The organism is Vibrio sp. K4, from assembly GCF_051122595.1.
Taxonomy (GTDB): Bacteria; Pseudomonadota; Gammaproteobacteria; order Enterobacterales; family Vibrionaceae; genus Vibrio; species Vibrio owensii.
The window spans coordinates 1267850-1383192 of sequence record NZ_CP178577.1 but is presented as its reverse complement, the minus strand read 5'-3'; the positions used below and the strand labels follow the sequence as shown (position 1 = coordinate 1383192).

The 115343-nt window shown below is 43.8% G+C and carries 97 protein-coding genes, 1 pseudogene and 1 riboswitch (2 of these 99 running past the window's edge); of the genes and pseudogenes, 35 read left to right on the top strand and 63 right to left on the bottom strand.

Annotated features, from left to right (window positions below; genetic code table 11):
• From ACLIIY_RS06420 to ACLIIY_RS06400, 5 genes are all read left to right on the top strand, one after another.
• On the top strand, positions 1-175 hold the 3' end of the coding sequence (locus ACLIIY_RS06420) for a tripartite tricarboxylate transporter substrate binding protein (RefSeq protein WP_009704382.1). The gene continues 803 nt to the left of window position 1, outside the view; the window shows 175 of its 978 coding nt (coding positions 804-978); its start codon lies beyond the left edge, outside the window; it ends in the stop codon at positions 173-175.
• Between the two features lie 228 nt (positions 176-403).
• The gene (locus ACLIIY_RS06415) at positions 404-898 is read left to right on the top strand and encodes a tripartite tricarboxylate transporter TctB family protein (RefSeq protein WP_434528343.1); all 495 of its coding nucleotides are present in this window, start codon (positions 404-406) and stop codon (positions 896-898) included.
• 20 nt (positions 899-918) lie between these two features.
• Positions 919-2445, top strand: coding sequence for a tripartite tricarboxylate transporter permease (locus ACLIIY_RS06410; RefSeq protein ID WP_005451899.1), 1527 nt, complete (start codon positions 919-921; stop codon positions 2443-2445).
• A 152-nt stretch (positions 2446-2597) separates the two neighbouring features.
• Positions 2598-3368, top strand: coding sequence for a sulfite exporter TauE/SafE family protein (locus ACLIIY_RS06405; protein WP_434528342.1), 771 nt, complete (start codon positions 2598-2600; stop codon positions 3366-3368).
• A 165-nt stretch (positions 3369-3533) separates the two neighbouring features.
• Positions 3534-5270 (top strand): methyl-accepting chemotaxis protein, encoded by a 1737-nt coding sequence (locus ACLIIY_RS06400; protein ID WP_041060039.1) that lies wholly within the window; start codon positions 3534-3536, stop codon positions 5268-5270.
• Positions 5271-5360: 90 nt separating this feature from the next.
• Here ACLIIY_RS06400 and ACLIIY_RS06395 read toward each other — a convergent pair whose 3' ends face one another.
• The 3 genes from ACLIIY_RS06395 to ACLIIY_RS06385 all read right to left on the bottom strand — a co-directional run bounded on the left by ACLIIY_RS06395 (position 5361) and on the right by ACLIIY_RS06385 (position 10360).
• The gene (locus tag ACLIIY_RS06395) at positions 5361-6332 is read right to left on the bottom strand and encodes a TAXI family TRAP transporter solute-binding subunit (protein WP_009704380.1); all 972 of its coding nucleotides are present in this window, start codon (positions 6330-6332) and stop codon (positions 5361-5363) included.
• Positions 6333-6545: 213 nt separating this feature from the next.
• Positions 6546-9593, bottom strand: a complete 3048-nt coding sequence (locus tag ACLIIY_RS06390; protein WP_434528341.1) for an efflux RND transporter permease subunit — start codon at positions 9591-9593, stop codon at positions 6546-6548.
• Positions 9590-10360: an efflux RND transporter periplasmic adaptor subunit gene (locus tag ACLIIY_RS06385; RefSeq protein ID WP_434528340.1), complete on the bottom strand. Its 771-nt coding sequence runs from the start codon at positions 10358-10360 to the stop codon at positions 9590-9592. Before ACLIIY_RS06385 ends, ACLIIY_RS06390 begins: the two co-directional genes overlap by 4 nt.
• 312 nt (positions 10361-10672) lie before the next feature.
• Here ACLIIY_RS06385 and ACLIIY_RS06380 point away from each other — a divergent pair, with 312 nt between their 5' ends.
• Positions 10673-11773, top strand: coding sequence for an alkene reductase (locus tag ACLIIY_RS06380; RefSeq protein WP_434528339.1), 1101 nt, complete (start codon positions 10673-10675; stop codon positions 11771-11773).
• Between the two features lie 73 nt (positions 11774-11846).
• On the opposite strand, the gene exaC is transcribed toward ACLIIY_RS06380, so the two are convergent.
• Entirely contained in the window at positions 11847-13367 is a 1521-nt protein-coding gene (gene exaC, locus ACLIIY_RS06375; RefSeq protein ID WP_434528338.1) for an acetaldehyde dehydrogenase ExaC, read from the bottom strand.
• Positions 13368-13615: 248 nt separating this feature from the next.
• Between exaC and ACLIIY_RS06370 the strand changes: the two genes are divergently transcribed.
• Positions 13616-15379 (top strand): sigma-54-dependent Fis family transcriptional regulator, encoded by a 1764-nt coding sequence (locus ACLIIY_RS06370; RefSeq protein ID WP_434528337.1) that lies wholly within the window; start codon positions 13616-13618, stop codon positions 15377-15379.
• 63 nt (positions 15380-15442) lie between these two features.
• On the opposite strand, the gene ACLIIY_RS06365 is transcribed toward ACLIIY_RS06370, so the two are convergent.
• Positions 15443-15580, bottom strand: coding sequence for a hypothetical protein (locus ACLIIY_RS06365; RefSeq protein ID WP_009704374.1), 138 nt, complete (start codon positions 15578-15580; stop codon positions 15443-15445).
• A 342-nt stretch (positions 15581-15922) separates the two neighbouring features.
• Between ACLIIY_RS06365 and ACLIIY_RS06360 the strand changes: the two genes are divergently transcribed.
• The gene (locus ACLIIY_RS06360; protein ID WP_199453854.1) at positions 15923-16825 is read left to right on the top strand and encodes a LysR family transcriptional regulator; all 903 of its coding nucleotides are present in this window, start codon (positions 15923-15925) and stop codon (positions 16823-16825) included.
• Positions 16826-16924: 99 nt separating this feature from the next.
• Here the strand turns inward: ACLIIY_RS06360 and ACLIIY_RS06355 are convergent, their stop codons facing one another.
• Positions 16925-18445, bottom strand: coding sequence for a DUF1254 domain-containing protein (locus ACLIIY_RS06355; RefSeq protein WP_434528336.1), 1521 nt, complete (start codon positions 18443-18445; stop codon positions 16925-16927).
• A 271-nt stretch (positions 18446-18716) separates the two neighbouring features.
• Here ACLIIY_RS06355 and ACLIIY_RS06350 point away from each other — a divergent pair, with 271 nt between their 5' ends.
• A complete protein-coding gene (locus ACLIIY_RS06350; protein ID WP_020197504.1) occupies positions 18717-18923 on the top strand; it encodes a hypothetical protein in 207 nt (68 codons plus the stop codon).
• A 22-nt stretch (positions 18924-18945) separates the two neighbouring features.
• Here ACLIIY_RS06350 and ACLIIY_RS06345 read toward each other — a convergent pair whose 3' ends face one another.
• From ACLIIY_RS06345 to ACLIIY_RS06310, 8 genes are all read right to left on the bottom strand, one after another.
• On the bottom strand, positions 18946-19479 hold the full coding sequence (locus tag ACLIIY_RS06345) for a hypothetical protein (RefSeq protein WP_434528335.1): 534 nt from the start codon (positions 19477-19479) through the stop codon (positions 18946-18948).
• A complete protein-coding gene (locus tag ACLIIY_RS06340; protein WP_434528334.1) occupies positions 19476-20330 on the bottom strand; it encodes a hypothetical protein in 855 nt (284 codons plus the stop codon). The genes ACLIIY_RS06345 and ACLIIY_RS06340 overlap by 4 nt, the downstream gene beginning before the upstream one ends.
• A 199-nt stretch (positions 20331-20529) precedes the next feature.
• Positions 20530-21978 carry a decarboxylating NADP(+)-dependent phosphogluconate dehydrogenase gene (gene gnd / locus ACLIIY_RS06335; RefSeq protein ID WP_005442184.1) on the bottom strand — a complete coding sequence of 483 codons (1449 nt, stop codon included), beginning with the start codon at positions 21976-21978 and terminating at the stop codon, positions 20530-20532.
• A gap of 40 nt (positions 21979-22018) precedes the next feature.
• Positions 22019-22735 (bottom strand): 6-phosphogluconolactonase, encoded by a 717-nt coding sequence (pgl, locus tag ACLIIY_RS06330; protein WP_434528333.1) that lies wholly within the window; start codon positions 22733-22735, stop codon positions 22019-22021.
• Complete coding sequence (zwf, locus tag ACLIIY_RS06325; RefSeq protein ID WP_038894102.1) at positions 22732-24234, bottom strand: glucose-6-phosphate dehydrogenase; 1503 nt, start codon at positions 24232-24234, stop codon at positions 22732-22734. Before zwf ends, pgl begins: the two co-directional genes overlap by 4 nt.
• Positions 24235-24851: 617 nt before the next feature.
• On the bottom strand, positions 24852-25538 hold the full coding sequence (locus ACLIIY_RS06320; protein WP_258491678.1) for a response regulator: 687 nt from the start codon (positions 25536-25538) through the stop codon (positions 24852-24854).
• Positions 25535-27154 (bottom strand): ATP-binding protein, encoded by a 1620-nt coding sequence (locus tag ACLIIY_RS06315; RefSeq protein ID WP_434528332.1) that lies wholly within the window; start codon positions 27152-27154, stop codon positions 25535-25537. Before ACLIIY_RS06315 ends, ACLIIY_RS06320 begins: the two co-directional genes overlap by 4 nt.
• Before the next feature lie 257 nt (positions 27155-27411).
• Positions 27412-28599 (bottom strand): MalY/PatB family protein, encoded by a 1188-nt coding sequence (locus ACLIIY_RS06310; RefSeq protein WP_434528331.1) that lies wholly within the window; start codon positions 28597-28599, stop codon positions 27412-27414.
• A gap of 565 nt (positions 28600-29164) precedes the next feature.
• Between ACLIIY_RS06310 and ACLIIY_RS06305 the strand changes: the two genes are divergently transcribed.
• From ACLIIY_RS06305 to ACLIIY_RS06280, 6 genes are all read left to right on the top strand, one after another.
• Positions 29165-29392, top strand: coding sequence for a hypothetical protein (locus tag ACLIIY_RS06305; RefSeq protein WP_010648656.1), 228 nt, complete (start codon positions 29165-29167; stop codon positions 29390-29392).
• A 150-nt stretch (positions 29393-29542) separates the two neighbouring features.
• Entirely contained in the window at positions 29543-30958 is a 1416-nt protein-coding gene (locus ACLIIY_RS06300) for a TolC family protein (protein ID WP_434528330.1), read from the top strand.
• A gap of 3 nt (positions 30959-30961) precedes the next feature.
• On the top strand, positions 30962-31942 hold the full coding sequence (locus ACLIIY_RS06295) for an HlyD family secretion protein (protein ID WP_434146440.1): 981 nt from the start codon (positions 30962-30964) through the stop codon (positions 31940-31942).
• 18 nt (positions 31943-31960) lie between these two features.
• On the top strand, positions 31961-33148 hold the full coding sequence (locus tag ACLIIY_RS06290; RefSeq protein ID WP_434528329.1) for an ABC transporter permease: 1188 nt from the start codon (positions 31961-31963) through the stop codon (positions 33146-33148).
• Positions 33145-34296 (top strand): ABC transporter permease, encoded by a 1152-nt coding sequence (locus tag ACLIIY_RS06285; RefSeq protein ID WP_434528328.1) that lies wholly within the window; start codon positions 33145-33147, stop codon positions 34294-34296. The genes ACLIIY_RS06290 and ACLIIY_RS06285 overlap by 4 nt, the downstream gene beginning before the upstream one ends.
• Before the next feature lie 429 nt (positions 34297-34725).
• Positions 34726-36144 carry a hypothetical protein gene (locus tag ACLIIY_RS06280; RefSeq protein WP_434528327.1) on the top strand — a complete coding sequence of 473 codons (1419 nt, stop codon included), beginning with the start codon at positions 34726-34728 and terminating at the stop codon, positions 36142-36144.
• A 513-nt stretch (positions 36145-36657) separates the two neighbouring features.
• Here the strand turns inward: ACLIIY_RS06280 and ACLIIY_RS06275 are convergent.
• Together ACLIIY_RS06275 and ACLIIY_RS06270 are read right to left on the bottom strand one after the other, a co-directional pair.
• Positions 36658-37137 (bottom strand): DUF1456 family protein, encoded by a 480-nt coding sequence (locus tag ACLIIY_RS06275; protein WP_434528326.1) that lies wholly within the window; start codon positions 37135-37137, stop codon positions 36658-36660.
• 464 nt (positions 37138-37601) lie between these two features.
• Complete coding sequence (locus tag ACLIIY_RS06270; RefSeq protein ID WP_434528325.1) at positions 37602-38432, bottom strand: NAD-dependent epimerase/dehydratase family protein; 831 nt, start codon at positions 38430-38432, stop codon at positions 37602-37604.
• Between the two features lie 151 nt (positions 38433-38583).
• On the opposite strand from ACLIIY_RS06270, the gene ACLIIY_RS06265 reads away from it, so the two are divergent.
• Entirely contained in the window at positions 38584-39465 is an 882-nt protein-coding gene (locus ACLIIY_RS06265) for a LysR family transcriptional regulator (RefSeq protein ID WP_434528324.1), read from the top strand.
• 189 nt (positions 39466-39654) lie between these two features.
• Here ACLIIY_RS06265 and ACLIIY_RS06260 read toward each other — a convergent pair whose 3' ends face one another.
• The 5 genes from ACLIIY_RS06260 to ACLIIY_RS06240 form a co-directional block, all read right to left on the bottom strand.
• Positions 39655-41163 carry a DUF3360 domain-containing protein gene (locus ACLIIY_RS06260; RefSeq protein WP_434528323.1) on the bottom strand — a complete coding sequence of 503 codons (1509 nt, stop codon included), beginning with the start codon at positions 41161-41163 and terminating at the stop codon, positions 39655-39657.
• Positions 41164-41579: 416 nt separating this feature from the next.
• On the bottom strand, positions 41580-42197 hold the full coding sequence (gene msrQ / locus ACLIIY_RS06255; RefSeq protein WP_434528322.1) for a protein-methionine-sulfoxide reductase heme-binding subunit MsrQ: 618 nt from the start codon (positions 42195-42197) through the stop codon (positions 41580-41582).
• Positions 42194-43198 carry a protein-methionine-sulfoxide reductase catalytic subunit MsrP gene (gene msrP / locus ACLIIY_RS06250; RefSeq protein WP_005446028.1) on the bottom strand — a complete coding sequence of 335 codons (1005 nt, stop codon included), beginning with the start codon at positions 43196-43198 and terminating at the stop codon, positions 42194-42196. Before msrP ends, msrQ begins: the two co-directional genes overlap by 4 nt.
• A 189-nt stretch (positions 43199-43387) precedes the next feature.
• Entirely contained in the window at positions 43388-44323 is a 936-nt protein-coding gene (locus ACLIIY_RS06245; protein WP_434528321.1) for a DMT family transporter, read from the bottom strand.
• 98 nt (positions 44324-44421) lie between these two features.
• Positions 44422-45135, bottom strand: a complete 714-nt coding sequence (locus tag ACLIIY_RS06240) for a helix-turn-helix domain-containing protein (protein WP_434528320.1) — start codon at positions 45133-45135, stop codon at positions 44422-44424.
• Positions 45136-45333: 198 nt separating this feature from the next.
• Between ACLIIY_RS06240 and ACLIIY_RS06235 the strand changes: the two genes are divergently transcribed.
• Entirely contained in the window at positions 45334-46701 is a 1368-nt protein-coding gene (locus ACLIIY_RS06235) for an MATE family efflux transporter (RefSeq protein ID WP_434528319.1), read from the top strand.
• A 110-nt stretch (positions 46702-46811) separates the two neighbouring features.
• Here ACLIIY_RS06235 and ACLIIY_RS06230 read toward each other — a convergent pair whose 3' ends face one another.
• Positions 46812-47978 carry a hypothetical protein gene (locus tag ACLIIY_RS06230; RefSeq protein ID WP_434528318.1) on the bottom strand — a complete coding sequence of 389 codons (1167 nt, stop codon included), beginning with the start codon at positions 47976-47978 and terminating at the stop codon, positions 46812-46814.
• A gap of 358 nt (positions 47979-48336) precedes the next feature.
• Positions 48337-49233, bottom strand: coding sequence for an SDR family oxidoreductase (locus ACLIIY_RS06225; RefSeq protein ID WP_434528317.1), 897 nt, complete (start codon positions 49231-49233; stop codon positions 48337-48339).
• Between the two features lie 188 nt (positions 49234-49421).
• On the opposite strand from ACLIIY_RS06225, the gene ACLIIY_RS06220 reads away from it, so the two are divergent.
• Entirely contained in the window at positions 49422-50306 is an 885-nt protein-coding gene (locus tag ACLIIY_RS06220; protein ID WP_285379194.1) for a LysR family transcriptional regulator, read from the top strand.
• A gap of 106 nt (positions 50307-50412) precedes the next feature.
• Here the strand turns inward: ACLIIY_RS06220 and ACLIIY_RS06215 are convergent, their stop codons facing one another.
• A complete protein-coding gene (locus ACLIIY_RS06215) occupies positions 50413-52017 on the bottom strand; it encodes a S8 family peptidase (protein WP_434528316.1) in 1605 nt (534 codons plus the stop codon).
• A gap of 633 nt (positions 52018-52650) precedes the next feature.
• Between ACLIIY_RS06215 and ACLIIY_RS06210 the strand changes: the two genes are divergently transcribed.
• Positions 52651-53637 carry a cytochrome-c peroxidase gene (locus tag ACLIIY_RS06210; RefSeq protein ID WP_434528315.1) on the top strand — a complete coding sequence of 329 codons (987 nt, stop codon included), beginning with the start codon at positions 52651-52653 and terminating at the stop codon, positions 53635-53637.
• A gap of 74 nt (positions 53638-53711) precedes the next feature.
• On the opposite strand, the gene ACLIIY_RS06205 is transcribed toward ACLIIY_RS06210, so the two are convergent.
• Positions 53712-54611: a LysR substrate-binding domain-containing protein gene (locus ACLIIY_RS06205; protein WP_434528314.1), complete on the bottom strand. Its 900-nt coding sequence runs from the start codon at positions 54609-54611 to the stop codon at positions 53712-53714.
• A gap of 124 nt (positions 54612-54735) precedes the next feature.
• Between ACLIIY_RS06205 and dkgB the strand changes: the two genes are divergently transcribed.
• Positions 54736-55536 carry a 2,5-didehydrogluconate reductase DkgB gene (gene dkgB, locus ACLIIY_RS06200; RefSeq protein ID WP_434528313.1) on the top strand — a complete coding sequence of 267 codons (801 nt, stop codon included), beginning with the start codon at positions 54736-54738 and terminating at the stop codon, positions 55534-55536.
• Positions 55537-55624: 88 nt separating this feature from the next.
• Here dkgB and ACLIIY_RS06195 read toward each other — a convergent pair whose 3' ends face one another.
• From ACLIIY_RS06195 to ACLIIY_RS06160, 8 genes are all read right to left on the bottom strand, one after another.
• Positions 55625-56473 (bottom strand): alpha/beta fold hydrolase, encoded by an 849-nt coding sequence (locus ACLIIY_RS06195; protein ID WP_434528312.1) that lies wholly within the window; start codon positions 56471-56473, stop codon positions 55625-55627.
• Between the two features lie 268 nt (positions 56474-56741).
• Complete coding sequence (locus ACLIIY_RS06190; protein WP_045481874.1) at positions 56742-58166, bottom strand: aspartate kinase; 1425 nt, start codon at positions 58164-58166, stop codon at positions 56742-56744.
• An 82-nt stretch (positions 58167-58248) separates the two neighbouring features.
• Positions 58249-58635 (bottom strand): ectoine synthase, encoded by a 387-nt coding sequence (locus ACLIIY_RS06185; RefSeq protein ID WP_005393369.1) that lies wholly within the window; start codon positions 58633-58635, stop codon positions 58249-58251.
• Positions 58636-58648: 13 nt separating this feature from the next.
• Positions 58649-59914, bottom strand: coding sequence for a diaminobutyrate--2-oxoglutarate transaminase (gene ectB / locus ACLIIY_RS06180; RefSeq protein WP_434528311.1), 1266 nt, complete (start codon positions 59912-59914; stop codon positions 58649-58651).
• Positions 59915-59949: 35 nt separating this feature from the next.
• Positions 59950-60483: a diaminobutyrate acetyltransferase gene (gene ectA / locus ACLIIY_RS06175; RefSeq protein ID WP_009704321.1), complete on the bottom strand. Its 534-nt coding sequence runs from the start codon at positions 60481-60483 to the stop codon at positions 59950-59952.
• Between the two features lie 343 nt (positions 60484-60826).
• Positions 60827-62491, bottom strand: a complete 1665-nt coding sequence (locus ACLIIY_RS06170) for a BCCT family transporter (protein ID WP_009704320.1) — start codon at positions 62489-62491, stop codon at positions 60827-60829.
• Between the two features lie 225 nt (positions 62492-62716).
• Positions 62717-63466 (bottom strand): 3'-5' exonuclease, encoded by a 750-nt coding sequence (locus tag ACLIIY_RS06165; RefSeq protein ID WP_434528310.1) that lies wholly within the window; start codon positions 63464-63466, stop codon positions 62717-62719.
• A complete protein-coding gene (locus ACLIIY_RS06160; protein ID WP_434528309.1) occupies positions 63463-65343 on the bottom strand; it encodes a DUF294 nucleotidyltransferase-like domain-containing protein in 1881 nt (626 codons plus the stop codon). Before ACLIIY_RS06160 ends, ACLIIY_RS06165 begins: the two co-directional genes overlap by 4 nt.
• A 372-nt stretch (positions 65344-65715) precedes the next feature.
• On the opposite strand from ACLIIY_RS06160, the gene ACLIIY_RS06155 reads away from it, so the two are divergent.
• Entirely contained in the window at positions 65716-67125 is a 1410-nt protein-coding gene (locus tag ACLIIY_RS06155; protein ID WP_434528308.1) for an MATE family efflux transporter, read from the top strand.
• Positions 67126-67194: 69 nt separating this feature from the next.
• Here the strand turns inward: ACLIIY_RS06155 and cysS are convergent, their stop codons facing one another.
• On the bottom strand, positions 67195-68568 hold the full coding sequence (cysS, locus tag ACLIIY_RS06150; protein WP_434528307.1) for a cysteine--tRNA ligase: 1374 nt from the start codon (positions 68566-68568) through the stop codon (positions 67195-67197).
• A 395-nt stretch (positions 68569-68963) separates the two neighbouring features.
• Here cysS and ACLIIY_RS06145 point away from each other — a divergent pair, with 395 nt between their 5' ends.
• On the top strand, positions 68964-70901 hold the full coding sequence (locus ACLIIY_RS06145; RefSeq protein ID WP_354393348.1) for an LTA synthase family protein: 1938 nt from the start codon (positions 68964-68966) through the stop codon (positions 70899-70901).
• A 53-nt stretch (positions 70902-70954) separates the two neighbouring features.
• On the opposite strand, the gene ACLIIY_RS06140 is transcribed toward ACLIIY_RS06145, so the two are convergent.
• From ACLIIY_RS06140 to ACLIIY_RS06110, 7 genes are all read right to left on the bottom strand, one after another.
• Complete coding sequence (locus ACLIIY_RS06140) at positions 70955-71884, bottom strand: LysR family transcriptional regulator (protein WP_434528306.1); 930 nt, start codon at positions 71882-71884, stop codon at positions 70955-70957.
• A 147-nt stretch (positions 71885-72031) separates the two neighbouring features.
• On the bottom strand, positions 72032-72361 hold the full coding sequence (locus tag ACLIIY_RS06135; protein ID WP_434528305.1) for a hypothetical protein: 330 nt from the start codon (positions 72359-72361) through the stop codon (positions 72032-72034).
• A 1-nt stretch (position 72362) separates the two neighbouring features.
• Positions 72363-72815 (bottom strand): DMT family transporter, encoded by a 453-nt coding sequence (locus ACLIIY_RS06130; RefSeq protein WP_409379867.1) that lies wholly within the window; start codon positions 72813-72815, stop codon positions 72363-72365.
• Positions 72812-73252 carry a DMT family transporter gene (locus ACLIIY_RS06125; RefSeq protein ID WP_434528304.1) on the bottom strand — a complete coding sequence of 147 codons (441 nt, stop codon included), beginning with the start codon at positions 73250-73252 and terminating at the stop codon, positions 72812-72814. Before ACLIIY_RS06125 ends, ACLIIY_RS06130 begins: the two co-directional genes overlap by 4 nt.
• Positions 73249-73764 carry a VOC family protein gene (locus ACLIIY_RS06120; protein ID WP_132698954.1) on the bottom strand — a complete coding sequence of 172 codons (516 nt, stop codon included), beginning with the start codon at positions 73762-73764 and terminating at the stop codon, positions 73249-73251. Before ACLIIY_RS06120 ends, ACLIIY_RS06125 begins: the two co-directional genes overlap by 4 nt.
• The gene (locus ACLIIY_RS06115; RefSeq protein WP_434528303.1) at positions 73764-74123 is read right to left on the bottom strand and encodes a carboxymuconolactone decarboxylase family protein; all 360 of its coding nucleotides are present in this window, start codon (positions 74121-74123) and stop codon (positions 73764-73766) included. Before ACLIIY_RS06115 ends, ACLIIY_RS06120 begins: the two co-directional genes overlap by 1 nt.
• A gap of 131 nt (positions 74124-74254) precedes the next feature.
• Positions 74255-75436, bottom strand: coding sequence for an MFS transporter (locus ACLIIY_RS06110; protein WP_434528302.1), 1182 nt, complete (start codon positions 75434-75436; stop codon positions 74255-74257).
• A 101-nt stretch (positions 75437-75537) separates the two neighbouring features.
• On the opposite strand from ACLIIY_RS06110, the gene ACLIIY_RS06105 reads away from it, so the two are divergent.
• A complete protein-coding gene (locus ACLIIY_RS06105) occupies positions 75538-76314 on the top strand; it encodes an AraC family transcriptional regulator (RefSeq protein ID WP_434528301.1) in 777 nt (258 codons plus the stop codon).
• 255 nt (positions 76315-76569) lie between these two features.
• Entirely contained in the window at positions 76570-76953 is a 384-nt protein-coding gene (locus tag ACLIIY_RS06100) for a hypothetical protein (RefSeq protein WP_009704311.1), read from the top strand.
• Between the two features lie 145 nt (positions 76954-77098).
• Here ACLIIY_RS06100 and ACLIIY_RS06095 read toward each other — a convergent pair whose 3' ends face one another.
• Positions 77099-77833 (bottom strand): chromosome segregation ATPase, encoded by a 735-nt coding sequence (locus tag ACLIIY_RS06095; protein ID WP_005443528.1) that lies wholly within the window; start codon positions 77831-77833, stop codon positions 77099-77101.
• Positions 77834-77864: 31 nt separating this feature from the next.
• Positions 77865-78023, bottom strand: a complete 159-nt coding sequence (locus tag ACLIIY_RS06090) for a hypothetical protein (protein WP_005434065.1) — start codon at positions 78021-78023, stop codon at positions 77865-77867.
• Between the two features lie 530 nt (positions 78024-78553).
• A riboswitch (glycine riboswitch) is annotated at positions 78554-78655 on the top strand.
• A gap of 116 nt (positions 78656-78771) precedes the next feature.
• Here ACLIIY_RS06090 and ACLIIY_RS06085 point away from each other — a divergent pair.
• Together ACLIIY_RS06085 and ACLIIY_RS06080 are read left to right on the top strand one after the other, a co-directional pair.
• Entirely contained in the window at positions 78772-80148 is a 1377-nt protein-coding gene (locus ACLIIY_RS06085; RefSeq protein WP_005446084.1) for an alanine/glycine:cation symporter family protein, read from the top strand.
• A 107-nt stretch (positions 80149-80255) separates the two neighbouring features.
• Positions 80256-81176, top strand: coding sequence for an IS5-like element ISVa2 family transposase (locus ACLIIY_RS06080; RefSeq protein WP_010446562.1), 921 nt, complete (start codon positions 80256-80258; stop codon positions 81174-81176).
• A 13-nt stretch (positions 81177-81189) separates the two neighbouring features.
• On the opposite strand, the gene ACLIIY_RS06075 is transcribed toward ACLIIY_RS06080, so the two are convergent.
• Together ACLIIY_RS06075 and ACLIIY_RS06070 are read right to left on the bottom strand one after the other, a co-directional pair.
• Positions 81190-81387: a hypothetical protein gene (locus ACLIIY_RS06075; RefSeq protein ID WP_434528300.1), complete on the bottom strand. Its 198-nt coding sequence runs from the start codon at positions 81385-81387 to the stop codon at positions 81190-81192.
• Between the two features lie 20 nt (positions 81388-81407).
• A complete protein-coding gene (locus ACLIIY_RS06070; protein WP_025789568.1) occupies positions 81408-81791 on the bottom strand; it encodes a hypothetical protein in 384 nt (127 codons plus the stop codon).
• Between the two features lie 189 nt (positions 81792-81980).
• Between ACLIIY_RS06070 and ACLIIY_RS06065 the strand changes: the two genes are divergently transcribed.
• The 4 genes from ACLIIY_RS06065 to ACLIIY_RS06050 all read left to right on the top strand — a co-directional run bounded on the left by ACLIIY_RS06065 (position 81981) and on the right by ACLIIY_RS06050 (position 86677).
• Positions 81981-82424, top strand: a complete 444-nt coding sequence (locus ACLIIY_RS06065) for a hypothetical protein (RefSeq protein ID WP_025789569.1) — start codon at positions 81981-81983, stop codon at positions 82422-82424.
• A gap of 701 nt (positions 82425-83125) precedes the next feature.
• Complete coding sequence (locus tag ACLIIY_RS06060; RefSeq protein ID WP_025789570.1) at positions 83126-85549, top strand: DEAD/DEAH box helicase family protein; 2424 nt, start codon at positions 83126-83128, stop codon at positions 85547-85549.
• Positions 85550-85606: 57 nt separating this feature from the next.
• Positions 85607-86092: a hypothetical protein gene (locus tag ACLIIY_RS06055; protein WP_033007198.1), complete on the top strand. Its 486-nt coding sequence runs from the start codon at positions 85607-85609 to the stop codon at positions 86090-86092.
• Positions 86093-86248: 156 nt separating this feature from the next.
• Positions 86249-86677, top strand: a complete 429-nt coding sequence (locus ACLIIY_RS06050) for a hypothetical protein (protein ID WP_025789572.1) — start codon at positions 86249-86251, stop codon at positions 86675-86677.
• A gap of 88 nt (positions 86678-86765) precedes the next feature.
• On the opposite strand, the gene galK is transcribed toward ACLIIY_RS06050, so the two are convergent.
• From galK to ACLIIY_RS05995, 11 genes are all read right to left on the bottom strand, one after another.
• Complete coding sequence (gene galK, locus ACLIIY_RS06045) at positions 86766-87929, bottom strand: galactokinase (RefSeq protein WP_025789573.1); 1164 nt, start codon at positions 87927-87929, stop codon at positions 86766-86768.
• A 117-nt stretch (positions 87930-88046) separates the two neighbouring features.
• A complete protein-coding gene (locus ACLIIY_RS06040; RefSeq protein WP_025789574.1) occupies positions 88047-89099 on the bottom strand; it encodes a UDP-glucose--hexose-1-phosphate uridylyltransferase in 1053 nt (350 codons plus the stop codon).
• Between the two features lie 76 nt (positions 89100-89175).
• Positions 89176-90195, bottom strand: coding sequence for a UDP-glucose 4-epimerase GalE (gene galE, locus ACLIIY_RS06035; RefSeq protein WP_025789575.1), 1020 nt, complete (start codon positions 90193-90195; stop codon positions 89176-89178).
• A 43-nt stretch (positions 90196-90238) separates the two neighbouring features.
• Positions 90239-91972, bottom strand: coding sequence for a methyl-accepting chemotaxis protein (locus tag ACLIIY_RS06030; RefSeq protein WP_434528299.1), 1734 nt, complete (start codon positions 91970-91972; stop codon positions 90239-90241).
• 62 nt (positions 91973-92034) lie between these two features.
• Complete coding sequence (locus tag ACLIIY_RS06025) at positions 92035-92955, bottom strand: IS5-like element ISVa2 family transposase (RefSeq protein ID WP_010446562.1); 921 nt, start codon at positions 92953-92955, stop codon at positions 92035-92037.
• 249 nt (positions 92956-93204) lie between these two features.
• Entirely contained in the window at positions 93205-94467 is a 1263-nt protein-coding gene (locus ACLIIY_RS06020; RefSeq protein WP_031501606.1) for a maltoporin, read from the bottom strand.
• 148 nt (positions 94468-94615) lie between these two features.
• Complete coding sequence (locus ACLIIY_RS06015) at positions 94616-96682, bottom strand: beta-galactosidase (protein ID WP_025789578.1); 2067 nt, start codon at positions 96680-96682, stop codon at positions 94616-94618.
• Positions 96682-97929: a glycoside hydrolase family 53 protein gene (locus tag ACLIIY_RS06010; protein ID WP_025789579.1), complete on the bottom strand. Its 1248-nt coding sequence runs from the start codon at positions 97927-97929 to the stop codon at positions 96682-96684. The genes ACLIIY_RS06015 and ACLIIY_RS06010 overlap by 1 nt, the downstream gene beginning before the upstream one ends.
• 16 nt (positions 97930-97945) lie before the next feature.
• Entirely contained in the window at positions 97946-98788 is an 843-nt protein-coding gene (locus tag ACLIIY_RS06005) for a sugar ABC transporter permease (protein WP_025789580.1), read from the bottom strand.
• A 4-nt stretch (positions 98789-98792) separates the two neighbouring features.
• Positions 98793-100097: a sugar ABC transporter permease gene (locus ACLIIY_RS06000; protein WP_025789581.1), complete on the bottom strand. Its 1305-nt coding sequence runs from the start codon at positions 100095-100097 to the stop codon at positions 98793-98795.
• A gap of 102 nt (positions 100098-100199) precedes the next feature.
• Positions 100200-101435, bottom strand: a complete 1236-nt coding sequence (locus ACLIIY_RS05995; RefSeq protein WP_025789582.1) for an extracellular solute-binding protein — start codon at positions 101433-101435, stop codon at positions 100200-100202.
• A 213-nt stretch (positions 101436-101648) separates the two neighbouring features.
• Between ACLIIY_RS05995 and ACLIIY_RS05990 the strand changes: the two genes are divergently transcribed.
• The 3 genes from ACLIIY_RS05990 to ACLIIY_RS05980 all read left to right on the top strand — a co-directional run bounded on the left by ACLIIY_RS05990 (position 101649) and on the right by ACLIIY_RS05980 (position 105086).
• Positions 101649-102752: an ABC transporter ATP-binding protein gene (locus tag ACLIIY_RS05990; RefSeq protein WP_025789583.1), complete on the top strand. Its 1104-nt coding sequence runs from the start codon at positions 101649-101651 to the stop codon at positions 102750-102752.
• A gap of 78 nt (positions 102753-102830) precedes the next feature.
• Positions 102831-103838 (top strand): LacI family DNA-binding transcriptional regulator, encoded by a 1008-nt coding sequence (locus ACLIIY_RS05985; protein WP_025789584.1) that lies wholly within the window; start codon positions 102831-102833, stop codon positions 103836-103838.
• Between the two features lie 249 nt (positions 103839-104087).
• Complete coding sequence (locus ACLIIY_RS05980; RefSeq protein ID WP_025789585.1) at positions 104088-105086, top strand: glycoside hydrolase family 53 protein; 999 nt, start codon at positions 104088-104090, stop codon at positions 105084-105086.
• Between the two features lie 196 nt (positions 105087-105282).
• On the opposite strand, the pseudogene ACLIIY_RS05975 reads toward ACLIIY_RS05980, so the two are convergent.
• The 4 genes and pseudogenes from ACLIIY_RS05975 to ACLIIY_RS05960 all read right to left on the bottom strand — a co-directional run bounded on the left by ACLIIY_RS05975 (position 105283) and on the right by ACLIIY_RS05960 (position 109309).
• A pseudogene (locus ACLIIY_RS05975) lies at positions 105283-106218 on the bottom strand (IS5 family transposase).
• Between the two features lie 265 nt (positions 106219-106483).
• Complete coding sequence (locus tag ACLIIY_RS05970; RefSeq protein ID WP_025789587.1) at positions 106484-106987, bottom strand: hypothetical protein; 504 nt, start codon at positions 106985-106987, stop codon at positions 106484-106486.
• A 26-nt stretch (positions 106988-107013) separates the two neighbouring features.
• Positions 107014-107649 (bottom strand): hypothetical protein, encoded by a 636-nt coding sequence (locus tag ACLIIY_RS05965; RefSeq protein WP_025789588.1) that lies wholly within the window; start codon positions 107647-107649, stop codon positions 107014-107016.
• Between the two features lie 832 nt (positions 107650-108481).
• Positions 108482-109309, bottom strand: coding sequence for a hypothetical protein (locus tag ACLIIY_RS05960; RefSeq protein ID WP_025789589.1), 828 nt, complete (start codon positions 109307-109309; stop codon positions 108482-108484).
• A gap of 811 nt (positions 109310-110120) precedes the next feature.
• Here ACLIIY_RS05960 and ACLIIY_RS05955 point away from each other — a divergent pair.
• On the top strand, positions 110121-112748 hold the full coding sequence (locus ACLIIY_RS05955) for an AAA family ATPase (protein ID WP_237302072.1): 2628 nt from the start codon (positions 110121-110123) through the stop codon (positions 112746-112748).
• A 273-nt stretch (positions 112749-113021) separates the two neighbouring features.
• On the top strand, positions 113022-113996 hold the full coding sequence (locus ACLIIY_RS05950) for a hypothetical protein (RefSeq protein WP_224723971.1): 975 nt from the start codon (positions 113022-113024) through the stop codon (positions 113994-113996).
• Positions 113997-114226: 230 nt separating this feature from the next.
• Here ACLIIY_RS05950 and ACLIIY_RS05945 read toward each other — a convergent pair whose 3' ends face one another.
• The 3 genes from ACLIIY_RS05945 to ACLIIY_RS05935 form a co-directional block, all read right to left on the bottom strand.
• Complete coding sequence (locus tag ACLIIY_RS05945; RefSeq protein WP_025789592.1) at positions 114227-114598, bottom strand: transcriptional regulator; 372 nt, start codon at positions 114596-114598, stop codon at positions 114227-114229.
• 130 nt (positions 114599-114728) lie between these two features.
• Entirely contained in the window at positions 114729-114926 is a 198-nt protein-coding gene (locus ACLIIY_RS05940) for a hypothetical protein (protein ID WP_005376117.1), read from the bottom strand.
• Positions 114927-115082: 156 nt separating this feature from the next.
• On the bottom strand, positions 115083-115343 hold the final stretch of the coding sequence (locus tag ACLIIY_RS05935) for a hypothetical protein (RefSeq protein WP_025794814.1). 507 nt of this gene lie beyond the right edge of the window; 261 of the gene's 768 nt are visible here — the last part of the coding sequence; the start codon falls outside the window, past its right edge; it ends in the stop codon at positions 115083-115085.

The following is a 115343-nucleotide window of genomic DNA, read 5'->3' as shown; positions in this document are numbered from 1 at the left end:
ATGGAACGCGGCTCTGACCAAAATGTACAAAACGGACGAATGGCAAGTTGTTCGTGACCGCAATGGTTGGATTGACAACTACAAAGCGGATAAAGAGTTCTTCGCGTTCCTAGAAGAGCAAGAGCAGCAAATGGGCGATCTAATGCGCGAATTAGGTTTCCTGAAGAAGCAATAACTCCCATCCGAGTTTATGGGGTTAGCTATCCCTAGCCCCAGTTGTATTTGCACTCTAATTTCACCGTATATGGGCATTGTCGATAATCGACAAGTAAAAACTCCTTTGTTTATTGATTGGTAAACACTAAGTAACTCGACTAGCAGCGATGCGCTTAATTGTTAATGACTTAGTCCTTCTTCATTAACGCCCATATACGGTCTTTTCCTGTTGTTCTAGGAGTTGGATATGTCTCATTCAACCAATATTTTTACCAAAGAGAATTTGCTGTGCCGCGATCGTGTCGGTGCGATGATCTTTTTGTTGTTTTGCCTATGCTATGGCTACCAAACCACGCAAATCCCTCTCTTTCCCGGGGATGAATACGAACCCTTCACGGCTCGCACCTTACCGACCATTCTGACCTACGTTGGGGTTGGTTTAGCATTAATGCTATTGGTCACTGGTCAGCCCGATAAACAAAGCGGCGCTGTGATGTCATTCAACTGGAAATTGCTCATCGCGTTTTTAGTTTTGATGGCGCTTTATGGTCTGGGTTTGACTTACATTGGCTTTGTATTAGCGACAGGATTCTTCCTGCTTGCGGGCTTTTACCTTCTTGGCGAACGACGTAAATCGGTGTTGTTTGGAGCCTCATTCCCGTTCGTTATCGCGTTTTACTTGTTGCTCACTCAAGGTCTGGATATCTACCTTGAGCCTGGTCTGATTTTCACCATCTGGTAGTCAAAAGAAAGGACTGAATTATGTTAGATGGAATTCTACAAGGTTTATCCACCGCCGTGATGCCAATGAACATCATGATGGTGATTGTTGGCTGTTTTGTCGGTACGTTTATCGGCATGCTACCGGGACTTGGTCCTATATCTGCCATCGCTCTGATGATCCCTATCACCTATGGATTGGATCCGTCTTCGGGTCTGATTCTGATGGCAGGCGTTTACTATGGTGCGGTATTTGGTGGTTCAACTTCCTCTATTCTTATCAACGCACCGGGTTGTTCTTCAACCGTAGTTACCGCGTTTGATGGCTACCCAATGGCACAGAAAGGACAAGCAGGTAAAGCACTTGCACTGGCGGCTTACTCTTCTTTCACTGGTGGCACGCTTTCAGCCATCATGCTGCTTGTGGCGGCACCAGCATTGGCTAACGTCTCGTTAAGCTTCCAATCTTCTGACTACTTTGCGCTAATGCTTCTTGGCTTATCCGCAGTGGCTGCGTTCGCTGGCAAAGGACAAGTAATAAAAGCATGGATGATGACCATTCTGGGCTTGATGCTGTCTACAGTCGGCATTGATAAAGGCGTCGGTGTCGAACGCTTCACCTTTGGTCTAACGGATTTGATGGATGGCTTTAGCTTCCTATTGTTGGCGATGGCGACCTTTGCGCTTGGTGAAACTTTGATGGGTATTTTGAAGCCTTCTGAAGATACGCGTGATGAGGAACAAGATAAGCTGAGCAACATTGGCTCGATGAAAGTCACCAAGGAAGAAATCAAAGAAGTAGCGCCTGTTTCTATTCGCTCTTCAATCCTTGGCTTCTTTACTGGTGTGCTTCCGGGCGCAGGTGCAACCATCGCCGCCTTCTTAAGCTACGGCATGGAACGTAACCTTGCTCCAAAGGATAAAAAAGAGCAGTTTGGTAAAGGCAGCATCCGAGGTTTGGTGGCTCCGGAGTCAGCGAACAACGCAGCATCAAGTGGTTCTTTCGTTCCTCTTTTGACCCTTGGTATTCCGGGCTCTGGTACAACCGCAATCATGCTAGGAGCGTTAATCGCTTACGGTATTCAACCAGGTCCTCGTCTGTTCGTTGAGCACCCAGATGTGTTCTGGTCGGTGATCATCTCTATGTACTTCGGCAACATTGTGTTGGTTATTCTTAACCTACCGCTGATCCCATACATCTCAAAGCTGTTGGCCGTACCAAGAACCGTGTTGTTGCCGATGATTCTGTTCTTCTCTATCACAGGTGTGTATCTGGTTTCTTTCAACACCATGGACGTGTTTGTGATGTTACTTGTGGCAATGGCTGCCATCGCACTAAGGCTGGCAAACTTCCCTCTCGCACCGCTATTGCTTGGCTTTATCCTTGGTGGATTAATGGAAGAGAACCTGCGCCGTGCATTGATGATTTCCGACGGAGAACTGAGCTTCTTATGGGAACGTCCAATCACGCTGACATTCACCGTACTTGCAGTATTGGTACTTGGTAGTCCACTGTTTGTAAAACTCTTTCAAAAGCTTAAAGCACAACCAGTAAAAGTTGAGCAATAATCATTCTGTCTCTCCCTCAGATAGACCTTTGAAACCAAGCCACCCTATGCGGTGGCTTTTTTCTTGGACTAATCGCTACTTTATTTCTTTGGGTGAGTTGCGTAGTGTTAACCGTTCAGAAACAAAAATTATAAAAACAAAAAGGACCTTTTATGCTGCTGGAATTTGCTCTCTTGTTTGCTGCGGGCGTCGTGGGTGGGATCATGAACTCCGTCGCCGGTGGTGGTAGCTTTATTACCTTCCCTGCATTAATGGCGGTTGGTGTGCCTCCTATCATGGCGAACGCGACGAATACTTATGCTTCTTGCGCAGGTTACATCAGTGGTGCAATCGGTTTTCGCGAAGAAATCATGAAGAACAAGCAAGAACTGGCTTTCACTATCTCTTTCAGTTTGATTGGTGGCGCTGTCGGTGCTTATCTTCTGCTGAATACGCCAGAATCTGTTTTTCTTGAAGCGATTCCATGGCTACTCTTATTCGCAACCGTACTGTTTTTAACGGGCTCTCGCATGACTGCGTTGATTAAGTCTCTGACCAAAGAGACCAAACACGCCGGCATTTTAGGCGTAATTGCTTTGAGCCTGCTTTTAGTTGGAGTTTCTGCTTATGGTGGCTTCTTCAATGCCGGATTGGGCGTGATCGTGTTGAGTTATTTAGTGGTTGCAGGACACCAAGACATCAACTTAATGAACGGGCTTAAGCTGCTGGTTTCAACCTGTGTTTCCCTGATTGCCATCGTGATTTTTGTTGCTAACGGTTCAATCGATTGGACCAAAGGCAGCGTTGTTATGGTTGGCACATTAGTTGGCGGTTATTTGGCAGCGCGTGTATCTCGCCAGTTGAATCCCAACCACGTAAAAGGCTTTGTCGCCCTCTCTTCAATCGCGATTACCATTTACTTCTTTATTGATGTTTACGCTTAAGCTGAGCTTTTAAATGATAGAATTCATCACGTAAGTATATGAACTGTTTTACATTTGCATTGCAACTGTCTTATTATTGAGCCATTCAACAAAAAACGTTATTTCGCTTGCCGCCGGATTGCGGCATCTTTTTGATACGTCACTATACAAGGATGCATAGGTACAATGGCTCACCTTTCGTTTAAGAATAAACTGGTGTTGCTGATCGTCGCGATCATCACCACAACCACTCTTATTTCTTACTTCAGCGTTAACCACTTCATTAGTTCTTATATTCACCAATCAGACACAAAGAACATCACTCACCTCATTGATATTACTCGTAACAAACTCGAAGCAGAACTCAACAGCAAAGCCGCTCAAGCCACCAATCTCAACTTCAGCATGATGGACATTGCAGAGACTAAAGAGGCATCTGGTTTTACTAAGATCGTAAAAATCGTTAATGGCTATGCGTTTGATGATACAGGCAACATGAGTGAGGAAGACGCGCAATACTTTATTGATGCAGCAGAAACTCAAAATGAGAAGCTATCAATCAGCCCAATCGCACTAGAAGATAGCGTCCCTTACATCACCTTTTCGATTAAGCGTTTTGATGAGTCTGTTGACTTTTTCACTTACGATTTAAGCGCATTGGGTGGGCTGATTAACGCACTGGCAGCAGAAGGCAGCTATGCTGAACTAAAAGCAGATGGCCAAACCATTTACAGCAATAAACAAGGCTCGAATCTCACCCCTGTAGAGCGGAACATTGCGTTTGGTGGAAACCAATGGCAGCTGATTGGTTACATCGACCAAGAAAGCATTCAAGCAAACACTGATGCGTTGAACTGGATGATTACTCTTGCGTTATCTATTGCAGGCATCGCGATTGTCTTGGGTAGCGTGGTACTGCTGCACTACACCTTTAAACCACTTGAGCGTTTAAAGAATCTTGTCGGTGATCTATCAGATGGTAACGGCGATTTAACTCAACGTTTGAATATCGATACCAAAGATGAAATCGGTGCAATTTCTAATTCAATCGACCAGTTCATTGCTCAATTGCAAAAGATGTTTGTTGAAGTATCTCATTCTTCAGGCCACATCGACCATGCAGTAGGTGAACTCGCAAACCAGTCAAATAACAACAGCCACACGTTAAATCAGCACACCATTGAAACCGAACAAGCGATCACAGCAATTGAAGAAATGAGCGCAACAGCAGAATCTATTGCAAACAGTGCCGATGATGCAGCCAAGCTGACCGAGCGCACCAACCGTTATGCGGAAGAATCAAAGCGCACCGTGAGTAACGCTGTTCAGAGTGTTAGTGACATGGTCACGCAGGTTGCTTCCATGTCCGATACGATCAGCACAATGAACGAAGACACCAAACAAATTAGCTCAGTGCTACAAGTCATTGGAGAGATTGCAGAGCAAACCAACCTATTGGCATTGAATGCGGCGATTGAAGCAGCGCGTGCTGGTGAGCAAGGGCGAGGTTTTGCAGTCGTAGCGGATGAAGTTCGTGCCCTCGCCGCTCGAACTCAACAAAGCACCTCACAAATTAACGAGATGCTGGCGAAACTGAAATCGACAACCGATAACGTGGTCAACGAAATGGACTCGACACGCTCAAGCTGTCAGCAAACCGCAGATCGCACTAACCAAGTAATGGATTCTTTGAATGTCGTAACCGATTCTGTGGTGGAGATTAACGATCTGAACACCTTGATGGCAACCTCTGCTCAAGAGCAACGCCAAGTGACTCAAGAAGTCAGCCGCAACATGAGTGCGATACAAGAGATCATTCGTAAACTCAACGATAACGCTTCGCAAACCACCTCAGTCAGTGATGAGCTAAAAGCAACCTCGACAGGTTTGAGTGACGTCGTTTCTCGCTTTAAAGTTCAATAGCAATCAGCTCGCTGACAACAGGTTCAGATGACACACAAACAAAAACGCCATCGCAAATTACGATGGCGTTTTTATTAGTTCTGAGTGAAATTACTTAATCAGACCCACTTCTTTGTAGTACTTCTCAGCACCTGGATGAAGTGGCGCAGACAGACCATCTTTCACCATTTCTTCTTTCTTCAAGTTTGCAAATGCTGGGTGTAGACGGCGGAAATCGTCAAAGTTTTCGAATACCGCTTTCACTACGTTGTAAACAACTTCGTCTGGCACTGCCGTTGAAGAAACAAACGTCGCACCTACACCAAAGGTTTGTACATCACTTTCTGAACCGCGGTACATACCACCCGGTACGTTTGCGATACGGTAGAAGCTGTTATCAGAAACCAACTTCTCAACTTGTGGGCCGGCTACCGTTACGATGTTGCTGTCACAAGAGGTAGTCGCCTCTTTAATCGCACCACTTGGGTGACCTACTGTGTAGATCATCGCATCGATCTTGTTATCACACAGCGCTTTAGACTGCTCTGATGCTTTTAACTCAGATACGAGTTTGAAATCGTCATTCGTCCAGCCGTACTCTTTCATCAGCACTTCCATTGTACCGCGCTGACCAGAGCCTGGGTTACCAATGTTCACTCGTTTACCTTTTAGGTCATCAAACGTTGTGATGTTCGCGTCTTTACGAGCCACAACGGTGAACGGTTCTGGGTGAACAGAGAACACAGCACGAAGCTCTTTGAATGGTCCTTTATCTTCAAACTTGCTCGTACCGTTATAAGCATGGTACTGCCAGTCTGACTGAGCGATACCTAAATCCAACTCACCTGCACGAATGGTATTGATGTTGTAGATAGAACCACCGGTACTTTCTACTGAACAACGGATGCCATGGTCAGCACGTGATTTGTTCACCAAACGACAAATAGCACCACCCGTTGGGTAGTACACGCCAGTTACACCGCCCGTACCAATGGTTACGAACGTATCTTTAGCAGAAACTGAAAAACTTGCACTTAGTGCAGCCAGAGAAGCCGCGACAGCAATTTGCTTGAGCTTTAACATTGAACGTCCTTATTTTTTCCTTTGTTTATGGCCAGATAAGTATAGCAACCGTTAACAAGTTGATAACGTTCGAGATCACATCCTGAGAATAATCACCACGCCGCAAAAGGCTTTGATCGGTAAGCAATTATGAACCGTGTACGACTTTAGTTTTATTCCAAATAAAAAAGCCCGCAGAGTTTGCCTGCGGGCTGTTCGGTGTTTCAAACGCACTTAGTCGAGCGCTAAAGTTTTCTCTTCGACGTTGTCATTGGTTTCGGAGGTGCTTTGATTCCCTTTCCGGTGTGTCCATAGATAAATGGATGGAATCACGGTAAGTGTGACAATCATTGAGATAACACAACCCCAACCAACCACCAGCGCCATCGGTGACATGTAGTTATCGTAGCCACCCAAGCCATACGCAAGCGGAATAAGCCCTGCAACCGTTGTGATTGTGGTTAAGGTGATTGGTCTTACTCGGCTTTGCGTTCCACGAATGACAAACTCCAGCAAGTTGGTATCGTTACATTCCGCTTCGTGTTCTTTGAAGTGCCAAATCAGCACCAAGCTGTTGTTCACCATAATACCAATCAAGGCAATCATCCCGATGATGGAGAAAAAGCTCAGCACCTGATTGTGTAAGAACAGAATGAACAGCGCGCCTGCGATGCCAAATGGAATCACCGTTAACACAATCAAGGTTTCACACATTCGGTCAAACAAAAGAATCAGAAGCAACGCAATACCAATAAACGCCACGCTAATCGCGATCATAAAGCCTTGTTGCGCTTCTTGTGTTTCTAAGATCTGCCCTGTCGCAATGATAGAAGCACCGCCGTATTCTTTATTGGCAAAGGTTTCTTGAACCGCAGCAAAAACGGCAACTGGATCGGTCACGGTCGAATCGACACCTGACGACACACGAATCACTCGCTCTCCATTGAAGTGTTTGATTTGCGCTTCTGCATCGGCATTTTTCCAGCGCACCAGCTCACTTAATGGCACCAGTTTGTTATTGCTGGCACGAACTAAAATGTTATCCAGTTCTTTTAAGGATTTGTCGTCTTCTTCTAGCGCGACTCGGAAATACACTTCTTCTTCACCATTAAAGATCCGCGTCACGCGTTGACCGTCAATCGCAAACTTAATGATATCGCCGACCTTGTTGGCACTGATGCCGTAGTACTTGAGCCAATGATGTTGCAGCTCAGCTTGAATTTGTGGTGCTGGTGCATTTAAATCACGTCGTACTCGGCTCGTCCCTTCCAATGACTCAATGTACGCCGTCAAATCATTAGCAAGCTTTTCTCGCCCTTCATCCGTCCCGCCAACGACACGCAAATCCACCGGACGTCCTACCGGAGGACCGCCGCCATCAATATCGAACTCAATTTGAGCCAAACCAGTAATTTGCGTCGCTTTCTCTTCCCACTCTTCGACGATTTGTTCTGCAGTTCTTGCTCGGCTGTTTGGTGGCGTTAATGAAATTACCCAATAGCTAGTTGGTGAGCTCACTTCGCCATACCAATAATTCACCTCTTCAGTGCTTTTGATCAGCGCTTCGAGCTGTTGTGTTTCTTTCCAGACGTCATCCAAATCCAACTCTGGATTCGATTCAGCACTGATTTCTATCAAATACGCCCCGTCTGTTGGGAAGAACAAGAAGCTCAAACTCTTATATGAAATCGCTCCTAAAGTCAGAATCACTACGGTAATACATGGCAGCGCTACTTTGCTGTTTCGAATGACAAATTCAATTAAACGATTCAGTGCGCTTAAATCTAAAAATGGCGTTTTCTTTACCTGACTCTTCTTACTCAAAATGCCTTTTAAGTGCGCAGGAATAAAGAACAGGGCGTCGATAAAAGAAAAGCACAACGCAATAATGACCGTAAGCGGAATCACATACACCAATTTGCCGCTGTTTCCCGGCAAGAAAAGCAAAGGTATGAAGGCAATCATAGTCGATAAAATGCTTGCCAACACCGCTGGGAATACACTCTTCACCCCTTGTGTGACGGCCTTATCAACCGGATAACCCTCTTCAACTAATGCCACAATTTTATCGCTCACCACCACGGCATCATCGACAATAATTCCGACAATCAAAATTAAGGCGGACATAGTGAACACATCGAGAATCTGCCCGAAAGGAGGCAACAAAGCCAGAGTGCCAAAGATACACACGGGAATAGAAACCGCGACCCAAAATGCAATGCGTCTATCAAGGAAAAACGCCAACGTAATCAGTACCAAACCAAGTCCAACCAAGCCGTTGTCTTGCACGATGCGCGCTTTCTCTTGGATGTCCTCAGACAAATCAGAACCGATGGCGATAGTGTATTTGTCACCGAGCAGTTTTTGCTGATTTGCAATCAGAGCTTTCACCGCGTTGGAGGTGCTAATAACGTCCGCACTCTCATTGGTTCTTAAATCAAAAAGAATGCTCTTGTTGCCATTGATTGAACCATAAACCTCGCCTTTTTCAAACCCATCCTCAATGAGACCTGCGACATCTTTAAGCTGAATATTCGGGCTGAATGAGATGAACATTTCACGCAGCTCTTCAATACTATCCAGCTCGGCAGAGGTCATCAGTTCAGGGTTGTTCTTTAAGGTCTCTAGACGACCACCGCTGATCAGCGTATTACGCTCTGCAATCAATGCCGCCACTTGATCCAATGTTAAGCCGTAGCGCCTCAAAGAAATTGGTTCGAGTTGGATTAAGAATTCTGGCGCACGTAAATCAACAGTGTAAACTTCACCAATCCCTTCGACACGTCGCAAGGCCAACTCTAGATCTTTGGCTTTATCTCGCAGTGCCTTATAACCAACATCACCAGAGATACCGACCACCATGAAATCCAAACTGTACGACTTTTTAATCGACAACGTTGGCGCTTCGGTCACACCAGCGGGTAAATCCGTTACCCTCGCCAACGCATCTCGAATGTCTTGGTAAACCGCATTCGGATCAGAGACATTGCTGTCCAACACCACACTGATGTTTGAGACGCCCGTTTCCGACGTAGAGGTGAACTCTTTCAAGCCTGAAATAGACAACAGTTCTTTCTCAATTTTACTGGTGATATTGCTTTCAATGTCTTTCGCACTGGCACCAGGGTAAACCGTGACGATATCGCCTTTTCCTAAGTCAAATCGAGGCTTCTCAGCAAGGGGAAGATTGTAGGCAGTAAGGGCACCAATGCTGATGATCAAAATGGTTAGGATTTTAGACGCAAACTTTCGATGAGATAGCAAATCTAAGATGAAATTCACATTGCCTCCTGATCATTGAAATACACGTATGATTCCATGCCCGGATTAAGCTCGCCGTTGGCGTTATCGACCGTCACTTCGACAAGGAAGCCCGGCTCACTGTTTTGGAACGCAGGAGAAAGCAAAGTGATGGTGCCATCTAGCGTTTGCTCAACAGAAGGCACTTTGACCTTAACCTTTTCGCCTTTGCTGAACTTGTTGAAATCAATTTCTAATAGATGAAATCGCACTTTTAATCGCTCCATATCAGCGATGGTAAAGAGCGCATCACCCACCGAAATAAACTGGCCTAACTCAACGGAGCGATTGATGATCACTCCATCAAAAGGCGCATCCGGAGAGGCTTTATCCAATGTTCGTGCAGCGATTTTGTAGTGTGTATTGCTTACGTTGAATTGAGCTCGACCAATGTTGGTCACGCGAATTTGGTTGTCCACGTCACTTGCCGAGACGCCGTTGCTGGTCAGCAGGGATTGATAACGTTTTAGTTGCTTCTCTTGAATATCCAACTCAGCACGACTCACCTCTAACTCGTTACGGGCTAAATCCAAACTCAATGCATAATCTTCTGAAGATAATGATAAAAGCTCCTGACCTTGAGTCACAACATCACCGTTATCGTAGCGATAAGAGTCCACCACGCCGACAACTTCACTTTTTACCACGACGCTTTTTTCAGGAATCAATTGACCAACGACATAATCGCTCGCCGCATGAGCTGCACTTGATAGGAGAAACAAGGGTATTAATACGGATCTTTTTTTCATTTAGTTATCTCATTTCCGATGAACCAAATGACTTGTGTAATTGTTCTGTCCGAAAGGAACCACTGAGTTGAACATACAAGCCATTGATGTTTAATAAGGCATTAACCAAAAGCAAAGCCAACAGTTAACGCATTTATTCATTGATGCTTGATATATAAATTATCAGTGACGGTGTGGAAAAAAAGTGAGTCTGTATTGCTGCAATTACGCTTTCAATTTTTGTTGTTTTAACAAAAGCCTTTTGCCATTACTGCCGTTAATTGCAAATCATCAAAAGAGTAGACTGAGGGTAATTCGAAATAGGAGCTTCTTATGAGCAACGCACTTTTCAACGCATTCCAATTCGGCGATTTTGCTGTAAACAACCGCATCGCGATGGCCCCAATGACTCGCTCACGCACTTCACAACCGGGCGACGTGCCAAACGATATGATGGCGACTTATTACCAACAACGCGCCACAGCAGGTTTGATCATTACTGAAGGCGCACCAATTTCAGCAGTAGGTCGCGGCTACTCAATGACACCGGGTATTTACACTCAAGAACACATTGAAGGCTGGAAAAAGACCACCGACGCGGTACATAAGGCTGGCGGCAAAGTGTTTATTCAACTTTGGCATGTTGGTCGTCGCAGCCACGACACGATCGCGGGTGAACAACCTGTATCGGCTTCTGCAATCAAAGAACCGGACATGGTATTTGGCCCTCTTTCAGAAGGCGGGTTTGGTATGATCGAAACCTCAATGCCGCGCGCAATGAGTGAAGATGACATCAAACAAACCACTGCAGATTTTGTGCAAGCGGCGAAAAACGCGATGGAAGCTGGCTTTGATGGTGTTGAGATCCACGGTGCTCACGGTTACCTGCTTGATCAGTTTATGCGCAAAGCATCTAACCAACGTAATGACCAATACGGTGGCTCTCAAGAAAATCGTATGCGCTTTATGTTGGAAGTGACCGAAGCGATCGCAAAGGAAATTGGCGGCGATAAAACTGCAATCCGCCTGTCTCCTTTCGTTACCGAAGGCTCAAACATCGTTGATGACGAAATTGTTGAGCTAACAGTAAAGGCACTAGAGAAGCTTGCACCGATGAACCTTGCTTACATTCACTTCAGTGAGAATATCTCTAACTACACTGAAGCGACGGATGCCTTCCGCAAACAAGTTCGTGAGGTGTACCCAAACCCAATCATGGTTGCAGGTAAACTCACCGTAGAAAAAGGCCAAGCGTTGCTAGACTCTGGCTTAGTGGATTTAGTGGCGTTCGGCCAACCGTTCATCACTAACCCAGACTTCGTCTACCGCGTGGAAAACGGCATCGAGCTAACACCAGTTGGTTACGATGCGCATTCCACCTTCTACGGCGGTGATGAAAAAGGTTACACCGATTACCCTTGCGCGACCGCATAAGTGCACATAAAAAGCCCCGAAAACTCGGGGCTTTGTTTTACTGCTTTTTCTGTTGCCTTAAAAGGCGATTTATTTAGAAGAAGCCTAGCGGATTGACGTCGTAGCTAATGAGTAGGTTTTTCGTGTTCTGGTAGTGATCAAGCATCATCTTGTGGGTTTCACGGCCGATACCTGATTTCTTGTAACCGCCGAACGCAGCGTGTGCAGGATATGCGTGATAGCAGTTAATCCAAATACGCCCTGCTTCGATGTTTCGCCCCATGCGATAAGCAAGGTTTTGGTCTCGCGTCCACACACCTGCACCCAAGCCATATTCCGTGTCATTGGCAATCGCTAGTGCTTCCGCTTCATCTTTAAAGGTGGTCACTGCGATGACCGGGCCAAAGATCTCTTCTTGGAATACGCGCATCTTGTTGTGACCTTGTAACAAAGTCGGTTGAATGTAGTAACCCTGCTCCAAGTCGTTTTCTTGTTTCGCTACATCGCCACCAAATACCACTTTCGCGCCTTCTTGACGGCCGATTTCTAGGTAACTCAGGATCTTATCGAATTGCTCTTGCGAGGCTTGAGCGCCAACCTGAGTATCGGTATCAAGTGGATTACCCTGCTTGATTGTCTGCGCGCGCTCTGCGACTTTAGCGATAAACTTGTCGTACACAGACTCATGCACTAACACACGTGATGGACAGGTACACACCTCGCCTTGGTTGAAGAACGCAAGCAAAGTGCCTTCAATACACTTATCTAGGTATTCGTCTTCATGATCAAACACATCTGGGAAGTAGATATTTGGAGATTTACCACCAAGCTCAACCGTTGATGGGATAAGGTTCTCTGCGGCACATTTCAGAATATGGTTACCGACTTCTGTTGACCCCGTAAATGCCAACTTAGCGATTCGGTTACTCGTCGCCAGTGCTTGCCCTGCTTCTGAGCCAAAGCCATTGACCACATTCACCACGCCGGCTGGCAGAAGATCACCAATTTTTTCCATCAGAACGAGAATCGAAGTTGGCGTTTGTTCGGCAGGTTTTAGCACGACACAACAGCCCGCAGCCAATGCTGGAGCCAACTTCCAAGCCGCCATCAACATTGGGAAGTTCCAAGGGATGATCTGCCCAACTACTCCAATCGGCTCAGGGAAGTGATAACTTGCGGTATGCTCATCTAACTCAGCTGCACTGCCTTCTTGAGCGCGGATACAACCTGCAAAGTAGCGGAAATGGTCGACGACCAAAGGCAAGTCTGCTGCTAGCGTTTCACGGACGGGTTTGCCGTTTTCCCATGTTTCTGCCACAGCCAACTCTTTAAGGTGTTGCTCAATGCGATCTGCAATCTTAAGTAGGATGTTCGAACGTTCAGTCACACTGGTTTTCGCCCATTGCGCTCTTACGCCATGTGCAGCATCCAGTGCCAGATTGATGTCTGCTTCTCCAGAACGAGCCACCTTACAATACGCTTGGCCATTGATTGGCGATGTATTGTCAAAGTATTCACCACCCGTTGGTTTTACCCATTCGCCACCGATGTAGTTGTCGTAATGCGATTTGAAATTAACGATGGCATTTTCACTACCTGGCTGTGCATAAATCATAACTCTTCCTTTTGTTCTCGTTCAGTTTTTTGTTTTAAACAACCGAGTGTTCAACTCTGTTGTTTTGTTCACTTCATTACTCAAGTCACATGCCAACAACGCGCGTCTTGTTGTTAATTAAATGTAAAACTATGATTACCAAGCGATAACAAACCAAGTGAGTGACGTTTGAGCGGATGTATGGTGTGAACACCAGTGTTCAAGTGTTCCAAAATGGCACACCCTCACTGTGACAAAATGGTACAGTCATGGAACTTCAACACATTACCAACAGCAATTGGCTTTCCACTTCATGGGATAGAAGTGAGCAAGCCGGTTTAAAACAGCGACGTCGGCCAGACGATATTCGCGTAACTTCCGCGTTTCTTGAAGACAGACGCCACCAGCTCAATTTCTTGATCGATGCGGTCAAACAATTCGCTCTTCCCTTGTTTAACCAGTTGTTTGCGCACAGCGACAGTCGCCTAATATTGACCGATGCAGATGGCGTGATCATCGGTAGCTGGGGACAACCTAAATTCCGCGAAAAGTTGACCGAGATTGCACTCAGTTCTGGTGCATGCTGGCAAGAAAAACTCAAAGGTACGAATGCCATTGGCACAGCATTAGTAGAAGCAAAACCGGTCTCTGTGATTGGTGACCAGCACTTCATACAACACCATCGTTTCATCAGTTGCTCGGCAAGCCCTATCTTCGATCATTTAGGTAACTTGATTGGGGTTCTGGACATCACTAGCGAACAAAAGAAGCATGACTTTTCAACGCAGGTCTTAGTGCAAAACATGGTTCAGCAAGTGGAGAACCAACTGCTCAACCAAATTCCTCAAGGGCACATTCGAGTTGATTTAGCTTGTGAGCAAGGTCTACTGAATAGCGGTTGGCAAGGCATCATCATTGCCAATGAGGAGGGTCAGATTCTGGCTCATAACCAAGTTGCCTCACAGCTGCTGGATCAAACCAATGTTGTTGGACAACAACTCGCCTCCATACTTGACGATTCTGCCAGTAACCAATCTTTAGTCTTCAAAACTCAGCCACTATCGGAGCGAAAAGCATCATCCCGTGCCATTTCTGCCTCGAATGACCTGCATTACGGCGATACCACCGTCGAGCACTGTTGGCAGCAAGCCAATCGCGTTATCGACAAAGACATTAGCTTGTTGATCCTTGGCGAGACAGGCGTAGGTAAAAATGAGTTCGTTAAAGCTCTGCATAAAAACAGCCAGAGAAAAAACGGCCCCTTGGTTTCCGTGAACTGCGGTGCGCTACCGAAAGACTTGGTCGAATCCGAACTGTTTGGTTATGTCGCAGGTGCCTTCACCGGAGCAAACAACAAAGGCTACCAAGGTAAGATCCGTCAAGCACACAAAGGCATCTTGTTCTTAGATGAAATCGCAGACTTACCATTAGAAGCACAAAGCCGACTGCTGCATGTGCTCCAAGACAAAACCGTGTTGCCTGTCGGCTCTAACCAAACCATTCAAGTGGATACACAAATCATCGCCGCAACACACAAAGACTTAGAGCTCTTGGTTGAACAAGGTGAGTTTCGTCAGGATCTTTATTATCGTTTGAATGGATTAATCGTTGAGCTGCCTCGTTTCCAAGAGCGTAGCGACAAACAAGCACTGATTGAGAACATTCATCGTCGTCATGCTGAGTCTGAACAAAGTATTTGCCCTCACCTGCTGTCATTAATGTTGGGCTATGGTTGGCCGGGGAATCTGCGTGAGCTCGACAGCTTAATAAAAGTGTCAGCCTTGATGGCGCAAGGAGAAGCGCAACTCGAGCTCAGTCACGTACCTAATCACCTTGCCAAAAAGCTAAGCCAGACAAACATTATCGAACAAGTGGATACGTCAAAAACCAGAGACATGCGTACGACTGTGGAAGATAAACTCGTGAAAACCTACCAAGCAAACCAAGGCAACATCAGCAAAACTTCACGCATGCTAGGTCTGAGCCGCAATACCATTTATCGCAAACTCAAGAGCCTTGGAATGCTGAAATAATGAAATGTGAGAGATAAAAAAAGAGCACCTCTTGAGGTGCTCTTCTTATTTTGAAACCTAGCCTTACAGTCCGCCTTCTTGCTGCGCCTGTTTTACTAATGCCTGACGTTGAGTTTCCGTTTCAGAGTTCACTTTCTGTTCCTTGTGCGTTTCCTGATCCATATCTGCCGGAATGAAAACAAAGTACTTGTTAAGAGTCATCGTAAGAACCTCAATTAATAGTGTTAAATCACCTTCTTGGTAAATGTAAACAACACCAGCAAAAACGACTTATGCCGGTTCCTTGTTGTAGGTTTCAAAAAATAGAGGATGTTTGTCTACTAAACATCCTCCATATGCAAGCTAATTATAGGAGGAGATCAAGGGCTTACCTAACACTCTTTTTCATCTTTTACGTAATCTTAGTTTCGATATCAGTATTGATACACCATACCCTTACGATCTAACTCTATGTCACAAAAGAAAAAAATGATGCAGATTTCATTGGAACAGAGGATGAGAGGCGTTGATACTTAAAGCTCAATGTTTTGAGGCGCTTACTTCGTGAAAAATACCATTGATTTAAATTTGTATCGCTTTCTCTACCTGCTCAGCCAGCAAAAAACTCAGGCGAAAGTGTGTCACACCCTCGACATCAGCAAAGCGACTTTTACTCGACAGCTCGCCGAATGTCGCCAGCGATTTGATAACGAACTGTTCAATGCGGAGAAAGGGTTCTATACCCCCACTCTTCTTTGCCAACAGCTATGTGAAGCCATAAGCGAACCGCTAGAGCAACTTGAGCAAATACCACAACTAGCACAAAGCTACAATGCGAATCAGCATGCGAACGAATACCTATTCAGCATTATCAATCCTCTTTCTGCCATGTTGACGATTCCTTTGGTCACCGCCCTCACAACAGAAGAGCAAAAGCCTAAGATCGCCTTTATTGATTGGTCGATTGAAAGCATAGAAAATCCCAAACGTGGTGCTGTCGCGATTGGTATTGGTGGTTTTCCAAATGAACTCAATGAAAGGATGGTAGAACGCAAAGTCAGCTCAGTGCCGATTTTCGCTTACGTCAATGATCAACACCCACTCAGTCAACAACAAGAAATTGAGCTGAGCGATATGGAGAACCTAGATACTGTGCGCGTCTCAATGGGTTCGCTCGATGTGAGCGCCTATTACGAGCGAATGCGTAAGTTGACTGGCGTGAATCTAGAACAAAAACTGACTGTCTCCTCCATGAGTGCTGCGCTAGATTGTGTCAAAGTCAGCCCGTATGTATTTGTTGGCATGTATATCGATGACCAAGAGTTGCCCCCAGGCATTCGTCGATTACCTTTGAAGTTAGAAGGTAAGCCCATGATGTTTGACGTAGGTATTCAGTACCATCGTGCCTTCTACCAACATCCAATCATTGCGCAAGTAGAAGCCTTTATTAAACGAGCGCTTAGCTAATCCACTTAATTCAATTGCCACATCGTCAACGAATACAAAAAAGCCGACCAATAAACAGGTCGGCTTACTTCTTCAGCTTCTAGGACTTAAGCTTTTATCTTATTTAACCTCAGTGATATCACTTGGCTTCCAAGTACCGTCGTACCAAGGTTCTAGTGGACCATATACACGCAAGATGGTGAACCAACCTTTATTAGGTACAGTTTGAATCCAGTTTGCTTCTTTGCCTTTTGGAGCTTTCGGGCCAAAGTACAAATCAATCGAGCCATCTGAGTTCTCAATCATCTCATCACGTTTGTCGTTCTTACTTGGGAACGGTTGGCTCGTTTGTAGCTCCGAACGTGTTTGCGTATCGTAAGCCACCACAGACCAGAAGTTCTTCGCAGGCACATTGGCAGGAATCGTCAGTTTGTAATTCTTGCCGCCATCAAAGTACTCGCCTTGCGCAGACTTATCGACAATCGCGTATTTCGATCCTTTACCAACCATCTTCAATGCCATTGCAGGCGTGTTAACCGTTGCCATGTAAAAGAAATAGGTACGTGCATCTAGGTTTCGTCCACCGTTACCTTCTTCAATTAACCACTGGTAATCGTTGCCAATGAAGGCAGTCTTCCAGTTACGGTCGTTCCAAATATATGCATTCTCGGTGCGTGGGTTAAACATCAGTGCACGTGCCGTTGCATTACCAATCGCAGCACCGTCTTCAAGGATCTTTTGCATGCGAGCATCCGGTGCAAATGGTTTGCCCTTCTGAATACCGATAGTCGCAATCAAACCACGCATTTCCGGGTCGATGAACTCAATCGGCTCTTTGTCGATCACCGTTTTGATTTCATCATAGAAATGGTCGTCGTTCGCATGGATAGTATTGAAAGGCTTGCCACTACCTGAGATGAATTCCATCTTCGGTTGTTCGCCTTTCTTCGCCAGTGGGTAAATCTTCAAACCTGTGTGGTATGAGTTCACAGCAGCATCGGTTTTACCATCTTTTAGGAAGCCACGCGCAATAAACCAGTTGGTATAACTTGTCGACTGCGAAACATGGTAACCCTCAGGTATTGGGCCCTCGTAGTTTGGTGGCAAGATGAGGTATTTACCGCCCTGACCTTTATCTGGGCCTACAACGCCCATATCGGTCACAAAACGGAAGAAGGCATCATTGACTGTGGTTGGCCCCATGCCCGGCGGGATTTCCACGACCGTTGGACCATCACGTTCTAAATCAAGAAACGCCGATGCGTAAACCGTATCCGTGTTTCCCGTTAAAAATAGAGGGTTTGAATCCATCAGATCATCAAACAGCATCACCTGATTTGAATTGGTTAGCCCCATCTTCTCATGCCCGACTCTCAACGCTTCCATAGAGGCCATAGGAATCGCGTTCATAAACACTTCTGTCGCACGCATGGTATCGAGATTATTGTACAGCGTATCCATGGTTTGTTGGCTTGGCACGCCATCCTTGAAATTCAGAGTACCAATGCTGGTTTCAACCTTATCAGGTGTCATGATGCTTGATGGAATGTCAGTGTTGTAAGCGCCTGTGCTTGCCATGACTGATGATGAAACCAATAGGCTAGTAATCAATGCGACACGTTTAAGTTGAGTCTTTAACATAAGAGTTTCCTGCGTTTTCAGTTGGGATGCATTTACTTTAGTCAAAGATAAAAATCATTTTTGACGCTCAATAGAATCAAAAATGCTGTCCAAAACGCTATGCAATGAAACTCACAACAATTGGCTATTAAAAACTGTCTACCAGGTCAATATTTAATCTTTTTTGAGAAATATTTAGCCTACTTTTTGGGTATCTTCTGAGCAAAAAAGTGACAATACAAATGCGGAGTGAAAACACTCTGGCTCTACCCACTAAGCTCTGGGAGGCGTTATGAAAAGTAAAAAATTAGGTCATGTAATGTCATTCAGCAGAATGTTTTCCTTCATTGCCTTTCTGACAGCCACATTCGCTTGGGTATTAAGTATGTATGCCCTCTTTACGGTTTCCGTTGTGGCACTTTTCGTCAGTGGACTGCTCTACTTGAATGATAGATTCGGCCATCACCCAAAAGGCAATGTAAAAGAAAAGAGCGCTTAGGCGCTCTTTGAGTTACTTCATATCATCCATCCGAATTGGTGCTCATATTCTCTTTGATGAACTTATCGATTCTCTCCAACTCATGATAGTAACCATACATTCCGAGGCGATTGATTTCTGGTTCTATGCAATATCTTTGTTCTTTCACCATGGCCTCTACAAACATCCCGCTTGAAGCAAGCGTAAAGGGTGGACATGCCGAATAGCCGTTACTCTCTGCGATGTTTTGTAATCGCCCAAACTCAATTAACCTTCCAGGAATAGCAACGAGTAAAGCAATTGCGGTTGCGCAACCTATCCATTTAACGGACATAGCCGAAGATTTAAAAATAACACGAGAGGCCATGAATAACGTTAAAGTAGGCATTAGGATCAAACCACTGACATTAACCATATGAGATGTGCTTAAATATATGACTGAAAAGTTGCTGCCTATTTGATGTTGAAGAGATTCCAACGTTACATACTCATATAAACGATAAAATGAGAACACGCCCAATAAAATAAACATCCCCAAAACCAAAGCCATATGCACTGGGTGCTTCTGTTCTATCATAAGAAAATCGCCTTGGTGGTAGAGCGTTGGAACTGGCTTATCGATTTCCGACTTACAATATCTTCATTTATACCATCAACGGCTAGTTTGGCATTCTTTTCGAAGTACGCGTCAAGAGCTAAGATTGCTTTCTCTTTCAACTCAAATTTTCCTTCCAAAGAGTTAAGTAGCTCTCCAGCAACGAAAGCTACAGCAATACCAATTCCTATCGGTATTAGCACAACTCCTGTAAGACTCATAATAGCAGTTCCAGCTATGTATCCCGCTGTAGCAGAAATTGAAGCTTTTAAAACATCAGAACTAACGCTAACAATCCAATTACTGAACAAAAAATCTTTTTTAAAGGCTAGTTCTAAGGTTCGATAGGGAACTGAGTATATAACCGTCAGAAATACTCCGCCTTTAGCACTCGCTCTCAAACCAGCTTGCCCAATACCTAAAGCCAAAATGTTGGCATTATTTGAAAGATAACGCGTGCCTTTAACTATGCTTCTAAGCCTGTGATTTCCAAAAAAAGTGATGTAACTTTTCGCCCCCTTCTTTGTAATTTCATACTTACCGTTAATAGCACCACCTTTATGTAGATCTTCTGCAAGTACATAGAATGCAGCAATGTCGTGCATCAAACTACCTCGTGAGCTGATAAACTCGGCTATTCCCATCGCTGTTGCTAGATCTCTTATCTGTTGCTCTGTTAGACCCTTAAATTTCTTTTCGAAAACCCATAAATCAACAAATGCTCTACTTTCTAGAACATAAATATCTATTTCATTTTCTCTTATCTTTTTCAGACAGCTATCTCGCTGTACCTTATTTCTCTTGCTCAAACACTGAAATCTATCGCTTGCCATACTCTTATTCTCAAACCGGATGTTGAGAAGTATTTTAAGGAGAGTGCTGAAAGGTTCTTCTCCATTTGTGAGAACTGCGTTTGACTTCAAATCATTGTGAAACTGTTAGTTTTAGTAGTATCTCTCTCACGAATTGCAGGTAATAAAAAAGGATGCCACTTGGGCATCCTTTTGCTTTGATCAGTTTACTGACTTTGAATTAAACGTCGTACGTTGTAGACGCTGTGTCGCCGCCTGTACCAGTCCAGTTAGTGTGGAAGAATTCACCACGTGGACGGTCAATACGCTCGTAAGTGTGAGCTCCGAAGTAGTCACGTTGAGCTTGAAGCAGGTTCGCTGGTAGACGAGCTGTTGTGTAACCGTCTAGGAAAGATAGCGCAGAAATCGTACATGGCATTGGAATACCAGACTCTAGAGATTTCGCTGCTACTTTACGCCATGCTGCTAGGCTGCCTTGTAGGATGTTTTTGAAGTACTCATCAGAACCTAGGAATGCGATATCTGGGTTCGCTTCGTACGCATCACGGATGTTGCCTAGGAACGCAGAACGAATGATACAACCACCACGCCACATTAGAGCTACGTTACCGTAGTTTAGGTCCCAACCGTTCTCGTTAGACGCTTCGCGCATTAGCATGAAGCCTTGAGCGTAAGAGATGATCTTAGAAGCTAGTAGCGCTTGACGTAGTGCATCAACCCACTCTTGCTTGTCGCCTTCAACTGGAGTGATTGTCTTACCGAATAGAGACTCAGCTTCAACACGTTGGTCTTTCAGTGCGGATAGACAACGAGAGAATACAGACTCAGAGATAAGCGTTAGTGGAATGCCTAGGTCTAGTGCGTTGATACCAGTCCATTTACCAGTACCTTTTTGGCCAGCTGTGTCTAGGATCTTCTCAACTAGAGGCTCACCGTCTTCATCTTTGTAGCCAAGGATGTCAGCAGTGATTTCAACAAGGTAGCTGTCTAGTTCAGTCTTGTTCCAGTCAGCGAATACTGCTTGCATCTCGTCTGCAGACATACCAAGACCGTCTTTCATGAACTGGTAAGCTTCAGTGATAAGCTGCATGTCACCGTATTCGATGCCGTTGTGTACCATCTTAACGAAGTGACCAGCACCGTCGTTACCAACCCAGTCACAACATGGCTCGCCAGCGTCAGTTTTTGCAGAGATACCTTGGAAGATTGGCTTAACCGCTTCCCAAGCTTCAGCCGCACCGCCAGGCATGATTGAAGGACCAAAACGTGCACCTTCTTCACCACCAGATACACCAGTACCGATGAAGTGAATGCCTTTCTCACGGCAATGTGCTACGCGACGGTTTGTATCTGGGTAGTTAGTGTTACCACCGTCGATGATGATGTCGCCTTCGTCTAGAAGCGGAATTAGGTTGTCAATGAACGTGTCAACAACGTCACCTGCACGAACCATAAGCATCACTTTACGTGGTGTTTCTAGCTTCTCTACTAGTTCTTCTAGAGAGTATGCACCGATGATGTTTGTGCCTTTCGCTGGACCTTCCAGGAACTCGTCTACTTTAGCAGCAGTACGGTTGTGAGCCACAACTTTAAAGCCGTGGTCGTTCATGTTTAGGATAAGGTTTTGACCCATTACAGCAAGGCCGATTACACCGATATCACCTTTCATTGTTTCTCTCCAATTGTCTTTTATTCGACCAGCGGCCGCATTAAGCGATTTTTGCCGCTGCGTCTAAATCTAAATACCATTCCGTCAGACCCGCTTTCGCTTGGATCTTCGCTGCCGGATATGGAAGTACGCGTGCTGGTGAGCTGTTAATCTCTTCGATAATGTCTGCTTTACCAGCGCCAAGTACCAAGTAACTGATGCGCTTCGCTGCTTCTAGTACGCGTGCCGTTTTTGATACGCGAATCTGACCAGACTCAGGATGAGACGCCAATACTGATAGGTTCTCATCATCGTAGTTTGTCTGACCTGGGAACAGCGATGCGGTATGACCGTCTGCGCCAACACCAAGTAAGATCCAATCAAACACAGGAGTGCCATTTTCAGTTGGAATCACTTCTGTCATCTCTTTCGCAAAGCGCTGTGCTTCAGCTTCTGGCTCGTCTTCACCACGAATGCGGTGGATGTTCTCAGCAGGAATGCTTACTTGGCTAAATAGTAGCGTATTTGCTTCACCGTAGTTGCTTTCTGCATCATCAGGAGCAACACAGCGCTCATCACCCCACCAGAAGTGCAGGTTTTGCCACTGAATTGACGTCGCGTAAGCTTCTGTTGCCAATAGCTTAAACAGCATTTTAGGTGTGCTGCCGCCAGAAAGAGAGATGTGAACAGGTCGGCCCATTTCGCTAAACGCTTTCATGTCGTTAGCAAGGCTTTCTACTACCTGCTCTGCTGTTTGGTAGATCTTATGGTTGATCATAGTTCGCAGTAGTCCGTATCTGTTAGGTTTTTACAAGGGAAGCGCCATGCGCGGTTAGCTCGCTGTAGCAAGTCGTCCGCTTCTTTTGGTCCCCATGTACCACATGCGTATCCGAATAGCGCTTGTGGGTCTTGCTTGAAATCTAGAATTGGTTGCACGTATTTCCAACACGCTTCAACCGCATCGCTACGAGCAAATAGCGTTGCATCACCGTTTAGGGCATCAAGTAGTAGACGCTCATAGGCAGTTAGCATTTGGGTTTCTTGCAGATCAGCATAGTGGAAGTTCATTTTCACTTCCTTCGCTTTAAAGCCTGCGCCCGGCTCTTTCAGACCAAAGCTCATTTGAATGCCTTCGTCTGGCTGAATACGAATAATCAGCTTGTTCTCTGGTGCGTTTTGACCAAACACTGGGTGTGGTGTCTGTTTAAAGTGGATAACCACCTCAGTAACGCGAGTCGGTAAACGCTTACCTGTACGTACGTAGAAAGGCACGCCATTCCAACGCCAGTTGTTGATGTAAGCTTTCAGGCCGATGTAAGTCTCAGTACGAGAATCGTCTGCTACGCCGTTCTCTTCACGGTAACCAGGAAGTTGCTGACCACGAACTTCAGACGCCGTGTACTGACCCAATACAAGGTCGTTGCGAAGTGCGTCTTCATCCAGTGGTTTAAGACACTGAAGTACTTTCACAACTTCATCACGCATCGCGTCAGCATTGATTTGTGCTGGTGGTTCCATACCAACCATTGCCAGTACTTGTAGCAAGTGGTTTTGGAACATGTCGCGCACCGCACCTGAACCATCGTAGTAACCGCCACGCTCTTCTACGCCTAAGAATTCTGCGCCTGTGATTTCCACGTAATCAATAAAGTTACGGTTCCACAATGGCTCAAACATAGCGTTAGAGAAACGAAGTACAAGAAGGTTTTGAACCGTTTCTTTACCTAGGTAGTGGTCGATACGGTAGATTTGATGCTCTTGGAAGTGCTCGTGGATTTCTTTGTCCAACGTACGCGCTGATTCAAGATCGTAACCAAAAGGTTTCTCAATGATCAGACGTTTCCAACCATCTTCCTCGTTGTTCAGGCCGTGTGCTGCAAGGCTTGCAGGGATCACGCTGTAAAGGCTTGGTGGCGTCGCAAGATAGAAAAGCGTATTACGTTGTTCGAATTGGTATTCGTCTGCCAGTTGGTCTAAACGAGTCGCCAACTTGCTGTAATCTTGTGTGTCAGAAGTATTGATTGCTTGGTAATGCAGGTGGTTGATAAATGCATTAAGCGTTTCTGGCTCAGTTTTCTCCATTTCCTGAAGCGATTTTTTCAGCTTTTCGCGGTAAGAATCGTCGCTATATTCAGTACGACTTACGCCAAGAATGGCAAAATTCTCTGGAAGCTGTTTGTTCGCATAGAGGTGGTATAGAGCAGGAATTAACTTACGGTATGTAAGATCGCCTGAAGCACCAAAAATAACGATGCTGCTGTTTTCTGGTATTACCATCATCTTTCCCTTAAAAACGAGGTACTTATTGTGTGCCCGGATACGGCTAAAAGGATTGAGCCAACCCTATCAATGGCACCCCAAAATAGAAAATTGGTCTTACCTATTACGTTGATAGGTAAAGCCTATAGTCCCAAATCACTGCAACTGCTGAGCTCCTTAAACATAGTCTGGATTTCAACATTTGTAGGTCGTTTAGAACGCTTATGTCTCTCGAGTACAACCTTGCACTCTGCGGAGGAGATTTCCGACACGGGGGCGTATTGTCTACGACTATTTGATTTACATCAACACTTGGCGGTGCAAACGTTTAAATAATTTACACGGTACGCAACAAAGCATTGAATAATAAGAAGTAATCAATAACCTTTCGAGAGTTATAAAATTTAAGCAAAAACTCTAAATTGAAGAATAAATGTTCAAATTTGCAATCCATTACATAAGTAATGCGATTCAGTTGGAGTTTACTCCTCAATTCGCAACTCGTTGAGAATGATACCTAATGAATTATAACCGAGCGTTCTATCGGGAAGTAGGCAGGGAGATAGTGGTTAATACTTAGAAATGAAAGGATGGCTAGACAAAAGCCACCACTTTATGAGTTAAAACGACAATGATTACCTTATCACTTTTTTATAGCTGCGCTCTGGTCGCCCTACTGTGCCATAGTTTAAGTCGGCTTCCAGTTCACCCGAACTGATCAGGTATTCAAGATAACGTCTGGCAGTTGTTCGGCTAGCACCAATCTGCTCGCCTGCTTCGTCTGCTGTAAACATACCTTCTCCAACAAACAAAGCACGAATCTTGTCTAAAGTTACGCCATCAATCCCTTTTGGTAAGCGTTGTGGCGTGTTGTCTGATCCTGTATTTGATTGCAGCATCTTATCAACCAAGTTCTGGTCTAAGCTTTGTGCCACGTTCAGCTGTTGACGTTGAGAGATGTACTTTTGCAATGCCGCCTCTAATCGAGGGAACATAACGGGCTTGAGTAGATAATCAACGACCCCGCCTCGCATCGCTTGTTGAAGCGTATCTACATCTCTCGCCGCGGTAATTAAAATCACGTCGCAAGTTTGATTGTTTGAGCGCAGCGTATTGAGAATCTCCAAGCCCGTTCCGTCTGGTAGATAAACATCCATTAGTAACAGGTCTGGTTTAAGGATCTCTAGCTGCATTTCTGCTTCCATCCGTGTCGTTGCAATGCCCACCACTTCCAAACCGGAGAGTTGGCTCAGATACTTGTGGTGAAGCTCTGCAATGGCAATATCATCCTCGATGATCATGACTCGCGTTGCCGTATTCATACTTGTTCTTCCTTAGGCAAATACACGGTAATTCTCGTTCCATGTTCTGTATTTGGTAGCATCTCAACATAACCGTGATAACGCGTCGCCAGTTGATTCACAAGGTGTAGCCCTACCCCTCGATTCTGACGCGACTTGGTTGAAATGCCCTTTTTCAAGAGCTCTTGTGGCTCAATGTTTTCAGGTAGCCCACAACCTTGGTCGACCACCTCTAAAATAACTTCGTTTCCGTAATCACTGATCGAAACATCAATGCCGCGACGCTCTAGAGCAAATGCAGATTCAACACGAATAGCAGACAAAGTCGCGTCAAATGCGTTATCGACAAGGTTGCCGAGAATGGTCACCAAATCTTCGGCGTTGAGCCATTCTGGTAGCGGCTCTAAGCGACTGCCTTCTTCGACCACCAGCTGCAAACCAAGCTCCCGTGCACGTTCTGTTTTGCCTAAAAGCATGCCAGCGATAAGCGGATCTTTAATGGTGTCTCGCAAGAACTCAATCATCGCTTGGTAATGCGCTGTCTCTTGTCCAATAAGCTGCTGCACCGCTTCTAGCTCACCCATTTGAACCAAGCCGCTAATGGTGTTGAGTTTGTTTCGGTGTTCATGCGTTTGTGAGCGAAGCAAATCCGCGTACTCTTTGGTTTGCGAGAGTTGCTCGGTGAGTTCGTTGATTTCATCACGCAATCGGAAACTCGATACGGCACCGACGATTTTGCCATCCACAAAGATCGGTGAACGGTTTGCGATCAAGCGTTTGTGATTGAGGAAGATCTCGATGTCGTGATCTTCTTGTCCTGTTTCTAACACCGTATACAAATCGCTATCTCGGAGCGTATCGGTCAACGGTTTGTTGAGCGCGGCTTCTCGTTCAATACCCAGAATTTGGCATGCGCTACGGTTGATTGAGCGTAATACACCTTGCGCATCAACACTGAGCACCCCTTCTTTTATGGTGCTCATAGTCACATCCAATTCACCGTATAAGCGACCAATCTCTTCCGGCTCAAAGCCCATGATCGCTCGTTGGAACTTACGTGACGCATAGTTAGAGACCACGGCATTGGCTGCAACCACAACCAGTGCCATTACAATCAAAAAGGCAAGAAACGGCTCGATTCGATCTTGTAGGCGCTCCAAAAGATAACCGACAGAAACCACCCCTATAATGTTGCCTTGCTGGTCAAAAATCGCCGCTTTACCACGAACGGAATAGCCCAAAGAACCTTGAGCCGTTGAGATATAGGACTTCCCTTCCACCAGCGCTCTCTGGTTATCACCGCCTTTCATCGGCTTGCCAATACGTTCGTCGACCGGGTGAATCAAACGCACGCCATTTTTATCGCCGATAACAATAAACGCAGCACCTAACGCATCGGTCATTTCACGAAATCGCTGTTGGTATGGCTCAGGGTTTTGAGATTCGATCATCTCGATGACGATATGAGATGTCGATAAGAAACGCGCCACACCTAGTGCTTTCTCACCCATCTCTTGTTCTTGGTCGAATTTAAGGTAAGTAAAGCCCGCAGCCACAAGGATAAGAAGTTCAATCAAACCCGATAACGTCATAATAATGAGCATACGCTTACGAAAGCTGATCGAAGTCCAACTCATTGATACATCCCTTACCGTTGCGAACATTCCACGTCACTGTGAAGACTCATTCTAAATTAACACTGAGTTAACAATGAGGCTTTTACTAAATGACAAATCTGTGAACGAACGAAATGATCTCGTGTGTTTCCGATTAATAACTAAGCGAGCAGAAGCACAAGCACTTCAAAAGTGGGAGAAAAACTTGATGGAATAAAACGTAGAAACAGAAAGATAAGCGGTCAGGCGATCATGCATCTCACCTGACCTTGTTGGTTTTATCGAGAAGCAAAAACGCGCTCTAAACGATCCAGTGCTTCCTGAATCACCGCAGTCGGACAAGCCACATTCATACGAATAAAGCCGCGTCCCATTTCGCCGAACATGCTGCCACCTTCGAGAACCAAGTGCGCTTCATCAGCCAGTAGATTAAGCAAGTCCGCTTCTTCTAACCCAAACTCTGAGAAATCTAACCACGCTAGATAAGTCGCTTCAGGGACATAGAATTGGATTTTTGGAATGCGTTGCTCAATGAAAGACGCCATCAAAGCCAAATTCGTGTCGATTACGTTCTTGACCTCTTCCACCCACTGCTCTTCTTCGTTGAATGCAGCAATCGTCGCGTCCAACGCAAACGGAGACATGCCTACCTTTCCTGTGTAATTGTTCAATGTCTCCCTATGCGATGCGTTCTTGATGACCAAGTTCGTAATATGCAGCCCAGCGACGTTAAACGTTTTGTTTACCGCCGTTGCAATGATGGTATTTTCGCTGTGCTCCAAGTTAAGGGCAGAAGTAAACGAGTTGTCTTTGCGAATCAAATCCGCGTGGATTTCGTCCGAGAAAAACAGCACATCGTTGTCTGCACAAATCTTGAGAAGAGACTGTGTGACCTCCTCAGGCCAAATATTGCCCGTCGGGTTATGCGGGTTGCAGTAAATAAAGATCTTGTTGTTCGGGTCTTTGCACTTTTCTTCAAAATCCACCAAATCGATGCTGTATTGGTTGTTCTGATCTTTGATCAGATGGTTTCGCACGACTTCACGGTTGGTCTCTTGAATCTGTATTTGGAACGGGTAATACACCGGAGGCTGAATAATGACGCCTTCCCCTTCTTTACTGAAGGCTCGAATCACATTACGAACTGCAGAAACGGTTCCCGCACTGTACACAATCCAGTCCTGCTCAATCGACATATTATGACGTCGACCATACCAATTGATGACGCTGTCATAATAAGGTTCAGTCTGCTGTGTGTAACCCAAAGTGCCTTGCATCGCTCGATTAGTAAGTGCGCGAGTTATTGCTGGCGCGCACTCAAAATCCATATCCGCCACCCAAAGGGAAATGGTGTCATCGTAATAATTCACCCCTAAAAAATCTTTGACTATCTGATGGTTTGTCTTTGCAGCAAAGCTGTTTTTTCGGTCTAACGTTGTGGTGAAATTATAAGAATTCGTGGTCATGAAGCTGGTACCTTTAGCGCTTAAAAATGAGAGAAGCGAATAAATGCAATGGGATTACTTGAGTCTAATCTAGCGACCATTGTTGATTAAAACTCTGACACCCCGCAAAAAAACAGCAACGTTTTCAACTTGCGTGAAACGGCACAGCTCGGAGTCTTCGTCACTTTGAATCACGGCGCGTTTAACCGTAGTCTCAACGCTCAATTTATAGCCGCCATGAAATATCAAAAACAAATCATATCGCCAGCCAAATAATGTTGTTATTTATTCAACATCATACATAAATTGCCATCCAAATCTTGAACATGATCACACCAATTTGAGCGGTTTTTGAGGCGTTTTTAGACTTTCCGTCGTATAATTTTTAGTCAAGAAGCCTCATAGAGCTTCGAACAAAGAAAGCAGCCAACTGGAAGTCTATTTAACGCTCAACACTTGCGTCAGAAAATTTGAAGACACATTGATAAAAATACAAATACTGACCGTAGGACAAACACTTAGACACCATCTGCACTGCAATAACTATAAACAGAGGTGCTTTTATAGTTAGAAGGAACACCAAAACATGGAACGCGATACATTTGGAATTTGCCTGAATAAGGCCATGCTGTCAGAGAATATGTATTCAACGTTTACACACGTCAGAGCTTATGAAAAGAGTGATGCTAGCTCCGCTGATCTTAAGGTGCTGCTGTCATTCCCACAGATGAGTGGTAAAGACTTGCTGAATACAATGCGAGGTTCTCGTCAGCTTGAGTGGAGAGCAGAATTTCACTGCCCTTCCATGAAGTGAAACAGTAGAAAACACGTAATAACGCTGCGCCCAACTAAGCCCCACTTAATTGGGCGCAACATTTCTCCAACAATTCTTTTATCCAATCACTTAACACCTTCTAATGAATACTTTATATTAGAGCTAATACTCTAAAGCAAAGTAGCCACTATGAAACAAACCGGAAAGTTCTGGATTTTGGGCCTTCTCAGCAGCTCGATTTCCCTTGCCTGTCACTCAGCTCCCATCACATTCGATGATGCATGGAAATTGTTGTTAGAAAACAACTATTCCCTTAAAGCGCAACGTGCCAACGTAGAAAGTTATGAATACCAACAAAGCGCGACAGATAACCTCAACTTACCGCAAGTAAGCATCGGCGCGAACTACACGCGTTTAGATACGGACGTCACCTTGTCCGGACAGCAGATTCTCGATAGCACTGGGCAACACATTAGCGTGCCACCTGTTTTCCAACCTATTTTTAGTGCGCTTGCGAATACCACATCGACGATCACTGAGCGTGACATCTTCTCCTCTTCTATTCGTGCTATCTGGCCAATCTTCACTGGTGGTCGAATCAATGCCGCTCAATCGGCAGCAGAAGGTAAAACGGACGAGGCAAAAAGCCAGCTCGCGATGGAGCAACAAGCTCGCTTCGAAGATCTCTCTAAATACTACTTCTCCGTTGTTCTAGCAAAAGAAGTATTAGCAACACGCCAAGCAGTAGAGAAAGGCTTAACTAAACACCGCGACTTTGCGATTAAGATGGAAGAACAAGGCCAAATCGCCCGTGTTGAACGCCTTCAAGCCGAAGCCTCATTAGACAAAGCCAAAGTCGAAACACGCAAAGCCGCCAGTGATTTGAGTATTGCGCAAGCGGCTCTAGGAAAGATCTTAGCGCAGAACGATTCTGTAGAGCCTTCAGAAACACTGTTTATCAACAGTAACCTGCCGCCGTTGAACGCATTTGTTGATCAAACACTGCTGACCTACCCGGGCTTAGATTTGTTGGATGCCAAACACAAACAAGCATCAAGCTTAATCAAAGCCGAGAAAGGCAAATACTACCCAGAAGTTTACCTATACGGTGATTATAGCCTGTATGAAGATGACTCTCTTGCCAGCCAAATGAAACCGGATTGGTTAGTTGGTGTCGGTGTAAATATTCCGCTTATCGAATCCACTGGTCGCAGCGAAAAAGTAAAAGCGGCGCAAAGCATGGTCACCCAAGTCGATGCACTAAAATCACAAGCGAAGCAAGATTTGTCACTTCTGGTACAAAAGACCTACCTAGAAGCACAACAAGCCATTGATGAAGTGCAAGGTCTAGAATCAAGTATCGCCCTTGCAGACGAAAACCTACGCTTGCGCGAAAAAGCCTTCACTCAGGGCTTATCGTCATCTTTGGATGTGGTCGACGCGCAACTGTATGTCGCCAGCGTAGAAACACAGCAATCAGCGGCACGTTTCCGTTATCTGATTTCTTTAACCAAACTATTAGCACTGAGCAGCGAAATGAACAGCTTCGCTCAATACCAACACACTGCTTACGTTCCAGCATCAGCATCCAAAGAGGCAAAATAAGTCATGGCAGCAAAATCTCTAAAACCCGCTCTACTATCACTTTGCGCTTTGGGTGTCGCTTCTTGGGTTGGTTACCAGTTCTACCAAGCGTATCAACCAGAACCAGCACGTCTACAAGGGCTGATTGAAGCGCAGCAATATAGCATCTCTTCTAAAGTCCCAGGTCGTATTGATGAAGTCATGGTGCGTAAAGGCGATGATGTCGAAAAAGGTCAGTTGATCTTCACCCTTCATAGCCCAGAAATCGAAGCAAAACTGGAGCAAGCAAAAGCGGGTGAAAAAGCCGCAGGTGCACTGGCATTAGAAGCAGAAAAAGGCGCACGTGAGCAACAAATTCAAGCCGCAAAAGACCAATGGTTGAAAGCGAAAGCGGCGGCAGATTTGATGGAAAAGACCTACCAACGTGTAAACAACCTTTATAAAGATGGTGTAGTTGCAGAGCAAAAACGCGATGAAGCGATGACGCAATGGCAAGCTTCTAAATACACCGAAAGCGCAGCGTTCCAAATGTACAACATGGCGAAAGAAGGCGCGCGTAGCGAAACCAAAGTCGCTGCAGCAGAGAAAGCACGCATGGCGGCTGGCGCAGTAGCGGAAGTAGAAGCGTACGCAAAAGACACGCAAATCTTCAGTTGGTTTGATGGTGAAGTCTCTCAAGTTCTCCTACAAAGTGGTGAATTAGCTCCGCAGGGCTTCCCGGTTGTGACGGTTATTGATACTCAAGATTCTTGGGCAACACTGAACGTACGCGAAGACTTGCTCAAACACTTTACCAAAGGTACGACCTTTAAAGCTTACTTACCCGCACTAGATAAAAACGTTGAATTTAAAGTGACTCACGTTGCTGTGATGGGCGATTTTGCCACATGGCGCGCGACAGACGCATCAAAAGGTTTTGATCTTCGTACATTCGAAGTGGAAGCTCGCCCTACCCAACCAGAGCCTGAGCTACGCATGGGCATGAGCGTTGTAGTTGAGCTGTAATCGCGCTGGCCTAAGACTATGACGATTCAAATCTCACAACGACAAATCCTACGGCGCGATAAGTGGTTATTATCTTGCCTGACATGGGTGCCGATCTTATTGGCCGTCACTATATGGGGCGTGTTCTCGGCAGGTATTGCCAGAGATCTCCCGATTGGTGTGGTTGATTTGCAGCACTCGCAATTGTCACGCAAGATGATTCAGTCTCTTGATGCCTCTTCCACTCTTTCTGTTGATTACCACTACACCAGTTCAACAGAAGCGAAGAACGCGATGATAGAGGGTGATATCTACGCTTATGCTGTGATTCCCCCTCAATTTGACCAAGACATTCTTTTGCATCGACAACCGCAGCTATCTGTCTTCTTTAACAGCCAATACATTTTGGTTGCCAAGTTGATTAACTCAGCGGTTGCGCAGTCTCAAGGGTATTTTGATGCTCAGCTAGAAACCATGGGTAACCTAACAAAGGGCAATACCACAACACTTGCAGCTATTGGTCAAGCCGTGCCTATTTCGACTCAGATTACAGCCTTGTTTAACCGCAACACTAACTACGCTCAGTTCTTGGTGACAGCGATTGTTCCGGCGATCTGGCAGATCTGTGTCGTGGTCAGTACCATTTTGATCCTCGCGGCGCATTTTCGTCTTTATGGAAATGGCAACAACAGCTTCGCGTTCTTAGGCGATCGCCCTTTCACTCGACTAAGCAAAATTCTAAGCCAGTACATTCCTGTCTTTATGGCACAAAGCGCACTGTTCTTAGTCTGGTTTTATGTGGTGCTTGATTGGCCGATGGAAGGCAGTTATTTGGTGATGTTGCTGGCACAGTTCGTAACGACTATCGCATGCATCATCATGGGGGCATTGTTCTTCTTCCTATCGATGGACCCAGCACGTGCAATGAGCTTTGCTGGCGCATTTACCGCACCGAGCTTTGCATTTATGGGGATAACCTTCCCGGTTTCCGACATGAACGCGTTAGCGCAAGCATGGCGAGGCTTATTACCAATTACGCATTACATCGAAGTTCAAGTGGATCAAGCAAGCTACGGCGCAAGTGCGGCACAATCTATCGGCTCACTCTGGCCGATGGTTGGGTACATTATCCCGCTACTGATGACGGCGGCTTTATTGGCAAAACATCGCAACACAGCTTTGTTAAATAGCTCGTCCTCAACAGATAGCAAACAGGAGGCGGTATGACACTGTGGCAACTGATTAAAACAGAACTTCGCTCAGTGATGACCAATCCTGTGGTGGTACTGACCGTCTTTGGTGGCGTGGTGTTTTACTCCTTCTTGTACCCGCTTCCGTACGCGCAACAAACGCCGAGAGAACAGCCGATTGCGATTGTGAACCTCGATGGTAGCCAAACCAGCTTAACCCTAGAGCGCATGGTCGACGCGACGCCTCAGGTTAAAGTCGTGACGCGTTTACACACGATTGCCGATGCAAAACAAGCATTCTTAAATCGTGAAATCACTGGCTTCTTGGTGATTCCAGAACACTTCTACAAAGACTTGATGCTTGGCAGCAGCCCGACTCTGGCTTATGCCGCTGACGCTTCTTACTTCTTAGTGTACGGCACAGTCGTCGAAGGTTTGGCAACAGCAGGTGGTACGCTTGGCGCTCAAGTTAAAGTAAGCAAAATGGTGATTGATGGTGTACCACTGAGTATGGCGCGCCATGATTACTCCGCGATTAAACTGAACATGAAGCCAACTTTCAACCCAACCATGGGCTACATCGAATACGTGGTGCCAGCGGTGTTTGTTCTGATCCTTCAACAAACATTGATCATGGCAGTCGGGTTGCAAACCGGTACTCAGCGCCATGGTCGCGGTTATTGGTCTCAGGTGCCAACGGGCGCTCTGCTACTTGCCAGAACCTTGGTCTTCGTCGCTATCTACTACCTACTCAGCGCCTACTACTTTGGCTTCAGTTTTGAACGCTTGAACGTCAACCACGTTGCCAACGCAGGTGAGCTACTCACCTTGTTATTGCCATTCTTACTTGGTTGTTGTGGTTTAGGTTTATGGCTCGGATACTTGCTACCAAGACGCGAGCTGGTGACATTGGTTGTACTGGTTAGCTCAATGCCATTAATCTTCTTAGCTGGGTTTATTTGGCCGGTTGAGTCGATCCCTGCACCACTGCTTTGGTTTGCAGACTTGAGCCCGAGCACTTGGGCAATCAAAGGCTTTTTAGCACTCAACCAAATGGGCGCAACGTGGCAACAAGTAGCTAAACACTGGACTGCTCTTTGGGTTCTGACCGTACTTTGGGGCGGCGTTGCTTACTGGATTGCCAAACGCAATACCAAGCCAGTGGTAACAGAAAGCTTAGGTTAACGGCTTTTCATCCAATTAAGAAAGGGGCTCACGTAGCCCCTTTTTGTTTGCTCGGATATTCTAGTAACTGAGTTGAGTAGAAGAGTTACTGGCTCGTTTTTGGACAGAAGCTTGTCAGCGTATTTCCTTAATTGGCATCTCACGGATAATCTCAGGTATTACAAACCTCCCTACTTCACTCTGCCACTGCACCAATCAGCTAGTTTTTATATCTAACTCATGGAGCGTCTATAGTTTCACGCTATGACGCGTTACTTGGAATCGTCGCGTGAGACAGTTTTGTGCCTTAGGTGAATCTAAGGCTCTCTTACAATTGGAAATTTCAGAAAGTAAGCTTATGTGATTTTACTCATAAAAAGGCTGTTTCAGATAGGATAAGTTAGTCCCTACTTGAAGAGTTAAACTTACTCCCTTTTTGGTGTATATCAGATGGCAAAAATAACTAAACCGCTTCTATTTTCAAAACACTTTGGGATAGATGAGCAAGAACTAAAAAATGTGGGATTGATTGACCCGTTCTTAAATGTAGATACTCAACTATTTATTGATCCTGTTCTCTTAAAAAAGTCGCGCTTTGAAGAGGTATGTGTAGAAGGATACAATCAATTTTGCAATCATTTCTCTAACTATGTTCGACTTTTAACTATTTCAGAGAAAGAAGGAGATGCTGCATGGAAAGGGGCTCGCAAATTACTCGACTTAAGTGAGCCTGCTCAAACTGGGCTTGGTTATGGTGGAAGCAGTCGTAGTGGTAGTTCGAGGCCAGAGGAAATTAGAGAAACAATGATTCGCACTGCCAAAGAGATTGTTGACTTGGGTGCTAAAGACCCTGAAATGGTGTCACTGATGGGTTTTTTCGAAGAAAATGTAGGACCAGATACTATAAGTGATTTTACCACAAGGGTTATTCTAGATAGTCTAATTACAATCACACACAACTTCTGCCTAGCTCATAACATTCCTATGGAGTCATCCCAGCTATCTAACGGATTTGACCTTCCTATGTACGATGGGGCGCCGATACTCCTTGTTCCACAAGATATCGTGCGCGACCTTCCTATTGCTAATGACTGGTCTGATATCGAAGTTGCTGCACTTCAAAACAAAGAGATCCGCGAGCGAGTGAATAAGTATCTTGCAGATATCGCTAGGCCGACAGTAGCAGAACGAAAAGCTGCTCTAAGAGATGCAGCTTTAGGCTCATCTGAGTCCTTTCAACATTTCCTTGACTCCGTCAAGGAGCATGCTGATAACTATAATGCTAATGAAGATGCATTGGGTTATTACAAACTTAGAGAACTCCTTCGAGGCAACCAGTCACAGTACGTCACGCAAAATCTGCCTAACATTTATCATAGCCCTGAAAATTTGAAGAAACTTGTTTTGCTAACTATTGAGCAATTCAAACATCATGTCGAAAACGGGAACTTGTGGGAAGAACTTTGGATTGAAAATAAGCCTAAAAAGGAGCGAGCTGCACAGTTAATGTACTTTGCAATAGCCGACTGTTTTTGTTCAGCAAACAATGTTGACGTCTCCCCTGAAGCAAATATGGGGGGAGGTCCGATCGACTTTAAGTTCTCTGTAGGTTACGACGCGAAAGTTTTGGTAGAGATGAAGCGTTCTAGTGGCACAGTCAAGCATGGTTATGAAAAACAACTAGAAATATATAAAGATGCATCGAGGACTAACTATGGCATATTTGTAGTTATGAATTATGGTGACTTGGGTAACAAGCTTAAGCAGATCAACGAAATTAGGGAACGTAGGCTTAAGAGTGGTGAATCTGCCTCAGATATCATTGTAATCGATGCAACCCCAAAGATTTCTGCGAGTAAAAGAAAATAGTTGTATGCAGAAGCGAAGATTGGTTGTTTGGGGGAAATTTACCCGTCGTTTAGCTTTCTACTAGGTGCATTAGATAAATTAAGTTAAAGAGGAACGTATAGAAATGTTCCGAGTATCAACTCTAACACCGAAAGGGGCAAAATTTGTGTTACTGATGGCGTCAGTCGTGACCCTGCTCGCATGACCAAAAGTATGGAAAAACTCTATATACGTGGCCAGTTTTAGTGAATCACTACAAGATGTTTAGAATAGCTTGACCAGAATAGAGCCCCCTAACTGACTTAAGGTTTTAGCTTGGGTTTATCTTGGTAGGGGCATAGGGGGCGGTGTTTGTCTTGATTCTAAAAGCCGACCAGATTTCAGCGTGGTTTGTTAGGTATCTACTGAAGAGAGACAAGGAGTAGACGTGATTGTGGAGCTCTAATATCGGTCTTTAACATGATAAAAGCGAGTAACCAAATGAAATGGTTCTCGCTTTTTTAATCAATTACCACGTTCGATTCGAGATATAAATTACCCAGTAAACTCTTCAGAATCGGGACGATTGGTAAACTGCACACCATTTAAGAAGTCGCACAGCAGTTGGTCTTCACACTGTTTGTAGTTTTTGTTGTTTGGCTTGCGGAAATACGCACCAATTTCGTATTTACTTAAACTAATACCAACCACTTCTAATACGTCCAATACATCTTCTGCTTTCATGTCTAGCGCAATGCGCAGCTTCATGAGAATCATGTTGTTGGTCAACGCGACTTCTGGCTTAGGTTGCTCGCCGTCTTTTTTGCCTCGCTTGAGGTTAATAAAGCCATTTAAGAATACCGCTAACTCTTGATCCTTCATCTTAATGCTAGATTTGTCGCTTTCATGTTTTAACCAGTTTGCCACTTTATCGTGAGCCACAGTGACTTCGGCCTGCCCGAAAGCTTTCATTATCTGTGCGTTTTTAAGGTTTAACGCGTGTTGGATACGACGTAAAATTTCGTTGTTAGTCACTAGGGATTCCTAAAATGAGTTTTAAGGGTGAATAAAAATCCATCAATCACATGCGATCTGTGGGTGTCTTTATTCAATAGCGTAGTTGACGGTGACTCTAACAGAGAACACGTTTCTTCGGTAGGTTAAAAAATGGAGATAAGACGGCCTATTCGAACTAGTTGACGAAGTTGGTAAGACCCCGACTTTCATAGACAATATGCTGATTAGAAGAAGTAGTTCAAACCATCTCACTGTGATTTGTGAGGTTGAACGTTACTGGCAAGGAATGTGGCAGAAACGGTTTAGAACAACAGAACTAAACCGTTTCTATCAGGTTTAAAAAAGGGTCTTCAAACTATAAATCGTACTATGAGCTTACCTAACGAAAGCTTGGGATAATTGCTGGTATCCCTGGTAGTAAACCAACCAACGCCATTACGCTCGTTAGTCCTATATCAGTCCCCCGCGAAGACGTAGAATTATTACGTTTTTATTCTTGAATATGTACTCAAGTTATCCCAAAACAGCGACTCCTTTGCTGGGTTTTTCTCTGTACAAGCGCTAGGCTCGCTCTCGACTGCAAAGCTCATATTCCAAGCGTCAAAAGCATCTGCTTTCGGGTCATAACCAAGAGACTTTTTAGTTTCAGTAATGTCCAACCTCTTAGAGCGATTATTTGAGATTCCATGAGCGATGATGAAAGGTTCACCCTTTAATTCAGACTCAATGCTACTTATTAGCAATGAGCAGAGATCTTGCGGTTCACTCCATGCACTCAAATCTCGTGAACTCATTTGTCTCCACTCCTGCTGATACTCAAAAGCACCAATTCGGACAGCGACTACCTCAATATTTTTTTGATACGCATAGTAAGCACCAAGTGCTTCGCCAAAGACTTTGCTGACACCGTATAGATTCTTAGGACGTGTCGGCATATTCTCTTTTACTTGAATATCAAGCGGATAACCTTCGATTGTTTGCGCGCTACTCGCATACACCACGCGATCAACTCCACTTTCATACGCACTTTGAAAGATGTTGTAAGCACCAACGATATTGGCAGGTAGTAAGTGCTTGAATGGCATATCAGGAGAAGCGAGCCCGGCCAAATGAACCACAACATCGATATTATTCTCTTGAAACACTGAACGAACAGCAGCTAAATCACTAATATCTAACTTTATTCCTCGCTCATCATCGACACTCAGATCTGCGAGGAGCAATTTGTAATCAGGTAAAAAGTCGTCGATATACTTTACCAATGCAGAGCCAATTCTGCCGTTTGAGCCCGTAATTAAGATTGTTTTCGACATTTATATCCTCCGATAAACAACACTATCGTTGTTTGCACGTTGTGCTTACTCAACAAGTTCTTTTAGTTTGGAACTTGAGTTTGTGCTTTCAATTTGGAGATAGACTAATTACCATGTTGACATTAGTAAATTGACATAATTTAATACCGATATGAAAAACGCTAATATCAGTGTAATGATGTTGAAGGCATTAGACTCACTTCGAGAGACTGGCAGTATTAGTCGAACAGCAGAGCATCTTCATGTAACGCAAGCTGCCGTTAGCCATGCGGTCAAAGCTATTGAAACGGTTATCGAGACACCCATAGCGGTACGCGGTTCAAGAGGTGTTACTCTCACTGCCGCTGGGTTAGCTGCAAGCGAATCAGCAACCATCGCACTGAGCGCCATCAACGATATATTGAAACTAGCCGGCTCATCTATTTCCGGCACAGTGAATGTGGCAGCAATCAATTGCGTGTCTCGAGTCATCCTTTCTGAGATATTGGTGAATGTCCGTAGAACGCACCCAAATCTAGAGATCAACTTATTTACTGGCACAGACCAAGAAGTAGAACAGTGGGTAAAAGCGGGAATTGCAGATATTGGAATCGCATATAACATGGATCCGACTTGCAGTGAGTTACTCTTTGAGGATGAGTTTTATTTTATTACCCCCTATGGTCAACCGAAGACATCGATTGTCGACTTAGTGAGTTTGAATGATAAACCGATTATTGTGTCTTCCTCTGGGTGTGAAATATTTATACAGGAGTTATTTGATAAGCATCAACACACGCTGAACATAAAAACGACGGTTTCAGACACTGCTGCACTGTTTTCTATCGTAGCCTCTGGGTACGGCACATCACTCATCCCTGGTTTAGCTTTTCCTGATGATTGGAAGAAGCAGGTCTCTCGGCTACGTGTTTCACCAACATTGCGTTGCGAGTTGAGGTTGATGTGTGCAGCAGATAAAAGTGAGCATGACGAAGTTCGAACATTAGTTGATCAAATTCGGGAAGTAGCGAAAAGCAAGCATCAGTTGATTTGATATGAGCGACCATAGGAGGTTGGCACAAGAACAAACGGTCGCCTAGGTTAGAGGATTAATCCAGTATTATCTCATCAATTCTGTTCTAACTCGAAATGGGACAAAAAACGGTTTAGTTCAACAGAACTAAACCGTTTCTATCAGGTTAGAAAAAGGTTCTTCAAACCATAAATCGTACTATGAGCTTACCTAACGAAAACTTGGGATAATTGCTGGAATCCCCGGAAGTAAGCCAACCAACGCCATTACGCTTGTTAACACAACAAACATGATGCCAGGCAACACCCAACGGCTCATTTTACTCAGTTCCCCACTACGTTCTTTACAGCCGACTAAGCCTAAGTTATCTAGCAGCATTGTGAGAGACCAGCCAAATGCAGGGTTCACGAGTGCCGAAGAAAATACAACAATCGCCGCCGATTGCGTGGTTTTACCCTCACGCGTCATTTCCATTCCTGCTTCTAGCAAAGGAACAAATACCCCAACAATGAGCGCAACACAAAGTACAGGTTGCCAAATCGCTAAGTCCATTGGGTAACCCCAAACTGCGGCGATGATACAAAACAGCGCAGTTAGCAAAGCACCGGCAGGAATAGGACGTTTAGCGATAGCCGCCGGAACGATGTAAGTCCCCCACGAAGACGTAAAGTTAGTACCACCAAGCAAAGAGCCGAACGTCTGACGAATTGACGCTGTGGTCATCGTATCGTCGATGTTCATATGTACTTTCTCTGTACGTGCTGGATAGCTGATTTTTTGGAACACTTGATGCCCTAAGAAATCTGGCGACCACATAGCTACGGCCAAAATGGCAAAAGGCAGCACGACCATGAAGTGTTCAATCGTCGGTAAACCTAGCATCCAACCTGTATCTTCTCCCCACCAATACATTGGGTTCATATTGGGTAAGCCGGGCTCGGTTTGAAAAGAAAACGGCGCGCCCATGGCAAAAGCTAACGTACCGCCTAGCAAGCAACTAAGAGGGACAGCTAACCAACGCTTACGAAAATGTTCCAGTAGTGCATATAAAATAATGGTGCAAAAGATCACGACAAAAGCGATGTGACTCATCCCTATTCCCTCTGCCCAAGCGAACAGCTTTTTCACTTGAGAGACGGTTCCAACAAAGCCTAGGTAAAGCAGCAAACCGCCACACACGCCTTTACTGGTGAGATTTGCCAGCATACTGCCACCTTTACTGATGGCTAACAGTATGCCAAAAGCACCAATCAGCAGACCAAAGGCCATAGGGTGCCCACCAGCAGCAACGACGATAGGGATTAATGGGATCAGTGGGCCGTGTGTACCCGCGAGGTTTGCGGTCGGCAGTAGAAAGCCTGAAAAAAGAATTATGAAAACAGAGGCGATGAGCAGTTCATAACGAACATTTTCTAAAATAAAGCCTTCATTCAGCCCTAGCGCTCCGGCAAAGGTTGCTGCGATGGCTCCCACCATAACGACTTTACCAATGGTCGCGGCCATCGCTGGAATGGTGTCTTCTACCTCGAATCGATAGTCTTTAAACGGCAAATTAGGACGCCAACGTTTAGGCGCCATGATTTGCAACTCGTGCTCTAAATATTGTTCTCGGGACTCAAATTCCGAACTTGGTTTATGTTGTTGTTCATAAGTGAGTTCATCCTCACTGGCTTTAGGCTTATCTGTTCCAATATGTACGGACTCTAAAGTGCTGCTCATTGTGATTCCTTTCGTTCACACTCTAAGGTGTGTTTTTCCAACCAACGTTGTTTACTCACTAAACGAAGATTAAGCGAGTCGTTGTCTATAAATTCTCTGCTACGAGAACTCGATGACTGATCTTTATGAACTCTTAAAATTCAGTTGCTAGTACCTTATACCAAACGAAAAAATACAAATAGTCTCAGGTGGTTAGACATTAGTCGTAGGGTTCGGGCTAATGGTATGAGCGTTGTCGTGGGATTTGATTGACCTAGCCTAAGGTCTTTGGCGAGAGCGAACGAAAGGTGTGGAAGCGTGGTGAGCCAACAGCAACAGAAGGCTTGGGTTAGCGGCTTTTTATCCAATGAAGAAAGGGGCTCACGTAGCCCCTTTTTGTCTGTTGATTCATTTATCGCAATTAGTCTAACAGCGCATCAACTGGATAACATTTTTCGAAACACTCGCTGCTTCAATGTCTTCCAACGCACCAGCAACAAACCAATGGCGATTAGGATATAGATGGTTGGCTCTGCTACCTCTGACTTCACCGACCAATAGAAATGAATCGGCGCAAGTATCGCGGCCAAGTAAACCCAGTTATGCAGCTTTTGCCATTTAGGCCCCATCTTGCGTTGAATGGATTGAGTCGAAGTTACCGCCAGAAGCAACAAGATTACCCACACTGCTGCACCAACGGTCAAGTAAGGGCGTTTGACGATTTCAGAAGCAATTAAGCTCCAATCTAACCCTAAATCAAGCACCGCAAACGCAACCAAATGAAGCACTGCCCAGAAAAAGCTGTAGAGCCCGAGTAGTCTCCTAACTCGAACTAACAACCCTTGCTTGGTCCAACGTGCAAGCGGAGAAACCAGTAAGGTAATAAACAACGTATTAAGCGCGCTAATACCCGTGTAATGAATGATGCCTTGAACGGGATCGCCACCTAAGTTGTCAGTATTAATAGCAATGACCAGCAGACCTAAGAAACCGAGAGAGACAAGGTGGATCAGGACTTTAAGCGCAATGATGTGTTTTGGCGTCAGCTTTCTCAATAGAACTTCCTCAGATCCATATTCTTATAGAGATGCGCCACCTCTTCCTCGTAGCCGTTAAACATCAATGTTGGCTGTCTGCGAGTGCTGAGTACACTGCCCTCACCGATGAAACGCTCGCTTGCTTGGCTCCAGCGTGGATGGTCAACATTCGGGTTCACATTAGCGTAAAAACCGTATTCATTCGGCGCTAAACGATTCCACGTTGTTGGCGGCTCTCGGTCAGTTAAACGAATTCGAACAATAGACTTGATGCTCTTGAAGCCGTACTTCCACGGTACAACTAAGCGAAGCGGCGCACCGTTTTGTGGCGCAAGCGTCTTACCGTATAAACCCACAGAAATCAGCGCGAGCGGGTTCATTGCTTCATCAAGACGAAGCCCCTCGACGTAAGGATATTCAATACTGCTAAACGAGCCTTGGGCTGGAAACTGTTTCGGGTCGTAGAGGGTTTCAAACGCTACGTATTTCGCACTACTTTTTGGATCGGCCATTTTGATGATGTCCGCTAAAGGAAAACCAATCCAAGGAATGTTCATAGACCACGCTTCCACACAACGTAAGCGATAGATTCGCTCTTCTAGTGTGAACTTGTTAAAGATGTCATCGTAGTCGAGCTTAATTGGGTTATTCACCAAGCCATCGATCTCAACCGTCCATGGGTCAGACACAAATTCAGAAGAGTTTTTCGCAGGATCAGACTTATCGGTACCAAACTCATAGAAGTTATTGTATTTCAAAACCTTGCTCTCGGGAGTAAGAGAAAGATCCGCTTGATACTGCTGTGGCTTAGTCACACTAAGGTCAATTCGATTGTCTGAAACTGGCTTTTCCTTTGACGAGAAGATATCCAAAATACCTGCTTGTGCATTCGCGGCGAGTGGCATGCCGACTACCGCAATGCCTAGCTTTTTCAGTATTTCGCGACGCTCTTTATAGACGGACTCTGGCGTCGCTTCGTTTTCAGATAAAGCCCAGCGATGATTCTTCTTAATCCACATAATCTTCCCCGAATGTGTTCATACTGTAGTAAATAGCGAACTGGTAATACGTTGATTAAGACAGACCGTAGCAATGGCAGTTCTATTTCATAGAAAACGAAAAACCGATATGCATACGAGTTAACGCTTTTCATCGATGTCTGCTAGGAGGCTATGTTCGTTAGTGAGGAAATCTTATTCGCTAGGAAATCATGTCACCTGTTTTGGTTTGCTCGCCTCTTTATCTAAGGTTTGAAGAATCAGGCATACACCAATCAATCCAACGCCAATCCAACCAGAGATAGCAATCTTCTCCCCAACAATCCAAACCGCCAACACCGCCGCAACAACAGGTTCAAACAACGTAAGAAGGTTGGCACTGCTAACATCAACGTGCCTTAATCCATACCCATACGCGAGATAACCCAAACACATTGGGACGATCGCCATATAGACTGAAACAGAAGCGTTCGTGACGCCGGTGAATAGGTTTTCTCCGGTAAACGCTAAGCTAGGCAATAACAACAGAGCACCACCAGCAAAGATACTACCTAACGCCGCTTGAGATTTGATTCCGCCATCAATCATTCGCTTAGCGACCCACGAATAAATGGCGTAACTTAATCCTGCGATGAGCCCCAAAACGATGCCAAATAGATAAGAGGCTTGGTCTGATTCAACTGCCCCACCCGATTTCGCCATGACTAACATCATGATGCCCACCAGACCAAATGCGAAGCTCACCCACCATTGAACAGAAACGTGCTTACCTTTGCTAAAAAGACACTCTATTAAAACAGTAAAGAAAGGCGCGCTGGCAATCGAGATAACGGTACCAACGGCAACACCAGAAAGCTTCATCGACGTGTAAAACGCCAAAGGATATACAGCTAATGCAACGCTGCTTATTGCTAACGGCAACTTAAACAGTAAAATCTGATGGAATTGATGACGGATGCTACGCCAAGATAACACTGCTTGAATGACGCCACCAACGCCCATAGCAAAAGCTCCAATGGCTAGCGGACTAACTTGATGAGCAAAACTCGCGGCTGTGCCTGTCGTTCCCCACAACAAAGAAGCGAACAAGATCGCCAGCGCGCCCGCTTGATATTGGTTTGTCGATTGAATCGCAACAGATGACATGCTTTATTTCTCTATAATGATTTTCCATAGAGAAAAGGATACGTTGATTAAGAAGGCATAACTTTGCAGAAAGGACGCAATAATCGTTTAATGAGACGTTATTGACGAGCTAACTCGCGTGGCGACAAACCAAAATGAATTGAAAAGCGGCGACTAAACGCAGATAAATCGGTGTACCCGACTCGCTCGGCAATCAGCTGAACTGGCAAGTCGGTATGCGTGAGCAAAGCTTTGGCTTTCTCCATTCGCAACTCGGTGATGTACTGCAATGTGCTGATACCAAGACTTTCTTTAAATAGCTTCTTAAATTGAGTCGGACTCAAACAAGCTATCTTAGCCAACTCATCGATAGACAAAGCCGTATCCATGTTTTCAGCAATATGGCTTTGTACCGCTCGAATCCTTGGGTCAACAGGCTTTGCGTGGGTTTGTTGCTCTAAAAGCATCGAGAACACATTCAGAATTGAGCTCTCTAACCCACTATCAACTTGGTGCTGCAACTGTTTTTCTACAAAATGAAGATAGCTTAACAGTGGTCGCGTAACAGAAAACACTGCCAATTGTTCCGTAAGAAAGTGCTCTGGCAAAACGTCCAAGTCCGCGACAATAAAACGCGCCATTTCATCGGCTTTGAATCCATGCTCAGTGCCAGCAGGAATCACGACACACTCACCGACGGTGACTTTACCGACAAAGTTTGTCATCTCAATCGCAATATTGCCGTGAATTGGCAGCACCAATTGATGATAATCCCCGTGTGAATGGCTCTGTAATTGCTTGGTATAAGCTCGAATACTGAGGCTATTTTTCATATCAGATTAGCTAACGAATACTATTATTTTCAGAAAGATACGTTGAGTATAGCCAGACGAACACACAACACAAATACGCCAACTGATTTGGATTATTAACCAAGTCTAAAAACTGATTTAAGGATTAGCCCTCTTATCATTAACAATCGCAACTCTATACTGGCACTGTTCCCGAACTTTCGAATCAAGAGCCTTGTGATGATAGCGATTTCCTCGACCTTAAAATCCGTTCTCGAAAAAACACTGCCGCTGACTGTCGGCCTTTTTGCGATCATGTCAGTACAACTTATTGATGCGGTGTTTATCGGCATGCTTGGCGTGAACGAGCTAACTGTTCAAGGTATCACCATGCCGTTCCAAGCTGGCTTTATTGGCATTCAAGTCGGCATTGGGGTCGCAGCAACGTCGATCATCTCACATGCTTTTGGCGCAAATAATACGCAACGCGCGACAAATACCGCTTCACTTGCGTTATTGGTCGGCAGCGCTTTTATCGCTCTCATTGGAATCGCGTTGTGGTTGATGGAGCAAAGTGTGTTTTCTGCGTTTGTCTCTGTGAAAGACAGCGGCGCACAGTATCAACAGCTCGAAACGTTATTTGGTCAGTTCTGGGGCTTATGGCTGTTGAGCGCACTATCCAGTGCCGTACTGTATTTAATGACCTGTGTTTACCGTGCGAACGGCGATACTAAAGTCACGGGATCTGTCTTTGTTATCGCAAGCCTTATCAACCTCGTGCTCGATCCGATCTTTATGTTCGTTCTAAACATGGGAATTGCGGGTGCTGCATTAGCATCGATGCTTGGCTTTGCCATCAGCGCGGGTTACATGATGCACAAAGCCAAAGGCCGACAATGGTTCGCGCCTTTCTCTTCGGCTTTAGCTAGCAAAGACGATGCTGCTCTGCTGATCAAAACCACGATTCCAACCATGATGAATCAGATTTTACCGTCCGTTAGTGCTTTCGTGACGGTTATGTTCATCGCTCATCTTGGTACTAATGAAATCGCATTTTGGAGCTTATTAAACCGAGTGGAAAGCTTCTTGTTGATCTTCACGCTGGCACTCACCATGTCTTTGCCACCAATGATTGGCCGTGAACTCGGCGCCGAACGTTTTGATTCAATCCAAGCGCTCGTTCAATCGGCTTCTCGCTTTGTTATTTTGTTCCACTTGGCCATCGCAACCTTGTTGGTAGTAAGTTTACCAATCGTTGTTCCTCTACTATCGGCGGACAACACAATGCAAGAGTGGTTAAAGCTAGCGCTTTGGGTGATTCCGTTTAGCTACGGCCCTTTAGGTTTGTGTATGGTTGTCACTTCCATCTTCAACGCATTAGGTAAACCAAAAACTGCCCTATTCGTTTGCTTTGTAAGATTGGTGGTTCTATACATCCCAGCGATTGCTATTGGTTCGTTACAGGGTGACATTTTTACAATCGTCATCGCGGCGACAATTGCTAACGTTCTAGCTGGCTTGTTTGCATGGTTGCAGTTATCGAGCTACGTAAAACAAAACTTGTCTGCGACTCAAGCGTCGATGTTGGAAGTGGAAGCAGTGAAGTAGCAGCGGGTTTTGGATTAGAAAGATAAACGCCCATACTTTTGAATAAGTGTGGGCGTTTTTGTTTTTGGCGCCGTACCTAGGGGGATGAGGTCATTACTCTTCTGCGTACTTTATAAAACCGGCACGTGATGCGCTTCCACTTTGGTTTTGTGAATGTGGCTCATCTTATGGGTATTAACGAAATCTGTTCCGCTCCTAAAGCCCATTTTCACTTTTGTAGTGAGTACTGCAATGTTGTTACCAAAGACAACGTCCGTGTGACGAGCATATTCACATTCTGTAGTCTTAACGCCTCGCTCAGCAAATCCCTGCTCCATCTTACGAGAGTAAGTAACGAAGTCCGCTGGCGTGATTTTTTCGTCTAATTTCGAGTTGCTTGTTACTGCGCTGACTACATCTGCCGGCGACAACGATTTATCGAGGCTTTCTAAGACCTCTACTGCTTTTTTAGGATGTACCGTTGGGGGCCTTTCACAGGTATACATTTCATAGAGGTACTCAACAACTGTCTCTATATCCTCTTTATTGTGCCCACCCATCAGATAACTTCCGTTACCTACTGCACCACCGGAAAACTTGCTCTGGCCATTAAGGTGCTTAGCTAAATTACCATCGGGCTTGATGCTGACACCGATATCGAAGAAGTAATCTCCGGCATTTAAAGCCAGTAAAGAGACCATGTTCTTTACAAAAGCTGGGCTACCGTGATTGATGCTTGCCTCATACAATTCCGTCATCTTTTCGGCAATGACTGGCGACTCCATGTTTTTCTTCTTCAGCAATTCAGCTACTGATACGAACTTAACATTATCCGGAAGCTCGACGCGTGAGTCGTAACAAGTTCGCCCTTTAGTACGTCTATCAACATATATAACATGTTTTACCTTTGGAGTAATTTTGGCATTACTAATGACGTTCAGTAGACCATGTTCCTTTTCAACACTTGGAATAATATTGTCTTCACCACTTTCCGCTTTTGTATTCACCCAACAATAAGCAACGGTCTTGGTTGGTAGCTTGGAAAAACTCGGTTTCGCGCACAACAAAGAACTGAGTCCACTCTTTTTCTTATTTTCTTTTAATGGTGTTAGCGCTACGTCGGTGTTTTCGTTGCTGCGTTCAGCAATGACTCTTTCTCGATTCGCTGCCCAGCGTTTATTGTCTGCTTGTGTCACTTTTAGCTCTTCCTTACGAGCTAAACGTTGTTGGGTTGCGCGTTCTTGGACAGATTGTTGTACTTGTTCTGAGTGGTCACTTGGAGAAGATTGATATCGCATTAAGTTGGCCCTAATTATCAAATGTAAGAATTTGTTACAATATGATAAATTTGACACTTAGAATAAATAGTGGTGATGAAGTAACCGCTCAATAAGATATTATTACTAATTAAAAGCTCATTATGAAGGGGAAAATCACATTATTTTCTCTTCTATATAATGGTAATGAGTACGGTAAATACCATTAAATATAAATTATTGTATATTTACTCTAATTTATCATGAGTAAAAAATAATTTAGTTCGCAATTAAATAAGTATCATCTAATTTATTTTTCATTAATAAACTAAGTAATAGTTAATAGGCTCTAATATTTAAAAAGGGACTCGAACAAGTCCCTTGATGGTTTCAAATAAGCTTAAGCATTCGTTAGTTTTTGCAGCTCTGCTTTGTTCTCTTCTAACCAAGCTTCGAAGCTCTGAGGTTGCTTACCTGTCAGTTGTTCAAACGCTTCACTTGTACCATCTGAGTAGTTTCCGCGATTGTGTTTATCCATCGTCACACACAACTCTACGATGGGAGCAGGCAACTCAAACGACTCAAGCTGTGCTTGGTAATCTTCGTCAGACAAGTTAACCATGTTGATAGACGTACCGAGAACTTTATCTATCACTTTCGCCATTTCTGCGTGCGTTAGAGATTGCGCACCGTTCATTGGCAATACCACTTTGCCCTGCGCTGGTGTCACTAGAGCAGATGCCGCAGCAAAAGCGAGATCTTTGCGTGATAGTTGTGCAGAGCGCCCTTCTGATGCCGACGTCAACCAATGACCCGATTGTAGAATGCTCGCAAAGTATTCTGCCAAGTTCTCGAAGTACCAGTTGTTGCGCATGATGGTCGCGTTAGCGATACTGCTTTGTTTAATCGCATTCTCTGTCGCTTCATGCTCATGCGCGAACATCACTGGCGAGCTTTCTGCAGAAGGCATTGACGTGTAAGCAATGTGGTTCACTCCTACTTTTTCTGCTGCCGCGACAGCATTCAAGTGTGCTTGAGTGCGAGGACCAGAGGCGTCGATGCTGATCAATAGCATGCTGTCTGCTCCTTGGAAGGCTTTCTCTAGTGACTCTGGGCTAGAAAAATCTGCTTCGCGAACATCCACACCTTGGCTTGCTAACGCTTGCAGTTTGCCTGCATTGCGAGTGGTCACAATCAATTGGCTTGGTTGTACATTGAGGTCTTCAAGCAATGCTTTTACCACTTGTGAACCTAGTTTACCTGATGCACCTGTTACTAGAATTTTGCGATCTGACATGATGATTTCTCCATTCAATTCTTACATTATTTCTTTCTGAATAAGGCGAAAATGACCAAGCTGTTTTGGCTTCCCGCTGTCGATGGAGACACTATATCGTTTGATGATTGATAGATAATTAGCCTTTGATTAAACTAATTGTTCATTCTGACTAAACAACACTAAATGGCTTTGGGAAAGTAATCGGTATGATCTCACTCGATGACATGATGGTCTTTGCCAAAGTGGCAGAGAAACAATCCTTTACTCAAGCAGCAGATGATCTTGATATTGGCAAAGCGCGCGTCTCACAAATCGTTTCGAAACTTGAGCAAGCGTTGAATACTCGCCTGTTGCATCGCACAACACGCTCCCTTTCATTGACTGATGCAGGTTTACGCTATTACGAAAAGTGCAAACTGATTGGTGATATTGCGTCTGAAGCTAATGCAGAAACACAAGATGCCAATCAAATCCCTAGTGGGACGATTCGTATTTCTACGCCTAGCTCAGCTTTGGTCGATTTATTGAGTGAGTTCTTACACCTCTATCCGGAAATCAAACTCGACATTATTGAGAGCGACAGTTACAGCAACCTGATTGAATCTCGCTGCGACATTGCACTGCGCGCCTCCTCCGCTTTAGAAGATTCGAGTTTATATGCGGTTAGACTGGGCTATTTTCGCGATATGATTTGCGCCACGCCAACCTATCTCAGCAAGGTAGAAACGGTATCGACACCGGAAGATCTTCTATCGTTGGATTGGATTAGCCACCATATCGTTCACGGTGATAAGCAACTCACGATGACCAACAGCCAAGGTCATGTCACGCGCTTGGTTCACAGTCCAAAAGTACAAGTGAGAACCGCGGCCACAGTAAAAGAGTTTGTTTTGAATCATCTTGGGTTTGCCATCATGCCAAGCTTTATGATGAAGGAAGAACTAGCTCGTGGAGATTTAGTTCGCATCCTACCCGATGTGCACGACTTAGAGATCCCGATTTATGCGGTGTATCAAGAGAAAGCCTTGATGCCGCTTCGAGTTCGCACTCTGATTGAGTTCTTGAAGCAAAAAACTGATGCGTTTGAATAACGTCGAACGTCCCCTATGAAACTCAGTCATCCCTAAGCACGGTATTACCAAAAGAAAAGCCCACCGAAAAGTGGGCTTTGTTCTCTTCTAATAACGAGAATAATAACTAGTAGCTTGCTTGAATGCTGACACCACTATAGTTTGAGTAACCTTGAATCATGACGTGGTAGCGTCCGCTTTGTGTTGCGCTGACCGTACATGTCTCATTGTTACCGTATTTGAAAGGTCGGCAATCCCATGCATTCAGTGCTGGCTTGGCGCCAAAACGGAGATACAAGTCAGCATCACCGCTGCCACCATACATTTGTACGGTTAAGCGCTGCCCCGCTTCTACATCAACATAGTAATACGCGACTTGACCAGTTGAACCACTTAAACCGCTCACTGGCACACCAGAAGTTAACTTGCCTTCAGGGTCCGGTGTTGGATCTGGGCCACCACAGTCTTGACCACAATCTGCATCGGTTAAGCTATAAAGTAGCTTGTTCACGCTGCCTCTTGTGTCCGTCACCTTTCCGCTTGTTGCGCGACTAACGATCAAGGCCTCTACTTGGCTTGGTGACAACGAACTGTTTTCTTGAAGATACAGAGCTGCTACACCCGCTACATGTGGTGTCGCCATCGAAGTACCACTAATGGTTTTGTAGCCACCGTCATACCATGCAGATTTGATTTGTGAGCCTGGCGCAAATACATCCACACAACTGCCCCAGTTTGAAAAACTCGAACGTGCATCCGTGCTGGTAGACGAGCCGACAGTGACACCAGTAGCAACGCGCGCTGGAGAGTAGTTACACGCATCGGCATTGGAGTTACCTGCCGCAAGCATAAAGCTGACACCTGACTGAACCGCACTTTGCACCGCACTATCGAGAGCGACAGATTGACCGCCACCTAAACTCATGTTGGCGACTGAGGGTCCAGAAGCATTCGCAGCCACCCAATCCACACCGGCGATGACACCAGATGTAGAACCCGAACCGCTACAGCTCAATACTCTCACGCCGACAAGGTTGACGTTTTTCGCAACACCATACAAGCTGCCGCCAATGGTGCCCGCAACGTGTGTACCGTGTCCATTACAGTCACTTGCATCTGCATCGTTGTCGACAAAGTCATACCCTGAGACCGAGCGACCACCGAACTCAACATGCGCATTGTTCACACCAGTATCGATAACATAAGCCGTTACCCCAGTCCCATCAAAGTTGGCACTGTAGTTGTTATTGAGTGGTAAGTTGCGTTGGTCGATTCGGTCTAGCCCCCAAATGGCATTGGATTGATTTGCGTCTGCCGAGACTATTGGGTCAAGCGATAGGATTCTGTCTTGCTCAATGTAATCCACACGAGGATCAGAACGCAGATCTTTTAGTTGCTCAGGACTCAATTTAGCGACAAATCCACTGATCGAGTGGTCAAAAACCGACTCCACTTGTATCGAATACAAACCAGACATGCGGTCTACAGACTGTTGCGTGAATTGCTCGAATTCCGTTGAGTTGATCGCCATCATTTGCGGTTGTTGAAATACCACTATGTAGCGATCTGCAATGGCGATGTCGTCCGGTGCAAGCATCAAAGTGGCAGGCAATGCGTCGGGAGCTTGTTGTAACTCTGCACTGTCCGCAATCTCATTAGATTGCGAAAAAGCGATAGAAGAATGAAAACAGAGTGCCGAGGTGATACAACAACTTAGTAGTTTCTTTAACATAAAATGTTCCTTGAAATCATAGTCTTGTTGAATTTTACCTAGTACCAAACTGTCAACACGAAAACACAGACAATCAGCGTAGTACGCTCAATACGTGCTGCAGTGACGTTACACAAATCAAACTAGACAATGAGCAACCATATGCACAATTGATAATAATTCACATACTCAGAAACATGATCAATAACCAAGCTTTATTGAAATTGAAATGCAAAAATTCATTTAGACTTAGAGCAAAATCCCTAAAATAGAATAATTCTACACACCTGACTTATTGCCTGTTATATACCCCACCCTTACCGATAATTTACGCAATAAAAACCTAGCTTCTCCTATATCTTAGGTTTTTCGCCTACCAAGGTTCACTTGATTGCATAATTGACCTAAATCAACGAACCTGTCGTTTATATTCTTTGCATATTTGTAAATGAAAGGTGACCAACTGCTTGGGAAGCTAGCAAAATCAAATCGTGCAAAGTTTGGGCGTTTTTAACATCGCTTTTTGCCATAAAAACCATCGATTTTTTGCATTTTATCGAATAAAACGATTGCTATACCGTGACTTCCAGAGCGTACCAATAAGAAGTACGCCGCCCTAGTGAGAGTGAAAAATCACTTAAAAAGGAAGTTATTATGAAAACTCTTATAGCAGTGAGCGTCTTGTCAGTCCTATCTTTCGGTGCCTACGCAGAGCGCCAATCCGCAGAGCCTATCAAGGTGATCGAACCGGTTGCTGGACTTGATGCGAAGAAAGTAGAACTGGGTAAAACGTTGTGGTTTGAACCTCGTATATCCGCCTCCAACACCATTTCTTGTAACTCTTGCCATAACATCGCAAAAGGTGGCGTCGATAACCTACCAAGCTCCATTGGTCATAAATGGGCAATTGGCCCTATCAACTCACCAACGGTGTTTAACTCGGATTTGAACTTTGTTCAGTTCTGGAATGGACGCGCAAAAGATTTGCAAGAACAAGCGGCTGGCCCTATTGAAAACCCACTTGAGATGGCCTTTAGCCACCAGCTTGCGATCGACACGCTCAAGTCGATTCCTCAATATCGCGAGTGGTTTAAACAAGCCTACGGTAGTGAGACGATCACCATTGATAACGTGACTGATGCAATTGCGACCTTTGAGCAAACCTTACGTACACCAAACGCACCATTCGACCTTTGGTTGAAGGGCGACGATAACGCACTAACAACAGCGCAGGTCGAAGGTTACAACTTGTTTAAAGCGAAAGGTTGTACAGCATGTCACAGCGGCCCTCTCGCGGGTGGTCAAATGTACCAAAAGATGGGCTTAGTGAAGCCGTTTGCAACGGATAACCCAGATGTTGGACGTAAAGCGATCACGGGCAATGATTTCGATAAGTTTGTCTTCAAAGTTCCGACACTACGTAACATCGAACTGACCTACCCGTACTTCCATGACGGTTCGGTTTGGGATCTAGAAGAAGCGGTCGCCATGATGGCGGATCTTCAGCTTGGTCAAAAACTGACGAAAGAAGAGTCGGTCAAGATTACTGAGTTCTTACGCTCATTAACGGGTGACCAACCAGAGGTAACACTTCCTCATCTTCCACCATCAACCAACGAGACGGCACGCCCAAATATCTAAGTTGGTAAATGAAATACTTTAAAGGAGCCAGCTTTGGCTCCTTTTGTTATTCATTTCAAATAATTGAATTCGTGCTACTCAAAACCTTCATCATTCATATGACGCTTTAAGAAATCGATAAATGAACGTACTCGAGCAGAAGCCACCGCGTTGGCGTAGTAGACAGCATGGATAGGCTGTCGAATATCTAAGCGAGACTCTGGCAACACTTCAACCAATCGACCATTACGTCGGTCACCTTGAGTCATAAAGTCAGACAGGCAAACAATGCCGTCTCCTTTTAATGCCATCACTCGAAGCGTTTCTCCACTTTCCGCCTTTACCACTGGCTTGATACGAAGCAGTTCACCCGCTTCGGTTTGCAGCGGCCAATCATTTAAGAATTCGAAACGACTAAAGCCTAACAACCGATGCTGTTCTAGTTCTTTGACTGACATTGGATTGCCATGTTGCGCGAGGTATTCGGGACTTGCTAAAACACGAATGCTACTGGTCGCTAGACGCGCGGCACGCATGGTGGAATCTTTAAGTTGTCCAATGCGAATTGCAATGTCGGTTCGCTTGCCAAGCAAGTCAATGTTCTCTTCATTACTGGTCAGTTCGAGCTCAATCTCTGGGTATTCTTGTTGATACTGCGCCACCAATGGCGCCACAACATGAAGCATAAATGGTGAAGCAGCATTAACTCTCAAAAGTCCCGATGGTTTACCTTTATCACCGACGAGCATATCTTCTGCCTCGTCCACCGACGCCAGAATTTTACGAACGCGATCAAGGTACAACTGCCCTTCTTCGGTCAGTTCAATTCGCCTTGTGGTTCGGTTAAGTAAGGTGGTATTGAGCTTAGATTCTAACCTTGCCAGCGCACGACTCGTCGCAGAGGTTGTCAAAGAGAGCAACTCGGCCGCAGCACTGATCGAGCCAGTATCAACCACCGACACGAACACATTCATTTCATCTAACGTTGCTTTCATTATTGCGTTTGATTCAAAAGTATTTTCATTTTATGTGACTTTATATCAATTTTAGAATCATGCAAACTGGGTTCATCGAAACGAATTCAACGACTAAAATAAATCTAAAAACTAGGAGATATGTATGACAGTTCCTGCATTTGGCGTGGGTACCTTCCGCCTTAAGGGTCAGGTTGTAATCGATTCAGTAAAGAACGCACTAGACCTTGGTTACCGCGTGATCGACACGGCTCAAATCTATGACAACGAAACTGAAATCGGTCAAGCGATTGAGGAAAGTGGCGTAGCGAGAAATGAGCTTTATATTACCACCAAGATCTGGGTTGATAAGCTTAACAAGCAAGACCTTATCCCGAGCTTGAAAGCAAGCCTAGAGAAACTTAAAACTGACCATGTTGACCTAACACTTGTCCATTGGCCAGGCGAAGGCACTGACGTGAATGAATACATGCCAGAGCTATTAAAAGCAAAAGAACTTGGCCTTACCAAAGCGATTGGGGTTTCTAACTTTAATATCGAGCTACTAGAACAAGCTGCAGATGTGGTTGGCTTCGATAATATTGCTACCAACCAAGTGGAACTGAGCCCATATTTGCAAAACCGCAAGTTAGTCGAGTTCATGAACGATAAAGGCATTACGGTGACATCCTACATGACACTGGTTTATGGCAAAGTTCTTAAAGATGAAGTGATTAATGACATCGCAACATCGAAAGGTGCGACCGCGGCTCAAGTGGCTCTGGCATGGGCAATGCAGAAAGGTATCGCAGTGATCCCGTCCTCAACAAAGCGCGAAAACCTAGCGAGCAACTTGAAAGCGTTAGAGCTTACGCTAACAGATGAAGAGATGGCTCGTATCGATGCGCTCGAATGCAATGGCCGTGAGGTTGACCCAGAAGGTCTAGCACCTAAGTGGGATGCATAACTCTCGCTCGATATTCATTCATTAATAAAATAGAAAAAGGAGCCCGCTGGCTCCTTTGCTTTTGTTTGCCTGTACACACAGAAGTGAATTAACTCGCTGCTACTGATTCGCTCATCACTTTCACAAATCGTTCTGGTTGCTCTAGCATTGGTGTGTGAGCCGATTCAGCGATGATTTCGAGCTTCATATCTGCCTCTCCAAAATCAATCTGATCCCATGATGAAACTGGCGCAATGCTGAAATCTTTTTCTCCGCTGATCACTAATACCTGTACAGCGGGAAGTTGCTGATAAATCGCCGTATTAAATTCAGCGAACACTTCTCCCCAGAGCTTATCTAACAGAGCGGTATGGGTTGGAAACCCTTCCCACAACGGCAGTTCATTAAACTCCGGAGCATACCAACGCATCGCGCCTAGTCGATGACACAAGTGAACGAATTTTCGCTCCGGATTTTGCTCAATGTCGCGAGCAAGCAATGGGAAATTACGTTCGAAAACTTGCTTTCTCTCCTCGTCCGCTTCTTGTTCCCAACGTTGAAATTGGAGCGCCTGCATTTGTGGTGACAAATTTGGCGAGATGTTCGCAAGCACTAAACCTTCAACATATTGAGGAAACGTCACGGCAAAATGGGTTGCCATTAATGCATGCCCAGAATGACCAAACACCCACGCTTTCTCGATACCGAGCTCATCCATGACCAATTTAATGTCAGCACTGATGGCTTCTAACGTTGCGTCAGATGCATTGGGAATAACGTCACACTCAGCAAAGCCTCGATGATCGACAAAAACACATTGGAAATGGTCGAACAATGCAGTTGGCATGACACGCAAATAGTAATCTGCGCTGCCGATAATAATTAAAGGGATACCGCTGCCACGAACGATAGTTTTAAGGTGGTAATGACCTGATTGAATGGTTTGATTCTTATTCATGATGTTTACCTAATTTAATTCGAGTTTGTTCCCTCCGAATATCAGAGTAGAACGTGAAGTTTGAAAAATCAGGCAAGTGTCGTCAGCGAATAAGTTTCATGTGTTAGTTGAGGTAAATACTGAGGAGCGAAAATTCTATCTACCTAACCCTATATGTTCAAGTGTCTTGAACTTTGTTGACGGACACAAAAAAGGGACGATAAACCACGCCCCTTCTTTTCAATTAGCCGCTAACCTTTGTCTAACAGTTAACTGCCGCCAATCAACTTCAAGCAACATTCGCCGACTTACTTGTATCGCTGTCTTGTTCAAAGAACTCTTCATGTAGCGCGCAAATCGCTTCTTTATACTCATCGTCACTCACAACAAACTGCACGTTAACGTTTCTCATTGATGAGTGAAGAGCAATGGGTGTCACGTCGCGATTCATCAGTGCAAAAACGCCTTTAGCTAACGTTTTATTGGTATCGATTTGAGAACCGATTGCAGAGATGAGCGCTACCATTCGTCCATTAATCGAGGCTTGTGGATAGCGTTTCTCTACTTTGTAGCGCACCTTGTTTAAGCTCTCTGCACTGCCGCCTAAGTAATAGGTGATAGAGTTTGCGTTCATCTCCTTCCCTATGAGGTTGACGCGAGCATCAGCGATTATCTCCATCAACTCGTAGCTAACGTTGTCTACCTTTCCAACCATGGTTTGATCAAATAGGTGAAGCGCAAACACCTTCTGCTTACCGGCAATGATTTCAATGCGGTCGCTTTCTGGGCGGTAATCTGCAGAGATCAGTGTCCCATTATGCTCTGGTTCAAACGTATTTTTGATCTGTAATTCAATCCCACTTTCACGCAGTCCTGCTGCTGCATTTGGGTGAATCGCTTCCATACCAAGATTCGCTAACTGATCGGCCACATCATAATTGGTCGTTCCAATTGGATTGACACGCTCAACACCAACAACCCTTGGGTCTGCAGAGCTTAAATGGTACTCCTTATGAATTATCGCCAAGTCAGCTTTGGTTGTTGCAGCAATTCGGCTAAAGGTCATTTCGCTATAGCCTCGATCATAAGTGTGCATCAGCCCTTCTTTGCAATACGCATAACCCGTCACGATTGGCAGCTCTTGAGTCACATCTATTTTTTCAAACGCTTCACGTATCGTCTCATCTAAACTGCGAGGTTGTTGGTTATCCCAACCGGATAGATCAACAAACGTCGAGTTGATACCCATGTTCTTTAGCTTTAAGGCGGTGTTGTAAGCACTGTGCGCTTCGCCAATGGATGAAAGAAACTCACGAATTTGCGGTAAGTACTGGCGCAGAGAAAACTGCCCGTATTGGCAAGTTTCTAGGATATTGGTTACGCATATTTTTGCTTCTGAAATGCGAGAACGAATGAACTTGTCCGCGCGCATACGATTCATCGGATCGGCAAAAATATGTTCGTTTGTCAGCAGCATACGGCTTTCAACATAGGCGAGTGCGTCTTGCCAAGTTTCATCTCGTTTAGCGATAAGCTGATAGACACCTGGCTTACTGGTTTTTTTACATTCCAATAGAGCGTCTGTCATACCACCATACGCGGAAACAACAAAAATTCGGTTATATGGGTTTTGTGGACGAAGAAGAATGTTGTCGAGTACAGCATCGAATGCTGTCATAGATGTACCGCCGATTTTTTCTACGGTAAATGTCATGAGGGGGCCTTAATGATTGGTAATTTACAAGAATGGATAAGAAAAAAGGGGTGAAACATCACCCCTTTAAAACATCAGTGGGCTAGTCCACCAGCGGATAAACGCCATTTTCATCGTGGACTTCCGCGCCCGTGATTGGGGGATTGAACACACACGCCATGACCATTTCTTTATTTTTATAGGCGCGTAGGTAATGCTCGTCATGCTTGTCTAGGATGTATAGCGTACCCGGTTTGATTGGATAAGTTTCGCCGCCAACGACTTCAATTTCCCCTTCTCCACTCATGCAAAATACAGATTCCAAATGGTTTTGATAATGAATGTGTGTTTCGGTTCCTTCGTATATCGTCGTGATATGGAATGAGAAGCCCATGTTGTCGTCTTTCAATAACATACGGACACTTTCCCAGTTATCAGACACAACTCGTCTTTCGCTATTGCGACACTCATCGAGTGTTCTAACGATCATAATTCTTTCCTTGCTATGATGCTTGTTTGAAAAGTTTGCTTGCGATGGCTTCTACCGAGCCCTCGAAGATATTAAGCCCTTGGGTAAGTTCGGCTTCAGAAATGGTCAATGGGCAAAAGAACTTCACCACCTCATCATTTGGTCCTGCGGTTTCAATCACCATTCCGTTCTCAAAACACGCTTTTGCAATATCACCAGAGATTTCACCGCTCTTACATTCAATACCAATCATCATCCCGCGACCTTTGCGCTGTATAAACATTTCTGGGAATCGTTTTACCGATCGCTGAATGACTTCATCAACCATGCTCGAACAACGTTTGATATGCGCTTCAAAATGGTCATTTGACCAATATGTTTCGATTGCTTTCGCTGCTGTCACAAACGCATGATTGTTGCCACGGAATGTGCCGTTATGTTCACCCGGTTTCCATTTATCCAACTCAGGTTTTAATAAAACGATAGCCATTGGCAGACCATAACCGCCAATCGATTTTGACAGCGTTACCATGTCTGGCTTAATGCCCGATGGCTCGAAGCTAAAGAAAGTGCCAGTTCGACCGCAGCCTGCTTGAATGTCGTCAACAATCAATAAGATATCTTGAGCTTTGCAAAGCTTGCTGAGACGCTGCAACCATTGGTTAGACGCAACGTTAAGGCCACCTTCACCTTGCACTGTCTCTAATAAAACTGCAGCTGGTTTATCCATGCCTGCCGAGTTATCTGACAACATGGTTTCAAACAGTTTGAGGCCATCAATATCTGCATAACCTTCGAAAGGAATACGAGTAACATTGTTTAAGCTAGAACCCGCTCCTTGGCGATGATGTTGGTTGCCCGTTGCCGCTAAAGCGCCAGCCGTACAGCCATGAAAACCGTTTGTGAAGGCAACGATACTGCTGCGCCCCTTCACTTTTTTTGCCAACTTGATTGCCGCTTCTACGGCATTGGTACCGGTTGGGCCTGTGAACTGGACTTTGTAATCCAGCCCTCTTGGTTCAAGAATATATTGATTCAGTGCTTCAAGAAAAGCGGCTTTGGCTTCTGAATGCATGTCCAAGCCGTGTGTAATGCCATCCATTTCAATGTACTCAAGGAGCGCTTGCTTAAGTACTGGATTGTTATGACCGTAATTTAGAGATCCCGCTCCAGCAAGGAAATCGAGGTAGCGTTCGCCTTGTTCTGTTTCCAACCAGGTACCTTTTGCTTTACGAAAGACGACTGGAAAACTGTTCGAGTATGAACGTACGTTGGATTCCTGCTTTTTGAAAATATCCATGATAAGACCGTTATTTGATTCCTATTTTGTGGGGATTACTTGAGGGGAATACGATACAGATACTCGGTATCGTGCTTGCCTTTGAAATGATCCTTTTCATCCAAGAAAGTCGTCACTTCGCCGGCGTTTCCATGTTGTGCATCGAGCTTTTTAAATAACGCCCAAGATGCATCATTGGATTTAGTGATTGTGGTTTCGATAGCGTTGATGTCTTCAAGCCCTTCTCGCTTTAGTAAGCGTTCAAGCATTTGAGACGCCAAGCCGTTTCCTCTGAAACGTGGGGCAACCGCAACTTGCCAAATGAACAGCACATTAGGTTCATCCGGCTTCTGATAGCCAGAAACAAACCCTGCAATCTCGCCTTTGTGCTCGACCAAAATACAAGTTTTGCTGAAATGGCTAGATTGAAGAAAATTACAATATGACGAGTTCATATCGAGCGGAGGACAATCTGCGATCAAACCATAAATATCGTCGCCATCAGACACGACAGGTTCACGAAAAATCCATTTTTTGCTTGGGTCTTCTCCAATCTCTGGATACATAACCCAAGGGGCTGAGGTAATCATGTGTAGATACATATCCTTCGTACACTAATTAAATTTCCTTTTTATTATGCACACTGATTGTGCATAGAAATCAAACAAAGCCGCTTAAAAACCCTGCTTATTTGATCTATGTCGCACTAAGACCAAATGGGCATGACTTTGAAAATAGTTTGATCTCTAATGTATTTATAGGGTAAAAAATAAATTGAAGCCAAATGAGCAAAACATCGTCAATTTCGCACTGGGGAATTGTTTCGAGCAGGAAGAAAGTTGCAGTAGATTGATGGCTAAAGATGAAGAATTCAGATAAGAAAACGGCACGCCGAAGCATGCCGTTTTTTTGTTGTTATGAAGGAAGCTTAAATTACGCTTTCGCTTTCTTCATTGATTTTGATGTTGGGCGAGGCTCATCCATCAAACCTTTCACGAGAGATACCGTTGCAACCAACAATACGATAGTGAATGGCAGACCGGTTGTTACCGCCATCGCCTGTGCAGCCGCTAGACCACCACCAAGCATTAGTGCGATTGCAACTAAGCCTTCGAACGTACACCAGAACACACGTTGAGGTGTTGGTGCATCTACTTTACCGCCCGCTGCAATCGTATCGATTACAAGAGAGCCAGAGTCCGCTGACGTGATAAAGAACACCACAACCAGAATAATACCTACGATAGACGTGATTTGAGAAAGAGGCATCACATCTAGCATCGCGAACAGTTTAAGTGGAAGCTCTGCGTCAAATACCGCTTGGTAACCATCGTTCACGTATTGGCTGATCGCCGTACCACCGAATGCCGTCATCCATAATACACACACGGTTGATGGGATCAGGATTACACACACGATGAACTCACGAACTGAACGACCACGAGATACACGCGCGATAAACATACCTACGAATGGTGACCATGAAATCCACCAAGCCCAGTAGAACGCCGTCCAACCTTGAGAGTAGTTCACGTCTTCACGGCCGAATGGCATTGAAAGCGCTGGAACGTTCGCTAGGTAAGACATGATGTTCTCGAAGAAACCAGTCATGATTGCAAGTGTTGGACCTACAACGATCACGAACAAAAGCAATAGCGCCGCTAAACCCATGTTGATTTCAGACAGGCGTTTTACACCGCTATCCAGACCAGCAACTACCGAGATCAAAGCAAGTGCTGTGATGATCACGATAATCACAACTTGCGTCATATCTGTCATTGGTACACCGAACAGGAAGTTTAGACCTGTTGCTGCTTGTGATGCACCGTAGCCAAGAGACGTCGCAAGACCGAATACCGTCGCAACTACCGCTAGGATATCAATAATGTGACCAGTCCAACCCCAAACGCGCTCGCCAAAAAGAGGGTAGAAAATAGAACGCATCGTTAGAGGTAAGCCCTTGTTGAACGAGAAGATCGCCAAACCAAGTGCCAACAGTGCGTAGATTGACCAAGGGTGAAGTGCCCAGTGGTAAATCGTTGCTGCCATACCAAGTGCAGACGCCGCTGATGTATCACCTTCTGCTGCGCCTAGTGGAGCCCAGTCAGTACGAACACCATTCTCAACGTTCACACCGCCAAGAGCAGCACTGAAGTGAGACATAGGCTCAGATACGCCGAAGAATACCAGGCCGATACCCATACCAGCCGCGAACAGCATCGCTAGCCAACCTGCGTACGTGTAATCCGGAGTTGCTTCTGTACCACCGATACGAACGCGGCCAAGTGGTGTTACGATCAGAATCAAACACACCACGACAAACACGTTGCCCGCAGATAGGAAGAACCAATCAAGGTTAGAAACAAGCCAACCACGTAGACCCGCGAAGAACGGCTCAACTTGTTGTCTGAATGTCAGTGTTAACACTACGAACAGGATGATCGACATACCTGAAATAGCGAACACACGGTTGTGAATATCAAGTCCAAAAGGACCTACTTTTAGCGCGACGTTATCCTGACCGATCTGATAATCAGTATCGATCGGGTTCACTTTACCGTCGGGGCGTTGGATACCGCCATTGTTGTCGGTGCTCACGATTTATCTCCTTAAAATACGTGACCAAATTAAAATCTGTGTAGGACTTTGAGTGATGGCTTTCTTGCGTCACTTGCTGCAAAGCTTATTTGCGATCGTTACGTCGCTTTTAGAAGGGTTGCTCTACTTTGTAATTTTAGCGTTAATCGTCCTGATATCGCATTGCATTTTGTTATCAGGACGACTAATAAAATTTATCGCCAATTCATAGACGATGTGGATGAGTTATTGCCATATCACGGAGAGTGGCATGTCACCATCAAAGTGATACTGCAACTGGGCTTGAAGCAACTCAGCGGTAGCAAGAGCGTCGGTCAGCGCATGGTGTGGTTGATAAGCAGGCAAATGGTAGCGCTCACGCGCGTGGCCGAGCCGCACAGAACCCGGCTTTTTACCTTTGAGCTTGTTTAACCAACCTTCACACTCACGACGTTGAATCGCGTATTCAATGTCCAATGTATCAACGACTGGAAATTGAATCCCCTCGCCTACGCTGTTTAACAACGCATTATTGAAGAATTGACGCTCGATATTTTTGTAGTGCACCACCACAATCTTGCCGGCTAACTCATCAAGAATGGCATCGAGAATTTGTTCAAGTTGCGGCGCATTCTTCACTTCAGAGTCGGTAATGCCGTGGATCACCACCGATTCTTCATTCAGTTCTCGATTTGGATTCACCACCCAGTGACGAGATCCGCTGCACTGCACTCGCCCTAGCGTAAATGGCACCAAACCTATGGTGAGAATGGCGTCTTCCTCGGCGTTTAAACCCGTGGTCTCAAAATCGACGGAGACAAACGGTACCTCTTTTAATGGCGTATCACCATTCACAATAGGCGTAGAGTAATAACGTTTTAATCGAGTATCATTCACTTGCTCGGCTAGTTGCTCGAAGAAGATTGGCCAATCAGGTGTCTGGCTGGTATCAAGCAAATCAGTGATATCTTGCTTTTGTTTTGAAAACCACATCATTTGCCACTTCTCTGGTAACGGAACTTAATATAGTTCTGCGCGTTGCTTAGGATTTGGAAAGCGGCTTTTAAGTTGCGACGCTCAAACTCCGACATTTCTTCTGGCTCGATATTGTTATCCGGCTCTTCATCGTTTTCGATATCCAGTGCTTGGTGTCGGATTCGCACCATGTAGATCAACTCCATCGCATCTTTTAAGTCCATGCCACGGCCTTTCGGTAAGATGCCCGCATTGTTGATGTCATCTAGGCGTTCAAACGAGTTTTGCGAACGTGAGCCAATCGCCAAGGCGTGTACACGAATCAGATCCGCCATTGGCGCAGTGCCTCGACGCTTCAGGTTGATGGAATTGCGGTGACGACCGTCTTTCTCCATCACAAAGTCTTTGAAGAAACCAAGCGGCGGCGTGCGACGAATCGCGTTGTAAGCCATACAAGCTAAGAATCGATTATTCTTCTTAGCACGACGCACAATGAAGCCGCTCAATTGCTCTGCCCATTTCACACGTCCATGTACACCAAGTAAGTCGAAGAAAATACTGCTGTTAAGAAGTCGCTCTGGTGTTGGATCATCAATCCAGTTCGCAAAGCACTCTTCCCATTCGGAGCGCGTTTTGCGCCATTCTGGGTTGGTTGCCATGATGTCGCCTGTACAGTAGGTGTAACCGCATTCGGCTAGTCCATCACAAATGAATTTTGCGAGTTGAGCAAAGTACTCACCATGCAGTGCTGGGTCGTAGCTGTTATCCAGAATCAGCGCGTTGTCTTGGTCTGTGACGATAAGCTGTTCATCACGCGCCATAGAACCCATAGCTAATAAGCAATAAGGGATTGGCGCAGGACCTAATTCTTGCTCTGCTAACTCTGCCAGTCTTTGTTTAAAGCTGCTGCCGATCACCGACATTGCCCGTCCAACCATGTGGGCATTTGCGTCTTCACTTACCATTCGCACAAAGCAGTCTTTCACTTGCTTAGAAACCGCTTTGAGATCTTCTACCGAGTTTTGTTGGAAGATAGAGCTCACAAGCAACAAACTGTTTTGCGATTCATAACGAACGATATCCGTCATGCTGATCACACCAATTGGCTTTTTGTCTTTTAAGATTGGTAGATGGTGAACGTTGTAACGCAGCATTGTCAGCATGGCTTCAAACACGTAAGCGCTGTAATCGAGTGACACAACGTCGTAGCTCATCACTTCACTCACAGGAATGTCGCTGTCTCGCCCTTCAGCTAAAACGCGAACGCATAAATCTTTCTCGGTCAAAATACCAAGCAGTTGGTCATCATCGTCTTCAGTAATGTCTTCTTGTGCGCGGACAATCAAAAGCGCAGTGACGCCCTCTTCCGCCATCAAGATTGCGGCCTCACGCACCGTTGCAGTGGCTTCTAACGTTACTGGCTCGCGGCTTAAGATCTTGCGCGCTTTCGCTGTGGTGAAGTCATTCCCATCTGAGTGGTTTGATACCGCAGTGCGCAGTCTCGCGCTGTCTTCCAATTCCATGAAATCAGCGAAGTTCTCAAACTCGTCACATAGCTCAGTGAAGATCCTCTCTGGAATGCAGTAAACCAAGGTGTCTTCTATCGCTTTGGCTGGCATACGGACACGGTTGTTCATCAACAACCCCATTTGTCCAAACAAGCCACCAGCATCGATACGGTTGTATAACTCACCTTTGCGGCGGAAGATTTCCACAACACCACTGCGGATCATGTACAAATCGCGAATGTCATCGCCTTTCTTGAGAATGTCCGTCCCTGCGCGGTAATACGCGACTTCAGCATTCATTGCGATGTTTCTTAAGTGCTCTTCCGGTAAGTCATCAAAAGGTGGGTATTGGCTAATGAAATTGAGTACTTCTAATTGCTCGGCTTCCATTCTTTATTCCATGCATTGCCTAAACTAAGGCGATAAATAGCACCAAGAAAATAATCACACAATAAATAAATTGAGAGGTCAGATAAAAAGATTTGTAACCATCGAAAAGCGGAATAATGACTGATTATTATTGAAACGAGCGTGTCGAAAATCGCTTGTTTTCATCTAAAAATGAGCAGTAAAAAGTGCAATGCATTCACAAAACAAATAATACATTTAGCAGCCAAAGCAATCGTTTTCTTGTGATCTAAATTACACATTGAACCTCATAACAAAAATCCGTATATTGCGCGTGCCTACGCGGCACACCCTACAATGCACAACGCCATCCTGCTTCCACTGGTGCATTGATATTGGTGTTTAATTACATCCATGCAAAACAAACCTTCCTCTTTTCCTCGCTTTTTTAAAGAATCGGGCGCTTTGTTACACCTATCGATACCTATCATTCTGATGCAACTTGCCACTCAGTCGATGGGCTTTATCGATACCACAATGGCAGGCCAAGTGAGTGCTGCCGACCTAGCTGCGATTGCACTTGGCACCAGTTTATGGCTACCCGTTTCGCTATTGCTTCGCGGCATCATCATGGCATTAACGCCTGTCGCGGCTTACCACCGCGGCGCACAAAGTTTGGATAACGTGCGTATCGCGTTTATTCAAATGCTTTGGTTGTCTGCTTTTGTCAGTGCGATTCTGATTGTTTACTTGCTGCTTGGGGAAACCATTCTCGTTGGCTTAGGTGTTGCGCCTGAGATCATCCCTATCGCGAGTGATTATGTTGTTGCATTGGCATTTGGTGTTCCGGGCATTGCGCTTTTCTACACCTTGAATGGCTTCTGCGAAGGGATGAACAACACTCGCGCACCCATGCTGATTTCAGTGATTGGCTTGTTGGTAAACATCCCTGTTAACTACATTCTGATTTACGGTAAATTCGGCATGCCTGCATTGGGTGCCGTTGGTTGTGGCTGGGCAACGAGCTTGGTTTACTGGCTGATGTCTGCCCTACTGTTTAGCTACATCAAACGCCATCATCACTACAAAAACATTCTGCACTTCGCTGAGTTAAAACCTGTATGGCAAGAAATCAAACAGCTGTTCAAACTCGGCATGCCGATTGGTTTGAACATAGCGGTTTGTGGCAGCATCTTTGCGGTGATTGCACTCTTGATTGGCCGTATTGGTGCAGAGAACGTTGCTGCAGCACAGATTGCACTGAACATCTCTAGCATGACGTACATGATCCCTATGAGCCTTTCATTTGGTATCACGATTCGTGTTGGTCATGCCTTGGGTGAACAAAAGCTTGAAACAGCTTCTCACCGTAGCTTGGTTGGCATTATTACCACAGCGCTACTGTCGCTGATTTCAGTCGGCTTCTTCCTGTTGTTCCCAGAATGGATCATTCGTTTGTACACCACAGATCCGGTAGTTTCCGCAACGGCGGCTACTCTGTTGATGTTTACTGCAATGTACCAGTTCAGCGACGCGCTACAGACGTCTGCAAACGGCGCTCTGCGTGGCTACAAAGATACTAAGATCCCGATGATTCTGGCGATTCTAGCCTACTGGGGCTTGGCGCTTCCACTTGGTATGTTACTGGGTATCACAGATGAAATCGTTCCTGCAATGGGCGAAGAAGGCTTCTGGATTGGTATCGTGACCGGCTTAACCACCGCAGCAATTGCAATGCTGATTCGCTTGACGCTAGTGATTAAGAAGTACAATCAAACCGCAGAAATGAATGAGGCTTCGCAACCTGAGTTAGCGATTCAATAACGACGAGGCGTTTATCGTTTCAATAAGAAAGGCTCACTATCGCAGTGAGCCTTTTTGTTTTCCAGCTTGCTAGCCTTGTTTACTTACTGTTGAGCTATCGCCAGCATCATTGATTCTATACCCGAGTTCGGCAACTTTCTGGCGGATTTCGTCAGCTTGTTGGTATTCCTTCTGCTTTTTCATTTGCAAACGCAACTCTACCAATTCCATGATCTCGCGCGGAATTTCCTCTTCCTCTACCTTATCAAGCTCTAAACCAAACACACGGTCAAAGTAGCTTGCCGTTGCCTTTTTATCTGCATCGTTTAATGCACTTCCAAGTAACTCCCACATTAGTGCGATCGCTTGTGGCATGGCTAAATCGTTGTTGATGAGTGACACAAAACGCTCAACATACATTTGGTCGACTTTGCCACCTTCTGGTAGTGCCGACACTTTCGCTTTTAGGCGCTTTAGAGCCGTTTGTGCGGCATCCAAGCTCTCCCACGTAAAGCTCAAATGACTACGATAATGGCTGGTCAGCACCAAGTAACGGTAAGCCAGCGGGTCATAGCCTTTCTCGATTAAGGCATCAAGACGAAGTGACGTACCGGACTTGGAGATCTTCTCTTTGTTCAATTGAAGGAAGAAGCCATGCAGCCAGTAATTCGCTTGAACGTGGCCATTCTTTGCTTGGCATTGAGCTATTTCGTTAGTGTGGTGAACTGGGATATGGTCTTCCCCACCCACATGAATATCGAACACTTCCCCAAGGTACTTCTCTGCCATCGCAGAACATTCGATGTGCCACCCCGGAAAACCCACTCCCCAAGGGCTTTCCCATTCCATTTGTCTTGGAGTGTCACCACTGAACTTCCAAAGGGCGAAATCGGTTGGACTCTTTTTCTCTGCCATTTCGACACGAATGCCCGCTTCTAACCCCTCGCGGTCCAGTTTGGCAAGTTTTCCGTAATCTGGAAGTTTGGCCGAATCAAAATAAACGCCATCGGAGGTTTGATAGGTAAAGCCCTTTTGTTCAAGCTCTTGGACGAATTCAATCTGCTCTTGTATGTGTTCAGTCGCGCGACAAATGATGGAAGGCTTGGTGATGTTGAGGCTAGTAAGATCATCTAGAAACGCGTCTTCAAAATACTTTGCGATCTCCCAAGCGGACTTATTTTGTTTTCTCGCGCCCTTCTCCATTTTATCTTCACCAGTATCGGCATCAGACACCAAATGACCAACATCCGTGATGTTCATAACGTGGTTTACGTCGTAGCCGTTGAGCTCTAGCGTGCGCCTTAACACATCCACAAAAAGGTAGGTTCTCAAGTTGCCTGCATGCGCGTAGTCGTACACCGTAGGGCCACAAGCGTACAACCCAACTTTACCGGATTCGATGGTGTTGAACGGCTCAAGGGTGCGCCCCAGTGTATTGAATAGTTGTAATTTTGGCTGACTCATATTGTTATTCCTTTAAATGCAAAAAGGCCGCGGATGAAAACATCGGCGGCCTTTAATATGTCTGTATGATCTTTTGCTAACTAATAGCTACGCGAAAGCCGCCGCACGTCTTGGGAGGTGCAACAACAACAGTTGGTTGAGATAGAAATAGCTAAATAGTTCATACCCAACACCCTAAATAAGAAATCTATAGAAATCAACCCTACGATTTTGACGCGTTTCGTGGCGACAAACCGAACTGTGCATGCCGTATGGCATTACTCCCCCTTACAAAGCCGTACTAATCATTACAATTAAATTTATAAATAAGCCTTATATTTCACGTTTGTTTCACGTTTTCTTTGATAAAAGACACGCCATAAAAATCAGTTACATCAGTAAATTAGGGAATATTTATGAAGAAGCCCGCATTTGGGCCTTTGCAGCCTATTGCTGTATTTGCGCTATTTTCGCTTGCTTTTCTTTCCGTTTCGCGGATTTTACTCGCCATTTGGCTCTCTGACCGAATCGAATCTTTTAACGACCTTATCTATATTTTGGGTCAGGGCCTACGCGTAGACTTTGCCACTATCTGCTGGCTGTTCATTCTCCCGGGCTTACTTTCTGCCCTACTGCCTGTTCAAGGTAAGGTCGGCGAATGCTGGAAATGGGTTCTACGTTGTTGGATGGTCGCAGGTTTGTGGATCTTGGTTTACATGGAACTGGCCACTGCTCCGTTTATCCAAGAATACGACCTACGTCCAAACCGCTTGTTTGTTGAATACCTGATTTATCCAAAAGAAGTGTTCAGCATGCTTTGGACTGGTTACAAACTAGAGCTCTTTATCGGTGCTGTAGGCACGGCGATTACCCTTTTCCTTGGTTGGAAATGGAGTAAAAAGCTCACCGACAACGCTCAACAAGTAAACTGGAAATGGCGTCCTGTTCTTGCCATTTTGGTGGTTCTGATTGGTGTTGCAGGTGCACGTTCTTCTTTGGGACATCGCCCTTTAAACCCTGCAATGGTTGCGTTTTCTAACGACCCACTGATGAATGATTTGGCACTAAACTCCTCTTACTCTCTGTTGTTTGCTGTAAACAATATGAAATCAGAAAAGAGCGCGGAAGAGTTCTACGGAAAAATGGATAACCAGAAGATGCTCGATCTCGTTCGTGCCTCTTCTGCTAAGTCGAATTTCGATCCGTCAGTTCTGCCTACCATGAACAACAACGAAGCGACCTATCAAGGCAAGCCAAAGAACTTGGTTATCTTGCTGCAAGAGAGTTTAGGTGCGCAGTTCGTGGGTTCACTAGGCGGACTACCACTCACTCCAAACGTCGACAAGCTAATGGCGGAAGGCTGGAGCTTTACTCAACTGTACGCAACCGGTACTCGTTCTGTTCGCGGTATTGAAGCCGTGACAACAGGCTTCCCACCATCGCCATCGCGTGCGGTTGTAAAGCTAAGTAAGAGTCAAACCAACTTCTTCACGATTGCGGATCTTCTGAAAGCCAATGGCTACCACACAGAATTCATTTATGGTGGTGAAGCGAATTTCGACAACATGAAGACCTTCTTCTTTGGTAACGGTTTTGACCAAATCATCGAAGAGAAAGACTACGAGAACCCATCGTTTGTTGGCTCTTGGGGTGTAAGTGATGAAGACCTTTACACCAAGGCAGATCAAGAGTTCGAACGTCTATCAAAAACCGGTAAACCTTTCTTTAGCTTGGTATTCAGTTCGAGCAACCACAGCCCTTACGAATACCCTCAAGGTAAGATTGAGCCTTACGACTCTGAGTACATGACGCGTAATAATGCGGTGAAATATTCTGATTACGCGATTGGTACTTTCTTTGATAAAGCGAAGAAATCATCTTACTGGGACGACACTGTCTTCATCATCATTGCTGACCACGATGCCCGTGTATCCGGAGCTAACTTAGTGCCAGTGAAGCACTTCCACATCCCAGCATTGATTCTTGGTAAAGACATTAAGCCACGTAAAGACGACCGTATTGCCAATAACCTAGATATGCCACCAACGCTACTTTCTTTGATTGGTGTGGATGCGAAAACGCCGATGATTGGCCGTGATCTTACTAAGCCTCTCGCACGCAAAGACGAACGTGCCATGATGCAATACGACAAGAACTTTGGTTACTTAACCCGAGATAACCTCGTTGTGTTCTCGCCGGGCGAAAAGGTATCGACCATGGAGTACAACTTCGATAACCAAACCATGAAGCCTATTGAAGTGGATCCGGCCATCGTTGAACGCGCTAAGGCCAACGCTTTGTTTGCCTCTAAGGCGTACCAAAACGACTGGTACAATTCAAAAGCAATACAATAAAAACAACAAAGGAGCGCTCAATGCGCTCCTTTTTCTTGTTCGGTTTATTGTGTTTACAGCTTGTCCCAATAACAAGGTGTGCCGAATTTTTCAGACAAGAAATCAATCACTACCCTCACCTTCGCCGCCAAGTTGTCAGTCTCTAAATACAGCGCACTGATGATCTGCTCTTCTGAAGAGGTCGAGACTTGATGCTCGGTCATGATGGCTTTCAGTTTGTCTGATTTGATCTCTTCACCAATTAACCAACTCGGAAACACGACAATCCCCGAGCCCCCAACCGCGGCCGATACTAACGTTTCAGCATTGTTGCTGTAGAGTGACCCACTCACATCAAACGCTTCCAGCTTCTCTTTGTCTTTACCGATAAACCAACGCTGTAGCCCTTTGGTGCCTTTGAACACCAAACAGTTGTGTTGCGTTAACTCTTGTGGTGATTGAGGCTCACCATGCACTTTGAGATAGCTTGGGCTGGCCGCCATCAAATAATGTTGATTTCCAAAGCGTTTCATTCTCATGGAAGAGTCTTGAGGAACGCCAATACGAATCAGCAAGTCAATCGAATCTGCTGCTGGGTCAACAAAATGATCCGTCTGCTGCATCTCAATTTGGATCAGCGGGTAACGCTCAAGCAGTTCAGAGAGGTAAGGCGCAATGTGCTGTCGTCCAAATGCGACCGGCGCACTGATTTTTACCGTTCCACGAGGCGTGTCTGCTCTTTGCTCAATACGTTCAACAACCAACTCGTACTGCTGAATCACTTCCGCACAGTACTTGGCAAACGCAGTGCCTTCATCCGTTAATGAGATAGAGCGAGTGTGACGATGCAGTAGTTTGGTGCCTACCTTCTCTTCTAAATGCGCCATTTTTCGCGATACCGAAGAAGGCGTCATGTCCTGCCTGCGAGCAACCTCAGAAAAGTTACCAAACTGAGTGGTCATCAAAAACAACTTTATCTCAAGCAACGAAACGTCATAATTCACAGAGTATCTCCATATCAATCGATCTAAGCGTAATGGTCAAAACGAGAAAAAGGCAAGCAATCAAATTACTTACCTTTTTGAATGGCCAAGCTAACGCGTTAATGCAGCATTCGAAACCATGTATTTAAACAGTACGTTTTTTACCGTTCACGAATGTAGAGCGCGAATATTGGTCGTCGCCACAAACTGCGCGTCTTGAGTGAACTGCTGAAACTGCTCAACTACCGCCTGCATCACGTCTGTTTGAATGTCTTCTGCAAATGCGGATTCTGACTCAATATTGATCACTTCAAAATATTGCCAAGGTGATGCTTGGTTCTGACCAAACAAGGTTTCGGCTTTAAACACTTCAAACGAAGACACACTGTTGAGTTGATTTACGGTTGGAAGATCAACGGTCTTTGCCCAATTCAAATACTCGGCTTCCGATGTGGTCGGCTTAAGATTAAAAAATACGATAAGAGTTTTGCTCGCCACTCTATTGCTCCTGCTTTTTGTTCGATAAATAGATGCAAACCAATGCACCTGCGATGCTCAACATTGCCGCCACGCGCCAGTAATTTAGCTCGATTGGCGTATTTCCTAGCCACCCTTGAGTATCAATCACTAGGCTCATGATCATTTGCCCTAAAATGGTGGCGACGGTTGCGATCGCCACTCCGATTCTCGGTACTGAAGCGACCATTACCACCATGTAGACAATGCCAAATAACGCCCCCGTTAATTGCCATTTAGGCACTGATAACAAAGTTGCGCTTTGTGCCGGTTCGAAAAAGAAAATCAGCAAGGCGGTAACAATCGTGCCGACACCAAAGGTCAAAAATGAACTTTGAATCACGCCCACTTTTGCGCCTAATTTGCCGTTAATAGCCGCTTGAGCACTCAACGCCATGCCTGAAATAATCGCCAGTAAGATGACAAAAACCATCATCGCGCTCCCATGTACACGCAGCACAGCGCGAGTAAAATAAAGCCAAGGCCAAGCATTCTCAGTGGATTGGTCGGTTTTCTCTCCATTCCAAACCAGCCAAAGTAATCGATCGCAAAGCTCTTAATGATTTGACCAAACAACACACAAATCATGGTCATTGCCACACCCAATAGTGGTGTCGACAACGTAAGCACCACCACATAGATAGGCCCAAGAAAGCCCCCGATGAGCTGCCACTTCGGAATTGTGTGCCATTCAACCTGATGGTGAGCAGGAACGAACAAGCGAATCAGCCAAAGCAGAGCAGCACCAACAGCGAAGATGCTCAAGGTTGCCCATAAGTGCCCTACTTGCTCACCCAGTGGGCCAAGAAGACCTGCCTCAAACGACAGGCCCATTCCTGACACCACGACCAAGAAAACAAACAGAATATTCATCGTGGGTCAAACAAAGCCACAGAGCTGTTACGTTGGTACGCCTTCCCGTTCGGGTAAGACACCAATTCCAGCTGCATGCCCCAAGGCGACATAAAGTAAACCCAGCTTTCACCTGCTGTTGGGCCATCTGTCATCACGGAAGGCTCTCCCAACACTTTGATGCCTTGCTCTTTCAGATAAGCCACAGCTGCATCCATATCATCGACATAAAATGCAAGGTGGTGACCGCCGATATCGGCATTGTTTGGCGCTTCATAACGACGCTCGATGTTGTCTGCGTATTCGAAGATCTCCAGATTGATGCCTTTCGCACTCATCACGGCAATCTTGGTAATTTGTGCGCGAGCATCAACATTTAAATGCTGCGTCATCCAATCATCATCTGATGCAAATGGACCAAACTCGTAAGCCAGTTCAAACTCAAAATGCTCACGGAAGAACGCAATCGCTTGATTTAAATTCGGTACAGTAAAACCAATGTGGTCTGGTTTTTTTAATCCTGGAATTGCCATTAGATATCTCCTCGATCATGACGCACTTTGTTCAGTGCACCCATGGTGGTCGCACCTTTGTTGAAACCTGTATATGCAGAAGCAAAGACGATCAGCTCTTCAATTTCTTCGTAAGTGGCGCCTTGCTTCAACGCCATATCAACGTGCGCACCAAATGGATTACCATCACCCGTTACATTCAATGCCATTTGGTCGATGGCAATCGTTATAAGTGCTTTGGTTTTTTGGTCGATAAGTGGCATGCCCCATACTTCACCAGCAACACGAACCGTTAAGTCACCCCACGTTTCGTTGATGGATTTCAAACCTGAGATCAATGCTTGGTCGTCAAGTACTGCATTTTGGAATTGGTCACTCATATTTGCTTTCCTCATATCATTCGATTCGCCTTAGCGATTGAGGAGCATTATAGGGAGCGCTCGAAACGGAAAAACCACACGCGCGGTACATCACTTATGCAGAATTTGCACAAATCAAAATACGTTCAAAGTCACTGTGCGAGGTCAGGTTGTGCTTCGGAGTTCTTGCGTGAGGAAGGCATCATCATTGCACTCAGTGATGCAAGCCCCATCCCTCCAGCAAGGATGAAATACATCAATACAAACTCTTGTGTATGAGCATAAGTCGCTGCGATAAGCCAATATGCGATAGGTCCAGTACTAAAGCTTAATGTGTACTTAGCGGCATAGATTCTTGAGCGCCATTTCACATCGGAATAGCGGCCAATAAGCCAATCGTTCACTGGTATTTGCGCGTATGTACACAGCATCAAACCAACAAACACGAGAACCAATGACCATTCATGAGTAACCGTCGCTAATAGGAGGAATAACAGTTGCCCACCAGCAATGCAGGCGAGCAGCTTCTTGATATCAACGCGATCGAGCAACTCACCCACAACAAGCTGAATAAACGCAGCACAAACAAAAATCGATGTGGTTAACGTGCTTGGAAGGCTCAATGATTGACCAAATTGCGCGTCCATGATTTTAGGCAACGAGGTCGTCGTAGATTGAAAGACCAAACCACCAAAGAAGACAACCACCGCAGCACAAACGAAAAGCACTTTGAGTTGTCGCAAAGGCATCGTTACGTCGTCACGTCTACTTTTCGCATGTTCGATATCAGTAACACCTTTCGATGCATACCAGTAAACGATGCCAGTCAGCAAACACACAAGGCCTGGAACATAAAATGCGGCTTGCCAAGAGAACCACTGGCACAACAAAGCGGTTCCCATTGCAGCGAATGCCAAACCTAAGTTACCTGCTAGGCCATTTACTGCGATAGCCCTGCCGGTTTTGTTTGCAGAACTGAAGATAAGTGCGATACCGACGGGATGATAAATCGCCGCAAACAAGGCTATGGCACAAAGCCCCAATCCCATTTGCCATGGCGTTTGCGCGAAAGCGGTAAGTAACGCAGAGGTGCCCATCCCAAAGTAGAACACGAGCATCATGCCTTTTCGGCTCCAACGATCCGCCAGCCAACCTGCAGGTAGGGATATCACACCATAAACCAACATGGCTGCGCTCCCCACTTGCAGCAGCTCCGCGTAACTCATGTCCCATTCTTTATGCAGCGTTAGTACGACAGTAGGAAAAATGAGCAAGAAGTAATGATTAAGCGCATGCCCCACATTGAGGACACCTGCGTGAAAGGAACGGTTCATCTCGACTCCAAACCAAATAAAGGATAGCTAATTAATGACAAGCTCAGTTTATCTGGCTAGCATTTGGCGTATAGGTTCTATCAAGACAGGTTATTACTCAAATGAGCCAAAACATCAAAGCCATCAGTTTGGACGCCAGCATCAATCGCTTGGAGGCTGTGGTCATTCCCAAGCACTACCCCAATGGACACGTGATTGATTGGCATTCCCATGAGCACAACCAACTGGTGTACGCAAGCAGCGGTGTGATGGCGGTCGAGACAGAATCTAAGCTATGGGTCGTTCCGCCTCAAAGAGCGGTGTGGATCCCAGCGCATGAGAGCCACAAGGTCTACATGTATGGTGATGCGGCAATGAAAAACGTCTACTTGTTGCCAAGCATCGACACTGAACTGCCAAACCAGAGTGATGTTCTCAACGTGTCGCCAATGCTGCGTGAGATGCTCATTCATCTTTCTGAGCAACCGGCCGATCAAGCAAGCACAAAGGCGTATTGGAGTATTGTTCAGGTTTTGTTGGATCAGTTAAAAGTCGCGCCACAAGCGTCCATTCAGCTCCCTCTTCCCACCAATGCCAAGCTAGGACAAGTTTGTAACTCACTGTTGGATGAGCCTGCGGATAATCGTTCATTAAAACAATGGGCAGAAGAAATTAACGTTAGTAGCCGTACTTTGAGCCGCTTGTTTCGCAATGAAGTTGGCATGTCTTTCATCGAGTATCGTCAACAAGCAAGGTTGTTCCACTCTTTGACGTTGTTGGCGCAAAACCTCCCGGTTACCACCGTTGCACTGGAGTGTGGTTTTACCAGCGTGAGTGCTTTTAATCATCTATTCAAACAAAGCTTTGGGGTGACGCCAGGTCGCTTCTTCATGAACTAGTACTGAGTATTGAGAACAGGTATCGCCCACATTTGATGCACTCTGAAAACAATCGAACATGCGGCTTGCCTGACTGACCTATCTTCTAAAGATTCTACCAAACACGAATTTTGCGTACTTACTCACTAACAAAGCGTAAATAATCAGAAAAATCGTTTAATAATGTGCTTTTTAGGCATTCCCATTCAGACTTCAATAAATTAGACTCAAGCCAATGCCCAAGAAGTTTGAATTATTGATAAAAAAGGAATGCCAATGAGCTCAAGTATGATCCTTAATGAATCGCTGATTGTAAGTGGCCGAGATATCCCACTAAAAGAATTGTTGTATGCGAAGCGTGTACTTGATAATTACATGGCAGTGGCAAAAGAAAGTAGCCCGTTAGAACTGCTCACAGAAATGAAGTCTGCGGCAAAACAAGTAGAGTACTTCACCACCGATGATAACCCTTGCGAAGCGCGTAACGTCATCAGCAGCATGATTGATGAAATCGACAGTGCCGAGACGTTTGATGCATTTAAAACGCTGGCGGGGAAACCTTCTCAAGCACTTAACGAACTGATTGAAGATCGTGCTCAACTGATCAAGCACGAGCGTGAATTGCTGTTGGCTTCAGGCTACGACGCGTCTCGTATCTAATCCTAGATAGTTGTTGTAGCAAAAAATAGTTCTAGCGAAGCATCGCGCATAAAAAAGGAGCTCAGTGAGCTCCTTTGTTGTTTCTGTATCTATGCGAATATTGTTTTTAAATCTCTGATAATCGCAATCGCTCTATGCTTTGACGCTACAGCCCCATGTCTTCAGTGATTTCTTTAATCTGTTTCAAGTCCATCTTGTGAACTTCGATGAGCTGGTCAACTTGGCTGAGTCGTGAATTCGCTTCATCGTGTTTGTCACAGGCGTCAGATTTCACATCCCAAGACTTACCTTCTAAGAAAACATCACACTCTTTCTTCAGGGTTTCGATTTTCGGTAACAGCGCTTGGCGTTCTTTCTCTAGTGACTCAAGCTCTTGGGAGATTTGCAGCTCTTTACGGAACACTTCACGTGAACGTTCAAACATGGTCGCTTGCATGTCTGCTTGGCGGTTAAGTTTGTCGTTCTCGCTCTTGGTCGTGTTCAACGTTGCTTTCTGCTCCTTCACTTGAGACTCAAGGGACAAGTTCACCTTCTCCACTTCAGTCAGTTGCTCTTGAAGTGCTTTAAGTTCCGCTTTGTGCGCTTCTTCTTTCTCTGCCAACAGTGTCGCGACTTTAGCGTCGATCTCTTTATCTAAGCCCGCTTCGCGTGTTTTTACTTGAGAGACCAAGTTCGTTTTATCTTGTGCCAATGCTTGATACTTTTCTTCCAGCACTTGATAGGTCGACTCCCACTTGCTTGCTGTCATTGCAGAACCAGCCAAACCACCGAACGCTAAACCTAACACGGCCGCAATCGCGATATAAATGTGAGTACGCTTATCGCGCTCCTCAATGACGACTACTTCGTCTTGGTCTTCAATATTATTTTGAGAAGTCACCGTATCTTACTCCAAGGACTCTACTGGTTTGCTAGCGAGTGAGTTCCGCAATCATGATTGACGCGGTATAAATTAAGAATGCGCCGATCAAGGTAATCACGGTCGCCTTTTGGACTTTTTCATTGGTACGATAACGAAATAGCACAAACGCTACTCCAATCAATACCGCTATGGCTAACAATCTGGTCATACCGTCTCCTTGTCCAATAATAAGAACTTATCCGATTCCATAGACAGTTGCGCAAGGAATCATTGTAACCTATTTCTACGTAGCTTACGGTCAACTTAGCGTAGATTTTGAAGCGATTGCTCCCGTTTTGATCAATTTTCTGTTCTAAACTGAACAACTTATCACCAGCCTAGAGAACTCTCATCAAATCTTACGATTGGTCTCTTCCTTTCCATACATACCAAGAATGACCGACATAGAGAGTTATTTGTTCAATTAATCAGCAAGCCTATGAAACTAAGACAACAAAACCCGCATAATGTGTTGAAAATAAATCTTCATTTGGGTGTTGAAATGGTAACAAAACATGATAGAGTTCACACGTTAATGGTGACCAGCATCATTAACTAACCTTTACTCATTTGATTGAGTAAATGTTCCGATGAAGACTGCAGGAGAGTGGTTATTAACCAAATTTTAACATTTGGTTAGAGTAACTCGCCGAAGAATTAACTATTTCAGGTGCTACCTTGGTAGCGGGGACTGTAGTTGGAGGAACCTCTGGAGAGAACCGTTAAATCGGTCGCCGAAGGAGCAAGTCCTGCACATGTGTGCGGGGTGAAACTCTCAGGCAAAAGGACAGAGGAGTGGAAAGTAACAACCTAACTATTTGGCGTTCCCGCCTTATTTTGAATAGCATGGCTATTCGAGATCTTTGATCTCGTCCTTTCCCTCTTCTCCTTATTAGTTGTTTTATTAAGGGGAAATCATGAACGACCTACAATCTTTACTTCAAACCATTGATAACTTTGTCTGGGGTCCACCACTGCTGCTTTTGCTCGTGGGTACCGGTGTTTACTTCACTTTTAGCCTAGGCTTGATCCAATTTAAACACCTACCAACTGCGTTAGCGATGGTATTCAGTAAAGATAAGTCATCTGATAAACAGGGTGACGTTTCTAGTTTTGCAGCGCTATGTACTGCGCTGTCTGCAACCATTGGTACAGGTAACATCGTTGGTGTTGCTACCGCAATCAAACTTGGTGGCCCTGGTGCCCTATTCTGGATGTGGCTTGCTGCCCTATTCGGTATGGCAACCAAATACGCTGAGTGTCTTCTTGCGGTGAAATACCGTCGTGTTGACGACAAAGGCCAAATGATTGGTGGTCCTATGTACTACCTGCAATATGGTGTTGGCTCGAAAGCGCTGGCTATCATGTTCGCGGTATTTGCATTGGGCGTTGCCTGTTTTGGTATCGGTACCTTCCCACAAGTGAATGCGATTCTTGATGCAAGCGAGATTTCTCTTGGTGTAAACCGTGAGCTGTCGGCTTTCATCCTGACACTGCTAGTGGCATTCGTTACATTGGGTGGTATCAAGTCGATTGCGAGCGTAGCAGGTAAAGTGGTTCCAGCAATGGCGCTATTTTATGTGTTGGCGTGTTTGAGTGTGATCATCATGAACGCGGACCAATTGCTAAACGCAGTTGAGTTGGTGTTGGTGTCTGCATTCACTTCAACCGCAGCAACGGGTGGTTTCTTGGGTGCAAGCATTATGCTGGCAATCCAATCTGGTATCGCACGTGGTGTATTCTCAAACGAATCTGGTTTGGGTAGTGCGCCAATGGCAGCCGCAGCAGCAAAAACGGATTCTTGTGTTAAACAAGGTCTGATTTCAATGACGGGTACCTTCTTCGATACCATCATCATTTGTACCATGACAGGTCTTGCTTTGATCCTTACGGGTGCATGGCAAAGTGACCTTGCTGGTGCGGCGATGACAACACACGCATTTGCCGTTGGTTTGAACGCAGAGACATTAGGCCCAATGCTGGTTTCTATCGGTCTTATGTTCTTCGCGTTTACCACCATTCTTGGCTGGAACTACTACGGTGAGCGTTGCGTTGTGTTCCTATTCGGTACCAAAGCTGTGCTTCCATACAAACTGATTTTCGTTGGTTTGGTAGCATCTGGCGCATTCCTTCACCTTGATATGATTTGGCTACTGGCTGATATCGTAAACGGTCTGATGGCAATTCCTAACCTGATTGGTTTGATTGCTCTGCGTCATGTGGTGTTGGAAGAAACAAAACTGTTCTTCAAGCCGTCATCTCAATCGGATGATTTTGATGCAGTGAAAGCATAATCCAAGCTAGAAACTTTAAGCCCGCTGAGGCTTTGTTGCGTAATTCGATGGAACTAAATCAAGAAACTACGATCTGAGCGGCTACGCCCATCAATCGTCGTAGCCTCATGCCTAAACCTCGTTACAAAACAACTAACTGGAAGCAGTACAATAAATCCTTAATCAACCGTGGTTCTCTGACCTTTTGGATTGATGAGGAAGCGATAGCTGAGTGGAAGCAAAACAAACAAGGCAAGCGTGGTAGACCTCGCCGATTCAGCGACTTAGCCATTACTACCGCACTGATGGTGAAACGCGTTTTCTCTATGCCCTTGAGAGCGCTGCAAGGTTTTCTAGACTCCGTATTTAAGCTGGCTAACATCCCGCTTGTTTGCCCGCACTACACCTGTATAAGCCGCCGAGCTAAGGAAGTTGAAGTTTCATTTAAAACCAAAACCAGAGGAGCAATACAACATCTGGCCATTGATGCCACTGGCCTCAAGGTTTATGGCGAAGGTGAATGGAAGGTCAAGAAGCATGGAACTGATGGGAAGCGAAGAGTCTGGCGTAAGCTGCATATCGCGGTAGATACAAGCACCCACGAAATAGTCGCAGCAGAGCTGAGCTTATCTAACGTAACTGATGCCGAAGTGCTCCCCAACTTACTCAAGCAAACACGTCGTAAAATCATTGAGATATCAGGCGATGGCGCTTATGACACAAGGAATTGCCATGATGCCATACGGATCAAGCGAGCTGTTCCGCTCATCCCGCCAAGAGAAGGAGCAGCCTTCTGGGAACAAGGGCATCCTCGTAACTTAGCGGTAGGTTGCCAGAAGCTCTACGGCTCCAACAAGAAGTGGAAAAAGCGGTATGGCTATCATAAGCGCTCTCTGTCAGAGACCGCAATGTACCGAGTAAAACAGTTGCTAGGTGGGAAATTAAGTCTAAGAAATTACAACGCTCAGGTTGGCGAGACTTACGCCATGATCAAAGCACTGAACAAACTTACAGGGCTTGGTATGCCTGAAACTCAGTATATTGTATAACAGTCGCTCAACTTTAGGAGGTTTGGTTTCTCGTCTGAATTACGCAACAAAGCCACTCTCCTACCTCATTAAGTTCATGACTTAATTCTAGATCCATTTCTGTTGCGGTTTCAGAGACAAACAAAAACCATTGTTCTTCAGTTGTGTAGTGATCTGTATAGTACACTTGAACTTCCTCAGGCATTTGTTCACATTGATGCTGCTTCGTCATAATATCTATCCCGATTCACATTAAAAGAAACAAAACATTTCACTTTCTTTGACTTGCTCTTTTCGTTTTGATTTGTAACGATTGCAACCATAGAGTCCAGGGACACGAGATTCTTTCTGTGTTTGGTTGCTTTGCGCTGATTGGAGTCTATCCGTTTTAATATGGTATTGACTCGACAACATACAGTTAGCCGATTTTTTATTGGAGAATGATGCGTTTGGTTTAATTCTATGCTGCTGCTGTTCTTCAACAGTTAAACTGTTCGCTTTAAGTAATGCTTCGCAATCTGAGATTAAATAATCATCAAAAGGATTTAAATCAACACTGGGGTTTAAACCATCATTTAAACGACTTTTAACAAGGTTTAGTTTTGGGTTTTTATATACATATTTACGACGATTCATTTTGGTAACCTTTAAATCAATAAGATGCTTAATGCCCTTTTAATAAACCACATTTAAAAACCATTGTAAATATAAAAACAAAAATATAAATCAAACAAAAATTTTTTAATCATTAAAAACTTCCACACTTTTTAAGTTTGGTTTAAAATTGGAGTATTGGCAATTGTACATCTAATAGGAATAAAACTAATGACATTGACTGAAAAACAAGAAGCAGCCATAGAAATATTTAATAGTCGCAATAATATCCGAGGCTTAGAACTATCTCTGGGAGAGTTAGAAGCAATCCGTGATAGAGTTAGCCACGTTATAGATGAGCTTAATACTGCGCAAGAAGTGAAGGCTGTTGAAGCAGCCATACACGCTTTACAAGTAATTGACTTTGAAATCCCTCACGAACTCGAAAAAAAGTATAAAATTTTAACAGGTTCAAAGTCTTCTACCGCAACGAAGCGAAAACCAGCACCACTTGTTAAATTTAAAGTAGGAGAAGATGTTTTTAAAGAAAGATCCCAAGGTAAAGCATCACGTGAACTGGCGGCAGCAATTGAAAGATACAATAGTGAAAATGGTACAAAACTGACTAAGAAAGACTTTAAAACCGATGAAATCGTTGAGGATGACAACCTTTAGTTTAAGAGTTTAAGTCTAAATATCATTAAGTATCACCATTCGTTTACTGGAGTTATGATCACGTACTCATCTATTGAAACTCTCGCTCAAAGAGCGAGTCTACCTACTGATGCATAGTACCTCGCAAGTGGCATATAGATTTAATGCTTAATTTTGAGTGTCCACTTCTCCATTTATTATTATATATACATTTGAGAATGTGGACACATAGGTCGATAGCCATTCAAAGGTTAACTTTTACTCAAAATGAACAACCAGCAAATTTAGCATGCTACCGCATGCATATTTCAATAATTCAATGACAATTAAGAGTTTATGTTTAGGAATACAGGCTCTCAGTGTCCACATCTACATTTCTCTATTATATATACAATACAGAAATGGACACATTGTTATACGATCATAAGTCAAAGTAAGTCATATTTCTAAACTTAAATACACTAAGTTACAACCTGAACAGTTCGTTATACATGGGAGTAATATTATTTAAATAATATTATTAACAACGTAAGAACTCATTTAGCCTTTATATTTTAATTTTAATATCATCGAATATTAAAATTAAAATATAAAAACCAATAACAATTAAATCATTGAAATACAAAGAATAAATAGACATTATAAAAAATATTAAAAAATAGATTGATTTTGTCGTTATTTATTAATTAGAATTTTAAAAACTAATTAATCGAGATTAAATCATGGAATATTATTATAAAAATATCAGCACAGCTACACCTTTAAAAAACAAAAATATTAGACTTCACATTACTAAGAATGAAAAGGATGTTATAAAAGATACCGAAGCACGTGATGACTTAGCTATACGATCTCCGAGTGAAGTACTCATTAATAACCACGTCTACAACCGTTGTGTGAGTTCAATCTGTATTTACGCATCGACTGATTTACACGAAATCATCGATGCCATAGCCACAGCCATCCGATTTAAAAAGGAGTTGCTCATCTCAGGCCACCCGATAGATTTGATCGATATGCTCCCTATATTTCAAGAAGTCTACTTAACGTCTCAGGCATGTAAGCTAGACATCAACAGTGATGAGTTAATAGAGCATGCGTTCAAGCTGCTCAGAAAAGCTGTGCAAACGTCTTCTGCATCTATTGATTTTGTGAAGTCTTTTGCTTCAACATTCTTTGAAATCAGTGACGATGAGATCAATCAGCGTTTACGCTCCGTCAGGCTAAAGGAGAATGAAGCGATCACTCTGTCCCTGAACTTTTCAGAAGCAAAGACGGTTTCCTGTTTAAACAACATCGACTTATCGTTAAACCGAGTTAATGTTATCTCTGCTGAAACAGGGACGGGGAAAACAACGTATGTCATTGATAATTATCTTCGTGATCTTCTGAAAAAGGATTCGAACTTAAGAGTTGCCATCATTGCTCATAAAAACGAAATCAATAATAACATAAATTATAAGATCTCAACGCTGCTACCCAATGCGAAGGAAGCAAATCACAACACTAAGTCATTAAGAAAGCTTGAAGAGGCACAAATCATCGTTTCAACCACAAACTCACTGCCTAACATGCTGCAGTATGTACTCGGCTGCGATTTAGTTATCTTCGATGAGAGCGAAAAAGGCTTCTTATCACTCGACGGTAATCATTATAAAAATGAACGACTGAAAGCAAAATCATTTAACGCTTTAAAAACGGTCATCACCTACGCGAAGCAAGTTATCATGATGGATGCTGACAGCACTAACTGCATCACGGCTGAATTAGTTAAGTCTACAGGAATTCACGATTATCAGTTCTATAAAGTCGAGGGCGGAAAATATTCTGACATCAACATCAACCTCGTGAATAGAGATACCGTACTGAACGCAATCAGGAACGAAGATAACGCTTATCAGGTGATTGCTTTCGATAAGAAAGAAGCTTTGTACCAATATTTGTTTTCGATCGGCCTTAAATCTTCAGGTAAAGGCTGTGCTGAAAAAGCACTGGAAGCTGGGTATCTAGTGGTTACCCGTGATACTTGTAATACTGATGCTGTACGTAAATATCTAGCTACCCCAAACGTTTCATGTTTCTTGTACAAGCAAATCTTATACTCGCCCTACATCGATTCAGCAGTCAGTATCGAAACCAATTACACAGATAAGGTTTTAGTTATATCACATAGCATACTCACACCTAAGGGACTCATTCAGATGGGGAGAAGGTTTCGCCAAGCAAAGGAAATTACTTACGGTATTCAAACCGACAACGTTATCCCCTATGAGTACAAAAACATAGATTCTTCTGGTAAACCAATCAATAGTTCGTTTACTTTCGAACACATGCAGCACGTTATCCATCATATCTCGACGCATACGCGCCATAATATGCCTTTATCTTTAAAGCGCACCGCGACAGCGTTAGGTTTTCGAGTTAACGCTGAAGAATACTACGCAAAACAAGATGCCAATGAATCTCTGCTGCAAAAGCAGCTTGAAGAAGTATACAGGGCCTCAGTTAACGAATCGATTTATAACGCGCCTGAACATGTCACTGACCTGGATGAAGCTAATGAAGTCATTCAATCAGGCCAAGCAAACAACTTGCAACTGAGTGCTGCTGAAAAGAGAGTGATTTCAGAAAGGTTGCATATTCAAATTGATTATTTGACTGACGACGCAATCTCATTTTCTAGAAACAAAGCTTCGTTATTAGAACATTTGCAAGAATATACTGAGTGGCGCCAGACTAAAACATCAGACCAGCCCCTTTTTAATCTGATGAATGTTCTTTTTAAAACTTTAAACATATCTATTGAACGTATTGACCAGAAGCATTCTATCCCTAAATCCAGTTATTATGAAGCTTATGATATCATCAACCAGTTATTAAATGGTAATTCCGCACTCTGTAAAAAACTGAGTTCGATGAATACTATGTTGAAGCCCATCACTTCACAGTCACATTCTGAAGGCTATAAAACACGGGCAATAAATGATTTTCTTTCTAAACTCGGGTTTGACACTGAAGTTGATCATAAAACAAACGGGAATTATAGAAAGTATAACATCTGGTTAAATTCACACGCGTATCCATCGATACTCAATAAACATGATTATTATGAAACTTCACTTGATATAAAACAAGCTATTATGTAATCATTCTGTTCGGTTTTAAGCAATTCTACCTTTTAATCTATGAAAATGATTTTCGAAATGCAGTATCGGCGTAAAGAAAAGTTTATCTATAGACGTGATGAGATCTGCTCAATCTTTAGAAGTGATGATATTGAGCAGATCATTGCAAAAAACGACTACATCGTCAGTATTGATTTTGAGCGATTTGTTTACTTGCGTTCGACATTGCCGCCTGATTTCTTTGACAAACTAGCTTTGTCACTGCGAGAAGGCGAACTGTGTTATATATCTTTCGAAGATGCCCTTTCAAGATGGAGTGTTATCTCTCAGATCCCGATGATTTTAATTCTCGGCACAACGGGTGAATCGGGCTTTTATAAGACTAGATTTGGCAGTATTGAGTTTGTCCATGTTCCTCATAGTCGAGAGTTAATACTTTCAAATACGACCGAACCTTATTACGCCATTCGATTAGCTAAGAAATTTTTTGCTTTTGAAGATTTAAAACGGATTGATAGAAACATGCATCTTATCGATTACGAAGAACTCTATTGTGATGATTAAATAATTAAAATAATAAACCTTCACTTTTTATAGAATTTAATTGACTTTAATCATCATCAGTTATAATTTAAAAACAGACGTGTTAAACACCCCGCGTGTCACTTAATAAATCTACAATAAACGAAGTTTTTGGGGTAAGTTTATTAAGGATTTATTATGCAAAATTTGAAGAGCTATCAAGAACAGTCAAATAATCAAATTTCTTTGATTAACCGCCCTCTATTCACTAGTCATGACATTCGTTTAAACGGCAGAAAGTTACATATCACTTCGCCACTAGACCTGTGCCTTACTTTTGCACAATCTATGGAGCTAGTACTCCTTTCGTATGTAAAATTGAATGATGGTTCTGCTATTATGGCAACCTTTTCAAGCATGCTTCTATGTCAGATTGAAAGTGAGGAAGACATTTTAAACGTAGTGTTTGCTCTCAATAAATCTCACTTTAGAAATATAACTGATAATGGGCAACTTCAACTTTATCTTTTTGATGATGTTGATAACAACTCCGAAATAGATGGTTTCTGTTGTTCCTTCTCAATTAACGACTGGCTAAATCACGTTCAGCCTAATCGAACTTCATAAAATCGTGAACATTTCTCTTTGTTGTTCTTTTCCCAGATTGAACTATGCCAGCGTTTGCAAGCTGGCTTTACTTAGTAACTTACCTGTTTCACTTATAGACTTCAACAAGACCAGCGCCTTCTTTTGCCTGACAAACGTAAATTGATTCTTTCAGGCCCGTCGCAGCTTCATACTTAGATTCAACGGTTGCTTTCACTTCGTCAACCAGCGTTTGCGGAACCAATGCCACTACACAACCGCCGAAACCACCACCAGTCATACGTACGCCGCCCTGCTCGCCAATCACGTTTTTAACCATTTCAACCAGAGTGTCAATCTCTTTGACTGTAATATCGAAATCATCACGCATCGAAGCATGTGACTGAGCCATAAGTTCACTCATGCGTTTAATATTATGCGAACGGAGCGCTTTTGCCGCTTCGACTGTGCGATTGTTTTCAGTGATCACGTGACGCGCACGTTTTGCTACTATTTCATTTAGCTCATAGACTTTTTCGTTGAACTGCTCAATAGTCACATCTCGCAGTGCCTTAACTCCAAAAGTACGTGCCGCCTCTTCACATTGCTGACGACGCGTGTTGTATTCACTATCAACCAGACCACGCTTTTTATTCGAGTTGATGATCACGACCGCCATATCTGCTGGCATTGATACTAGCTCCGTTTCAAGGCTACGGCAGTCCAAAAGCATTGCGTGGTTTTCAAGACCTTCCGCGGAAATCATTTGATCCATGATACCGCAATTACAACCGACAAATTCGTTCTCTGCTTGTTGGCCATTAAGCGCGATTTCCGTCTGGCTGATTTCCAGATTGAATAACACTTTAAACGTTTGACCGATGACAACTTCAAGCGCCGCAGACGAGCTTAAACCCGCACCTTGCGGTACATTTCCGCTGACTGATATATCAGCGCCAGTGAAATAGTAACCACGATCAAGCAAGCACTTCACCACACCACGAATATAGTTCACCCACATTTTGTCTGCTTGAAAAGTGATATCCTGGCTAATATCGAATTCATCCACAGCATTGCCGTAATCAAAAGACACCACACGGACTAGATTGTCGTCACGCTTTGCGGCAGCAACGACAGTTTGGTAGTTAATAGCACACGGCAGGACAAAACCGTCATTGTAGTCAGTGTGCTCACCAATCAGATTGACGCGACCCGGCGCTTGGATGATATGGCTTGGTGCATAGCCCAATACTTGCTCAAAAGAAGCTTTCACATTTTGGATTAGATCTGACATAGTTAAATCTCGGTTTCAAATTGTATTTAGATCCCCGAACCCTTTGTTCATTCGCGCTCGTGAACCACTTGTTTGATTTTCTGTTTTTTAGGTTCTAGGATCCTAGAACCTACTAAATCACTGCTCTTTGTAGTGAACGTAACTTAAATCACGCAGACGCTGTGACGCTTGCTCTGCAGTTAAATCTCGTTGGCTTTCTGCCAACATTTCATAACCCACCATAAATTTACGAATTGTCGAGCTGCGTAATAGTGGCGGGTAAAACAGCGCATGCAGCTGCCAATGGTCAACATCTGTGCCTTCTTCGAAGAACGGCGCGTAATGCCAGCCCATCGAGTAAGGGAAAGAGCACTGGAACAAGTTGTCGTAACGGCTGGTCAACTTTTTGATAGCCATAGCGAGATCATCTCGTTGCTCATCGTTCAACTCACACATGCGGCGAATGTGTGTTTTTGGAAGCAACATGGTTTCGAATGGCCAGGCCGCCCAGTAAGGTACAACCGCAACCCAGTGTTCGGTTTCAACAACAATTCGTGAGCCGTCTTTTAACTCAGCCTGAACGTAATCAACCAGTAGGTTGCTTCCTTTCTCTTGGTAATACGCTTTTAGGTTATGCTCTTTACGTTCGATCTCATTAGGTAAAAAGCTGTTCGCCCAAATCTGCCCGTGTGGGTGTGGTTGAGAACACCCCATGGTCTCACCCTTGTTTTCAAAAGCTTGAACCCAGATGAAATCTTTACCTAACTCTTCAATTTGCTCATTCCATGTATCAATCACATCCCGAATTTTATTCACTGGTAGTTCTGGCAACGTTTTGCTGTGATCCGGTGAGAAGCAGATTACTCGGCTCAAACCACGTACCCCCTGAGTTTTGAATAATGGGTTGTCCGACTCAGGTGCATCTGGTGAATCCACCATCAGAGCCGCAAAATCGTTATTGAACACATAGGTTCCTTGGTAATCAGGGTTCACGTCACCTGAAATACGTTCGTTGGTCGGACAAAGGAAACACTTGCCGTCGTAAGTCGGCAGTTCGTCCATCGCAGGCTTTTCATCAGCACCACTCCATGGACGTTTTGCCCGGTGTGGTGATACCAAAACCCATTGACCAGTCAACGGGTTGTAACGACGGTGTGGATGATCCACTGGATTAAATTCAACATTCGACATCTTATTTACTCAACTTTCAAAATACGTTCTTTTCACTGCACATCTCGATGAGACTGGATCTGCAGATCGGCTTAAATTACTCAGCGGAATAACCTTGAGGATTATTTGATTGCCATAACCAGGTATCCGCCGTCATTTCCGTAACACTACGTGTTGCTTTCCAGCCAAGGTCTCGCTCTGCCTTTTCAGTGCTCGCCCAACACTCAGCGATATCACCGGGTCTGCGCTGGCAAAGCTCGTAAGAAACTGGATTACCACAAGCCACGCCAAATGCCTCAACCATTTCGAGCACGCTTGAGCCTTTACCTGTACCGAGGTTATAAATGTGTAGTCCTGACTTTGCGCCTACGGATTTGAGTGCAGCAATGTGGCCATCAGCTAAGTCCATAACGTGGATATAGTCACGAACTCCCGTACCATCCGGTGTTGGGTAATCGTTTCCAAAAACAGACAGTTTTTCACGACGACCAACGGCAACTTGGGCAATAAATGGCATCAGGTTGTTTGGAATACCTTGTGGATCTTCTCCCATAGTGCCAGACGGATGAGCACCAACTGGATTAAAGTAACGCAGCCAAGTGATACTCCAATCATTTTCAGCATTGAACAGATCACGCAGACACTCTTCCACCATGTATTTACTGCGGCCATATGGATTGGTAGTTGTGCCAGTTGGCGAATCTTCAGTGATAGGTACGATGTCCGGGTCGCCGTAAACCGTTGCAGATGAACTAAACACAATACTTTTTACGGCCGCTTTACGCATGCTGCGTGCCAATACCAGTGAGCCATTGACGTTGTTGTCATAATATTCCAATGGTTTAACGACCGACTCGCCCACCGCTTTTAAGCCAGCAAAGTGAATCACAGCTTGGATTTCGTGTTTCGTAAATACCGAATCCAGGAAGTCTTCATCCCGAACGTCGCCTCGATAAAACGTAGGTTGCTTGCCTGTTAACGCTTCAATTCTGCTGAGAACTTCGACCTTGGCATTGCACAAGTTGTCAATGATGATTGGATCCATTCCCGCTTCAATCATCTGCACGCATGTGTGACTGCCGATGTAGCCCAGACCACCTGTAACAAGAATTTTCACTTTTGCTTCTCCTTGAATAATTTCAAATTAGTTAGTTTCGTAGTTAAACTTTGAAAACCGCCACGTCTTTCGTTAGTGCTGAAGAAACTCGGCTGATATCTCCATGAACACTCGCGATAGCATTTGCACTGTGAGTAATTTCATCGCTCAAAGATTTAGACAGCTCAATCTCCGAGTTCAGCTTCTTCATCATTTCACACTGAATATCTGACGCTTGGGAAATGCCAGAATTGATGGTATTGATTTCACTAACGGCACTCTCAACCAGTTGAATTTGATCAATAACTTCTAACGTACGATTTCGACTTAGCTCGCTGCTTTTTAGAACTTGAGACATTTGTCCAATAAGTTGCTCCGACGAGTCGGAAAACTGAACAAGAAATTCATCAATCTCAATGGTGCTGCTTCGAGTTTTCGACGCGAGCATTCGAACTTCTTCAGCGACAACAGCAAAACCCTTTCCTGACTCACCAGCTCTTGCAGCCTCAATGGAAGCATTTAACGCTAATAAATCAGTTTGATCGGCAATTTTCTGAATAGAACTTAGAATGCTACTGATCCCCTGAGAGACAGTATCCATCACGCCGATTGAGGAAGATATTTTGTCAGTGTTCTCACCTAAGGTGATCACAATATTTTCAGCAATATTGCCTTTAACGACCGCTTCACTCACCCGACTACTTACTTGCTGCGCTAACTCCATTGCTTGTTGAGTTTGTTGCTGAATATCTAATGATGACAGTCGAATATCATTTATAGCATCAGACAGACTCTCACTTTGCTTGCTGTAACGGGAGACAGTAGAAACATTCCGTCCAATTTGAACATCAAGTTCTTCTCTGGCGCCGTTTAAAGCGACGTTTGACCTGGATATTTTTTTAAATAAAGCCTGTAGATTATCTATAAAACAATTCACTGAGTTAGAGATATGGCCTATTTCATCTTGGCGATTAATATTAATTCGTTGGGTTAAGTCCGCATCATGACCTGCCAAATTCTCCACTAAATTCTTTAACTTAGATAGCGGGTTTAATTGAAAATTAAGAATTATCAAACTAATAACCAGCATAATAAAAGCGCAAAGTGACATATACTTTGTAATATCTTGGTTTATACCATCGATAATCTTTTTGATATATCTGTAGTCAATATACGAGCGTAAATACCAATTTGAACCAGCAACAGTAACAACATCAGTTTGCTTTAATTCTAAATTTAACTTTCCAGTTGAATAAATAGAATTGCTTTGTTCATCGAGTAGTTCAAAGTAAACGCCTGGAACACTATAGCGCTGTATAAGTTCCCCAATCAAACTCAAGTTGATAGTGAAAAAATCTACTACACTATGTTTCTTTTTCGAAATAATTACTTTTGCCTGACCACTTTCAGAAAAAATTTGTGTTATTTTTATGCCTTCTTGATGGTCACGAGCCAAATCGATATAATATTGGGATTGCTCTTTATCTAAGCTTCCTTTATCACTTAATTCAGTCTTATTGACAAGCTTGACAACTTGTTCATAACCTAGTTTTTGCTTAGTATCACGAATACCAATTACGCCAAAATCAAGGCTCTCTATCACCGATATATCGCGTTCGATTGACTGTTTAATTTCACTGCTAATCAATCTTACATTGCTAACCATACGACTGTCGTATGAGTTATTGATGTAATCACCAATAATATATTTAACACTAAAGTAAGCAGTTACGATAGTAATTATTAATGATATTCCAAATAAGATTATAATCTTATTTTTTAACGACAGTGGTTTCATACATCAGTGGCTTTGTTGCGTAATTCAGACGAGAAACCAAACCTCCTAAAGTTGAGCGACTGTTATACAATATACTGAGTTTCAGGCATACCAAGCCCTGTAAGTTTGTTCAGTGCTTTGATCATGGCGTAAGTCTCGCCAACCTGAGCGTTGTAATTTCTTAGACTTAATTTCCCACCTAGCAACTGTTTTACTCGGTACATTGCGGTCTCTGACAGAGAGCGCTTATGATAGCCATACCGCTTTTTCCACTTCTTGTTGGAGCCGTAGAGCTTCTGGCAACCTACCGCTAAGTTACGAGGATGCCCTTGTTCCCAGAAGGCTGCTCCTTCTCTTGGCGGGATGAGCGGAACAGCTCGCTTGATCCGTATGGCATCATGGCAATTCCTTGTGTCATAAGCGCCATCGCCTGATATCTCAATGATTTTACGACGTGTTTGCTTGAGTAAGTTGGGGAGCACTTCGGCATCAGTTACGTTAGATAAGCTCAGCTCTGCTGCGACTATTTCGTGGGTGCTTGTATCTACCGCGATATGCAGCTTACGCCAGACTCTTCGCTTCCCATCAGTTCCATGCTTCTTGACCTTCCATTCACCTTCGCCATAAACCTTGAGGCCAGTGGCATCAATGGCCAGATGTTGTATTGCTCCTCTGGTTTTGGTTTTAAATGAAACTTCAACTTCCTTAGCTCGGCGGCTTATACAGGTGTAGTGCGGGCAAACAAGCGGGATGTTAGCCAGCTTAAATACGGAGTCTAGAAAACCTTGCAGCGCTCTCAAGGGCATAGAGAAAACGCGTTTCACCATCAGTGCGGTAGTAATGGCTAAGTCGCTGAATCGGCGAGGTCTACCACGCTTGCCTTGTTTGTTTTGCTTCCACTCAGCTATCGCTTCCTCATCAATCCAAAAGGTCAGAGAACCACGGTTGATTAAGGATTTATTGTACTGCTTCCAGTTAGTTGTTTTGTAACGAGGTTTAGGCATGAGGCTACGACGATTGATGGGCGTAGCCGCTCAGATCGTAGTTTCTTGATTTAGTTCCATCGAATTACGCAACAAAGCCTACATCAGTCCATGTAAAAAGGCTCTTGAAATGGAAATATAGACATATTTTCCGCCCCCTCCGGCTGAATACGACCCAATTCAAGAGCAAATGGCAAAGGATTTCGATGTGATAGGCCAGAATGGAGCTAAACAGGCCTATCTAAGTAGTAAAATGGCAATTTCTATTTATTACCACCAAGCCTCAATTTGTACACCGTAGTTGATGGTGTCGTTGCTCTTATTGTTGTCAAATGAGTCGCCCTCATTGTCTTTCAAATAAGTCGCAAAGAATCGGATTTCTGGACGAGCGAAGAAAGACTCTCCCGTTGAGATGGCGTGTGCGATAGTGAATTTTGTGCCACTAAACTTGTCTTCGGAGCCTGAATCCCAAGTTTTTTCTTGGTCAAAGTAGCCGACCTCTAACATAGTCTTATTGTATGGCGACCAGTTGTAAGTTGGACGAGCTACAAATGAGAACAACTCTTCCTTATCTAACCAGTCCCCATGATCTTTCACGTTACCGTAAGTTAGAACATGGTTGATCACGACATTCTCGCCTAAGTTCAAATCACCAGTACTGATAAAGCGGAACCCTTTTGCATCGCTGACATCACCACTCCAGATGTCATACCAGCCCCCCCCTTGTGAGATAGCGTTCTGTGCAAGTCCTTTGTCCATATATTGGAGCACAAACTTGTTATACCCCAATGAAAAACTCTGGCTAAGTTCAGCAGTTAACATTAAACCGTTATCGAAGTTCTCAGCGGCGTCTTCTTGCTCATCCGTTGGGTTAACCATTGCATAGTCAACACCGAATTCAGTCCAGGAGCCTTCCCATGGGCTAAAGCCAGCGTAACGTAAATCTAAGAAGTAAGTATTCAAATCTCCGTAACTCGTTTTATTGCCAGTATCATCCCACTCGGCCAACTCATTATCGGCTCGGATAACCGCTGCTGAAATCGCACCGGTATTTAACTTGATGTTTTCGATACCCACACCGTAGCCAGAAATATTCCAGTATTTAGTGTCTATAATGTGGATATCATGACGTTGATAAAAGCGTTTACCAGCCCAGATAACGGCATCAGGAGAAGATGGGATATAGCCTTTAGCTTGAACATTTAACTGCTTAATACCAAAGTTGGCACTGTCATCTTTACTATTTTCAGACTCTAGGTTCCCCTCCGATGACATTTCAAACATACTTTCAAAGTACATTGAACGACCATCTGCATTAAATAACTCTTGGCCTAATCCAATTTCCGAATAAGTATCAAACTCATTACCCAAGCGACCCAATGTCGTTTTATAAAACTCATCTCCTCCTTTGGTACCGCCTCCATCAGCACTGGCTCCCAAACCAGCACGTACGTAACCGTAGAAATCGACTGCTGAAACTTGAGTGGCGAATAAAGAACCTAAAATAGCGACTGTCAATGTTGCTTTTTTCATTTTAATTTCCTTTTGTATTACTTTTGAGTTATTGGCTGGGTAAATATCGCCATATCCTTTGTTTAGGCAATACTTACCCGTAAGATGAATTTCATCTTATTTTTAAATATTGTTATTCATTGCCCGCCTAAATAATCAGGCGGGATAGCTATTTATAATTTCTGATAACGATGACTTGATAGGGTTGAAGTTTAATATTCTCCTGAATATCGTCACCTGTACTTGCATTTATCCAATTCCCGTGCGGAACTTTCAAATCTCGCGGATCATTCAAAAAGTTCATAATGAACAAATAGCGAGACTGTTCATCTTCACGAGTTGTCACTGACACCCCGTAAGGCACGTTTTCAATTGGCTTGCGGATTCCATGTAAATTAGCAAGAGAGATGTAAAATAACTCGTTAAACTCTGTCTCTGTACGTGCAGCGATGTAATAAGCACAACCTTTACCAAGCTGGTTCTTAGTAATGACCGGACAAGCATCAAATAGATCCTCACGGTAATAAGCCAGAGCGTCTGCCGTCTCTAAATGAATATGTTCCATTAAGTGCTTGGCCTTAAATTCACCACTGAAGCCAAAACCAGAGTGCGTTTCCATTTCAAACAATACGCGTTCATGGTCATAGAGTGAGTCAATCTCTTCAGTCCAAATACCCAACGTGCGGCGCAATGGGCTGCCTTCTCCACCAGGGAAACCTCCCAAGAAGCACAGGTCATTCTGATCAACGATGCCACTCCAATAAGTCGCGACTAACGTCCCACCCTGCTCCACAAATGCTTCCAGACGTTCTGCTACGCCAGGTTTTATTAAGTACAGCATAGGTGCAACAATGATCTTGTAAGGAGTAAAATCACATAGCTGCTCTATAATGTCGCAGCTAATACCTTGCTGCCAAAAACCTCGATAATGGTCACACACGGTTTGCTCGTAGTGCATGCCTTCATTGCGAGGACCTGAAGCATCATCCATTGCCCAACGGTTTTCCCAATCAAAAATGATCGCCACTTCGGCCTGCGTGTTCGTTCCCGCCACATCATTAATTTGTTTAAGATACTCACCAACGGCTGTCACTTCTCGACCAGTGCGAGTATTTGCATGACCAACGTGGTCGATCACCGCACCATGGAACTTCTCTACAGAGCCGCGGCTTTTTCGCCACTGGAAGTACTGAACAGAATCAGAGCCATGAGCGACTGCTTGCAATGAGGAAAGCAGATGGACACCGTCTTTTTTGAGCTTAGTGATTGGCTGCCAGTTAGTTTGGCTTGGGGTTGATTCCATGAGTAAAAATGGCTGGTTTTTCAGTGTGCGCATCAAATCATGGTACATCCCGGTATAGCAAGCGAGCGCAACTTCATCGCCGTCACGGTGCCAAAGCGGATAGCTGTCCCAAGAAACAACATCAATTGACTTTGCCAATTCCCAATAGTTGTAGTCGTAAAAGTACTCCATGAAGTTTGCCGTCGTAGGCAGATCAGGATTAATCGACTTGAGCGGTGCAATCTCGTGCTCACAGAAGTTCGAGACGCGGTCAGTACAGAATCGTTTCCAATCTAACTTCAGTGCGTGAACGGAGTTCTCACCAACGGGAGATGGTGATTCAATTTGTTCCCAACTGGTGTAAGTATGACTCCAGAACGCACTCCACCACAGCTTATTAAGATTGTATAGGGAGCCGTATTTGTTTTTCAGCCACAAACGAAACTCTTCTTGGCAGTAATTACAGTGACAATCGCCGCCATATTCGTTTGAAACGTGCCAGCCTATCACCGCAGGATGTTGACTGTAACGTTCAGCCAATTTAGCGTTCATGATGCTCACTTTCTCACGGTAATTCGGTGAGCTGTAACAATGGTTATGACGTTCTCCATGCAGTTGTTTAATACGTGCGCTGTTGACTCGAAGGACGTCAGGGTATCGTTCAGACAACCAGGCAGGACGCGCGCCACTCGGTGTCGCCAGGAATACAGAAATCCCATTGTCTGCCAAGTTATCCAGTACGTTATCGAGCCATTCAAACTGAAACTCACCTTCAACAGGCTCAAGAGCAGACCAACTGAAGATACCGACAGACATAACGTTACAATTCGTCTGCTTCATCAGTTCAATATCTTTCGCTAAAATATCAGGTCTGTCTAACCATTGCTCAGGGTTGTAATCTGCTCCATGGAGCAAGCCTTTTATCTTTGGAATGATGTGTTTTTTATTGTTCATTATTGACCTTTAAATACTTTCAATGACGGTAGTGCGTTACCTTCAAAATCAAACAGTGCTTGGTTCTCCCATGAATTGCCCATGTCCCATTTGTCCCCGCTATAGTCCATGCCAGCGCCTGTTGACCAGGTTGCCCCATCGATTGGTAACCATGCGGGTTCCCAGTAATAAATCCCTAAACCTAGTTCGTTAGGCAGTTCATTCAACAGCGTCATGATGTCAGCCAGGTATTGCGCCTGGCCCTCAATTGACACACTGTAGCCCTCAATCGGCCCCGCCTCGGAGTAGCTATTACCTAACGAATCACCATTCTCAGTGGTAAACGGGAAAGACGTTTCGACCAAGACAACAGGCTTGTTGTAGCGACTGATGACGTCATTCATATTGGCTTTTACTTTGTCAATTGGGCCGTGCCACCACGGGTAGTAAGACATACCAATCACATCAAAATCGACACCACGCTGGGTGATTTCATCAAACCACCAACGGAAAAGACCGTTATCACCGGCTTCAGCGAGGTGCAACATGATTTGAATGTCTTTACCACTGTCGTTGTCGTGAACCGCTTGGATGCCGGTTTTTAAAAGCAGTGACAGGCGGTCGAACTCCTTACCATCTTGACCCCAACTCTTACCCTCCGGCCAAAGCATGCCACCATTCAGTTCGTTACCAACTTGAACCATGTCTGGCACGACACCCGCAGCTTGGTGTGCTTTCATCACCTCTGCTGTATAGTCGTAGACTTTCTGTGTTAGGTTCTCAAACGTAAGTTGCTCCCACTCTTTTGGCTTTTGTTGCTTTTTAGGGTCAGCCCAAAAGTCGCTGTAATGGATATCAAGCAGGAATGACATACCGTTTTCTTGTGCGCGTTTACCAAGCTCAATGGAACGCTCTAACGTGTTATTACCGCCACCAAATACATCACCAGTGGCTGACATTGGGTCTACCCACAAACGTGCGCGAATAGAATTAACTCCACTATCTTTTAATATTTTAATCAGATCTTTTTCATTGCCAACTTGGTAATATTTCCCACCCAATTTTTCTATTTCAGGCAACATGGAGATATCCATACCACGAATAAAATCAGCTCTCAGTGTTGGAGCAGTTATAACAGGAGCAGTTATAACAGTATTATCCACATCAGCATTAATATCAGAGCTGTTATTATTTGAAGTATTTACAGATTGACAGCCAGCCAAAGCCACTGCCGCACTAATAAGTGCAACCTTAAATTTTGTATTCATATTTTTCTCTCTAGTATTAGCCTTTTGTACTACCTGCTGTTAAGCCAGATACAAAGTATTTTTGTAGTGATAGATAAAGAAGCGCTACAGGTATTGAAATAAGCACAGCACCCGCTGCATATGTGGTATAACTCGCCCCCATTTTTTCTACGACCAAATTATATAAACCGATAGGTAACGTATAATTTTCAGGTGTTCTTAGAATAGTTGTAGCGAGAATAAAATCGCCTAGAGGACCCGTGAAAGAGAATAAGGCTACTACTGCAATAATTGGTTTTGAAATAGGCAGTATGATTTCCAAAAAAATACGGATATTACTCGCACCATCCATTTTTGCTGATTCATCCAGGTCTTTCGGTATCGCGTCCAAGTAACCTTTCATTAAATACGTGTTCATCGGGATCATGCCACCAACATAAACCAGTACTAATGCAAGATGGCTATTAATCAATCCCAACATCTGAGCTAAGACAAATATCGCAATTAGGGCGGAGAATTGCGGGATCATCTGCAACAGAAGGAACAGCATTAGACCATTTTTCCTTCCTTTAAAGCGAAAGCGTGAAAACGCATATGACGTACATGACACACTGATCAGCGTTAGTACCATGGTCAAAAAGCTGATTTTCAAACTATTCCAGAACCAGGTCAGGTAAGCTACTTTGTCATTAGCAAACAAAGTGGCATAATGACTCAGAGTCGGGTTATCCGGGAATATGGACTCACCCATGATACTGTTACCTGGATAGAATGACGCTCCAACCGTCCACACTAACGGGTAAATAATGATCACTGATACCAACAAAATTAGGCCGTAACTCAATGTCAATCGGATGCGATTACTACGTTTAATACTCATATTTTTATCTCGCTTCTTCTTTGAATGACTTGGTCATACGGAATTGCCAAAGAGCAATGCCCACAACAAAAATCGACAGTAATAAAGTGATTGCAGATGCAATACCGTATTGCGATGAGGACATCGTCAGTTTATAAATCCATGACACCAAGATATCGGTGCCGCCCGCGTTACTACCAATGACAGCAGGACCACCATTGTTAAACAGATAAATAATATTGAAGTTGTTAAAGTTAAACGTATATTGAGTAATCAAAATTGGAGCGATTGAGTACAGAACCAGCGGTAAAGTGATGGTTCTTAACTGCTGGAGTTTACTTGCACCGTCCATCGTCGCAGCTTCATAAAGATCATTAGGGATCGCCTGTAGAACCCCCGTTGTCATGGCGAATACAAATGGGAAACCTAACCAGGTTTGGATCATGATGAGCGCGACTTTCGTCCAGAATGGGTCTGTCAGCCAAGCTTTAGGCTCAATACCAAAGAAGTCGAGAATCACGTTGTTGATGACACCAAAGCTGTCGTTAAACATCCCGGTAAAAATAAGGATGGTAACAAAGCCCGGTACCGCCCAAGGAAGAATAAAGATAGTACGGATCAGAGGCTTAAATTTAAGGTCTTTTTGGTTAACCAGAATCGCCAAAAGAACCCCGACTGTACATTGCAATGTTGATGCAACTAATGTCCAAACGACCGTCCACTGCAACACATCGATAAAGGTGTTACGCCACAAGTTAATTTGGAAAATGTTGAAGAAGTTCTTCAATCCAACCCAGTCCACCAGCTTCGCAGGCGGTGAGTTGTAAAGGTTGTAGTTAGTAAAACCAATCGCAAAACCAAAGATGATCGGAAACACAACAACAAAGACTAAAAGGATAAAACCCGGACTTATCATCAGATACGGGAAGCCAGCATTGATGACATTGCGATACTGAACACGAAGTGAGTTCAGTGGGCGGCCTTCATCAAGCAGTTGACCGTTTTTGTAGGCGTCATTAATGCTGAGTACATAAACCGCTAAACCAAATACCACCACTAGCGAAGCAATAATGCCTTCTGCGAGTAGGAAAACTGAGTTGTCCTCTGGTAGGTTTTCGCCAAGTGTGACAAGCCCCCACATACCGTGGGAAATAAAATCACGAGTTACTGCATAAAAACTTGTTAGCAAGATGAAGAACATCATGCCTTTTACAAACTGTCGATTATAAAACTGGCCAAAGCCAGGAATTACTGAAAATAAAGAGGCAGTAAACCGTTGGGATCGATACAGCCCCGAGTTATGCTCAAAATGTTCACTCATGTCAGACATCACTTACAACTCCATTTCGGAAAACTTCTGGCGTCTGTCAGCCCCAGCCCAAGATGGTTATATAGGGCCGACAATTGCTTTCGCCAGAACAATATCTTTAAATTATTGGCCCATCATTGCGTGGTTAGCTTCTATTTGCATATTGATGCTGTCTACTGCAGAGTCGAGTGCACTTTTCGCATCTTGTTTATTCGTTGCAATCAACTGAAGTGCGCTGTTCGCAGGGCCCCACACTTCGTTCATTTCAGGAATGGAAGGCATAGACGTAGCGTGAATGGATTGCATCGCCACTGCACTTGCACCTGGGTCATTCTTGATAACAGGATCGTCTACCAATTTTGTCACTGCCGGAACCTCTCCAGTTAATTCAAAACGGCGCTTCGCATTGTCATAGTTATTGACGAACGTAATAAACTCTTGCGCTAATGGTTTGTTTTTCGAGAAAGTGGAAATGCTGTAACTCTTCACGCCCATAAATGACCCCATTTGCTCACCAGATGGCAATTTTGGAAGTGGGGCTACACCATAGTTGATCCCTGCTTCTTTGTAAGGCTGGAGCGCCCAAGGACCAGTTTGAACAATCGCTGCTTTGCCCGACGTGAATAGTGAATCGATAGCATTAAGCCCGTTATTACCAATGATGCCTGTAGGGAATACTTTAGAGTCATAGAACTTCTGAATGAATTTCGCGCCTTCTACTGCCCCTGGAGTATTCAATAATATTTTATTAGGATCATACGAACCGTCGTCTTTTTTAGCGAAAACATCACCACCCATACCGTTTAAAATTCCGTAGGTGTAATAAAGCTCATCCCATTTTGCTAGCAAACCGTATTTATTTTCTTCGCGAAACTTCTTAGACAGCTCAAATATTTCGTCCATCGTTTCTGGTAGCTCAGCAATAAGATCTTTGTTGTAAACCATAAATACGGTTTCAACGGATTTTGGCAAGCCGTATAGCACGCCATTGTAAGTCAATGCGTTAATAGAAGATTGACTAAATGTATCGGTAACGGCTTTATCGACCTGAATTGGAGCAAGTAAACCTTGGATAACCGCCCCACCGATCTGATCATGTGGGATCAAGACGACGTCAGGGCCAGTACCTGCTGGGCCATCCATGCGCAGAGATTCGACCTGACCGCCATATGGCATTTCAAGCACATTCACTTTCACATCATGTTTCTTTTCAAACGCTGCGACCGCCTCTTCATTACCCAAAGACTTTTGAATGTCTTCCCAGACTAATAAGGACTGCTGCGCTAACGCCATTGGCGAACAAAATAGAGCGGTAACTGCAAGAGCAGATAGTTTTTTACTAAATTTATTATTATCCATAAAGTTTCACGCCTTTTCGTTTTGGTAAAAATAATTTATGGTGCAAATATGCTCCTTTGTGTTATTTTTTCCATACAGGCTATTCATTGATGTGATTTAAATCACTAAAGCTAGCAGTTATTGTGATTAATCAGACAAGTGAGAATAAAATTTACTAAATAAAAATCGAATTAGATCACATACTTTATTTATTATCATTTAAGAGGAATTAAAATGTCTTCGATCCAGTTATCCAATGTCGTAAAACGTTTTGACGATACCCAAACCATTCACAACGTAAACTTGTCGATAGAAGAAGGTGAGTTTGTGGTGTTTGTTGGTCCATCTGGCTGCGGAAAATCAACGCTCTTGCGTATGATTGCAGGCCTAGAAAACATCAGTGATGGAGCAATATCTATTTCGGGAAATGTCGTTAACGACACTCCACCATCAGAACGAGGGGTTGCTATGGTATTCCAGTCTTATGCTCTATACCCGCATATGACTGTTGCAGAAAATATGGGTTACTCACTAAAAGTAAACAAAGTTCCAAAAGAAGAGCGAGATAAAAAAGTACAGCTGGTTGGTAAAGCACTACAGTTAGAACATCTACTTGATCGTAAACCAGCCCAACTGTCAGGCGGGCAACGTCAGCGCGTTGCTATCGGTCGTGCTATCGTGAGAGATCCTAAAGTGTTTTTATTCGATGAGCCTCTATCAAACCTTGATGCAGAATTACGTGTGGATATGCGTCTACATATTGCAAAGCTACATCAAGAACTTAAGTCAACCATGATCTACGTAACGCACGACCAAGTCGAAGCCATGACATTAGCAGATAAAATCGTCGTGCTTCGTGATGGTAAAGTTGAGCAAGTTGGCTCACCAATGGATCTCTACCATAACCCTGTTAACAGATTTGTTGCCGGATTTATTGGCTCGCCTAAAATGAATTTTCTTCCTTGTACCGTTGAAGCTTGGGATGAAACGAGCTTAACAGTGAGTCTAGATGTGGGTCATTCAATCACTTTACCGATAAAAACAGCTCAGGTTGAAATAGGTAAAAATCTAACGTTAGGTATTAGACCAGAACACCTCACGACAAATCCAGATATGATCACACTTGCATTCCAATGTGAAGTGGTCGAGAGACTGGGAGGCATGACTTACATCTTTGGCCAATGTGGCGGCGTGGATGACTTCAAATACCTTCATCATGGGGACACACAAGTACAGCCTGGTGAGTCAATTTCGCTATTTACATCACCTTCCCATTTACACATTTTTGAACCTGATGGAAACGTCATTAAATTTGATTCTGTACAATCAACACATTAGCGCTTTAGTGCCAAAGAGCATTCAGAATGCTCTTTGGCATGCTAGGACCGTCCGATAAAAACAATATAGGGTAATCTTTTGGCTACACTTAAAGACATTGCACAAAGAGCGAAGATTTCTACTTCCACTATTTCTCGCTTTCTTAACGAAGACCCTACTTTGTCTGTAAGTGAAGACAAAAAACGGGCCATTTTGGAGGCAGTAGAGTCTCTTGGCTATCAATCCCCTAAACGCAGTAAAAAACAGTTTGTTCATCATGAAGTAACCAAAACGAATGAGCCATTTGGCGTACGTGATGTTGTTATGTTGAACTTTTTAACGCCGACACAGGAAATAGACGACCCGTATTTCACTTCTATTCGTGCTGGCATTCAAAATCGATGCTTAGAAAAAGGAGTCGATTTAAGAACACTCCATTTAGACCAGATCGATACTAATATAAATCTAATAGAAAACGCTCCAGCCGTCATTGCAGTCGGACATTTCTCCAAACATATTGTAGATACCTTATATCAAGCTAACCACAATATCATATTTGTTGATTCTAACCCTTTAGGTAGCAAAACCGATGCAGTCTTAATTGACCGGTTGGCGTTGTCCAATGACGTTATGCAAAATGTACTAAAAAGCCGTTGTAAACGACCTGCTTTTATTGGCAATAACGAGGAGCGGTTACATACTTTTCGTAAAGTTACCAAAGAAAACGGCTTGTATCACGATGCGCTATGTAAAGTAAGTAAAGAGTATTGCATCGAGTCGGGGTATCAAGCAATGAAAGAAATGCTACAACTCGATGAGCTTCCCGACGTGGTCTACGCCGCGACAGACATGGTGGCCGTTGGTGTTTATCGAGCCATTTATGAGGCAGGGTTAACCATTCCAACCGATATACAAGTCATCGGCACCAATGATATCTCGTCAGCCCGACATATGAGTCCAAGCCTTACTACAATGCGACTGTTCCCGTTTGAAATGGGAGAAGTAGCAATAGATATGTTTATTGAAAAAATGGAAGGCAGAAAATACAAAAAAACGGTTTTATTTGGTCATGAGTTTATATGGCGAGACAGTTTTAAAATTAACTAACTGCGCGCTAATTTATGATTCTTTAACATCACGGATGATAAAATTGACTTAATAAATTTGTAGATGGATCATAATCACAATTATCTAAGTAAATTTACTTAGATAATTTACCCACAATCACAACTACATAAATCACCTTATAAAAATAATCACTAACACTTTTATACATCACCTCAACACTAAAATCCTTTGCTATATTATTTACGTTTAAAAACAATTAAAACGTGAATATATAAAAACGGTGAAACGATGAACAATACCCTAAAAACACTAGCCATCTTCGGCTCATTAGTGGCCTCAAACTATTCTCACGCTTTTATTAAAGGTGCGGATATTAGTTGGATAACTCAGATGGAAGACAGTGGCTACGAGTTCTACAACGATTGGGGCTATCGACAAGATGTCCTTTCAATATTACGAGACCATGGCATGAACGCAGTGCGTCTTCGTGTCTGGGTTAACCCCAGTGATGGTTATTACAGCTCACTGAATGATGTAATTGTCAAAGCGCAGTGGGCCAAAGACGCGAATATGGATGTGATGATTGACTTCCACTATAGCGACACTTGGGCCGATCCAGGTAACCAGTGGAAACCCGCAGCATGGCAACAACTGAGCTTCGAAGATTTAATGGGACAAGTATGGTCTTACACTAGAGACTCACTCAACACCTTAAAAGCTGCAGGTATCACACCAAAATGGATTCAAGTCGGTAATGAAACCAACAACGGAATGCTATGGAATGAAGGAATGGCTTCAAGCAACATGCGTAACTATGCATGGTTGTTTAATAGCGGACGCAACGCAGCCAAAGAAGTATTCCCAGATGCCAAGGTCATTGTCCATTTAGCAAACTGTCACGACAATGCTAATTTCCGATGGATTCTTGATGGCTTACAATCCAACAGTGCTTGGTGGGATGTTATTGGCGCATCGTCCTATCCCAAGAATGCTACTGGCCTTACTTGGCAAGAAGCAAACAATCAATGCCTCTCTAATCTCAATGACATGGTCGAACGCTACGGAACGGAAGTGATGATCACTGAAATTGGCGTGCCTTGGGATGAGCCTCAAGCAAAGACTATCGTTGCCGATATGATCCAAAAAGTACGTAATGTTAATCAAGATAAAGGCATTGGGATTTTCTATTGGGAGCCACAGGCATATAGTTGGCAAGGTTATACGTTGGGTGCATGGGATCCAAATACGCGCCAGCCTACTCAAGCTCTTGATGCCTTTCTTGAATGAGTAAAAACATAAAATATTTTTCAAGCCCCTCTTTGATTAGAGGGGCATATTCGAAAGAACAAACTTAAATTAATAATTGTTTCTATAACGCTTTCCACACTGACAATATCATTTCATCATAAGATGATTTTTTAGTAGATCCAGAGTATCTAAAGTCAGTTTTTGATGATGTTGTGGGCTTTGTTGCGTAATTCGGTCAGAGAACCAAACTGCCTGAAATTGAGCAATTAACACACTGCGTTTCAAGTATACCAAGCCCTGTAAGTTTGTTCAGCGCTTTAATCATAGCGTATGAGCATTGTAGTTTCTCAGGCTTAACCGGCCACCTAACAACTGCTTCACTCGATACATTGCTGTCTCTTATAGTGAGCATTTATGATAGCCGTACCACTTTTTCCACTTACTGTTGGCTCCGTAGAGCTTCTGGCAACCTACCGCTAAATTCCTAGGGTGACCATTCTCCCAGAAGGCTGCCTTTTCTCTTGGTGGGATTCGTGGAACAGCTCGCTTGATCCGTATGGCATCGTGGCAATCCCTTGTGTCATAAGCGCAATCACCAGATATCTCAATAATTCTTCGGCGTGTTTGCTTGAGCAAGTTAGAAAAGACTTCTACATCGGTAACATTAGATAAACTCAGTTCTGCCGCGACGATTTCGTGAGTGCTGGTGTCTACCGCTAAATGCAACTTTCTCCAGACTCTACGCTTCCCGTCAGTACCATGCTTCTTGACCTTCAATTCACCTTCGCCATAAACCTGAGGCCTGTTGCATCGATGGCTAGATGCTGTGTATTACCACTCTAGTCTTTGGTTTAAATAAAACCTCGACTTGCTTAGTTCTTCGACTGATACAACTGTAATGTGGACAGACTATAGGAACGTTAGCCAATGAAAAAACAGAATCGATAAACCCTTGCAATGCTCTCAACGACATTGAGAAAACTCGTTTCATCATAAGCGCAGTGGTAATGGCTAAGTCGCCGAACTGACGAGGTCTACCACGTTTACCTTGTTTACTCTGCTTCCACTTGTGAATAGCTTCTTCATCCATCCAGAATGTCAGAGAACCACTATTAATAAGCGATAGATTGTATTGATTCCAATTAGTGGTTTTGTAGCGAGGTTTCGGCATTAGGCTAAGTTATTGGATAAACATAGTGGATCAGATCTTAGCTTATCGATTTTGTTGGATCATGGCGTTGAAGGCAACACTGTCATACAAATGAGCAAAAAGGAGAAAGGCACATTTTATATCACAAATGATGGTGGGTTGATTTTTTGGTGGTCAAGGAAAGGCTGGATTGCACAAAGTAAAACTTTGATCTAGCAAAAAAAGCAAGCTGCGTCTAGACTTTGAGGGAGGTAGCTTGCTCTCTAACGATTGAGCTGAAAAATTATTAAACACTCATTGCGATATCTAGCCAATACGAGTATTGCTCATCTGACTCAAACTCATTAGGTGACACATGACAGTCAATTTCCAGTCCATTCTGGAAGACTAGAAATCCACAATCACAACCAAAAGCATATTGGTCAGCAAATTTTACTTTAAAGCGGATTTCACGGTACTTCTCTGATAGCGCGATGAATATTGGGTATGGCATATTATTAAAGGAAATAAAGCTAATTCTACCGTAAACATATTCATATTTTTCCTCAAGCTTGAATTCACTGTGCCAAGCGTTCCATTTTGAGTACCAATGTTTATAATTCCAATCACTGTCTTGCTCAACATGACAAGAACTATTCTTTCCTTCCAAAACCTTCAGATACTCAGGGCTAGGAATTAACCTATTAAAATCTAACTCATTATTTTCATTACTAATGCACTCAATAATGGAACTTGCATGAGCAAGATCTTCAGTTTTAAATTCGATAATATTTATTATGCGATTTGACATTATTTTTACTCTTATTTATGAATCATTTATATGGTTTTAACTTGAAATTTTTTGTCTTCATAAATATTGAGTAAATCCACTGGGATCTTTAGCCTTAAAGTCGCGCCTTCACTCAAGACGGTTGTCCATCGTTTTTTTGAGCCACCCGAAGTACAATAGCCCGATAGTAATGCAATCCCAGTTTCAATTCGAGCACCTGAATCACGACTAAATGCTTTACAAACAGGATACCCAAGAAACTCTATCGCCTTGCCATGCTCTTGTATTTCCTCGATAGCCTCAATCTCAATCGTAATGAGATCGCTATTGAAGGTTTGATCGAGTTCTTCAACTTCTTTTTCTACAATACTTGAAAATATCCAAGCGCCCTGAGATTTATCCCAAGTACCGCCGAGTTTACGGCACTCTTCAATCAACAGTGTGTTATATGCTGATTTTAAAGAACAAATGCCTAATTTAGTTTGTTCTTCTACGTTTGCTGCTAACTTATAAATCAGATCAGTCCCATACTTTGAGCGAACTGAGATATCTATAACAGCAAGAAAATGCTCACCTAACTCTAAGTCTTTTGAGCACTCGTCGATCAAAATCTTACAAGATTTATTATTGTCTGTTGTCGCAGCAAAGTACTTTCTGTTCTTTTTAATTACATTGAAATTCATAATATTTACTCCATTTATTGACTAGTAATACCCTCCTTCTCACCGCTAGGGTGACGAATGTTTTTAATATAGTTTCATTTGTTTAACTCAATCTTTACGCAAGTAGAGATAGAGAGTTTTCAGGTATATTAAAACCAATAAAAACTGCCCAGTCAACCACTATTTACATTAAAAACAATGACTTACATTTACTTTTAAGCTTATTTATATCTAATAAGAAACATGGACTAGTGGGAGGAAACCTCTTTACCCCCTATCGGGGGTAAAAGCCGACTTACCCTCTAGAGGGGGTAAATTGCACTATAAACTTTGGTTTGATTAAAACTATTCAATTATTGACCAATGCACTGTGTAAACAGTGCTCGTTCACGGGAAGCGGCTCTCGCCGCAGATTACAAATGACCGATTTGCTTGGCTGTGACTTAAGGCACTCTTAAAGGTCGTCAATCACGGGGGCAAACTATTCGTTATGGCTGCTTAAAGGATAGCTTTGACCGAAACAATGATATGGTGCTTCGTGCTTTGGCCTGCGCACCATATGTATCACGGCGTAGCTCTTGAACTCTAGGATGAGAAAAGGATGAAACAACGGATTTGGGGACTGAGACTGTATGCCTAACAGCACAAGGGTTATCGCCGAAGTAGGCAATGCGGCGTCAGATGATATCGCCGCAATTTACGACCCCGCAGGGTCGATTTACCGAAGAATAGGTGCTAGCTTTTAGCAGTATATGAATCCTGGTTTGATTCAATTCATAGTGAATGACTTTAGCTTTATTACTAGTACTGATAGTAACTAATTATATACTTCTAAACATGCTCTTTTAGAAAATCACCAATCATTATCTGGTTTATCCATGTGTTGGTATATGTTTAGAGCATAATTCCAATCATTCCATTGCAATCGTTTACCGTTTAGATTCATACACTCATCTAGAAATTCATTATAGTCGTCGTTACTCGCGAAAAGTTTGAAGCGGTTAATTCGTAACTCTGCTCTTGCTCGATTATCAACAGCCACTAAAACAATTTGTTCTCCATTGACAGCTTTATAGTTTTCTAAACGGATGTCATTGCCTACACCGCAACCCGCTACCTGGAAATCATAATCCTCAACGTCAAGGCCCGTTCTCTCCTCAAGCAATGCTTCAAAAGTATACTCCTCAGAAAACCCCATCTCTGCTGCTTCTATAACTTTTTCAAAGAACTCTGTCATTGTTTCTTCAGTATATGAACTGAATACTGTAAGGTTATCATAGTCAGAAATTAAACAATTCTGGTGATCTAAATCTAGGGCTGAAACTTGGCAATCAGATGAGAATTCTCCATCGTATAATTGAACAAATAGGTCACCAGACCACTGATGCTCTTCACTCTGTATACTAGCTGTTACAATGGCGTTAAATCCGTCTCCATAATCCCAGGGAAAAGCCTCTTGAAAGTGAGTAATAATCTTAACTCTTTCTGTATCAATATCTTCTCTATCAATGGGACTTGAAGCCAACTTTACTGTGTCAATAAAGTCGTTATTAGAGTTCGATACGATTTCTCTTACGCCCTCTTTCACATCATCAGTGATGCGCTGATCAGTTTTATTCGCAACTATAGGTTTTGCTGAGTCACATAGATCACGGATAAGTTTGTTTTTTTGTTTAACCATTTTTATTTCTCCATTTATATACTAGTAAAGTCCTCCCTTCACCTCTAAGGTGATGAATTATTTGATATTATTTAGTTTATTTAACTCAATCTTTATGCAAATTGAGATAGAGAGCATTCATTTTCATTAGAACTCACCAAAAGCATTATGTCAATGAATTATTACTATAAAATACAATAACTTAAGTAACATAAAGTATTTACTTTTGACTTCATTTATATATAAAAAGAAAAACGAAATCCTTGAAAAGGAACGGTCTTACCCCTTATCGGGGGTAAACGACAGACTACCCTCTATAAAGGGTAAAGATGGTTTGTTGACTATGAATTAAACATCGATTGATGCACTGCGAAAGCAGTGCTGATTATGAGCGGCTCGCGCCGCAGGAGTCGAATGAATAGGTTTTGTGGTGCTGATCAATACTGGACTCTAAGTTAAGCAACTTTTGATGCTTTTTATCCAGAACCGTGCTGAGGGAGGATCTGCTCCAGCCAGACTGGACACTCAACTAAACGAGTTTCCCATATCTAAGTTAAATCATTGATTACTAATATAACAAGACATATAACAAAGAAATGTCCAGCACTTTCACAGTTGGCACTTCTTAACACAGAAGTGCCCAAACTGTGTTACGCTCGAGAGAACAGCATTCATTCTTAGCTCATAATCGCATAAATAAAATTTATGATCGAGGCAAAGGCAAGACCTGCCCCCTCCCTGTTTGATTGCAACGTTAGTGAACTTTGGAGCAGTTAGAACAGATTTAAAACTAAAAATAGCTAACCTGTGATTGGTTTGGTAGGGAATAGTAATGATAAAAAATGAATATTTGCGCTTTTTGCAAACATTGAATGCCGAGGAGGTGTCAGCAGGCGTACGAAAAGTTGCAAATCTTGTTTTTGCGCACTTTGAAGAGGTTTATCCATTAGGCACGACACAAGGCAAACGAGTCAAGAAAGTTGCTAGCCTAGCATCAAATCAGTGGGCTAACCTTTCAGATGCCATTGCAGAAGTTACATACGAGACTGGTAACGCTGGCAAAATGTTCAAGCAGCTAAAGTCTATTGAAATTGGTCCTTTTCGTGGTTTTGCCAAAAAAGAGTCTTTGAGCCTACACAGTCTGCTTGTTTTGATTTACGGGCCAAATGGTACAGGTAAATCAAGTTTCTGCGAGGCGTTAGAGTATGGTTTGCTAGGTGCTGTTGAAGAAGCGCAAAATAAGCGGTTCCGTAATCAGGATGATTACCTGAAAAATGCTCATACCAACTCATTTAGTCCACCACAGATCTTGGGTGTTGATCATCAAGGAAATGATGTAGTACTCCAACCTGACGAATCTTTATATCGCTTCTGTTTTGTAGAAAAGAACAGAATTGATAGCTTTTCTCGCATTGCAGCGCAGGCACCAGCTAAACAAATGGAGCTGATATCAACACTGTTTGGGTTAGATTCATTTAATGAATTCGTAAAAAACTTTTCACCAGAAATCGATGGTAAGTATATTGATTTAGTTGGTGAAAAATCAGTTCAGTTGAACCTTAAGCGACAGACTCTTGTTGGACATCAACAACAAATAGAACAAAACAACACCAACTTGAAGCAGCTTGGTGGTGAAGAGGCTGCGCTGGCACAACAATATCGTCTAGGCTGTACTTATAATCAAATGATGATAGAGCTAAACGGTGACGATCAAAACCCTGGGCTAATTAGTAAATTGGAAACTGATTTGCAACAGCCAGTATATGCGAAAAGCGGCTTGACCCAAGCTAGGCTTGCTATTATTCGAAGTGAAATCAATACAAACCTTGCTAACTACAATGCTAGCCAACAAGAATTGGTTAATGCCAGTCAGCAAGTATCATTTAAGCAGTTGTATGAATCAGTATCTAAATTACAAGCGAATAGCCCTGATAAGTGCCCAGCCTGTAAAACTCCATTGACACAGACAGCCCTGAATCCTTATGCACATGCAGACGAAGAGCTGCAAAAGCTACAGCATCTTGCAGTTTTACAAGCTAAATCCCAAGAATACTATCAGAGCCTTAATCAGTCATTGGCGGAACTATCACAAGTCATTAATGTTTCCTGTGATCGTTTAACAGCTAACCCTCTTCATAAGTTTAGACTTGCCTCTAACATCCAGCCTACAATTAAGTGGTTTAACTCAATGCTTCAACCGTCGCAAGGTGGTTATACGGCTTGGCAACATCTGGAAGCGCAAGTACAACAATTGGAGCAAAGCGATACCGCAATTGAACAACAAGCCCAAGTTAGAACGGCGAAGCAGCAGGAACTGAATAGACTACGTGGTTTTGCGAAGAGCATAACTGTATTACAAACACGCCGCCAAACAGCTCAAACAACATTTGAAAAAGCAACTCAAGCAATTGCTAGTTTTGATCAGGAGAATGCAGAGTTAATCTCTAGTGTTGAGGGTGAAAAACATGTGGTTGCACGAAATAAGGAAATCGTTAGTGCCTACGCATCCTTTGTAGAGAAGCTTAATGCGTATAAAAATGCTTTGCCAGTTAAGCTAGTTGCTGATTTGAGTGAAAAAGTAACGGAGCTATACAATGCATTCAATCGCTATGATTCTCCAAACGATAAGCTAGCGGCAGTTCAGTTACCACTTGGACAAAACCAACGCTTGAAGATTTCTTTCCAAGCAGAGCCTGAGAAACACTTCGACGCTTTACATGTACTCAGTGAAGGTCACATTCGCTGTTTAGGTTTAGCGATATTGCTTGCCAAAAACATCAAAACGGATTGTCCGCTGTTGATCTTCGATGATCCAGTTAATGCAATCGATGACGAACATAGACAAGCAATCAGAGAAACTTTATTTAAAGATGAGTTCTTCAATGCCAAGCAAATTATTATGGCGTGCCATGGTGAGGAGTTTTTTAAAGATACACATCAAACGATAGGTTCAAAAGCAGCTAAAAGCGCGGAATCCTACATCTTTATGCCTCAAAAAGGTGAACGACACGTTCAAGTGCTTTCTCTTCAGCGCCCTAAAAACTATGTTTTGGCAGCTTCTGAGTTATATGCGCAAGCTGAATATCGAGATGCTTTAATGTCATCTCGTAGAGCTTTGGAACACCTTTGTGAAAAGGCATGGCTACACTATGGAAAGCATTGTGACAATACAGATAAACCAATCAGTGTTTCTAGGCGTACTCCCCATGCACCTTGGGACTTAAGAGCTTTAGCTGATAACTTGCGCTCTAAATTAAACAAGTCCAAAGCAGCTATACCAAATAAAGCAGATATTGTTGTTGCATTAGATTCTTTACTTGGAGTTGGCGGTCAAGATCCACACTGGGTCTACTTGAACAAGGGCACACACGAAGAAACAGATCGAGTCGAGTTTGAGAATGGAACAGTCGGAACAATTGTTTCATCACTTGATGCTCTTGATAAAGCACTAGAAGTATAGAAATGTGAAAATGGGATCAGGTTTTGTTTTTGCCCAATCTGATCTTCTTCGAGTGTTCGTTATCTCTTAAAAATCCAAACTCGGAATTGTCCAGAACCTTAATAGTTGGCATAGTTGGCACTTTGTAACTAAAAAGTGCCCTACTTCGACTTAGGGTAGATGTTCTTCACTAAACTAACGTGTTCATCTAGACTAAGATTTTCTAATGTCTGATTTTGATATCTCGGCGTATTATCAGGAAGTGAAATGAACAAGAACCTAGTGAATATCTCATTGGAAGAGCAACAAGCTCAACTCGAAAGTCGCAAACACTACACATTCTTCAAAGATGGTTACATTGATGGTTATAGCTTTGCTTTTGGGCTGTTCGAATCACTATGGTTAGATGGTTTTGATGTAAAGAACCCTACAGATCTGCTCAATGCACTGTGTTTACTCATTGAAAATGAGCATGTAGAACAAAAGAAAGTCTTTGAAACTCATATTAATGATATGACCCCAGAAGCCTACGCAATGTATCCAGAAGGGAAAACGATTCTATTCCATTGCACATTCTTTCTTCATAATATACACAATTATATTTCCCATATCGGAGAGCGAGTTATTCAAATCCCAAGAACCGAAAAGGATATGCTTTATTCTTGGTGGTTAAAGCGTGAGAACGTCTATACATACACATATCTTGATACCTTTATGAAACAATTCACCGAGATCTTGGATTCTATGCCAAGCTTTAGGCCTATGGTGATGAATTTGCACATCTCAAGACACATCCCAGATGAAGAGTTTTCTGCTTATTCAACGATCATCAAGAAAGAAGAGCGCTCTAAGCACATTGTTGAGCGTATCAACGAGGCCATAAACCAAGAATTTTATCTCGAAGCAATCGCTCTTGAAGAAAGTTGCATTTCAGACCGTTTATCGTTGGTTTTGTACTTGAAAGGGCAAAAAGCAGGGACAAAGAGCTTTGCAAAGCTCACAGAACTGTGTGATGAGTTTTTACCCAAGAATCTTAAGCGTGATGTGGACTCGTGGCGTAAAGAGCGAAATAGATCGATTCATAACTTAGTAAGGTCTTCACCTCTTGAAGAGATGATCGACCTTGAAGAGCTTGACTTACTTTCGGTATATACGGCCAAGAAAGGGTTGAAGTTACTTGATGATGTAAATATTTGGTTTGAAGAATTCATTCTTTCTGAGATGAACCCGTTCTGTTTGCGATTACAAGAAGAAGTAACCCTGAACTAGATTTGATGTTCTTGCACAACTAATTTTAGCTCCCCCTTTAGAAACGGGAGATTCGTATTTCGGTGATTTCGATCGCGTTTACGTTGTTTTTCAAGCAAGTCGCCATATTTTTACAATTTAGTAACATAAACGATTGCTCTCTGCACACGTTTCAGGGATCGAATACACCTCATCGATATAACGCCAGTCTCACGTCTGCGCACCAACTCCATGTATTAAAAATTGATGAGCTATAGAAGCAGATCTTCCAGTTCTTTACCCATGAGGACCTCAAAAGATGTATAAATTGCTGTAAGACACTCTTCGTTTCCACACCTATCAATACGAACAAAACCTTTAGATGCAAGGTCGTCAATAGAAATCGAAAGTTCTTCGACACTGCGACCTGTTATCTCAGATAACTTCCTTACATTATTTGCTCTATCACGAGAAATCATATACAAAAGCTTAATATTTTCGTTAGTTAAAACCTGGGCCAGCTCCGTTAATGATGTAAACCACAAATGAGGAAAATTTTCTACATGGTTTAATTTACCAGCTGAAACATCCAACATATACTTACGAACTAGTTCTTCATCGGCTATTCCAATTCGAGCTTTCATAGTCTGTCCATATCTATAAAATATAATACTTCCCTTTAATGGAAAGAGAAAACAGTGATAATAATGATAAATTACAGTCGACTTCTCAAACCTTATTATCTAAATCTAATTTCATTAAACCGCACTATTATTACTCACTACTTTTATAAAGCGCAATAATTTTAAGAACATCAGCTGTAATATTAATTGCTTTAGAGCCTGATGGTATATCCATCTTATCTTGGTATTGCACCCAAACTTCACCATTTTTTGATATACGGATCATTGCAAATGTTTCGTTAAGAAATGACTTATTGACGCCAAGCTGCTCATGAATATCATCATTCATAATCATCCCTATTACATGTTGGTAGCAGAATATGATGAATACTAATCCATGATGTTCAGTAAAACAATACTATTCATCCATTATGTTTAAAAATGGACACTTGAATATAATATGAAAAGCCAGATCTTTGATCTGGCAGATATCAATGAGGTTTTATTAAAGACTGGAACACAAAGACTCTAACACCTTTCTTTCAGTGCTTAATTTTTTAACTCTATTACCAGTCTCAAAACTGTCTATTTTACTCATGTGTTTAACAAAACGATCAGCATTTGCTTTACTTGAAATTTTGAAGTTAGATAAATGATTGTAAGTCTTAATTTTATCAGTTAATTTTTTATCATAGAAAAGCATATTCTGAAAAAGAATATCAGGCATAACGTATGCGTCTAATACTTGTTTAATTCTGTACATTGA

Excerpts from the sequence above, each read along its gene's own strand:
- ACLIIY_RS06415 (WP_434528343.1), top strand. The coding sequence starts at position 404 with ATGTCTCATTCAACCAATATTTTTACCAAAGAGAATTTGCTGTGCCGC.
- ACLIIY_RS06410 (WP_005451899.1), top strand. The coding sequence starts at position 919 with ATGTTAGATGGAATTCTACAAGGTTTATCCACCGCCGTGATGCCAATG.
- ACLIIY_RS06405 (WP_434528342.1), top strand. The coding sequence starts at position 2,598 with ATGCTGCTGGAATTTGCTCTCTTGTTTGCTGCGGGCGTCGTGGGTGGG.
- ACLIIY_RS06400 (WP_041060039.1), top strand. The coding sequence starts at position 3,534 with ATGGCTCACCTTTCGTTTAAGAATAAACTGGTGTTGCTGATCGTCGCG.
- ACLIIY_RS06395 (WP_009704380.1), bottom strand. The coding sequence starts at position 6,332 with ATGTTAAAGCTCAAGCAAATTGCTGTCGCGGCTTCTCTGGCTGCACTA.
- ACLIIY_RS06385 (WP_434528340.1), bottom strand. The coding sequence starts at position 10,360 with ATGAAAAAAAGATCCGTATTAATACCCTTGTTTCTCCTATCAAGTGCA.
- ACLIIY_RS06380 (WP_434528339.1), top strand. The coding sequence starts at position 10,673 with ATGAGCAACGCACTTTTCAACGCATTCCAATTCGGCGATTTTGCTGTA.
- exaC (WP_434528338.1), bottom strand. The coding sequence starts at position 13,367 with ATGATTTATGCACAGCCAGGTAGTGAAAATGCCATCGTTAATTTCAAA.
- ACLIIY_RS06370 (WP_434528337.1), top strand. The coding sequence starts at position 13,616 with ATGGAACTTCAACACATTACCAACAGCAATTGGCTTTCCACTTCATGG.
- ACLIIY_RS06365 (WP_009704374.1), bottom strand. The coding sequence starts at position 15,580 with ATGACTCTTAACAAGTACTTTGTTTTCATTCCGGCAGATATGGATCAG.
- ACLIIY_RS06355 (WP_434528336.1), bottom strand. The coding sequence starts at position 18,445 with ATGTTAAAGACTCAACTTAAACGTGTCGCATTGATTACTAGCCTATTG.
- ACLIIY_RS06350 (WP_020197504.1), top strand. The coding sequence starts at position 18,717 with ATGAAAAGTAAAAAATTAGGTCATGTAATGTCATTCAGCAGAATGTTT.
- ACLIIY_RS06345 (WP_434528335.1), bottom strand. The coding sequence starts at position 19,479 with ATGATAGAACAGAAGCACCCAGTGCATATGGCTTTGGTTTTGGGGATG.
- ACLIIY_RS06340 (WP_434528334.1), bottom strand. The coding sequence starts at position 20,330 with ATGGCAAGCGATAGATTTCAGTGTTTGAGCAAGAGAAATAAGGTACAG.
- gnd (WP_005442184.1), bottom strand. The coding sequence starts at position 21,978 with ATGAAAGGTGATATCGGTGTAATCGGCCTTGCTGTAATGGGTCAAAAC.
- pgl (WP_434528333.1), bottom strand. The coding sequence starts at position 22,735 with ATGATCAACCATAAGATCTACCAAACAGCAGAGCAGGTAGTAGAAAGC.
- zwf (WP_038894102.1), bottom strand. The coding sequence starts at position 24,234 with ATGGTAATACCAGAAAACAGCAGCATCGTTATTTTTGGTGCTTCAGGC.
- ACLIIY_RS06320 (WP_258491678.1), bottom strand. The coding sequence starts at position 25,538 with ATGAATACGGCAACGCGAGTCATGATCATCGAGGATGATATTGCCATT.
- ACLIIY_RS06315 (WP_434528332.1), bottom strand. The coding sequence starts at position 27,154 with ATGAGTTGGACTTCGATCAGCTTTCGTAAGCGTATGCTCATTATTATG.
- ACLIIY_RS06310 (WP_434528331.1), bottom strand. The coding sequence starts at position 28,599 with ATGACCACGAATTCTTATAATTTCACCACAACGTTAGACCGAAAAAAC.
- ACLIIY_RS06305 (WP_010648656.1), top strand. The coding sequence starts at position 29,165 with ATGGAACGCGATACATTTGGAATTTGCCTGAATAAGGCCATGCTGTCA.
- ACLIIY_RS06300 (WP_434528330.1), top strand. The coding sequence starts at position 29,543 with ATGAAACAAACCGGAAAGTTCTGGATTTTGGGCCTTCTCAGCAGCTCG.
- ACLIIY_RS06295 (WP_434146440.1), top strand. The coding sequence starts at position 30,962 with ATGGCAGCAAAATCTCTAAAACCCGCTCTACTATCACTTTGCGCTTTG.
- ACLIIY_RS06290 (WP_434528329.1), top strand. The coding sequence starts at position 31,961 with ATGACGATTCAAATCTCACAACGACAAATCCTACGGCGCGATAAGTGG.
- ACLIIY_RS06285 (WP_434528328.1), top strand. The coding sequence starts at position 33,145 with ATGACACTGTGGCAACTGATTAAAACAGAACTTCGCTCAGTGATGACC.
- ACLIIY_RS06280 (WP_434528327.1), top strand. The coding sequence starts at position 34,726 with ATGGCAAAAATAACTAAACCGCTTCTATTTTCAAAACACTTTGGGATA.
- ACLIIY_RS06270 (WP_434528325.1), bottom strand. The coding sequence starts at position 38,432 with ATGTCGAAAACAATCTTAATTACGGGCTCAAACGGCAGAATTGGCTCT.
- ACLIIY_RS06265 (WP_434528324.1), top strand. The coding sequence starts at position 38,584 with ATGAAAAACGCTAATATCAGTGTAATGATGTTGAAGGCATTAGACTCA.
- ACLIIY_RS06260 (WP_434528323.1), bottom strand. The coding sequence starts at position 41,163 with ATGAGCAGCACTTTAGAGTCCGTACATATTGGAACAGATAAGCCTAAA.
- msrP (WP_005446028.1), bottom strand. The coding sequence starts at position 43,198 with ATGTGGATTAAGAAGAATCATCGCTGGGCTTTATCTGAAAACGAAGCG.
- ACLIIY_RS06245 (WP_434528321.1), bottom strand. The coding sequence starts at position 44,323 with ATGTCATCTGTTGCGATTCAATCGACAAACCAATATCAAGCGGGCGCG.
- ACLIIY_RS06240 (WP_434528320.1), bottom strand. The coding sequence starts at position 45,135 with ATGAAAAATAGCCTCAGTATTCGAGCTTATACCAAGCAATTACAGAGC.
- ACLIIY_RS06235 (WP_434528319.1), top strand. The coding sequence starts at position 45,334 with ATGATAGCGATTTCCTCGACCTTAAAATCCGTTCTCGAAAAAACACTG.
- ACLIIY_RS06230 (WP_434528318.1), bottom strand. The coding sequence starts at position 47,978 with ATGCGATATCAATCTTCTCCAAGTGACCACTCAGAACAAGTACAACAA.
- ACLIIY_RS06225 (WP_434528317.1), bottom strand. The coding sequence starts at position 49,233 with ATGTCAGATCGCAAAATTCTAGTAACAGGTGCATCAGGTAAACTAGGT.
- ACLIIY_RS06220 (WP_285379194.1), top strand. The coding sequence starts at position 49,422 with ATGATCTCACTCGATGACATGATGGTCTTTGCCAAAGTGGCAGAGAAA.
- ACLIIY_RS06215 (WP_434528316.1), bottom strand. The coding sequence starts at position 52,017 with ATGTTAAAGAAACTACTAAGTTGTTGTATCACCTCGGCACTCTGTTTT.
- ACLIIY_RS06210 (WP_434528315.1), top strand. The coding sequence starts at position 52,651 with ATGAAAACTCTTATAGCAGTGAGCGTCTTGTCAGTCCTATCTTTCGGT.
- ACLIIY_RS06205 (WP_434528314.1), bottom strand. The coding sequence starts at position 54,611 with ATGAAAGCAACGTTAGATGAAATGAATGTGTTCGTGTCGGTGGTTGAT.
- dkgB (WP_434528313.1), top strand. The coding sequence starts at position 54,736 with ATGACAGTTCCTGCATTTGGCGTGGGTACCTTCCGCCTTAAGGGTCAG.
- ACLIIY_RS06195 (WP_434528312.1), bottom strand. The coding sequence starts at position 56,473 with ATGAATAAGAATCAAACCATTCAATCAGGTCATTACCACCTTAAAACT.
- ACLIIY_RS06190 (WP_045481874.1), bottom strand. The coding sequence starts at position 58,166 with ATGACATTTACCGTAGAAAAAATCGGCGGTACATCTATGACAGCATTC.
- ACLIIY_RS06185 (WP_005393369.1), bottom strand. The coding sequence starts at position 58,635 with ATGATCGTTAGAACACTCGATGAGTGTCGCAATAGCGAAAGACGAGTT.
- ectB (WP_434528311.1), bottom strand. The coding sequence starts at position 59,914 with ATGGATATTTTCAAAAAGCAGGAATCCAACGTACGTTCATACTCGAAC.
- ectA (WP_009704321.1), bottom strand. The coding sequence starts at position 60,483 with ATGATTACCTCAGCCCCTTGGGTTATGTATCCAGAGATTGGAGAAGAC.
- ACLIIY_RS06165 (WP_434528310.1), bottom strand. The coding sequence starts at position 63,466 with ATGATGTGGTTTTCAAAACAAAAGCAAGATATCACTGATTTGCTTGAT.
- ACLIIY_RS06160 (WP_434528309.1), bottom strand. The coding sequence starts at position 65,343 with ATGGAAGCCGAGCAATTAGAAGTACTCAATTTCATTAGCCAATACCCA.
- ACLIIY_RS06155 (WP_434528308.1), top strand. The coding sequence starts at position 65,716 with ATGCAAAACAAACCTTCCTCTTTTCCTCGCTTTTTTAAAGAATCGGGC.
- cysS (WP_434528307.1), bottom strand. The coding sequence starts at position 68,568 with ATGAGTCAGCCAAAATTACAACTATTCAATACACTGGGGCGCACCCTT.
- ACLIIY_RS06145 (WP_354393348.1), top strand. The coding sequence starts at position 68,964 with ATGAAGAAGCCCGCATTTGGGCCTTTGCAGCCTATTGCTGTATTTGCG.
- ACLIIY_RS06130 (WP_409379867.1), bottom strand. The coding sequence starts at position 72,815 with ATGATGGTTTTTGTCATCTTACTGGCGATTATTTCAGGCATGGCGTTG.
- ACLIIY_RS06125 (WP_434528304.1), bottom strand. The coding sequence starts at position 73,252 with ATGAATATTCTGTTTGTTTTCTTGGTCGTGGTGTCAGGAATGGGCCTG.
- ACLIIY_RS06120 (WP_132698954.1), bottom strand. The coding sequence starts at position 73,764 with ATGGCAATTCCAGGATTAAAAAAACCAGACCACATTGGTTTTACTGTA.
- ACLIIY_RS06115 (WP_434528303.1), bottom strand. The coding sequence starts at position 74,123 with ATGAGTGACCAATTCCAAAATGCAGTACTTGACGACCAAGCATTGATC.
- ACLIIY_RS06110 (WP_434528302.1), bottom strand. The coding sequence starts at position 75,436 with ATGAACCGTTCCTTTCACGCAGGTGTCCTCAATGTGGGGCATGCGCTT.
- ACLIIY_RS06105 (WP_434528301.1), top strand. The coding sequence starts at position 75,538 with ATGAGCCAAAACATCAAAGCCATCAGTTTGGACGCCAGCATCAATCGC.
- ACLIIY_RS06100 (WP_009704311.1), top strand. The coding sequence starts at position 76,570 with ATGAGCTCAAGTATGATCCTTAATGAATCGCTGATTGTAAGTGGCCGA.
- ACLIIY_RS06090 (WP_005434065.1), bottom strand. The coding sequence starts at position 78,023 with ATGACCAGATTGTTAGCCATAGCGGTATTGATTGGAGTAGCGTTTGTG.
- ACLIIY_RS06085 (WP_005446084.1), top strand. The coding sequence starts at position 78,772 with ATGAACGACCTACAATCTTTACTTCAAACCATTGATAACTTTGTCTGG.
- ACLIIY_RS06080 (WP_010446562.1), top strand. The coding sequence starts at position 80,256 with ATGCCTAAACCTCGTTACAAAACAACTAACTGGAAGCAGTACAATAAA.
- ACLIIY_RS06075 (WP_434528300.1), bottom strand. The coding sequence starts at position 81,387 with ATGACGAAGCAGCATCAATGTGAACAAATGCCTGAGGAAGTTCAAGTG.
- ACLIIY_RS06070 (WP_025789568.1), bottom strand. The coding sequence starts at position 81,791 with ATGAATCGTCGTAAATATGTATATAAAAACCCAAAACTAAACCTTGTT.
- ACLIIY_RS06065 (WP_025789569.1), top strand. The coding sequence starts at position 81,981 with ATGACATTGACTGAAAAACAAGAAGCAGCCATAGAAATATTTAATAGT.
- ACLIIY_RS06060 (WP_025789570.1), top strand. The coding sequence starts at position 83,126 with ATGGAATATTATTATAAAAATATCAGCACAGCTACACCTTTAAAAAAC.
- ACLIIY_RS06055 (WP_033007198.1), top strand. The coding sequence starts at position 85,607 with ATGCAGTATCGGCGTAAAGAAAAGTTTATCTATAGACGTGATGAGATC.
- ACLIIY_RS06050 (WP_025789572.1), top strand. The coding sequence starts at position 86,249 with ATGCAAAATTTGAAGAGCTATCAAGAACAGTCAAATAATCAAATTTCT.
- galK (WP_025789573.1), bottom strand. The coding sequence starts at position 87,929 with ATGTCAGATCTAATCCAAAATGTGAAAGCTTCTTTTGAGCAAGTATTG.
- ACLIIY_RS06040 (WP_025789574.1), bottom strand. The coding sequence starts at position 89,099 with ATGTCGAATGTTGAATTTAATCCAGTGGATCATCCACACCGTCGTTAC.
- ACLIIY_RS06030 (WP_434528299.1), bottom strand. The coding sequence starts at position 91,972 with ATGAAACCACTGTCGTTAAAAAATAAGATTATAATCTTATTTGGAATA.
- ACLIIY_RS06025 (WP_010446562.1), bottom strand. The coding sequence starts at position 92,955 with ATGCCTAAACCTCGTTACAAAACAACTAACTGGAAGCAGTACAATAAA.
- ACLIIY_RS06020 (WP_031501606.1), bottom strand. The coding sequence starts at position 94,467 with ATGAAAAAAGCAACATTGACAGTCGCTATTTTAGGTTCTTTATTCGCC.
- ACLIIY_RS06015 (WP_025789578.1), bottom strand. The coding sequence starts at position 96,682 with ATGAACAATAAAAAACACATCATTCCAAAGATAAAAGGCTTGCTCCAT.
- ACLIIY_RS06010 (WP_025789579.1), bottom strand. The coding sequence starts at position 97,929 with ATGAATACAAAATTTAAGGTTGCACTTATTAGTGCGGCAGTGGCTTTG.
- ACLIIY_RS06005 (WP_025789580.1), bottom strand. The coding sequence starts at position 98,788 with ATGAGTATTAAACGTAGTAATCGCATCCGATTGACATTGAGTTACGGC.
- ACLIIY_RS06000 (WP_025789581.1), bottom strand. The coding sequence starts at position 100,097 with ATGTCTGACATGAGTGAACATTTTGAGCATAACTCGGGGCTGTATCGA.
- ACLIIY_RS05995 (WP_025789582.1), bottom strand. The coding sequence starts at position 101,435 with ATGGATAATAATAAATTTAGTAAAAAACTATCTGCTCTTGCAGTTACC.
- ACLIIY_RS05990 (WP_025789583.1), top strand. The coding sequence starts at position 101,649 with ATGTCTTCGATCCAGTTATCCAATGTCGTAAAACGTTTTGACGATACC.
- ACLIIY_RS05980 (WP_025789585.1), top strand. The coding sequence starts at position 104,088 with ATGAACAATACCCTAAAAACACTAGCCATCTTCGGCTCATTAGTGGCC.
- ACLIIY_RS05970 (WP_025789587.1), bottom strand. The coding sequence starts at position 106,987 with ATGTCAAATCGCATAATAAATATTATCGAATTTAAAACTGAAGATCTT.
- ACLIIY_RS05965 (WP_025789588.1), bottom strand. The coding sequence starts at position 107,649 with ATGAATTTCAATGTAATTAAAAAGAACAGAAAGTACTTTGCTGCGACA.
- ACLIIY_RS05960 (WP_025789589.1), bottom strand. The coding sequence starts at position 109,309 with ATGGTTAAACAAAAAAACAAACTTATCCGTGATCTATGTGACTCAGCA.
- ACLIIY_RS05955 (WP_237302072.1), top strand. The coding sequence starts at position 110,121 with ATGATAAAAAATGAATATTTGCGCTTTTTGCAAACATTGAATGCCGAG.
- ACLIIY_RS05945 (WP_025789592.1), bottom strand. The coding sequence starts at position 114,598 with ATGAAAGCTCGAATTGGAATAGCCGATGAAGAACTAGTTCGTAAGTAT.
- ACLIIY_RS05940 (WP_005376117.1), bottom strand. The coding sequence starts at position 114,926 with ATGAATGATGATATTCATGAGCAGCTTGGCGTCAATAAGTCATTTCTT.